Origin of the sequence: Metabacillus dongyingensis (assembly GCF_019933155.2) — a bacterium.
GTDB classification, from domain to species: Bacteria; Bacillota; Bacilli; order Bacillales; family Bacillaceae; genus Bacillus_P; species Bacillus_P dongyingensis.
Genome location: NZ_CP082944.1, coordinates 1,819,633 through 1,934,453, shown reverse-complemented (window position 1 = coordinate 1,934,453; position 114,821 = coordinate 1,819,633). Strand labels below are relative to the sequence as shown.

Genomic DNA, 114,821 nt, shown 5'->3' with positions numbered 1-114,821 from the left:
ACCGTTCCATCGATGAGCCTTACTTGATCCTGATAGGAGAATGGCTGCTTTGTCTGCCTAACGACACTGTACATTTCAAGCAAGTGATCAGCAGCGTTTTTATCCATCACATCTGACAAGGATAGGCCGGCGTAATCTTCTGTTAACCCTGCGTGCTTCACGCCTTCATCATTTACAAAAACATAGCGGACATGATCCTGATCGACCTTCATTAAAAAAACAAGATCTTTAATATGTTCTAAAATGATCGTAAAAATAATGGATTCGATTTTTTCAATATGTTTTTCTGATTGAAAGTCTTCTATAATCGCTTTTTTTAATTTGTCCATAAATTTCGTCCTGTCCTACTTTTATCTCATTTTCCCTAATAGTACCACACGAAGTTCTTTAAAACCTTACTCTTTTTTACAGACGAAAAAAGAGTGCCATGTAAGCACTCTTTTTCATTATTCTTCGTCTTCCGATACCCTGTATGAAAGCTGAGCAAGGATTGCCTGGCTGTCTATTTCAGGTTCATCTGCTATTCTTGAAACATAATGGTAGTTCCCTGTAGAATCTTGTTCCCGCGCCTTTACATTGTCTGTCAGCATGATGGATAAGAGGTTTGAAATTCTTGATTTAATGCTGCCGTCAAAGATAGGAAATAAAATTTCAACCCGTTTTTCCATATTTCTGGTCATCATGTCTGCCGAGGAGAGGTACATTTTCCCATCACCATTATGATGAAAATAATAGATTCTGCTGTGCTCGAGAAATCTTCCTACAATACTCCTCACCTTAATATTTTCGCTTATACCTTTAATGCCTGGTCTTAAACAGCAAGTGCCTCTTACAATCAAGTCAATGCTGACACCTGCATTTGATGCTTCATACAGCTTCATGATAATCACTTTGTCTGTGAGAGAGTTCATTTTAGCAATGATTCTTCCATTTCCATGGTGCTTATGATAATTGATTTCATGATCGACAAGCTCTAAAAAGTCGCTTCGAATGTTAAAAGGAGCAACTGAAATATGGTGAAATTCCGGTTTTTCTGTATAACCGCTCAAATAATTAAAGAAGTTGGTAGCGTCAATTCCGTATTTATAATTAGAAGTGATTAAACTCATATCCGTGTAGATTTTTGCAGTCTGGTCATTGTAATTGCCTGTTCCTAAATGGACAAATCTCTCAATGCGGTTATTTTTCCGCCTCACCACAAGTGTGATCTTACTGTGTGTTTTTAAGTATGTCATCCCGTAAATAACATGGCAGCCAGCTTTTTCAAGTTCTTTTGCCCATTGAACATTGTTCTCTTCATCAAAGCGGGCTTTAAGTTCAACGAGCACGGTCACCTGCTTTCCTTTTTCCGCTGCCCGTTTCAGCGCCTCAATAACTGGCGAACCGCCGCTTACTCTATAGAGAGTTTGTTTGATGGCCAGAACATCAGGATCATCTGCCGCATCCAGAACAAAATCAATAACAGGCTCGAATGATTCATAAGGATGGTGCAAAAATAAATCCTGTGCCGCTGCAACTTCAAAGATATCACTGTCTGAGGATAAATCCTTGGGGGGCTGAGGTATGAATGTTTCGTATGTAAGATGATCAAAACCCGAACTGAGCTCTTTATAAAAACTAAATAAAAAAGTGAAATCAAGCGGCCCGTCAATCTCATAAACATCGCCTTTATGAATCTCTAATTCTTCAAGAAGATATGACATCATTTGAGAATCATAGAAATCCTTTCTCACTTCCAGTCGTACGGCTGCTCCCCATTTTCTTTTCTTCAGTTCCTTTTCAATTTCCTTAAGGAGATCCCTGGCGCCTTCTTCATGTATGGTCATATCTGCATTGCGTGTAATTCTGAAAGGGGTGACTGAAAGAACGTCAAATCCGTGAAAAAGTTTGAAAATATAATGGGCAATAATATCTTCCAGCAGAACGTACTCATGTCCTCCTGCAGAAGAAATCGAAACGAAGCGCTCTAAAACAGCAGGCACTTGAACTATAGCAGTTTTCATTCGGTATTCAATTGATTCGTTTTGATCTTCAAGTTTTATGACAAGATTGAGGCTCTTGTTCAGAAGCATAGGAAATGGACGGTATGCGTCAACAGCCATTGGAGTAAGAACAGGGAAGATATGTTCGTCAAAATACTTCTCTATGATCTTTTTTTGCTGGGGAGATAAACTGCTGACCGTTGCAAAAGTGATGCCTTCATTTTTTAAAGCAGGCAAGATCAACTCATTGAATGTGCGGGTTTGAAGCTTCACAAGCGAGTGATTTTGTTCGGCAATTTGTGTCAGCTGCTGCTTAGGGGTGAGTCCCGCTTTGTTTTCGGGTTTGCTGAAGCCTGCTTTCACCTGGTCCTTAAGTCCCGCGACCCGCACCATGAAAAACTCGTCAAGATTGGAGCTGAAAATCGCAAGAAATTTCAGCCGTTCAAGCAGGGGATTTCGTTCATCAATGGCCTCTTCTAATACTCTTTTATTAAAAGCAAGCCAGCTCAATTCGCGGTTGTTGTAATAAAGAGGGTTACCAAGCAATGTCTGATCGATGTTTAATGTGCTCATGTGAAAAGTCACCCTTTTAAATTAGTCATTTGGTTTCACCTGTTATGATAGCACTTGTAAAAGACGGAGATGTAAATTCATTGTAAATATTTTATGTGGTTTTTGTAAATATATATCAAGAAAAATGAAGGCATTAAGGATAGATTAGAGTTTGAGAATCCGCCATGAAAGTCATGATTTGACCTTTTCGGCGGATCCAATCACAGACGGAGAGGAGAATCTCAGCTTTCTTTCTGAAAATGAAACACAATGTTCTTCTTCAAGATCTTTTCTAAATTCTTCTTTTGCTTTTCGGCCTGATATTCCTCAGGACTATAATTCCCTTTACAGATGACTTTGCATTTTACACGCTCATCATCTTCAGCAAGTTTCAGCGTTTTTACAATATCTCTTCCCGTTGCGTTTAAGCTGTAGGCAAGCTTGATAATCGCACCCAGCAGCATCATATTCCGCTGCTCCACTTTAGAGAACCAGTGTTTATAAGGCTCTCCATATTGTTTAAATGCTGACTTGCTTTTAAAAGAAGCAATCAGCGCCAGCTGCAGCCTTTCCTTGTGGAGAAGGCCATCTATTGTCCGGTTGGCAATCAAGTAAAAAGTATGCTGACTGCTGGATTCTGAATCAATATATTGGCCGAGATTGTAGACAAACGATGCTCTTCTGATTAAAAGAATATCGTCATCCGAGTACGAGAGCAATCCTGTTTCAGCAAGGTCTGAATACAGTTTAAGAGCAATTTTGGTTACATACTGGACATGGTGAAGATCAATATCATAATCACTGAGCAGTTCATGAAAGCTTTCCTCAATGACACTAGGAAAAATGGCCGATCCAGTCCCTCCAGTCAAGTCCTCATAAAAAACACCGTCTCTAAGCCCTTTTCTGCTTAAAATGAAATTGTCGGCACGGACAACCTCATACAAAACTGTAAAGACTTGAGCAGCAGGAATGATCGTGTCAGCACGGTCTTTTGATAAACCCTCTGCACTTTGAAGTTCATGAAGAGACAAAGTAGATAAAAAGTTCTGGACATCTGTCAGATTCCTATGAGTCATTTCATAAAGGTGAACCCCTGCCAGAGGATATTCCTGCATAGCCTGGTGTATTTGCACAATGTTTCTGGCACTTCCGCCGATTGCAATAATCGGCAATTCCTTGTTTGCGAGCCATGGCAGCGAATGAAATTCCCTTGCGAGGAACTGCTTTAACTCAACCAATTCCTTTTCAGTCGGAATCTCCTGCTTCACAAAATATTTTTTTAGGGAAAGAGCTCCAAACGGAAAACTGTGATATTGAATGAGTTTTCTATTTTCAAAATATGTAATCTCTGTACTTCCCCCGCCGATATCAATCGTAATCCCGCTGTTAATCTGAGTGGAATTGACAACAGCCAAAAACCCGTAATAGGCTTCCTCATATTCAGACAGAATGCGGATTGTAAAATCTGTTTCTTCTTGAACCTTCTTCAAAATGGCCTCTTTATTTTCTGATTGTCTAATTGTCGCAGTAGCAACACATTTTACATTTTTAAGATCATGATGCCTAGTGACTTCCTGAAAACTGTGAAGAGCTGAAACTAAAACGCTGATCCCTTCGTCTTTTAAGAAGGAGTCTTCATTTAGATAATTACGGAGCCGTGCCGCAATTTTAACATTCTCAACTTCTTTTAAACGCTGACTTTTATCGCGCTGATAAATGACGAGCCTCATTGTATTAGAACCAATATCGATAATGGCATATTTTTCTTTAATCAAATCTGTTCAACTCCTCTGAATATACAAAAAATTATACCACAGCATTTCGATCTCGCATCTATCGCGGCATGGAAACAAACCAGCTGTCCAGTCATAAGCTGTAGCACTGACAGTCAAAATTATGTTAAAGCGGTGATTTATGTATGATCCATCTAGTAAAACCTGGTGAAACACTTAACACAATTGCGCTTAATTACCGGATCAGTCCTGCAGTTCTTATAAGGGCGAACCAGATTTCTGATCAGAACGTACTGCTTGCCGGCCAGCCTATTATCATCCCGGGTCTGCCTGAGCCTGCTTCAATACCCTACTCGATTTCAGTATCAGTTGGAAAGAGGACGCTGACTCTTTATCGCAGCGGACAAGTAATGAAAGTTTATCCGATTGCTGTCGGAAAAATATTGAGCGGCACACCCATCGGTGATTTTGTCATAGTAAACCGCGAACCGAACCCAGGCGGCCCCTTCGGCGTGCTCTGGATGAGTTTGTCTAAAATTCATTACGGGATTCACGGCACAAATGATCCAAGCTCCATCGGCAAAGCAGTCTCAAGGGGATGCATACGGATGCAAAACAGAGATGTTCTTGAACTCGGCTCGATTGTTCCTAATGGTACTAGAGTTATCATACGTCCCAATTAAGGACCAGTCATTTTTTTACAAACACTTCATATTAAAATATTCTTTTTTCTATTATAATAACTACTGTGACCGATATCCTGCAAAATAAGGAGCTGCGTTATGAAAATCTTTGAAAACAGAAATTTTGTGAAGCTCTTTTTTGCTGCCTTGGCCTCACAAATGGGCACGACGATCGGAAATATGGCTTTTGCCTTTTATTTGCTTGATCGGTTCAGCCATCAGCCTTCTTTTGCAACCATGGCGGAGCTTATGTATTCCCTGCCGACTTTATTTGTTTTCTTTTTAGTCGGGGTGGTTGCAGACAGATTTGACCGAAAAAAAGTAGCTGAAAATTGTGATTGGATCAGAGCCATTCTTACAGTCCTTCTTTTTGGCTCATTATTCTTGAATTCCATTCCGCTCGTATTTTTCTTATTATTTCTGCGGAGTGCCGTTACCAAGTTTTTCTATCCTGCAGAAGCAAGTCTTGTTCAAAGCATATTAAACAAAGATCAATATGCCCAGGCAGCAGGCCTCAATCAAATGCTGTTCAGTATTTTCATGGTATTTGGTGTGGGACTCGGGGCCCTTGCCTATAAAACAATTGGACTTCAGGGTGCTGTAGCAGTAGATTTTTTCAGTTTTGTGATTTCTGCTATTCTAATCCGCAGATGTAAAATACCAATGGAAGCAAGGCTGCCAAATGGTAAAATAAAATGGAAAGATTTCAGTATTGGGGCCTCGTTCAGAGACTTCAAGGATGGAATTCTTTATATTGCGGGAAATAAGCTATTAGCTTCTCTGATTTTTGGTTTTTTTGTTTTTGGATTTGTAAACGGAGCATTTGCCATTTTGCCGATCTTTACAATGAAGTATGAATTGTCTCCTGATAACTATGAAAAATATGCTTCATACTTTGCGATTTCTCTTGGGATTGGCCTTCTTGCCGGAAGCGGCATCGGGGCATTGATCTCTTCTAAAATTAAACCGCATCATATGATGATTTACCCGATTTTCCTGAGCGGCATCTTGATTTATATATTAGGTTTGACAGATCATATGGGTATTTTTTTAGCTACTGTTTTTATTATTGGGACATGCATTGGCCCTATAAATATAGCAATTGGCGGCTGGATGCCGAAAATTGTGCATCCAAAGCTGATGGGGCGGGTCAGCGGCTGGATAGATCCTCTCATGATGTTCGCACAATCGATTACGCTCGGACTGATTGCCTTGCTTTTCCCGAAGATCATCAGCAATATTGAGTATCTCTATTACGGCATGGCAACAGTTATTCTGCTGGTTTTCCTATTTTACGCACTCACTCTGCCGAAGCTGAGCAGAGAGCTCGAATTTTCTCAAGCTAAAAGAACTCGTCTTGCTTCAACAAGAAAAGGACAGGTTCATATCTCTTAAAGTCAGCAATGCAGACAGCATTTGCTGTCTTTTTTATTTTCCCTCTTTACCTTTTTCATAGGCAGACTGTTAAATTTTTGGATAAATGGCCGATAAATAAGCTGAAGTCTAACTTTTAAGGTTGTGTCCCTGTCTGAATACATATAAAGAATTCTTAAAAAAACTGCTGATCAATTATTTTATTGGTTCTTTCATTGCTGTCTTTGGAATCGGCTCTTTGTTTATGTTTTCCACTTTAGTCATTTCTTCTTTAGAAATAGGGATTCTGCTGTTTATACTAAGTATATCCATTGTTTGCATGGGGCTTTGTGAATGGTTTGTATTCAAAAAGCATATAAATCCCATCAGGCGGGTATTTAAAAATGGGGATCTCTCATTTGAAGCCATTGAGAATGCTTACTCTCAAGCACATCGATTTCCATCGCTGTCCGTGTACCGGATTTTCGGACCTCATCTCTTCGGTCTATCCATCCCTGCTGTCCTGCTGGCAGCAGTGTTTATCCAGACGGAGTTGCTTAGCTTGCCGCTTTACTATACGCTTCTCGCAACAGCTGGCGCGGTCCTGATTGCCGGAATGCACGGCATTATTGAGTTTTTCTTATCTTCAAAAGCGGTCAGGCCATTGTTGATCACTCTTCGAAACAAAGCGCTGATGCTTCACGGTGCAGATTTAACATCAGAAGCAAAAATACATATATCTATTCAGCAGAAGGTGCTGTACAGCGCGATTTATATTGGTGTTTTTCCTCTCCTTTTATTTACGCTGGCGACACAAATCCGTTTTCTGGAAAATCCGGTACCTCTTTTATCCGAATATTGGAGCTGGGCGATTTTTATCTTAATCGTATCTGTCTTGTTCGCTGTGTTCGGTGCTTTTTTATTGTTCAAAAATATATCTGAACCGATTGAGAAGCTCCAGTTCGGCATGTCAGAAGTTGAACAAGGACACCTTTCCTATAGAAATGAAGTGTATTCTGATGAATTTTCTAAATTGATAGCAGGCTTTAATAAAATGATCCGCAGGCTTAAGGAAAGAGATCAAATTAACAGTCAGCTATTGGAGAGCCTGTATACAACTCTCGCATTGGCACTTGATGCAAGAGACCAATATACAGCAGGCCATTCAGTCCGCGTTGCAGAGTATTCTGTCTTAATCGGCAGAGAAGCAGGCTTATGCGAAGCAAGCCTGGACACCCTCCGCAAATCCGCCCTTCTTCATGATATTGGCAAAATAGGCATTAGAGACAGCATTCTGCTGAAAGAAGGACGATTAACCCATGAGGAATTCGAAGAAATTAAGAAGCACCCCGTCATAGGTGCAGGCATCTTATCAAATGTTCAGCCCGGTGAAATGATGGAGCCGCTTATCCCCGGTGTTAAGTATCATCATGAACGGTATGACGGCATGGGTTATCCTGATGGGCTTAGGGGTGATGACATTCCTTTATTTGGCAGAATCATGGCCGTTGCAGATGCGTATGATGCCATGACATCTGACCGGCCGTACAGACGCGGCATGCCGGCTGAAAAAGCGCTGTCCATTATCGAAGAAGGAAAAGGAACGCAGTGGGATCCGGAGTTTGCAGAGCTTTTTCTGAATGTAATGGACTGCCAAAGAGAATCAAAATCTGGTTAAGCGGCGTGAGGGAGGCAGCTGCTTTTACTGGATTCTCTTGCCTCGTAATAGATTGAGCACTCCTTCGTATTCAAAAAGGAGTGGCCGCTTTTTTCGAATGGGTTGCAATTTACACATGAAAACGTATAATTTAGTTAAGCATACATAACCTGCAAAGGAGAGAAAGAATGGACGATCATAATCGAAACCAGCCATTGAAGCCGACAACTGAAAATATTGCAAAAGCGATTTATATTGTTAACCGCCATGCAAAAACAGCTCCGGATCCTAAATTTTTATATACTCTTAAAAAACGTGCACTTCATAAACTTCTTACTGAGGGAAGAGCAAAAAAGGAAGGTCTTCACTTTTCCAATAATCCCAAAAACAGCAAACAGCAATCAGATGTACTTGTCTCTGCAGGAGAATATTATTTCCATATGCCTCCCACAAAAGATGACTTCGAAAACCTCCCACATCTTGGTTCACTGAATCAAACGTACCGGAACCCAAAAATACATTTACCTTTAGCAAAAGCTAAAGCGCTGCTGCAGCAATATGTCGGCATAAAGGAAATTTCGCCAACTGGATCATCTCCTAAAAAACCTTCTCCTACATATAAAAAACCTGTTTTTAAACGTTTGGGCGAAAGCTATTGACCCCTATAACGAAAAGGAGCCTGATCCATTTACGGATCAGGCTCCTTTTCTCTGCCTGTGCATTCATATCATTTATTCGCTGAAAAACTCCTTAACAAGGCGTTTGTAAACAAAGAAAAAACTCGGGATCTCTTTTGGTTCGAGGTTCTTAAAAAGATTTTCGGAAATGGAACGGTGATACCATGCCTGCTTGTCTTTTCCCCGGTTAAACATTCTCCAGATATCATCGCCATGCTTTTTGTTTTCCTTTAGAAGGCTCTCTAGATTGTCCAGCTTATCGGCAGCTAAAATCGCTTTTTCTTCGATGCCCGCAAGACTTGCTGACTGAATGGTATGCTGCTTCCGTTCTTCCCATGTCAGTGATTTATCCTCGGTATTAAAAGCAACAAGAGAGGCTACATCCCCGCCAAATATATCTTTGATTTGTGCTATTGATGTTTCCGTATCTTCCACGGCATCGTGCAAAAATCCAGCTGCAACAACCTCTTCCCTAAATCCCGCTTTAAAGAGAGTAAGCGCAGTGTTTTCCACGTGTGTGAAGTATGGTCCCCCGTCTAGCCTGCGGATCTGCCCTTCATGTGCTCGCTCTGCAAAACGTTTTGCTTTATCCGTTAAATTCATTGTGATTCACCTGCATTTTTTATAGAATGTATTGATCAATCAGATTAACCAGTTCAGCAATCTCAGGCTTGCTGACTTGAGCATCGGCTCCAACTTTTTGGCCCTTATGCTTCAAGTCATTTGTGATTAAAGAGGAAAAGATGATGACTGGCAGTCCAGCGAGCTTATTGTTTTCTTTTATTCGTTTCGTTAAATGAAGCCCATCCATTTGCGGCATTTCAATATCCGTAATCACAAGCTTAACTTCTTCTTTTACTTTCTTGCCCTCTTCAGACAGTGAATACAGGTATTCATATGCATCTTTCCCATTTTCAAAAAACTCAAGATTCGTAAAGCCTGCCTCTTGCAAGGTATCATGGAGGAGCCCCCTCAGTAAAGGAGAATCCTCCGCGATCACAATTCTTTTTGCAGAGCGTTCACGTTTGCCCATTTTTTTCACTTGATCAATATGGATGCCTGATTCCGGATTTAATTCAACCATGATTTTTTCAAAATCAGGCAGAAGGATCATCTCTCCCATCCATTTCACTACACCGGTTATTTGACTTTCAAGCCCTTGATAAAGCATTGAGGGCTTTTCGATTAAACTCCATGAAATCCGGTGAATCTGTGTCACACTGTGAACATGAAAAATAATTTTTTGCTGATTAAACTCCGTTACAATCAGCTTATCTGATTGTGGATTTTGACTTTGAGCCAGCCCAAGCGCTTTTGCCGCATCGACGACCGGCAGTACTTCTCCCCTAAGCTCAGTTATCCCTTCCAAGTTTGGATGAGCATGGGGCACTTTTGTCATGCTTTGAAGCTGAATAATTTCTTTTACTTTTATCACATTAATGCCAAATTTCAGCCCTGCAACTGTAAATTCGACGATCTCGAGTTCATTTGTTCCGCTTTCTAATAAGATATCCGTTTGCTGCATTGTATTCTCCCTCTCTCCGTAAAAATATCCTTTATAGGTTTATTATCGGACTGTCTTCTTTTTTATAAAGAAAAACGGGGAAAAGCTTGAGAAGCACTCAAGCTTTTTGGCAGAATCAACACCCCAGCGGGTTCTTTCCATAGGATATCACTTCTTTTATGAGTTTCACCCATATATAGATGGTATCAGCTACTTATTCTCATCCGGAACAAATGAATGAACGACAAGCCCGATTAAAGCAAGGATCATAAGAGATCCAATAGCAATTCGGCTTGCAAGATCACCGTAATCAGCAAGCACTAGCGTAATCGTCCCGTACAGAAGCGGTCCTGCAATAGATGACACTTTGCCGGAAAAAGCAAACAGCCCAAAAAATTGGCCTCTCTTCTCCTTGGGAGTCAGTTCAACTATATAGGTCCTCGTTGTGACCCACATTGCACCAAGGGCTACCCCAAATAAACTTCCAGCTATCCAGAACATGAGCGGATTGACAGCAAACGCGGCAAAAGCAAGAGCGATCAGGAGAACAAAGGCGACCACCGTAATGCTTCTTTTCGTACCAATGGACTTCGTTATATATCCAAAGGTAAAAGAACCTGCAATGCTTGCAACTGTCGAAACAAGATAGAGAAGAATAAACTCGCCTGATGAAAAACCGACAATTGCTTTTGAATAAATTGCCATCATCGTAATGGCTGTAGCAATCGCATCGTTTAAAAAGAAATATGCAATCATGAACAAAAAAGCCGCCCGGTGTGTCCGGATATCTTTAAATGTTTGATAAATTTCAATATAGCCGCTTATGAATGAGGACTTTTTCTGATCCTGTAAAACCGGCTCTTCTTTTACTAAAAGAAATAATGGAAGGGAAAAAATGAGAAACATCAGAGCTGTCGGTATGAACGCATGATGATAGCCTGATTCTCCTATAAATGGATATACAGTAAGTCCAACGAGTGTACCAACATACCCCACTGCAACTCCAAAACCTGAAATCAAAGGAATTTCTTTCTGTGTACCTAAATCCGAGATCATTGAGTCGTAGAAAATCAAACTTGAATGGTAAAAAAATTTAGCAATGATAAACAGCAAAATAACAAACACTAATGCCAGGGGAAGTCCAAATATGGTTTGGGAAAAACGTGTCATAGCGAAGATTCCCATTAAAATAGTGCAGGCTACAGTAATAAGAGTAAATGGAAAAATGTATCGTTTTTTTCTGCCAGTTCTGTCAATCATCACGCCGAACAGCGGTGAAAAAAGAACAAGGAAAAAGCTTGCAGCCGCATTTGCATATGAAATAAATGTGCTTGCAATTTGATCCAATCGTTCATTTTCACCTATCACTTCCTGCAGATAAAAAGGAAAAAAGATGGTCGTTATGTTTGAAGAAAAGATTGTATTTGCAAAATCATACAGCGCCCATGACAAGATGGGCAGGGAAAAATAAAGATGCCACGCTCTCTGGTGTTTTTTTAACGCATCAGTATGCTGTTCTAATTGCGCCATATAAGTTCCCCCATACCTTGATTTAGTTAGTACTCATAGTAAATTCTTTACCTGAATAGATACTCCCTGCTTTTTTACAAATATTTAACATGAATGCAATTGCCGGCTTTCAAAAAATAACAAATAAAGATAATGCACAAAGTTCCCCGGCTTGATATAATGCTATATGTGAATCGGCTTCTGCCGATTGTACGGGTTGGGTCGAGGGTTACTTTTTAAGGAAGGTTTTAAAAATTGCATAAGTACTTTCAGCTTAAGCAACATGACACGACTGTCAAAAAAGAGCTGCTTGCAGGAATTGTTTCCTTCTTTACAATTGTGTATATTGTAGTCGTAAATGGAGCGATTCTAGCTGATGCCGGTATACCGATTGAAGCAGGAATCATTGCAACCATCTTAACTTCATTTGCAGGATGCATTTTGATGGGCTTTATTGGAAATACTCCCATCATTCTTGTTCCCGGAATGGGTGTTAATGCACTATTTACGTACACAATCTGCGGTTCGATGGGACTTTCATGGCAAGAGGGACTTGCAGTGGTCTTTGTATCCGGCATTCTTTTCGCCATCGTTGCGTTTACAAAGCTATCCGGAATTATCAGCGCTTCTATTCCAAATTCGCTGAAGGAAGCCATAACTGTTGGAATCGGTATTTTCCTTACATTTATCGGTCTCCAAAAAGGCGGAATTGTAACAGGCAGCGACACGACATTTGTGAAACTGGGCGATTTTACTGATCCCCATGTGATTGTCACACTGATCACCTTGCTTATTACGATTACTTTATTTGCACGAAACATTCCAGGCAATTTCTTAATCAGCATTCTGCTTGGTACAGCCATCGCTGCAGGATTCGGGTTAATTAATAACAGTGCACAAGGTACTGCATCTCCTTTTTCAATGGGCGCATATTTTGAAGTATTTGGCGCGATGTCTTTTGAAAAAATAACAGATCTGGCCTTTTGGACAGCGACTTTTTCATTAACGATGGTCATCGTTTTTGAAAACATCGGACTCGTTCACGGACATGTTAACATGATTAACAGACCGGACAGATACAAAGGCTCGCTTCAGGCAAATGCGATATCTGCCATTACCGCTGGCCTATTCGGCACAAGTCCTACTGTCAGCACAGTGGAAACTGCGGCTGGAATTTCAGCAGGCGGCAGAACAGGCTTAACAGCGATAACCACCGGTTTGCTGTTTTTAAGTTCATTGTTCTTTTTGCCTTATATCAAAATGATCCCAGACAGTGCCATTGCGCCTATTCTAATTCTAATCGGCGGATTGATGATTCAGAATATCCAAAACATCGATTTAAAAGATTTTACGGAAAGCTTTCCAGCATTCCTGATTATCGCTCTCATTCCACTCACATACAGCATTGTAGATGGAATGGCTTTTGGATTTATTGCTTACCCGATTTTAAAAATGGTCATGAAGCGTACAAGAGAAGTAGCGCTGCCTTTATACGTTATCGCGTTACTTTTCCTTGCAAATTTCATTACACATACAATATAGAAAAGCGGAGCCGACTGGTCAGACTCGGGCAGACAGATAAGAATTCACCCGAAAAGTCCGTGTTTGACTTTCCTGAGGGAATTTGTTCTGGCCGAGGGGCTAGGAGGCGGAGCTAGACAATAGAAAAGCGGAATCGTCCGCAGAAAAAAACCGCTCATTGATTTGAGCGGTTTTCTTCTGCTTATTGCTTATTTTTCATTTTCATCAAAACCAATACAGCACTGAACAAAAAAATGGCACCGGCAGCAGCTAGCGCCTGAATTAGAAAGTTTATCATCAAATCCCGCAGCTTTCATTTTTTGCTAGAAAAGCGGCAATTTGAGCTTTATGGTGGAGATCATGTCCTATAAAATCCTCCATATAGCTTGCAATCGTAAATGGATGATTCCCAATTTTAAAGTGAAATTGATGTTCTTCCCCTTCAAATTTAAGAAAGCCCTCAACTGCATCAGAACGAATCTCGATAAATTCATCAATCAGCTCATTCTTAGTCACACCGCTTTTTGCATATTCTGCTGCCCGATCATTCACACTTTGAAAATCAGGAAAAGGATCCAGTACCGCATTTTCCTTAAGCTTTCCTAGTCTCTGATCTAACGTAAACCTGTCCCAGGCAATGAAATGAGAAATGATTTCTGCAGAAGACCATTTCCCTTCATCAATAGGCTGAAGCCATTCTTCATGACTCAGCTGTTTTAATGACAGCACCCAGGAATCAAAGTTTTTATAATGATTTTTCATTTCTTCAATTGTTCTCATAAATATCCCCCCTGCTGCTCACTTCTCCGCAAACGTGAGTTTCTCCTTCCTTACTGACACAAATGAAGGCTGATTGTCACAGTTGTTCCTTTTCCAATCTCGCTTTCATATTCAACTGTGCCCTTCATTTCGCGGATGAGCCGATTCGTAATCATTGAACCAAGGCCTGTGCCTTTTGATTTTGTCGTATAAAATGGAAGGCCTAAATGCTGCAGCTCTTCATCTGTCATGCCTTTTCCTGTATCTTTAACGACAATGATCACGGTACCGTTCATATAATTTGTTTTTTTGGTAATTTGAATCTCGCCGCCATCTTCTATGGCTTCAATTCCATTTTTTATCACATTCATTAAAGATTGCTTCAAAAGTGCAATATCGCCATATACAGAGCTTTTTTCATCACTTTGATAAGATAAAGTTACATTTGAGTAGGATCCAAGCGGTTTTAAAAGCTGAATAATGTCTTCTAAAACACGATCGATTTCTATTTTTGTCAATTCATGATGATGCGGTTTTGCAAGCTGTAAATAGTCAGTGATGATTTTATTGGTGCGGTCTAATTCATCCAGAATTAAGGGAGAAAATTTCTTTAAATTATCATCCTTTGTATCCTGCTGGATATATTGAATGAATCCTCTGACGGTTGTGATTGGATTTCTGATTTCATGAGCAATGGCAGCTGCCATCTGGCCAATTGTCGTCAGTTTATCCACATAAACCATTTCATCGAATTGCTTATTGGTTTTAATCAAACTTTCAATGATAAAAATCATTGACAAGTAGGAAAGATAAAACGCCAAAAAGTAGACGAAATAAAATTGAAATTCCAGAAAGTTAATATACGTATAGATGATTGAAATATAGAAAAGAAAATAGACAAGAACTAAAATCGTCCCGCTTATGTATTTCAATTCTGACTGAAAAAAATACTTTCTGAACAAGAGCCCCATTAAATATGCTGTAAGAGTGACAACGATGCCGATCAGGTAAAAATCTCCCCCGATCAAATATCTTGCAAGACATGTTACAATTAGGACAATTCCACCTGAAATCCAGCCTGAATAAAGGGTAGTAATCAGGACAAAGACCATTCTTAAATCAAAATAAGTCTCTCCAAGCGTTTCTATCGGATAGGCCATACAGAGCAAGGCCCCAAAAGCACTGATCAATCCGTATATGACCCTTTGTTTTACAGATGCCTTCAGCTTTGTATTAAAAGGGAAAAAAAGGTTTGCGTTAAAGGTCAGCGAAAATAATATCGTAATGTTAACAAGCAGAGGTTTGATAATAGATAACACTTAGTTTCCCCCATAAAGGAAATATTTTTTTCAAACACTTTATTTTAAAGGATATAATAAAAAATTGAAAGAAAAATTTTAATAAACATTCATAATCTTTCCTTTCCCTTTCATTTAAAACATGAACCACAAGTGAAATATTGATAAATGGCCAAACTAGACTATATAATTTAGGTAAGCTGAAAAAGATGCATCAGCTTCAGTAAAGCGAGGGTACACGATGTCCATGAAGTTAGTTATTCTCGGTCTTTTAATGGAACGGGATGCCCATCCTTATGAAATGAAACAAACAATGGAACAAAGACATATGGATCATTTTATGAAACTGCAAAAAGGATCACTCTATTACGCAGTAGAGCAGCTCCACAAAAATAATTATATAAAGGTAGTCGATGTGATCAAGGATACAAACAGACCGGATAAAACAATCTACCAGATTACCGACTCCGGAAAAGAGCTGTTTCACAAGCTGATTCTTAAGGAATTATCCAGCGACTCCAATTTATATCATCCCCTTTTTACGGGCGTTGCTTTTGCCCTGCATGGAAATCCGCAGGAAATAGCAGATATTCTTGAAAAAAGAATGGCTTTAACCGAAAAAAGAGTTCAAGAACTTTCAAGCATTTTAGAGTATTATAAACAATTGCCAAGGGCAGTGATCCATTTGATTAAAGGGTCCATTCTTCACGGAGAAGCTGAGCTTACATGGCTGAAGAACTTGATAGCTGATGCACGTGCAGAAAAACTGCAGACTCTCGGTGGTGCTGATGAAAATTAGATTATTCGAACCAAAAGACCGGAACACCATTATTAAACTTTATATCGGGTCAGTGTATGACCGAATGAGTATTCGGTCATGCACCTGAACGCAAACGCTCGCTCCAAAAAACATAGATCATTACTCAAACTGGAGCGATTAGCAGACGGTCAATCCAACTCTTGTGGCCGCTCACAGCCAAAAGATTATCGGGTTTGAAATACTGACTCAAAATAGAGAAATCCGCTTTCTGTATACTCACACGGATCATCAAAGAAAAGGAACAGCATCCGCTCTTCTCCAGGGGCTTGAAGAAACAGCTAAGGAAGCAGACCACAAATCTCTAACCTTCAGTACCGGTATTACTGTTATAAAAAAAAGGCTCACTTGATACAGAGCAATACATAACAATCGATCCAATGCTTTTTATCAACTTTAAGATAAAAAAACAACTGTAAATTTCCTGTAAACGATTTCGATTTGGCGATTTTATGACATCTTCTTATATTTGTTAGATAACTGCCGCAAACATGGTAAAATACAACCTGTGTTTTCAGTTCGTTCTATCAATTCAAAAGAAGGTGTTTTTTCGGTGGGAACCGTTTTATTGTTTCATCATAATCAAGAAATAACAATCTTAGAGGATGTACCTGAAGAAAAGTATGCAGAATTAAAAAAGCAATCAGGCTGCGGTACAGACAGCTATAAAATAAATGACCGGGAAATTAAGTGCTCTGAAATTCAATTTACTGTCTGGCAGGAACAGATGGATTGGGATTTTGGGTATTAAGAAAAGCGGAAATATACACTTCAATGAATAAAACATTGAAGTGTTTTTTTATAGATTAATCTTGCAATGTTCACAAATTTCCTATTGGGATATTATCATAATCACTCCCTCTTACATTCTTGCATATGGTGTTTGTGTAGGCTAATGAGGAGAGGAATGTGAATATGTATTATCCATATGATTATCAATTATTCAGTGGAACGCCCGGCGGAGGATTTGGACCAAGAAGCGGATTTGGTCCCGGAGGGTTTGGGCAGGGAGGCGGAATGCCGCCAGGACCCCCGCCTGGATTTGGCGGAGGACAGGGACAGGGACCAACGGGACCTCCGCCAAGTTATATTCCCCAGCAATCACCTTCCCTATTTGCTGTTGATCCAGGAGCCATCAGGGGCTGTTTATTCAGGTATACGTATGTTTGGCTGAACAACGGCAGAAGTTTTTGGTTTTACCCAACCTTTGTAGGCAGAACATCTGTTGCAGGATACAGATGGAGACCACGCCAATTCAGATGGGACTACTTTGGCATCGATACTCAAAGAATTGCTTCTTTTTCTTGCCGTTAATTAGAAAAGCGGAATCGCCCGTTTAGCTCCGACAGGCAGATAAGGGTTCGACAGAAAAGGCGCTTTTTGCCTTTACTGGCGAAGCCGTTCTGACCGAGGAGCTGGGTGATGGAGCTGGACAATTAGAAAAGCGGAATCACCCGTTTAGCTCCGACAGGCAGATAAGGGTTCGACAGAAAAGGCGCTTTTTGCCTTTACTGGCGAAGCCGTTCTGACCGAGGAGCTGGGTGATGGAGCTGGACAATTAGAAAAGCGGAATCGCCCGTTTAGCTCCGACAGGGAGAAAAGCAGAATATACAAAAAATCAGACCATACAGGTCTGATTTTTTAATCTCCGATGATTCCGGTATTCTTCCCTTCATCTAGAGGATGTTCAATTCGCAAGAAAGCTCTGTCTACAGCCATTTTTGCGGTGTTTGCATAGTGAATTTCTACGGTTCTTCTCTCATCAAGATAGGCACCTTCAAAGGCCACTTCTTTTACTTTGGTCGCCCATCCGCCGGATGTTTCTATGACAACAACAGGCTTTTTGTTCATATAAGCGGCTGACAGCTCTCCAAGCGTTCCGTTTCCGCCCCGAATCATGATGATGGCGTCTGATGAATGAATTAATATTAAGCTTCGGTAATCAAAGGACATGCCGGTTGTGATGGGAACATCCAAATAGTCATTCGCAACGTGTGTTTCATCTCCTGCGAGAATGCCGATGACAAGTCCGCCGGCCTGTTTCGCCCCTTTTGATGCTGCTTCCATCACACCGCTGCCGCCGCCAGTCAGCAGCACTGCATTTCTCAATGCAATCTCTGCTCCAACCTCTTCACTTATTAATTGAATTTCTTCGGGAATTTCTCCAGATTGGCCGATTACAGCAATTCTCTTCACGCTCATCCCGCCTTTTGATTCGTTTCCTTTATTATACTATGTTAACCTGATCTTTTCTCAAAAAAAACTGCCTTAGAGGCAGTTTGGTTCATTCATTCTTTCCTTCATGTTCGTCAGAAACGAATTTCTTCTTGTTGCTTGATTCAGAATCGAATTGATTTCATTTTTATAAAAGGTAAGATGTTCATAGGATACGGCAAAGAACATCTCCTGGTTCAATTTTTTTACAATCTGTTTTTCCACATCTGTCAGCAGGGTTTCATCAATTTGCATGGGATCACTCCGGTTGCTTTGTATTCTATAGGAAAGAATTCGTTTACGATCTTATAATTATGACGGCTGCTTTATAGTTTAGTGCCTTTGTGATACCTGAACCAGCCCATTTTTGCAAAGAAGTAAATCATGCCGGCTGCAATGAATACCATTATGGCGACAACAACAAAGTAATTATATTTTCCGGTCAGCTCGGGCATATATTGAAAATTCATGCCATAGAGCCCTGCAATAAATGTGAGGGGGAGAAAAATGGACGAAATCACGGTCAGCGTCATCATGACTCTGTTCATTCTGTCAGAGCTGATTGATAGATAACTGTCTCGAATATCCGCACTGAGTTCACGGTTGGCATCAATCATTTCGACTAATTTCAAAAGGTGATCATAGATGTCCTGAAAGTAGATTTCATCTTTAATATAGGCCTTTAAGCCGCTTGAGCTGATGATGCGGTACAATAAATCGCGCATTGGAATGATTGTTCTTCTCAGCATATACAAATCTGTCCGGATATCAAAAACGCCTTCCATTAATTCGCTGATGGTCAAGTCTTTTGTGTTTTCCTCTATCTCGTTTAATTGATCTTCAAGCTTGTAGACTGGCGGAAAATATTCATCCACAAGGTGATCCATCAGCTGATGCATTAAGAGTGATGGCCCGCCTTCCTGAAGAAGAGAGTCTTTTTTTAGTTTGAACCAAATATTATTCAAATCACGAATCGATTTTTTATGAAAGGTTACGGCGTAATTTTTTGCTACAAAAAGATCCAGCTCTTCAGCTTCTAATGTTTTTTGCTGAATCGAATGCATGACGACAAATAGGTAGGTATCATATGTATCTACTTTTGGTCTCTGAACAAATTCCACACAGTCTTCAATGGCAAGCGGGTGAAATTTAAAAAACTTGCTTAACAGCTTCGTCTCTTCTGCTGTCGGGTCCTGAAAATCCACCCAGTACCATTTGATGTCAGGATTTTTTAATTCTTTTAGCGGCAGGTCATAAATGACTGCTCCAGTTGATTGAACGGCAAGTGTACGTATCATTATGTCACATCTTTTCTGTTTGCTATGAATTTTATTCTTCTTCTATTCCCCCTAATCTATGTTCCTAAACAGATAAAGAAAAGATGATATACGCAGAATAATTGTGTATGATGGTAAAAGAACTACATATATAAAGGATGAACAAGATGGAACATCTCATTAATAAAAACGTGAAGAACATTCAAATTTCGGGGATACGGCAGTTTTTCAATATGGTTTCTGAATTTGAGGACACAATCTCGCTCACAATCGGACAGCCTGATTTTTTCACCCCTGCTCATGTAAAAGAAGCAGCTGCCCAAGCAATAGAAGAAAATTTCACGACCTATACTCACAATGCGGGGTATTTAGAACTCAGGAATGCAGCTGCTGACTTTGTAAAAGTGAAATATGATTTAGTTTATGATCCGGAAAATGAAATTATCGTGACGGCCGGGGCCAGCCAGGCAATAGATATTTCCTTCAGGGCAATTCTTGAAGAAGGCTGTGAAGTAATCCTGCCTGGCCCTGTTTACCCGGGGTATGAACCGATTATTTCCCTTTGCGGAGCAGTACCTGTTCATGTTGATACAGCTGACCATGATTTCAAGTTAACGGCTGAACTGATCAAACTGAATATAACGGAAAAAACCCGCTGCATTGTCCTTCCTTATCCATCTAATCCGACGGGTGTGACTTTGCACGAGGATGAGCTGAAGAAAATAGCCGATGTCATCAGGGGCAGGGATATCTTTGTTCTTTCGGATGAAATCTACAGTGAGCTTGTTTTTAACGGGAAACATCACTCAATTGCCAAATTCTTGCCCGAACAGACCATCGTCATCAATGGATTATCCAAATCCCACAGTATGACAGGGTTTAGAATCGGTCTGTTATTTGCTCCTGCTGTTATTGCAAAGCATATTTTAAAAGTGCATCAGTATAATGTATCCTGCGCTTCTTCTATTTCTCAAAAAGCGGCATATCAAGCTCTTACTGATGGAATCAATGATGCTGTTCCAATGAATCAGGAGTACAAAAAACGGATGAATTATGTGTATGAAAGATTGGTCAGCATGGGTCTTCAAACCGTTAAACCCGATGGTTCCTTTTATATTTTTCCGAGCATCAAACAATTCAGTGTTTCTTCGTTTGATTTTGCTTATTCTTTGGCAAAAGACGGAGGAGTTGCAGTTGTTCCCGGAACCGCGTTTTCAAAATACGGGGAAGGATTTATCCGGATATCCTATGCCTGCAGCTATGAGCAGCTTGAGAAGGCTTTGAACCGTATGGAAAAGTATCTGTCATCCTTAAGATAGGCTGTTTCTCGAAGCTTATATAAGTCCTAAATAAAAACTGGCCAGCGAATGCCCTGAGGCTTCACTGGCTAGTTTTTTTCGGCTTCAGCCGATGGCAATTTCAATGTGAAGACAGTACCCTGTCCAAGCTCGCTTTCAATGGACATGCTGCCTTTATGGTTTTCAATAATTTTATATGTAATCATCAAGCCAAGACCCGTTCCCTTTTCCTTCGTTGTAAAAAATGGCTCGCCAATTTTTTTCAGCACTTCATCCGGAATACCATCACCCTCGTCTTTTACCTTCACGAGTATATAGTCTCCTTCTTGCGTGGAAGACAGCGTCACTTTTCCTCCATTTGGCATGGAGTCTATTGCATTTTTTATTAAATTGATAAAGACTTGTTTGATTTGATTCTTATCACAATTGATGCTCATCTGATCCTGCGGGTGCTGATGTACGATCATCACATTATTCATGATAGCCTGTGTTTCAAGAAGAGTTGCAACATCCTGAATAAGCGTAAATAAATTTGTTTGCTTCAAGACTCTTTCCTGTGGTTTGGCAAGCATTAGCAGTTCGCTCAAGATGAGTTCGATCCGGTTTAATTCAGAGAAGACAATCTCGAAGTAGGTCGGCTCCCCTTTTCCTGCAGAACGCATGAGCTGCAGAAACCCTTTGATTGCTGTCAGCGGATTCCTGATTTCATGGGCTATTCCGGCTGCAAGCTGTCCTGCAACGGACAATTTTTCTGAACGAAGCATTAACTCCTCTGCTTTTTTACGATCAGAGATGTCTCTTAAAATAACCTGGACAGCAGGTTCGCCAAAATATGTAGTTGGAATGCAGACCATTTCCGTATAGATTGTGCTGCTCTTATATGTATGCCATGATTGCTTTGTTACTTCAACATCCGTTCTTAAATGAACTATATTTTGCAGTTTTTCTTTTACTTGCTCATGATATTCCGGATCGAGAGAAGAAAATATGTTTTTTCCAAGCATATCAGGATAATCATCTGCTTCAAAAAGCTTTACGCCTGATTCATTAATAAACACCCATTTTTCCCTGTGTATGACGGCAATCGTATCTATGGAGTTTTGAATGAGCAGCTGATACCGCTCTCGGCTTTTTTGCAGGATTTTCTGAAACTTTTTTCTTGAAGAAATATCAAGAAGGACTACAAGCTCTGCAGGCTGATTTTTAAAAACAGCGGGTGCTGCCTTTATCTCGACTTCAACAGGAGACCCGTCGAGCCTCCTCCATGTTTGTTCAATCTGGCCGACATACGACCCCTGCTGCATTCTTTGAATGCGGTTTTTGACAATGTCATGATAATCATGATCGATAATGTCCAGCACGTCTTTCCCAAGCAGATCTTCCTTTGAGCTTCCCCCTAACAAGTCAATTAAAGCCTGATTCACATAGCATAATTGACCTTTTTGCGAGATGAATAAGGGGCATGGCATTCTCTTAAGCAATTCACTTGCGTTTATATTTATTTCTTTTGCCTCATCAATTAAAAGCGGATTATTCATTTGAACGGGCTTTGAACTGAACTCCTGCTCGTGTGATTTAAGCAGTTTAATCTTAAGGATGATCTGATTTTCTTTTTTACCTGAAGTCGATTTAATAAAATCAACGGTTGCTTCAAGCCAAATAAACGCTCCATTCTTCATTAAAAAACGAAACGTGCATGGATGGAGGTGGTGTTCGTTGTAAAAATAGCTCTCAACTAAAAATAAATCATCTTTATGGACATAATCCTGCAAAGAAGTTCCAATAAATTCTGCACTGGTAAAACCCAAATGCTCTTCACAGTTCAAAGACATGAATTGAAATCTTCCATTATCGTTCATAACTGCAAATAATTCCGCCTGCGGCAATACTTGATATGCGCTTTCTGTCTCCTGCTTCATGCATTGCCCCCCTTTATGTCCTTTTCACATTTGATAACGTACCTGCCTGCTGGTGGGATGGATGGATGGATGGATCGGCTAAAATGAGCGTAATGCGGCAATGACGAGGAATAAAGAAAAGATCAGCTTATCTGGAGTTGGCCTTCGTCTACAGAACGTTCGATTTCACTTAACAAAATTCGATTTTCTTATTCAAAATTCCTTTTTAATTTCCTTAAAAAGTTAATTTTTTTAAATTAAGCATAAAAATAAAATAAGCCGGGATTGTCCCGGCTTTCGATTATTCCTTATATTCGCCAAAATTTTTGGCCGCTTTTTCTTTTTTTGCTTTTTCTTTATGAGCAAGATTGGCTGCAGCGCTGCCGAATTCCCCGCTGAATTCAGAGTCAATTTTGCTTGAATCAAACCCTTTTTTATTTTTTTGATCTGCATCGTTTTTGTTCGTTTTGGACATTCTGAGTTCACTCCTAATCAAAGATTGTTCTTAGTCTTTTCATCTCTTGATGAGGCTATTCTTCACTGCCCTGCTCATAAGATTGCAGCATATTAACAGCATGTGTCACAGCACCGCCAGACCGGAGCAGGGCGGCAGTCATAACGGCTTCCGCCAGCTCTTCCTTTGAACAGCCTTCCTTTTTGGCTTCAGCTGTATGTGAAGCAATGCAATAAGGGCATTCAGATGTATGAGCAACAGCAACTGATATTAATTGTTTCAGCTTTGCAGTGAGTTTGCCTTCCTTTGAAGCTTTTGAAAAAAACGCCATTGCTGTCTGCTGTATTTCAGGAGAAAGATCCGTCAAAGTATTAATGTTTGCTAAATCATCCCTGCTGTAAAATGATTCAGCAAGCTTTCCATCGTAAGCACGGTGCATCTGAGTGCGGTGAGCATAAGCTCCTCCTGCTTCGATTGCAGCTGCAGCCATGACAGCTTCAAATAATTCCTCGAGAGATGCTCCAGCTTTTTTCGCTTTTTTTGTATGAAAATCAATGCAATAAGGACATTCGGTCACATGTGAAACAGCAACTGCTATAATTTCTTTTTCTTTTCTGGATAAATGCCCCTCATTCAAAACTGCTTTGCTGAATGCAATATACGATTGATAAAGCTCTGGCGCTAACTCGGGAAATTTCTTCATGAGCTGTATGTTTTCAATTGAGTAAATCCCCATTTTATCCCTCTTTTCTGGTTATGGAATTATTTTTTCCTTCTATATAACTTGTTACTCATAAGAAAAGCAGAATAGATCCTACAGAAAAGTTCAGGTATCACTTTTTACGTTCTGATGGAGAAGTTAGGAGCTGGAACCAGCTTATCTCACAAAAAAAGCTTTCCTATAAAGGAAAGCTCAGTCTCGCATTTATTCTTCAGTATTTTCCGCAGTTTCTGCAGACTGTTCTGTTTCAGCATTTGGATCTTTTGGTTCCAGGTTCGCGTATGCTTCGATTGCTCTTTTTGCAATGTACTTGTTTACAGGATGGGAAGCTGTTTTACCGGTATAAGGAACAATTACACTGATGGCAACTTCAGGCTTTGATGCAGGATAATAACCAACAAAAGCCAAGTTATTTGTTTCCGTTCCCCAGTATGCACGTTTGCTTTGCTCGCCGTAATAACTGGTTTGTGATGTTCCTGTTTTCCCTGCAACATCATACTCACCAAAAATACCTGCTGCTGTACCGCCTGTTTGCGTAACGGCTTCAAATCCTCTTTGAACTTGTCTAATATCTTCTTCTGAGTTATTGATGCGGTTTAAAATCCGTGTTTCATGCTCGGTTACAATCGAACCTAGCTCTTTATTGTCCGCAGGTGAATGAATGCTTGTAACAACGCGCGGTTCTACGCGATATCCGCCGTTGGCAATAACTGATACATACTGCGCCATTTGCAGCGGGGTATACGTATCAAACTGACCGATTGCCATATTTAGCAGGATACCATCGTTTGGTGGTGTTACTTGCTGACCTGTTGCTTCATTAGGCAAGTCAATACCTGTTGGAACTCCCAGACCAAATTGACTGTAGTAATTTCTCATCTTCTGAAAGTCACTTGAAGATGCATTGAATGTCCTATTAGGAATATACGTTTCACCTGCTATATCGTAAGCAACTCTGAACATATAGACGTTGGAACTTCTTTTTAATGCTGTTATATCATTTACAGGTCCCATATTGCGCACTGATTTTTTCGGTTTAGTACCTTTTATTAATAACGGAGTATCATTATAAACCGTCCCACGGGATATTCCATTTTGATACCCTGCTAAAACAGTAGCACCTTTTATTGTAGACCCTATTTCATACTGCGAAGTAAAGTTTCCAATTATATAATCATTAATCTTTCCATCTTCAAAATCATATTTCTTGCCCGACATCGCAAGAACATCACCCGTATTCGGATCCATCATTACGGCAAACGCTCTGTCTGCAAGGTGATTTCCAGTCTTGCCGCGGGCAACTCTAAGCTCTTCTTCAACAATAGTATCCAGCTGCTTTTGCAGTTCAAGATCAAATGACAGTTTCAGGTCATATCCGCGGCGGCCTTCATCGATCATCGTTTCTGAAATGACTTTGCCGCTGCTGTCCGTTACATATTGAACCTTGGCTTTTCTTGGATTCAAATAATCTTCGTATTGATATTCAAGATTGCTTCGGCCGACACGTTCATTTCTTGCATAGCCGCGGGCTGTATAGTATGACTTTCTGGCTTCGAGAATTCCCTGCTTGGGAGTCGTTACACTGCCGAAAACTCCAGTCAGCAGTTCTCCATTGGGATATGACCGTTTCCAGTCAGTAATAACATCAATACCTGGGAGGAGTTCAAGATTTTCCGCTACACGAGTCAGCTCTTCTTTTGTCAGCTCCTCGCCTTTTGTCAGCTCCGTAGCTTTTACGATCTGAGGTTCGTAGGCATAGCCTGCTGAGAATCGTGTGTATAAGGCAACTACTTCAAGCTCGTTTTTATTGCTTTTTAGTTTGTTAAGTTCAGCTTCAGGGACACGATCAATTTGAAGCTGGTACGTTTCGCTCCCCTTTTTCTCTTTTTCCTTCGTTTTAAGAAGTTTCGCTGCTTCTTCCGGGTTTGCAGCAACCCAATAGTCTTTTAAATCTCTGTCCTTTAAAAATTCAGTTGGAACTTCTATTAGAGATGCAAGCACTTTTGCTGTTTCTATTTTATCTGATGCTTTCGTTGTTTTTTCTACTGTATATGTGATGGCCTCAACACCAATGTTTTCAACAAGAACATTTCCATTCCGGTCATACATCTTTCCGCGCGGTGCAGGAAAGCTTGCATAGTTTGACTCAGTGCGGCTGACTTCCTTTGAAAATTCCTCACCCTGAACAATTTGAACAACACCCAGCCGAATGATTAGCGCTACGAATAGTAAAAACACAAAGAAAAAGAAAACATTGATGCGGATTAAGCGCGTTTTCTTCAATTTTCGCAGATCAGCTTGACTATTACTTGGCTCAGTCAACGAATTTATTCCCCTTTCAAAATCGATCCTTGGTTAAGAGATCCTTTTAACGTATTTCAAACTCTATTGTAACACTTGCGTAACACTTGTTACATAAAAAAGGGAGTTAAATTTTTGTCAAGAAACAATTCAATGAAAAAGTTAGTACAACTGGATATATATGGGGAGTTTTTTTGACGGCAGCGAGTGAGGAATATTTCATTTGCAAAGCTATAAAACTAGTGATACTAAAGGTTTGTTACCGCTTACTTAATGTAAGCCGCATAGATTAAAAGATTGCATTCTGTCAATGGAAAGCAATGGTTCATATGTTACAAAAATCGTATGTTACGATGTTGTTGTAGCAAGAGAGCACCAAAAAAAAAACTCTTAGGAGGAATTTTTTCATGAAGAAATCTATCGTACTTTCAGTTGCGGCAGCAGCTACTATTTTTACATTTAATGCTGGAGGCCCATCTGCAGATGCAGCAGCTCCACAGCAATCAAATATACAGGTTAAAGCTTACCAAATCGCAGGCCAAAACTGCAATTTAAATCAAGCACAAACACAGGATCTATTACAGAACATCAACAATCCTGAGCTTCAAAAAATGGTTGAACAGCAATTAAGCCAATTTAAAGCACAGCAAGGCCAAGCTTCAGCTCCAGCACCACAGCAAAAGCAACAAGCAGAAGCTCCAAAACAAGAAACAGCTCCGGCACCAGCTCAGAAAGCTCAGCCAGAAGCTTCTAAAGAAGCAGCTCCAAAGAAAGAGCAAACACAGGCTTCTGTAAGTGAATTTGAGAAAAAAGTTGTTGAATTAACAAATGCAGAGCGTGAAAAGCAAGGCTTAAAACCACTTCAATTAGATGAAGAATTAAGCAAAGTGGCTAAAGAAAAATCAAAAGACATGCAAAGCAAGAACTACTTTGACCACAACAGCCCAACTTACGGATCACCATTTGATATGATGAAGAAGTTCGGCGTTGAGTACAGCTCAGCTGGTGAAAACATTGCTAAAGGACAAGCTTCTCCTGAAGAAGTAGTACAAGCATGGATGAACTCTGAAGGCCACCGTAAAAACATCATGAATTCAAGCTTCACTCACATTGGTGTAGGCCATGTAGCTGAAGGCAACTACTGGACTCAAATGTTCATTGGTAAATAATAGGTTTTCAGATTGCAAGATAGCTAGAGTTTTCTAGCTATCTTTTTTTATCTTCATTTTTAGTCTGACCATATCCATGCACTGAATGCCATTTTCAAAAATGGGTTCCGGGTAATGAACAATGAAGTAATTTTCGATTACTTTCTTCATGCGAAATCCGCATTTTTGATAAAGGGCAAGCTGATCTAAGCTTGAGTTTCCTGTACCAATCTCAAGGAAATCCATGTTTTGATCTGCACAGGCTTGTTTAGCATGAGCAATAAGTTTTTTTGCTATTCCTTTGCCCCTGAATTTCTCATCCACCGCAAGATTCATTATTTCCATAGATGCAGGTGAAATCGGCATCAGCACCATAACTCCTGCTATATTCTTCTCAAGCTCCGCAAGAAAAACGGTCCCTTTTTTGAGATATTGTTTGATATTTTGTTCGGAAGGATCTGCCTCGAGCAAGAGATCCATCGGTGCTGCACTATTGCCCAGCATCTTTTTGATTACGATTTCCATAGCTTGTACAGGGCCTGTGTGCCGCTGTCACCTTCACCCTTTTTCTGAAGCTCTGTGTAGAGTGAATGAGCTAACGTTAATCCTGGTACCTCCATCTTCATATGGTCAGCTTCTTCAATAGCAATATCCATATCCTTTATGAAATGCTTTACATAGAAGCCTGGTTCAAAATCCTCTTTCAGCATTCTTGGTGCAAGATTGCTCAGTGACCAGCTGCCAGCTGCACCTGCGGAAATGCTTTTTAAAACATTTTCAGGATCGAGACCAGCGTTTTTTGCATAAGCAATGGCCTCACTGACTCCAACCATGCCAGCAGCTATCGCAATCTGGTTGCACATTTTCGTATGCTGACCGCTTCCCGCTTCTCCCTGATACACTATATTTTGTCCAATGACAGAAAAAATCGGCATGCATGCGTCAAATGCTTCCTGATCTCCACCTGCCATAATAGATAATCTCGCTTCTCTTGCCCCTACATCTCCGCCTGAAACTGGTGCATCCAAGGCATGGATATGGCGCTGCATTGCTGCTTCATAGATTTTTTTTGCAAGACTTGGCTTAGAAGTAGTCATATCTATAACATATGTACCTTCCTTGGCAGAGTTCAAAATGCCTTTTTCGCTCAAATAAATTTCTTCCACATCAGAAGGATAGCCGACCATTGTAATAATATAGTCAGATTGGGATGCAAGCTCTTCAATCGTCTCCATCCAACCTGCACCGGCCTCTATCAGTTCAGATGCCTTTTCTTTCGTTCTTGTATAAACCAAAACCGAGTAACCATCTTTGAGCAAATGCCCTGCCATACTCTTCCCCATTACTCCAATCCCAATAAAACCGATTACACCTTTTTCTCCAGTCATTTTTCATCTTCCTTTCTTACTAGAAAAGCGCAAGCGTCCGTTTTGCTCAGGCATGACAGATAAGAATCCGGCGGAAAAGTCCGGGTTTGACCTTTCCTGCGGATTTATTCTGGCCGAAAAGCTGGGCGATTACGCTTGCCATAAATGCGCAAAACTTATACTAATTCATCTCTCAAAAGACCATCTAAACGATGGAAGACTTTTCTTTAAGCTTAACATATTCTTTCAATACAAAATGAAAAAAAATGAGAAGGAAAGTTTGAATAAACAGATAAACCGGAAAGGAATATTGCATTTTATACCCTTTGCTGAAATCAAAAATGCCGGCTAAAACAGCAATCCATTCATAAAAAACAGAAAACATGGACCAGAGGATAATATAAACAATTGTAATCATGCCCCTGATTCTCCATTGCTGGTAAAGATAGAGAAAAAAGCAGCCAAAAAAACCATACATGCTGTAATAAATAAAATCCCAAACCTCAAATTTCGGAGAATCATTCACATCATAAATATCATAAGGAGGAAGGTCTAAAATATGATCTGCAGTAAGTCCTATAAAAGCGCTGAAAGTAAAGATCAGCATCGTTATTGCAGGCGGAAATATTTTTGGAAGCTTCACTGATATCCAGAGTGCCGTCAAAAGAGTGATCACAATATATAATTCGTTCATCATGCCCATCATCGCATTGTGACCCCCTTTTTTAAGATTGGGCGAAACACAATGAGTGCAGCGACTCCGAAAAAGTATAACAAGGACGAATGCAGAACAGGTATCAGCCATCTATTCTCAAGATAATTCATAATTTGAAAATAGGAGCAAAGTTCTTCCATTGCGAAAATTAATGAAATAGAAAAGAACAGCAGAATTAGTTTTGCGATCGATTTCTTCAGCCTGAAATAAACATGGACAATCATAAGGAAAAGAGTGGGGATGATAAGAATTCTCTGCAAAATAATAACTGTCAATGCAGTAGGAGTCTCATATGCTTTTGCCCACTCCAGATTTTCCATAATGACGGAACAAAAGCTGTTATTTACAATAGAAAGAATCATAAAAACAAAAATGGATTCAAGACCATTCATTTTTTTTGGAAAGAAAACGTACAAGTGTATTGCAAACCATAATAAGATCACAGCGAGTACGATCGCCATATATATGCCACCCTCAGTATTGGATTATCTGATTTAGTTTTCTTCAGGGCAGCAAATCCTATACAAATTAACACTTATTAAACAGATTTCACCATTCCGCCGTCAACCAGGTGTGTCTGCCCAGTTACATAACTGTTGGCATCTGAGAGCAAGAAAAGAACATAGGCTGCAAACTCGGACGGTTTCCCGTAGCGTCCTGCAGGAATTTTCCGCTTTACTTCTTCTTCCACTTCACTGACGCTGATGCCATTCTTATCTGCTGCAGCCTGATCTAGAGAAGCGACTCTGTCCGTTGAAATTCTGCCCGGTGCTACTGTGTTGATCAAGATTTGATAAGGGGCAAGTTCTGATGCCAGTGTTTTAGTTAATCCGACAATTCCAAGACGGAACGTATTTGATAAAATCAAACCTGGTATTGGTTCTTTTACTGAGGAGGAGGCGATGTTTACAATTTTCCCGCCCTTGCCTCTCATATAGGGTAAAACAGAACGAATTAAACGCACATGACTTAATAGATTTAACTCGAACGATTTTTGCCAGTCCTCATCACTCATTTGCTCAAATAGTCCTGAAGGGGGACCGCCTGCATTATTCACAAGAAAATCAATCGTTCCAAAACGTTTCACCGTTTCTTCCACCAGCTGGCTGATCTCATCTGCATTTGATAAATCGCATGCTTTATATTCTACGAGGCCAGTACCTTTTTCAGAAAGCTCATTTTTCACTTTATGTAGCTTATCAGGGTTTCTGCTTGTTATCATGACGCTCGCGCCTTCTTTTACAAGCTCTTCAGCAATAGCTCTTCCTAATCCTTGACTTGATGCTGCAACTAGAGCCACTTTTCCTTTTAATCCGAGTTCCATAGCTAACACTCCCATTATTTTTCTCATTATTATAGTAACAGTCTTACTTGTATTTTGCTTAAATAAGGATTCAGAAAATAGAAAAAACAAGGGCTGCACACCTTGTTTTCTAAGTGAAGTATTCAATCTTTGCATTTGGAAAGAAGTCATCAATATACTTTTCAAGTGTTTCTCTTAAATCAGCTTCCTCATCTTTTTGATAAATATATTTGCCGATTCCGTATCTTCCCCATTTGTAGCGGCGGTCATCTTCATTCATCTCGAGCTTTGATTTTGGATAATTTTTTTCAATGACGCGCTTGGCAGGCTTTGTAAACCGGTGCTGGATCATTTCAAATGTGATATCATCCCGTGTTTCTTCAGGCAAAAGCTGATCAAGTTTCGAAAACAATTCGTAATACCCTTCCCGCCATCCTTCATGAATATAAATAGGCGCCACAATAAATCCGAGCGGGTATCCTGCCCCCGCTACCTTGACGGCTGCTTCTAGACGTTTATTCAGCGGCGATGTGCCTGGTTCAAAATTTTTAATCACAAAATTGGCATTGATACTGAAGCGAAAACGTGTTTTTCCTTTATGATCTGCATCAAGCAAATGATCCACATGATGAAACTTTGTGACAAAGCGCAATCGGCCCATATCCGTGTTCCCGAAGAATTCAATCGCTCTTTTTAGCGAATGGGTTAAATGATCAATCCCGACGATATCAGACGTACAGGATGCTTCAAACCGGGTAATCTGCGGTGTGCGTTCAACCATATATTCCTGTGCCCGCTGAAAGATTTCTTCTGTATTCACATATGTGCGGATATAAGGTTTGGAGCCCATAGTTGTCTGCAGATAACAGTAATGACAATGCCCCATACACCCTGTTGCAAGCGGTATCGCATATTCAGCAGATGGTTTTGAAGAATCAAAGTCCAGTGTTTTTCGAACTCCTACCACAAGAGTGGATTTTGCATTTCTGTACTGCTGCAGATGGTTATTGCCCGGTATATTTCTCACTTGATTATGTGAAGTCGTTTCTCTGATTTCAAGTCCCATTTTTTCAAATTTCTCTTTTAGCTCAATCCCAAGCGGATATTCAAGCGCTCTAGGCTCAATATAGACAAGCTGCGGCACAAATGGTTTAACCATGAATACACTTCCTTTAACTAAAGCGGTATACCATTAACCTTTGTTATCAGCATGGTTCATATCCTTTTTAAAATTTTCCTATACAGAAATGCGGAACCGACTGTTCAGCTCCGACAGACAGATAAGGATCCGACAGAAAAGTCCGGGTTTGTTTTTGGGCGAATCCGTTTTTCCAAATCTGTCCCAACACACACACATCCAAAAAAACCGCAGCCAGCCAGCTGCAGTGTTTTCTACTCATATTGTTCATAATCAAACAGCTTATTGTACATCACTTCCGCATCTGAATATGAAGGGAAGATTGCGTCCTCTTCATCTAATAAATGATAGGAATCATGAATAAATAAGGCTTTTTCACCAGGGTGATTCGGATGTTCCACGATTTCAGCCTGCTGGATATTGGCTACATTTGCTGCATGCGGATTGCGGTAGATGACGTATACCTTGTCTCCTGCATTTACGTCTTTCTTTTCCACTTTTCATCACCTTTCTTTTGCGCTTGATGATGTTAGTTTCACCTTATTAAGGAATGTGATACAGGAAAAGTAACGATGACCGTTGTTCCTTCGCCTATTTGGCTTGTGATTGTTATGTTTCCATTATGCTGCCGGATAATTTTTTCCGTAATGACTAAGCCTAAACCAGTTCCTTTTTCTTTTGTGGTAAAGAAAGGTTTTGTCACCTGGCTTATTAGATCAGCCGGAATGCCAGGCCCTTGATCTGTGATCGTGATTTTAACGATGTCATTTTCAGCTTGAGCGTCCACAATTATTTTTCCGCCTTTAGACATAGCATCAAACGCATTTTTCAGAAGATTGATCAGCACCTGCTTAAGCTGATTTTCATCTCCTTGAACAGCGGGGAGTTCACCTTTGCACTTAAACTCAATGCCAATGTTTCTAAGCGCGCTTTCTGTTGAGAAAAAACGGATCATTGAATCGATCAGTACTCTCATATTTATTTCTTTTTCATGAACTGCCTGCGGCTTTGAAAGGATTAGAAACTCGCTGACTATACTGTTCATGCGCTTCAGCTCTTCAAGCATGATTTTAGTGTAATGAGGGTCAATGATTTCCTTTTTTTCATCCATCATTTGAAGAAAACCTTGAATCACCGTGAGCGGATTTCTGATTTCGTGTGCCACTCCAGCAGCCATTTGACCCGCTACGTTTAGCTTTTCCTGCTGAAAAAGTGCGAGCTCATCAGCTTTTTTGTCAGTCACATCCCGAATCATTTCACAAAAGGCAATCAGTTCGTTTGCATGGCTGAACAGCGGAGTTGTTGTTACCTCCACTTCTACTGCAGAACCTGATTTTGTCCTGTCTCTACGGGAAGTGACTCCTGATTCGCTCCCGGTCTGATAAGGATAAATGCTTCCGACAACTTCACCTTCACTCCATCCGTACAGATTTAAAAACGCGGGATTAACAGCCCTGACTGTTTGATCCGGTCCAATAATGGCAATAGCATCATGGCTCTGTGAAAATATCAGGTCAAACTTTGCCTCAGTTGTTCTCAAATTGCTTGAAATCAAGTCATTTTGGAGCTGAACTTTGGTCCACAGAAAATTAATAAAACGAATATAATAGCTAAGAATTACTACAATAATGACCGCGAAAAATACGTAATACATTACGTCTATTCTTTCAAAAGAAGTTGAGATAATCTCATAGTTGCTCAGAAAAAAATAAAACTGGCTGCATATGGTTATCGCACCTGTTATAAATAAATAGGTCATTTTCTGAAAAACAGCGCTGAAAATAACCGGAAACAGCAGGAAAATAAAATTTACAATATAGGGATCTGTATAATTCAAGGCAAATAAATAGCTGTATATAAGAGCGAGTGAGCTCCAAACAAAAAAAGAATCCTTTTTTATGAACCTGAGGATTAGTGTATAGCCAAGAAAAATCCCTGCGAAAACCATCACAATAGGATAATACTTAAGACTTCTCTCTATGAATAAAATAAATAGTGCGTCCAGGATAAAGATAATCCACATGGACTGCAAAAAAAGCTTTTTCCGAAGAACTTGATCTTCTATCCGTTCCAAAAAATCTTCCCCATTCTATCTGCATTCGAGACTATTTTAACACAGAAGGATTTAAGCGTGGGAAAATTACGTTTATTACCCTTAGTGAATAAAAAGAAATAGGCCTTATTGCTACAAAAAAAGACCTGCTTAAGCAGGTCTTTTTCATTTCAAATTAAAGATTAAATTTCGTTTTCACAAATGCAACAACTTCTTCTGTTGTGCTCATAGAAAGAATTTCTTCTTTGAAGCTTGCTGCCTCTTCTTTTGAAAGATTTTTAATAAGAGAACGTGCTGGAAGGATAGATGTTGCACTCATAGAGAACTCATCAAGTCCCAGACCAAGAAGCACTGGAATCGCAAGCGGATCGCCAGCCATTTCTCCGCACATTCCTACCCATTTGCCTTCTTTGTGAGCTGCTTCAATGACAAGCGTCACAAGACGAAGAATGGCAGGATTATAAGGCTGATACAAATATGAAACACGCTCGTTCATACGGTCAGCAGCCATTGTGTATTGAATCAGGTCATTTGTTCCGATGCTGAAGAAGTCAACATCTTTAGCAAATTGATCTGCAAGAACAGCAGTTGAAGGAATTTCAACCATCATTCCAATTTCAATGTTATCTGAAACTTGCACACCTTCATTGACAAGCTTTTGCTTTTCTTCTAAAAGAATGGCTTTAGCCTGTCTGAACTCGTCTACAACTGCAATCATCGGGAACATGATTTTCAAGTTGCCGAACGTGCTTGCACGAAGCAATGCACGCAATTGAGTGCGGAAAATTTCCTGCTCTTCTAAGCAAAGGCGAATCGCACGGAAACCAAGGAATGGATTCATTTCTTTAGGCAGATTCAAGTATGGAAGCTCTTTGTCTCCGCCAATGTCAAGGGTGCGAACAACAACCGGCTTGCCTTCCATGCGCTCAAGCACAGCTTTATATGCTTCGAACTGTTCATCTTCAGTCGGAAGCTGATCGCGTCCCATGTAAAGGAATTCTGTACGGTATAGACCAACTGCTTCTCCGCCGTTCTCAAGAACGCCGCGAACATCGTCAGGCGTGCCAATATTGGCTGCAAGCTCAACGTGCTGTCCGTCTTTTGTTACCGTTTCTTCATTTACAAGTTTCGCCCACTCCGCTTTTTGCACTTCGTATTGAGCTTTTTTCTTTTCAAAGCCTGCAACTACATCCTCAGAAGGATTTACAATAACATCTCCATCAATTCCATCAACAATGACGATGTCGCCATTTTTAATGTCAGCTGTAGCTGTTTTTGTTCCTACTACTGCAGGGATCTCCATTGAACGAGCCATGATGGCTGAATGTGATGTTCTGCCGCCGATATCAGTTGTAAAACCTAATACATACTGACGATTCAGCTGCGCAGTGTCAGAAGGTGTTAAATCTTCTGCAATGATGATTACTTCTTCAGAAATCATGCTCGGGTTTGGTATCTCAACGCCAAGCAAGTGTCCGATCACACGTTTCGTAACATCGCGGATATCAGCTGCACGCTCTTTCATATATTCGTTATCCATAGACTCGAACATACTTACAAACATATCAGCCGTTTCTTTCATTGCAAATTCAGCATTAACTGCTTCACTGCTGATTTTATCTTTAACCGGGTTAAGCAATTCTGGGTCGCTTAAAACTAAGATATGAGCTTCAAAAATTTCAGCTTTATCTGCACCTAATTCTCTGAATGCATGCTCTTTAATTTTTAAAAGCTCTGATTTTGATTTTTGGATGGCTTCATCAAAACGAAGAACTTCAGCAGTTTTATCTGCTACTTCTTTTTTTGATACTGTCAGATCTGGTTCTTCTAAGCGGTAAGCTTTTGCAATCGCGATCCCAGCTGAAGCTCCGATCCCTTTTAATTCGAGCATTATTCGCCTAAGCCTTCTTTTTTCATTGTTTCTTCAAGAGCTGCGATTGCATCGTTTTCGTCTGAACCTGCTGCAGAAATTGTGATTTCTGAATCTTTAGCGATTCCTAAAGACATAACACCCATGATTGATTTTAAGTTAACTGTTTTGCCATTATATGCTAAGTTCACATCTGCATCAAATTTGCTTGCTGTTTGAACAAGCACTGTAGCCGGACGTGCGTGGATTCCTGATTCTGCTGTTACTTTAAACGTTTTCTCTGCCATAATTAATCAATCTCCTTCATATTTAAATAAAGCTAGTACACAATATATTATCATAACAGCCGCATCACATGATTGACAAGTGATGCGACCTCATTCATTTTATTTTTCTATAGAAATGATGTTTTCTTCTCCTGCTTTCACACTGCCGGATGATTTTATTACGACAGATTCGCCTTCATTTAAATTCGTGAAAACAATCGGCGTCATAATAGAAGGAGCATTTTGCTTAACGAATTCCAAGTCTACTTGGAGCAGTTTTTGTCCTTTAGTGACAATGTCACCTTCTTTAACAAATGCTTCGAAGCCTTCCCCTTTAAGGTTCACAGTATCAATTCCGACATGAATTAAGATCTCGTTGCCGCTTTCTGATTCAAGGCCAATTGCGTGCTTAGTAGGGAATACATTTAATATTTTGCCGTCAACCGGTGAAACGATCGTGCCGTCAGCAGGCGTAATCGCAAAACCATCACCCATCATTTTTCCTGAGAATACTTGATCAGGCACTTCTGTGATTGGATGAATGTCACCTGTTAAAGGAGAAACAAATGAAAATTCGCTTACTTCGTTTTTAAGAGGTCCTGCAACAACGTCCTCAACTTGCTCCTGAACTTCTTTTTCAGCTGAAACAGGTTTAGTCGGGCGAGGCGTTTTGCCTGACATCACATCTTGAATTTGTGTTTTCAGGTTATCCGATTTAGGACCGTATATTGCCTGAATGTTGTTTCCAACTTCAAGGACTCCTGCTGCTCCTAAACGTTTTAAGCGGTTTTTATCGACTGCTTTTACATCATTAACCGTTACACGAAGGCGGGTGATACAAGCGTCAAGGTGCTTGATATTTGAGCTTCCGCCTAAAGACTCAAGAATGTTATATGGAAGATCCCCAGCATTTTCGCCTGCTTTATCATCTTCTGTTTCTGCTTCAGCATCCTCGCGTCCAGGTGTTTTAAGGTTGAACTTGCGGATCGCAAAACGGAATCCGAAGTAGTAAATCACTGAGAATACTAAACCTACTGGAATAACAAGCCACCAGTCTGTTCTGTTTGGAAGGATGCCGAACAGGAAGTAGTCAATGACTCCTCCTGAGAATGTCATCCCGATTTTCACATCAAGCAATTGCATCGTCATGAAAGACAAACCTGCAAAGACAGCATGAATGGCAAATAGAATTGGTGCTACGAATAAGAATGAGAATTCAAGCGGCTCTGTGATCCCTGTTAAGAAAGATGTTAAAGCAGCTGAACCCATGATACCTGCTACAAACTTTTTGTTTTCAGGTCTTGATTCATGATAGATAGCAAGTGCAGCAGCAGGAAGACCGAACATCATGAATGGGAATTTACCCGTCATATATGTACCGGCAGTCAGTTCTGCGCCATCTTTGATTTGTGCCATGAAGATACGCTGATCTCCGCGGACAATTTCCCCTGCCTGAGTAGTGTAGTTTCCAAACTCGTACCAGAAAGGAGAATAGAAAATATGATGAAGACCAAAAGGAATTAATGAACGTTCGATTAAACCGAATACGAACGCTGCCAATGTTTTATTGGATTCAAGCAGCCCTGTTGAGAAGGCGTTTAATCCACCTTGAATCGGCGGCCAGATAAATAGCATAATCAAACCTAATACTACTGCAGAAACAGCCGTCATAATTGGAACGAAACGCTTTCCTGCGAAGAAACCTAAATATTGAGGCAATTCAATTTTAAAGAATTTGTTGTACATGTATGCACCGAGAACCCCGACGATAATACCGCCAAAGACACCGGTCTGCAAGGTTGGCATTCCGAGGACTCTCGCATATTCAGGATGAAGCTGCTGGAAGAATTGCGCAAGCTCTACAGCATCGCTTGGAATTTTCCCTGTTTGAAGCAGCACAGCACTCATGGTTGCATTCATAATTAAGTATCCTATGATTGCTGCAAGACCTGCAACCCCATCACCATTGGCAAGGCCAATCGCTACACCCACCGCAAATAGAAGCGGAAGATTTGCAAAGACAATATCACCTGAAGATTCCATTACTTTTGCAACAAGCTGTACAATTTCATTTGTTAAGAATGGAACTTTTGATGTGAGCTCCGGATTTTGCATCGCATTACCGAATGCGAGCAGGATACCTGCAGCAGGCAAAATCGCTACTGGAAGCATAAGAGCTTTACCAATTTTTTGGAGTACTCCAAATAAATTTTTAAACATGTGTTTGACCTCCTTGTAAAAATAGTTTGTGTAAGCAGCAAGCAAAAAAAACATGAAAGCAAATTACAAGCGTTTACATTTCAGACCTAAAAAGAACAACAAAAAAAGCATGGTGCAACAAGGACGACCGTGCACAAAGGGTATATTCCCCCTATTAGCCGGTTTTAACACGTACTTGTTCACTCATGCCTGATCGTATCAGTAACACGTAAGGTACTTTTCTCATTAAGTTTTGTTTGTTAAACGGTATAAATGCAATGTTAGATAAACAGCCTCAGCTTCATAGACTGGTTTTTTTAGAAATTGCTGCATCACTTTTATCATTTTCCAAGATGTATTGTAGCATAGCGGATATTCTTTTTTCAACAATAAAGTAAACTTTTCTGGTTCTTCAACCGTTTCACCTGAGAGAACCCTTTCAATCGTGTATCTTAAGTGGCGGACAAGCCGCAGATAATTGACGCTGTCATGATTCACTTTTATTTTCATAGAGTCTTCAATCACTCCTACCAATTGATTTATCAGCTGAGAAAACTGGTTCACATCTGCAATCGGCTTATTTGTGATGGCACTATGGATATGAAGGGCAATAAAACCAATTTCCCCTTCTGGCAAGTTTACTTTAAGTCTGTCATTGATCATATGAATAACTTCTTCAGCGACTAAGAATTCATTTGGATAAAGCGTTTTTGTTTCAATCAGAAATGGATTTTTAATGTCCATCCCTTTTTGAAGACGTTTAATCGCAAATGTAATATGATCAATCAGCGCAATATGAATATGTTCATTTAAAGGCAGCTTCACCCGCTCTGCTATAAAGTGAATCACATCACTGACAACCTCAATCATGTCTTCATCGACAAAAGGAAGGAGCATCTTAAATTGTTCCTGCTCTTTTTGATTCGTAAGGACAAACATCTTCTCATACGAATCCTCCTGCATCATGTCTCCGCGTTTCTTGCCAAAACCGATGCCCTTTCCAATCAAAACAACCTCTTCATATGAATCATGCTCGGCAATAAGCACATTATTATTTAAAACCTTTTTTATTGTAAAGGACTCCTTCACGAAATCCTCAGCTCCTTTTATCTCTCAATGCTTCATATCGTACATAAAAGCATGTGATTACGTCAACTGCGAAATGCTGAACGGACTGAAAGACATGCAGTTTCGGCACAAACATTCTTACTTAATTTAGGTATTTTTCATAGAATTTTCTTAATTATGGAAGTTTCAACATTGGTTCGCGGGCTTTTCAAATAATTTTGGGTACTATCCAGCTTAAGTGAAGCATTTTTTTAATAATTTCCCCATATTGTGAACAATGAAAATAATACCTGCCTATCACTAATTAAAGATTTCTTGAATACTATCGATCTTCAGGCTTATATTCGGTCGTCTCGAACTTCTTTTTATCTCCTACAAAAAAGTATGTTTCTCCTTTTTTGCCTGTTTCATCCCCGCTTGATGCCCCGTGAATCATTTTTCCAGGAGAAAGTTCTTTTCGGTCCCCATCTTTATCCAAGTAGAAATAGTTTGTGGCCGCCCAGCCATCGTGGATATTTTTTTCATTCACGGATGCATGACCTTCTTTATTCACTTTATACTCTTTGACATTTTCTTCTGCAGAAGGATCGTTATGTACCGTTACCCAGCCGGTATAGCCTTCTGGAATTAAAAATGTACGCTGAGACTGATCCTGCTGCTTGCACCCTGCAAGGAACAAAACAGCTGTTAGAAATATTAGGAATGTCTTCATAAAAATGCCTCCTATACAAAATCATTATTCGTTAGCATCAACCATTGTTCTGAATCTATCCTTTCCACATTCAGCCTTGTAATTTATACCAGATGAGGACTTCATATAATTGGGGAAAGTAAACATGAGGTGTTTATATGAGAATAATAAAAGTAAGTATCTGTCTCCTGTTCCTTTTTCTCAATTTGCCCATTAATGAAGGAAGTGCCCAAACAAAGTCCGTCAAAGTGATTGATGTTGAAACTGGCGACGTCGTTAAAGATGTTCCCTCTTCAGCCTATTTTACAAATGAACTTAAAACGGCGATTGAGTCAATGAAGGGAATCACAGTTAAGGTGAATCCTCTGCCCAAGAAGGGGTATTTGATTTTAATACAGCCTACAGCGTCTCTTAAAGTGAAAAACAAATGGTATGACGGCATCGTTTCAGAAGGAATGATTGTCTACAGCAAAGAGGATTCTCCGAGACTCATTTTGTTTACAGACGAAAACAAACCATTATTTTTTGAAATGTCATACGATCCTAAGAATCTGATTCAGACTCTTGGTATTCAGTAGCTGATGTAGCCGTTCATCAGGCTTCGCTTCTCACAGGCGAAGTCTGATTAGGTTTCTCTTTTCCCAAACTTGCCCGGACGAAACAATTGCACCGCCGGGTATCTAACCCTATAATGAGACAGGTTAGGGAAAGCCCCGCAGAGAGATTCATCAAGGAGGAGATCAGAAATGATAAAACTATTTGTAAGTGATCTTGATGGAACATTATTAAGTTTTGAAAAAAAGGTGACGCAGCAGGATATTGCGGCTCTTAAAGGATTAAAGGAAAATGGCGTGGATGTATGTTTAGCATCAGGCAGAATGGATGTGGAGATTGGCGAAATATTGACGATGATTGGTGAAAAGTACCACCGCATCAGTCAAAATGGAGCTTTTATCAATACAGATAATGATGAATCTCTGCATGCACTGACCTTTGACAATGTGATTGCTAAAGAAGTTTTTGAACAAGTTCGTTCTACAGACTTTATCATAATCATTGCAGACTACAGCAAAAATTATACAGAACGGCGAGATGAAGTCATAATTAGCATTGAATCGAGAATGTTCTCACCAATAGAAGAGAACGTCAATCTCTTTCATGCCTTGGGAGAAGATGTCAAAGCTTCTAAAATCTCTATTTTGGGCGAATATAAAGCAATTTCCGATCTGCAGAAAAAACTGCAGGAAAGACATCCTGATACAATCGAGACTTACATATCTGACAAACAGTGTCTTGATGTCATGCCTAAAAACATAAGCAAGGGCAACGCACTGAAGATGCTTATTGAGCACCTTGGAATTAAGCCTGAAGAGGTTGCCTGCATCGGTGATTCATTCAATGATATTCCCATGTTTAAGATGACCCCGCACAGCTTTGCAATGGAAGATTCCCTTCCTGAAGTGAAAGCGCAAGCTGCCTACACAGCAGCAACTGTTCGTGAAGCCATTAATAAAGTAGCAGAAATAAATAAAATGCAGCTGCATTCAAAGGTATAATTATTTAGCATGACAAAAAAGGGCGATCGATTCGCCCTTTTTCTGCTTTATGCCTATACGGCTTTACTGCCTGATAAATACATATCAGAAAATTCTTCTGCGGGGATCGGCTTTCCGCCCAGGTATCCTTGAAATTCAAGGCATCCTAATTTAGCAAGAAGATCCTTTTGGGTTTTCGTTTCGACCCCTTCAGCAATCACTTTCAGCTCAAGATGATTGGCCATTGAGATAATCATTGAGACAATCGCCTCGTTTCCATTATGCTGTTCCATTTCTCTTATAAAGGATTGATCAATTTTCAGGCGGTCTATGCTGAGTTTCTGCAAATAACTTAAAGAGCTGTAGCCTGTTCCAAAGTCATCCATGCTGATCTCAATTCCCCTGCTCCTGAGAATAGATAATTTCATATTCGCCTCCAGCTCATTATCCATCATAGCGGTTTCTGTTATTTCAAGCTCAAGACTCGATGCATGAATTTGATAAGAAGACAGGATTTCATCAATCGTTTTAATCAAATCATCCTGATATAAATGCAGATGTGAGATATTAATTGAAATTCTGCCGAAATTTAAGTTCTGCCGTTCCCATGCCTGTACATGGCTTGCAACTTCTCCAAGGACAAAACGTTCAAGCTCGAATATTAAACCGGTCTCTTCTGCAATCGGAATAAAAGTTGCCGGTGAAATAAAGCCAAGTTCAGCATGCTTCCATCTGACCAAAGCTTCAGCACCTATGACAGTAGCCAGATTTTCCTTGAACTTAGGCTGGAAATAAACGCTGAGTTCCTTATATTGAAGAGCTTTGCGCAATTCATTTTCAATCCTGATTTTTTCAATCAGTTTATCATTCATTTCAGGTTTGTAGATTCCGTAACTGTTAGAGCCATTCATTTTCACATCATACATTGCAATATCTGCATATTTCATCAGCATTTCAGAGTCCCGGCTGTGTGCAGGAAAATGGGCAATTCCAATGCTTGTTGTAACAAGGCAGTCATTTTCCCTAATTTTCATTGGAAAACGGAAATGGTGCACAATATCATTTGCTGTTTCATTTGCTTTCTCCATCTCATCCTCCAGCAAAATGATGCTGAACTCATCTCCGCCAAGCCTGGACAGAATGGACCTTTCTGGGAGAACGGATGTAAGTCTTTCTGATATCTTCACCAGCACCAAGTCCCCAAAAGCATGTCCGAATAAATCATTCAAACGTTTGAAGCGGTCAAAATCAAGATTTAATATCGCAAATGGCTGGTTTCCCCTTTTTAATTCTGAAAGCTTCTGAATGAAGTATCTGCGATTTGGAAGTCCTGTCAGTTCATCATGAAAAGCTAAATAATTGATGCGGTTTTGAGCCTTTTTACTTTCGGTGATGTCCTTCACAACTCCATATACACCAACAACCTTATGATTGACTACTTGTCTCACCGCAGTAATTAAAACATCAAGTGAATCTCCATTTTTCCCCCGCAGCGATACGGAGAGCTCATTTTCGCTGAAGGACCCTTTTACAATTTCGGAAAAATAAAATAAAGCTTTTTGATGGTCCTCTTCTTTAATTAGGGTTAAAAAACTTAGCCCGATCAAATCCTTTTCCGTCAGCTGAGTCATCGCTGCTGCTACCTTGTTTACGGAAGTGATGACTCCCTTCATATCAGTTGATATCACTCCATCCGGGCTATGATGAAATAAAGAGCGGAAACGCTCTTCTTTTTCATTAATCCGCTCCGACTGTTCATTCATCATCGTATGACTGTAAAGATCGGGTATAAATGTGAGAATGAGATTTAATAAAAAGACAAATAGAAACGGAATTAAATAGTAATCGTGTCCGCCGTCTGCAAATTGATAGTCAAGAACGGAGGTCATAGTAACATACGGAATTCCGGCAAGCGATATTCCGCCAATTATACTTCCCGCTGTACGGTAGTATTTCGCGCGGCGCTGGTTTAATAAGCCGTCCTCTAAAGCGATCAATAAAAGTCTTAGCGCGGAAAAGCTGAACGCCGCAGAAAGCAGCAATGCAAACAGGATCAATAGCGGCTTCACTTCAATCTTATCCTGAAATAAAATTGCATACCCAATGAAATTAACGAAAACTATACCAAGTGACATGCCGCATCCTGTAACAAAATAACTTTTTGAGCTCAAATGCGGGATGCCGCAAGTTCTAATAGAGAAAAAAGCTACAAGGCTGCAAACTGCATAGCTAATCAGAAAGTAAAGGTACGGCTGCTCAGCTGTATACTTTAAATGCACAGACAAAATGGCAAGCAGGTGAGTCAGCCAGAACAAGAATCCAAGGGTTAAACTAAGTATTATTATAATTTTGGGCTGTTTATCTTGAGTTTTACGACTGTATATATTTGTGAACACCGGCGTCAGATGATAGCTGATAACCGATTGAACAAGTACAAGGAGCATCAAAAATAAATCTTCATTCAAGTTAAACAATCAAAATTCCCCCTTATCTCTTATATCGAACAAATCTTTAGATATTCAAGGGGATTTCAATTTTTTTCTAAAAAAACTTTCTTCTGTGTGCAATCATAAAAAATAGCAAAATATATGTTTAAAAATTCTCTGTTTGATGCAGACTATCGAACGATAGGAAATTTACATGAAAGGAGGAATGGGCGATGAACAAAAACAACCAAAACAACAAGCAGCAAAATCAACAACAGCAAAATCAGCAAAACCAGCAAGCTGATACTGAGTTTTCTCAAGAAATGAATCAGCAAAAAGCGAACAAAAAACAAAAATAAGGTTTACATACTTGTAAGCTAGTGAAAGACGGTTCTTTTGACCGTCTTTTTTCTTTTAGCTAATGAACTTCATTTCAAGGCGTTTTTTTATAAAATCGATTTTATGACAAGTATTTCCCTGCCTTTTTATGATATACTAATTCCGTAAAGCTGCAGATGATGCCACATCTACAGCCATAGCAAGCAACACTTGAACGGATCAGCTTAATACACAAACAATTTACTTTTGACCTCTCTTTTTTGCCGAGGTCTATTTTTTTTGCCCAAAGCCGAGCACTGCCACAATTAACGTAGCAAAAGATACCATTACAACTAAACTTTCAAAGATTGTCACATGTCATCCCCCCTTTCCTAGGGGTTCACACTGATCCATTAAAGATTGACCTGCACGTCCATTATATCATTAGATAGGCAAAACAGGAACATATGTTTGTATTTTGATTCAATTCTCCTACTATTAATGCCTTTGACGGCCAAAGCTCTAAAAATAAAAAAGAACACTCAAGGTGTCCTTTGTTAAGGCATTTTAACTCGGTTTTGTTCGACAGTATTACAGGCAATTTTCATTTTTGCCAATGTGCCTTTGAGGGTTTCTTCATGATTGCATTGATCATTTAGATACATTTCAGATAAATCATAGACAGATCGCGAAAGCAGTTCGACCACATTTTTTAACGAATCACCATCTGGGGCGTATTCATCATGCAGCACCTTCCGGACGATATCATCACTGTACTTTTTGATTTTCATGACCTTCTCCTTCTCAGGCATTTTCGTATCCTCCTTTTTTTCTCATATATAATACTTCTCTAATTGAATCAGATTCCCTTTGTTTAATTCTGTCGAGATATTGGAACTTTTTCAAAAAAAAATGGCTTCCGGTGCAGGAAGCCATTTAGCTTGATCTGTTTCATCAGGATGGTTCGATATGGACATGTACATGCGAGATACGATGTTCAACTTCCATTCTTTTTTCTACTTCATCTGTAATTTTGTGGCTCTCGGTTACATTCAGTCCTGCATGCACCTCGATAACCACGTCTACAAGGACACTGCTTCCAAGGTATCGCGCTTTTATATCCTTGATCCTGTCGACTCCTGGCGTTTTCTCAACAGTTTCTTTAAAGTTCAGCAGCTTCTGATCATCAAAACCGTCTGTTAACGAATGAGCTGTTTCTTTAAAAATATCCCATGCCGTTTTGCAAATAATGAATCCGATTGTGATCGCCGTAACGGTGTCAAACCAGGCTATGCCGAATTGTGACGCGACTATTCCTGCAAAAGCTCCTACGCTTACTAGAGCATCGGAGCGGTTATCATGGGCTGCTGCGATCAGAGCTTTTGAATTGATTTTTTTTGCCAATGATTTGTTGTATCGGTAAACCCCATACATAATAATCGCACTGATGATGGCTGCCCATGCAGTGATTAACTTGGGTGATTCTGTCTTTGGCTCTATGATGGATTGAAACCCTTCGAACAAAACCTGAATACCGACAGACATGATTATAAATGAAGCAACCAATGCAGCAATGGCCTCTGCTTTAAAATGCCCGTAGGGATGATCAAGGTCAGGCGGCTTTTGGGAAATTTTCAGGCCAATTAAAACAGCTGCTGATGCAATGACATCTGTTCCGTTATTCAGACCATCTGCAAGGAGGGCCTGTGAAGAATACACATAGCCAATGCCAAGCTTGGCTGCTGCAAGAAGAATGTAAGCTCCGATGCTCAGCCAGGCACCTCGTTCTCCTTTTTTTAAATCTTGATAAACGTCCAATAATTTCACTTCCCCATTTTAAGGATCCCTTTCATAAGCAGAGAAGTTTAGTTTGACAGATTACTTATTCCACTGCTTCGGGAGCATTTGAATGGACGCATTCAGAGTGTCCAGTTTGCTTTCAATCCTGTGTAGCAGGTAGAGAGTAACCATAATCGGAAATCCGACTTCGCTTACTAATTGAATCCACTGTTCCATAATAGGTTTCCTCCTTTTCCAGTTTTTATGTTCAATTTCCTTCTTCTCACAGAGATGAAAGGCCAGATCCCCTAATTAGAGATCTGACCTTCATTTGCATTATCCGATTGTAAGATCTGTTAAATTTCTTTCAACGATACGTGCCCCTTTTTTGCTGATAACGTCTCCGCCCGGAGATGTAAAAGCACTTGAAGCTAAGATAAGGTCCATTGCTTTTGACACATCACTCTCAATTACCGGTTCTTTTGGAGAATCGATGTTGATTTTCACCTGCTTGCCCTCTTCATTTAAAAATTGAAGCTCCAGCGTTTTCGCCATTTAAATTCCTTCCTTTCCTGATGTTTTAGTGGTTAAGCTGTTACCTGATGAGAATCGTTTCGTTCTACATGAGATAAAATTTGTGTTTGCAGACCTGTAATTGCAGATGCTGCCTGCAGCAGCTGTTCAGCGGTTGCTGTTGTTTTTACGTTGTTGTAATTCTTGTATTTAAATACCTGCTCTCCTTTTTCATCCATGCCCATATCGAATACAAGGCGAAGCTGTGAATCAAGAATGATTGTTTCTGCCATATTGATCACCTCCTTTCGTATACGTTATACAAGGAAACGATCATCAGAGTAGCAGAAATTCAGGAACTTTTTTCTGAAAGTTTGACCTGCCTTAAATTCATTGTATGTTCTTCGGAGTTTTTACAGAAAATAACATTAGATTGATTCGTTCATATAGAAATCACACGAATCCTGATAGGTAGGTATGAATGTGAAAACAAGTAAACTAGAAGTCCTATTGTGGAGCATAGCATTCCCTGGGTTTGGACAGCTTCTGAACCGCCAGGTGATTAAAGGAATCCTGTTTATTTTACTGGAACTGCTGATTAATACGAATAGTCATTTCAATCAGGTCATCATGCTTAGTTTTTTAGGTGAAATTGATGTGGCCATTCAAACGGTCGAATTCGGATGGCTTATGTTTTATCCTTGCGTTTATATGTTTGCGATGTATGATGCTTACAAAAATGCAGATGGTCCCGCGCCTCCCCTGTCCTTTTTGCCTTTTGCATTTGGGGCTTATTTTGTCACGGTCGGATTAATGTACTCTCCAAAACTTAAGCTGTTCGGTGTACTCTTCGGACCGATCTGGCTGCCGATGCTTTCACTTATTCCAGGATTGCTGACCGGATTTCTCATCCGATTTATTATTTTGAGAGTTCGCACCATTCAAAAAGGATAAACTCTTTTCCATATGTTTTAACACCTGAAAATCGGGTAATTAAAGCTTAGAGGCAATGATTCGGGCAAATCTGAGATTTACACTTACTCTAGCTGGCGCGGGCTTGGAACCGCAAGGACGTATGAGAGGCAGGGCTTACGTTGTTTAAGTGTCCCAAGTCGGGCTCTGAATTAAAATTAAATTTCCTAATTTCATACAACGACTAAAAATATAGAATTAACCGTGCACATGTGTTCTGTTCAGGCTTCATTAACAGAACAATCATGTGCTTTTCTCTTTTTGATTACTGGTCCATCACAATAAAACGCTCTATTTTTCAGCGTTTTTCTCATAATGAATGCTGCTGTTCTTTTTTCTTTTATTTAAAAGCCATTTTACTCCTATCGATAAAATCATGAATCCAAAAGCAGCAAGTGACACAGTCATGATTAATTCCTGTCCGGTCAGTGAGAGGCTTTTTGCCAATTGGACTGAATAGGAAAGAGATGAGGCAGTCATTAGTTTTGACAGAGAAGCAATCAGGAGAAATCTGCTGAAAGAAACTCCGCCTATCCCCGCTCCAAGGCAAATGATTTCATCTGGAAGAACCGGGATAATAAACAAGAGGAAAAGAATCGCCGTTTCATTTTTTTCGACATACTGCTGGTAGCTGTGCAAGTGCTTTTCTTTCACTATTTTTACAACAAGTTTTTGTCCGCCGTGCCTAGCTATGAGGAACATGACAGCTATTCCGGAAATCGTTCCGAAAAAACTCAGATAAGCTGCGGTAAATGAGCCAAAAACTGCACTGCCTACCGGAATCGTAACAGCTTCAGGCAAGGGCAGGACGATTGGCTGGAGGAAGCAAATAAGGAGAAAAAGGAGTTTGCCTAATAGGGTGTTTCCGCCTACAACGCTCTCCAAACCTTTTGCATCCGTCATAACCAAAAACTCTGTTGTATAAAAAATCAGACAGACAATAATAAGAAAAATGCTCAAGTACACTAAGGCGAGCCTCGTAATTTTTAAATAGTTCGCTTTTTTCATGATAATCAAGACAAGATTAATAGACAGAATGACTAGTAAAATGACTGTAAATATACCTTTATAAATTGTCAGCACCGACGGCAAAAACACAAACACGCACACAGCTGCAATCGCGCTCATCAATAAATGCGTCCACAATTCAGACAGTTTCTTTCCAAGAATCACAGCAATCTTTCTCCCTTTAAGAAATTTTCATTTGTATGATTAAGTTTAATGGCAATGGATTCATTAGAAAACACACCTGAGGTTTAACTGAAAGTAAGACCTCAGGCTTAGATTTCTCATGAAACAGCACAAAAAAAAACCAAATCAGCTTGTGATTTGGTTTTTAGTCTTCTTGCTTCGCAAGATCATTGATAAATCATTTACCTTTATTGAGGAAGAAAAATGAATCCCTCAGGCTTGCAGCACTTGAAATCCTATGTGAACTTCATCCTGATTATGTAAAAATCGACCGGAATGACATTTCGGATTCCCATGAAAAAGAAGAGGACTTCCTTTTAGCGGAAATTGAAGGATCTCGGCATTGAATTTGTTCAGGGCTGCTTATTCGGCAAACCTGAACCAAATCCTTTTAATCACCAATCAGCACAGTATAAAAAATGCGGGTCATATCCCGCTTTATCTTTTAGATGCCCGGTATCCGGCATTGACCGCTTCATCCTCAGAACAGAACATTTCTTCTTCTTTTGTTGCATCATAATATTGTCCTTCAGGCAGATGATAAATCTTGTCTCCTGATGAAGAAATATTCCCTTTGATTGTGCAGGCCTCTGTTTGTGTTTCTTTCGGATCTTCTGATTTTTTTTCAGCAACATTAAATCCTTCGTCCTCAGCGGCATAATTTTCTATGCTCCAGATGCCAATCTCCTTTTTCTGAGCAGTTTTTTGAAGCTTAATAAACTCATCTACATGCTTCGTATTCGGGGCATAAACATAACCCACACGTGCAAGTCCTTTTTCGATAAGAAGTTTATTGAACATCTTGCCGTCAGCGTGAAGATAGACCAGGAGCCTTCCATATTTATCACGTTCTCCAACATCCAGTTCAAGCTCCACCTCTTTACCTGAAAGTGTTTCTTTTGCAAAGCTGCTTGCTTCAGGTCCAAACGGCTGTACAGGTTTGTTTGGATGAACGGTTTCCGGTGTGTCGACAAGCAGCAGGCGCAGCGTCTCTTCTTTCCCATTCACAAGAACCTTGACTGTGTCACCGTCGATGACCCTGACTACCTTGGCTGGAATGAAATTTTCATTCTCAGAATCTGCTTCTATTTCGGATTCAGCCGGAGCTGCTTCCTCAGGAGGACTCTCTTCTTTAGAGGATATATTTTTCTTTTCAGTTTCAGCAGCAGGTGTCTCATTATTCGCTGTTTCAGAACATCCCGATATCATAAAGGCTGCAAAAATCAGCAGGAACCATTTTTTCATTTTCTTTTCCCCTTTTATTTCTTAAAAATCAAACCGCACGATAAGCTTGCATGTGCGGTTTGATTCGATGCTTTATTTATTTTCTCTCTATTTGATGATTTGAAGCTCTTTTGGAAACTTTGTCAGCGTTTCATGACCTGTATTCGTAATATACACGTCATCTTCAATGCGGACGCCGCCGATATCAGGAACGTAAATGCCTGGTTCAATTGTATAAACCATGCCTTCCTGAAGCAGGTCATTATTCGTATGGCTCATCGACGGGAATTCGTGCACGCTAATGCCAAGGCCATGTCCCAATCGATGCGGGAAGAAATCGCCATAGCCTGCATTTGTGATGACATCCCGTGCGATTTGATCCAATTCACCGATTCTGGTGCCTGGTTTGCTTGCATCCAGCGCTTTTAATTGAGCTTTTAGCACTGTATCATAGATTTCTTTTTGCTTTTCACTGATCGATTGATAGGCAAATGTACGCGTAATATCTGAGCAGTAGCCATCAAGTACGACACCAAGATCAAATAAAACGAAGTCTCCAGATTTTAACGAAGTTAAGCCAGGATTGCCATGGGGCTGTCCTGATTTTTCACCGAACAGGACCATTGTAGAAAAGGACATTTCACGAATCCCTTTTCGTTTTAGTTCATATTCGATTTTTGCAAGAACGTCCATTTCGCTGATGCCTGATTGAAGAGCCTGAACACCTACCTCAACGCCGAAATCTGCAAGCGCTGATGCCTCTCTTAAAATCTCAAGCTCTTTGTCGTCTTTGATCAGACGCAATTGATTCATGATTTCCTCCGCTGAAACAAGTTCTGCTCCTGTCAGAATGTTAAGAAGCTGCTCAGCGCGGGCAAAAGAAAGAAGTTCTTTTTCAACTGCTGCCTTTTTAACGTTCTGCTGCCCTCTTTTTACGATGGCTGCATTTACTTTGTCCCATGGATTTTCATGATCGGCATATCCGATAATTTCCCCGTCAAAACCTGCTGCTTTTGCCTGTGAAACTTCCATTCCAGGGCAAATAAAAAATGGCTCTTCTTCTTTAAAAATAAATAAACCCATTAATCTCTCATGGGGATTTGTGTGAAAGTTTGTTAAGTAGAAAATGTTTTCAGTTGATGAAATAAAGGCAGCATCTGTATCCTGCTGCTTCAGCCAGTCAGTAAGCTTCATTAATCTTTCTTTTTGCATACACTCTCTCTCCTTCATCTGCATAAGTCCTCTCTATCATACGCCAAATTCATCAGAACTTAAAGAATGCTGATGGACTTCTTCGGAAATACATCCGTCTTTTTTATGCAGAACCCGTTTCAGAAAAACGGTCTTTCGATTTTCTGATCTGATTGTTTTCATAGAAGGTGCCAGACTGCTCTCAAATGAACTCATAGAGCACATTCAACACTCTGGAAGGGTTTACCTCCTTTCAGAACGGGAATGTAATAAATAACTTTAACAGGAGGTGCAAGAAAAAATGTCAAACCATCAAGTAAAAGACGAATCCATTCAGACAGAAAAGATTGAGAAGAAGCTAGATTCAATGAACAATGAGAAAATGGAAGCGATCCTTCGGGATTTCGAAGAATTCAAATCGTACTTAGGCGAAAAAGTTGAAGCAGGCAAGCGTTTAGGTTTAAGCGATGAAATGCTTGCTAAAGGCGCTGAGAAAGTTGCAAACTATCTGGCTAATAACGTTGAACCGCGCAACAGCGAAGAGAATCTATTAAATGAACTCTGGAAAGTCGGCAATGATGAAGAAAGACATTTCCTTGCACATATGCTCGTTAAACTGGCGAACGGGTCAAATTAAAAAGCAGAGTCGCCTGATTAGAGCAGACAGATATGAAAATTCTAATTTTATAGAAAAAATCCATCCAGCAGAGGATGGATTTTTTTATTTCAGAGAAGATAAATCGCTTTTCACATCTACAAGCAGGGCATTGCCTTCATCAGAGACTATCACTTTTGCATATTTTGCATGCCGTTCCAGTTCCATCCCTGTTCCCTCTTCTACAAAAAAGGATTCGATTCCTAGAATGAGGCCGTCATAGCCATTATATTTTCCAGTCAGATAGGCTTCGTCCGCTTCAGGCTCTTTGAAAGCTTCCGCTGCTCTTCCTTTTGCCGTTTCTCCAGTCGGCCTGTAAACGCCCTTGCTGTCTTTTTTCACCTTAACGGTGATGACAGATCCGGTTTTAACGCCATCTTCCGGTTCATATCTTCCGGCTTCATATCTCAGCTGTACATAATCTCCCTGAAGCATTGACCTTGGATCAAGCGGTTCAAGTTCAAGCACAACCACTTTCCCTTCATCCAGAGCTTTTTCATTTAAAAAGCTCTGGGATCCTGTAAAAGCAAGCTGAAGGGTAAAAACTGCTGCAATCAAAGCCCAGGTTCTGTTTGTAAAAACGGTTACTCCTGCAGGTTTTTCTTTATCAAAGTATCTCACAGCTGCAAAAATCAGCAGGCCAAGGAGCAGAAAGGTCAGCGATTTGTGAAGCAGCTTCCAGGCAAAATCGTAATACAGGCCGATGAAAAAGAGGATAAAAAATACCCAGGTTATATTTTTCTTCACAAGGCCATCTCTTTTATGATAAAAGGCAAGCATGGCTGCACTAAGTCCAAAATACAGAATCTGATAGACAAGCGTTTCTTGCCAATCTGTTCCCCAGAAGGCGGCCGGATAAAGAAGCAGGAAGCCGTAAAAGAGGCAGAAGCTGCTCAGCTGTCTCACTTTATCAATCGGCACCATCATCAGCAAGAATTGAGCAATGGATAAAAGGGCTAAAACAATGCGGAAATTCTCCATCCATTGTAAGTGCACAGAAAATAGACTGATGAAGCTCGCAAGCATAAAAGAATAGGCGAGAAACTGAAGAAATTTTTCCCGTTCGATCAGGATCATCACAAAACCTACCGCAATAAAGAGAATGGCGGTGCCGGCATTAAGTATGAAAAGAACTCCTAATGCTATTAAAATTCCTGTAATAAATAAGGTGTACCGTGCAGCTGTATAGAGCTTTTTCCAAAAAACGGCTGTGCCTATAAATAGAAGACTGAACACAGCAAGGCTATATTCTGACTGAAAGATAAGGAACAATAATCCGCCAAGGCTGAATGATAGCAAGAGAGACGAGGTGAAGGTTATAATCACAATCAGAATATTTTTAAACACTTTATACATCAGCGAATCATCCGGCGCTTTCCTCGTTACACGGACTGCAAAGTAAATACCGCCTCCCAAAAAGAGCAGTGTCCCAAGGATGGAAAACAAATAAAAGCTGTATGGCCCGATTTTATCGGCAAGTCTTATACTGAGTTCTGCATATTTAGAAAGGGCAAAAACGCCCAGCATCACAAACGCAATAATTGTCAGCGTATGATGGCTGTCTTTTTTCATAAAAAGGAAGTAGCTAAGAATAATGACAAACAAGTACACGATGTTCATCCAGGAACTATAAGGTTCAAACACCTCGTAAAACGACATGATGATCAAAAAGAGATGAATGACTGTAAAAGCTGCGTATTGCAGAGGTTTTAGCTTTAAGAAATAAGCTAAGCCAAATACAATGGCATTAAGAATGACCATGCCAAAATAAATGAGCCACTCTTCAAAATCCGAACGATTGATGGATACGCTTGCCGGAAACATGTAAAACCAGTATGAAAGCAGCAATAGCCCATAGCTAAGAATGGCAAAAGGCTGATATCGCGTAATGACAGCAAGCGCAATCGAAGGCAGCATCCAGATGAAATATAATAGATAACTGTCAGCATGTGAATTATATATTTGCCCGATCAGAGCTGCTGCAGCACCAAACGAGATTGCTCCTCCGACAAGCAGCCACTTCGGGAGAGCCTCCCGGTTGGACAAAATCTTTCCGCTCAAAAAGCTTGCTCCATAAAATAAAATCATCATACCAATTGCAAGACCCACCTTTTCCAATCGTTCAAAACCGCTCCAATTGGAAGCAAAAAAAGAAAGAATGCCCGATATAACAAAAATGATTGCACTGAGATATCCCAGCGGAATGAGTTTGCTCAACATGATCACCGTACTTTCCATTAAGAACTGATTGCTGTTTTCATCTTATCATTTTTTTACTTAGTCATATAGGCGATTCCTATTATCTGGTATAAAAAAAGAGATTCTTCCTTGAAGGAAGTGAATTCATTTTCGAACAGGCTTATGCAGCGTTATTTGCCTGATTCATTCTTATTTGTGATCATTTTTCCTTTGTCATTTTCTTAATTAGGCTTGTTTTCATCTCCTTCACACGTTTATATTCTATTTTATGAGCTGCGGATATAAGCTGAACTTAGATGGATTGAAATTCTTATTTTTATTTTTTGGGAATTCCCGTTCATGGAATCCTAAGGAATTTTTTAATGCCTTGTGAAAGAAGATTTAGAAGGATTTTTATCAGGTACTGTTCGGTTTATCTTTCGTAACTTTGTTTATCGGGCACTTTTCCCTTTATTTCAGGCTCTATTTCAAATTTTTAAGATTTATCAGACACTATTCATGGTTTGAAAGCTCCAGCTGCACCTTTTTCCAAAAAAGGAAAACTTGATTTTCCATGTGTTTTCTTTTTAGGTATAATGAATATGGGAATTCGTTCTTTACCTAGTTAAGGAGATGTTGGCATTGCTGAAATTGATGAAACGAAATATAGTCCTCATCTTATGTATAATTGGTTTTGCATCACCTTTTATTTTTATTCAATTAACAGATTGGTTTTACTATAGCTCACTGATCGGGTGGATCATAGGCTTCATTTGTATTACTGCAGCTTATGTGATTGTGAGTAAAAGACCAGATGAAGAATCCACAGGGGAAAGAACGACATAGAAAAATGGACGAAAGATTCCTTTCGTCCATTTTTTTATCTTAATAACCGCAGTCCATTCAGGATAACAAGGATCGTGCTTCCTTCATGTCCGATTACACCAAGCGGCAAATCGAGCACCTGCAGGAAATTCGAGCAAATCAGCAGTGCAATAACTGACATTGAGAAAATGATATTCTGTTTCACAATCTTATCCATTTTCCTGGAGACTTCAATGGCTTTTTTCAGTTTGGTCAAATCATTTTTCATCAGGACAACATCCGCTGTTTCAAGGGCGACATCCGTTCCTTCGCCCATTGCAATTCCTACACTCGCCGCAGCCAGTGCTGGAGCATCATTTATGCCGTCCCCGATCATTGCTGTATGACCGTACTTCTTCCCAAGTTTCTTCACTTCTGCCACTTTATCATCAGGTAGGCATTCCGAAATAAATTGGTCTACTCTTGCAGCACTTGCCACGGATTGTGCTGTGGACTCATTATCTCCAGTCAGCATGACCGTGTGAATTCCTGCTTTTTTGAGCTCATCAATCGCTTGAACGGCATCCTTTCTGAGCACATCCTGAAGGCTCAGAACGGCCGCGATCCCGCTATCATTTTTTACATAGACAATTGTTTTCCCCTCATGTGCTCTCTCTAAGCCGAATGCCGCCATCTCGTTCTCTTCCTCATTTTCCGCGACGGGCTTTCCTACACTCCACATTTCATTCTTCCATTTGGCCGTTACGCCAAAACCTGATTGCTCCTGTACATCCAGCATTTCGGGATGAAGAGATGGATATTTCTTTTCGATATAGCTTACAATCGCCTTTGCAAGCGGATGATTGGACTGCTTTTCAATTGACAGCACCGCTTTGAACACTTCAGCTTCATCTGCATTTTTGCTGATTTTCACATCTGTCACAACAGGTTCCCCTTTTGTGAGCGTCCCTGTTTTGTCAAAAGCAATTACCTTCAGCTTGCTTAACTTCTCTAAATGAACTCCCCCCTTAAATAGCAGGCCATTTCTTGCACCATTAGAGATGGCTGACAGAGTCGCAGGCGTTATAGATGCGACCAGGGCGCATGGTGAGGCCACCACCATCAGAACCATCGCCCGGTAGAAGCTCTCATTGAAGCTCCACCCAAGCAGAAAATGCGGCAAAACCATCATCAAGGCAACGGCAATCAATACACCTTTTACATAAGTTCCTTCAAACTTCTCAATAAATTGCTGTGAAGGCGACTTTTCTGACTGAGCAGATTGAACGAGCTTAATAATCTTCTGAAAAAGGGTTTGATCGCTGTTTTTTGTTACTTTTACTGTTATAGAACCATTAATATTAACTGTGCCGGCGAAAACAGTGTCTTCCGCTTTTTTCTCAACAGGGATGGATTCACCTGTAATTGCTGCCTGATCAATACTTGTTGTTCCAGATGCAATTTCACCGTCTGTCGGAATTCGTTCACCTGGCTTTACAGCAATCAAGTCTCCAATCTCAAGCGATGAAACATGAACTCTTATTTCATTGCCGTCTTTAAGCAGGGAAGCCTCCTCAGGCTGAAGCTCCATCAGTGCCGAGAGCTCACGCTGGCTTTTGTTCAGTGTAAAGGTTTCAAGCGCCCCGCTTAATGCAAAAATAAAGATTAAAATGGCGCCTTCAATCCAGTATCCAATGATTCCTGAACCAATAGCTGCAAAGACCATCAGCAATTCTACATTCAGCTTTTTCTCATCAAGTGTTTCCTCAATTCCTTCTTTTGCTTTCGCATATCCGCCAATTAAAAAAGCTGATATAAATAAAGCTGCAGCTGCGGTCCCCTGATTTGTTTGAATGGCCCATCCTATCAAAATAAGGATTCCAGAGACAATGGCAGCAATCAATTCCCCATATTCTTTTAGTCTATCAAATTTTGTATTCTCATCATGTTCCCGATGATATGCATTTTCATTTACAAGCATAGTATACCTCCCTAATTGAGAAAAATAATCATCTTCATTAAGCATTATAAAAATATAAATGCTGCTGTTGAACAGCAGAAACCCCAATAAATCAGCTTTGGTGAATTAGTATATGTCTCATTATACCAAAACGTGCCCAAAACTCAATTAAAAATTATTATTATTTTTATTTAATAATAATTATCAATAAGATCACAAAAAAAAGACTGGTCATAAACCAGCCTTTGAAAATTGGAATATATATTTGACGCGGTAAAGCCCATTTTTCGTTTTTTCTTCAAGCGGTATAGCCAAAAAGGTTATATAGTAGTTTCCAGCCGGAATTTCATAGACTAATTTTTTTGATAAAATACTTTTGATTTCAACAGCGCCATTTACGACACGAAACGGTACTTTGCATGTAAATTCAGGTTTGAAATTCAGCTGGGGCTGATCTTGTACTACTTGAATTTCTGCAGATGAATTGGACAATGCAGCAAATGAAACCGCAAATTCATCGGCAGCGTACCCTTTTTCATAATCCTGCCCCGACCATTCAAAATGCGGAGAACTGATGCCAATATTTGAAATGATTATTTGATGATAGGATACAAGAATTTCATCTTTTCTTTTTATTTCCTTCATTTACTCACACTCCATTACGAAATTCAGTCAGTGATAAATAAAACCCTCGTGCCGTCAGGATAATTCTCAAGCTGATTGCCGACCCACGCACCTGCTCCGCGATTATCAGATGGAGTGACATAGCGGACTGATGCACCTGCTCCTCCTTCTTCGCACATAGCCATCGGCCATTCATCTCGATCGTATCCAGTCTCAGTAGGGATTCCGGCAAGGCTCTCTTCCCTTCTCTCCTCTGCTCCATCACGTTCAATCGTACACACATCGGAGTGCCCGGCAGCAATGGCGTCCCTGACATGATCTCCTGTTTCAGGGTACCTATCCATAAGAAAATATAAGATTTCATCATAGGCCGAATAAGCAGCAGCTTTCCCGGGAGCCAGTCCCTCAAGTAAACCTGCGAGTGCCATCATAACAAGAATTAGTCCAATAACTATTTTTCTCATTTCCAAGTTTATCCTCCAATGTGTTTTTTTCCTTCCTCTTCAATATAATTCATGATTGAAAAGAGCAGTTTAAGCCTATCTAAAACGATTGTTAAGACTGAATGTCAGTTTTGTAAATCTAGTTTCATAGGCACCCTACTTATGGATGAAGAAATGTTATTTCTGATAATTCAAAGGAAATTCAATGAGCAGAGAACAAAAGATATGGTTCGCTTCAAACTTTTTACAAATACTTGATATTAAGGAAAAGGAATCCATTAAAAGATATAGAAAATCTTAATAAAGGAGTTGTTATAAAAGATGCTTCATGAGAAAAAAGTGACATTGAGAAGGTTAAAACCGGAGGATATCCCATTATTATGGGAGTTTATATATGGACAGGCAGAGCCTGAATGGAAAAAATGGGATGCCCCCTATTTCCCGATAGGTACAATGACAAGAAAAGATTTTGAAAAACAAAAAAAGAAAGAAACGAAAGATCCGAATCCGGACAGGATGTACATTGAAGTAGAGCAGCAGTTAATCGGCATGGTTACCTACTACTGGGAACATCAGCCATCAAACTGGCTTGAAGTCGGCATTGTTATTTATCAGCCATCTAATTGGCATAAAGGTGCAGGCACGGAAGCCTTGAAGCTTTGGATACAGCACTTATTCGATAAATATAAGCTGATTCGAATCGGTTTAACAACCTGGTCAGGAAATACAAGAATGATCAGAGTGGCTGAAAAAACAGGTATGAGAGAAGAAGGCAGAATCCGCAAATGCAGATTTTACAAAGGTTCCTATTACGACTCTATCAAGATGGGCATGCTTAGAGAGGAATGGCTTGCCGGATCTTTAAAAAAAGTATAAAAAAAGCGTTTTATCCCCAAAATAGAAGCAGAAGTCAGCTTTTCTATTTTGAGAGGAGGACATGTAGATGGCACTAGTCGTCATTTGCAGACATTGCAGCGGAGCAGGCAAAATCAGAACGAACCCCTTCATTCCTCTTGCGAAAAAGTGCATGCAGTGCAATGGGACCGGCAAATATCAGGAATTCACCTATAAGAATTAAAAAAAGCGCAAGCGCCAATGCCCCCTCCGATTGGCAGAGAAGGATTCGCCAAAAAAGTCCGGTTCTGACTTTTTTGGCGGAACCGTTCTGACCGCAGAGTTAGGCGATCCGCTTGCCAACAAGCGAGCAAAAATTTTAAATTCTAATTTCAACCAAAAAGGAAGCATTCCAGAATGCTTCCTTCTTCTTTTTCTACTTTAAATTCACCAAAACATTATATACAAAAAATAAAAGGCCGATCACCGTTGCGGTTGATCCGATGATTGTAAGCAGCAAGAGACTATTCGTTCCCGAAACAGTAAATACAAGGCCAACCATCATTACCGGCAGTCCGATATTATGAAGCCAAAAGTGAGCCTTTGCCAAAAAATGATCCGTTAACTCAGGAAATAAATAATATAAGATTCCGGCAATTGTAAGTGTCGTCCATCCGAGTAAATTAATATGAACGTGAACTGAAGTGAGTGTATAATCATCAGCAATCGACATATAAAGACCGAGCAGAAGACCTAAAGCCAAGTATAGAACAGAAAACTTGATGGTTTTTATCCCCATTTGATTACCTCCCGTCATTTTAAGATACAATCTAATTTACGCTCTTCAGGCGCTTATTTAGAAATTGTCCATTAAAAAAGAAGGGAGATCACTATCCTTTAATCCATTACACCTATGCTAATGACTGAAACTGTAATGGCAGTTGTTAAGTTCATCTTCTGGTAGAGGCTCCTCCATTGCTCATTGGAAAGATCACTTTTATCGAATGTACTCTTGTACGTTATACCAAAACCAGCAGGATCTGATTCTTTTTCCTTTAAAATCTCTATTAATTTCTTTGTTTCTGATTTGATAGTGTGTTTGATGGCCTTTTCTAAAACCCTCGTCGTAATTTGCTGGTCTGAAACCAGTTCTTCAGATACTTCAAGCAGCCTCGCTTCCATCTTAATGTCAACATTAAAATCAGGGCTTTTCTTATTTTTCACACTGATATCTGACGTGCTTTTAATATTGTCAATGGTAATAAAAACAGATTCATCCCCTTTTTTCTCGACTAATGCTTCTTTCATGACTTCTCTTGGAAGTTCCATTTCAATCGAGCCTGATTTGAAATGCTCGCGGATCAGTTTCAAATAAAAGGATTCTTCGGGTGTAAGCACTCCAACCATCTTATCTTCGTTAAATAGAGCCATCCCCTCAATGGTGACTTTTTTTTCGTTCATCAGACTGATCATTGGCAGAATCGGATCCATACCTACTTCATAGTACGTTTTGAGGAATTCATGAAGGGTGCTCGAAATCGTTTGCTCACTTTTAATGTTCTGCTCAAGCAGTCTGTACAGATACGTTCCTACATTTGTCGTGATACTTAAGTTTTCCGCTGAAAGAATAGAGGCTGCCTCAGGAGAAGCTACGGCCAAATAGCTCATGGTCCCGACAGAAGCATCTCTTGCAAGTGTGTCTACAAATGTGTAGATTCCCCGTCTAGCAAGCTCCTCTCCATACAGCGAGACACGCAGCTGCCCAGAAACTAGATGATGGCTTGTTTCCCGGTTCATGGCTTCCCTGATTCCTTTGCTTGTATTTGCTTCTGATGTCAGCATTTGAGAGACATTCTGACGGGTTGGGTCAAATTGAAAAGCCACTGTTGTGCCTTTAATTTTATTTTGATTGCCAAGATCATAGCCAACTGCTGTAATCATGCCGATTCTCTCAATATATTTTTGTTCCAGGCAACCAGTCAGCATGAAGCATAAAAGAACGAGAATGAGCTTCTTCATATTGATTTTCCTTTTTTAACTATCATTTTTTTAATCAGCGTCCATCCGTAGATAAAGACGATAAATATGACTGTTGCAATAAAAGCAAAGGTGCTGAAGCGATCCGTGAACTTGATGGTTTTGTCTACTGTATTCAAGGTGAAAACAAGACTCATGACAAAGATGGAGGTGACGATAATGGACCACTTGTCCTTCATTCTGAATGTTCTCTTCAGTCCTTGAAAAGCTGCCCACATATAAAATAATAAGTTAGGAAGAATGATGACCATCCATAGGGAAATCGCGATAAATTCAAATCGCTCCAGATTAGGAATTCTAACAATCTTAAGCATCGTAAGTGTAGCCCAGACCGTTTTTTCCAGCTGCTTTGGACTAAAGTACACAATCGCGACAATCATTAAGACTAATACTAGTATCGTTGTAAAAAAAAGGCCCAAGTGAGCAAATTTTTGTGCTTTCTTTTTATCCTTCAAATAGGGATAGACAAACATAATGACTTCATAGCCAAGCATGGTCAAAGTCATTCGGTAAGCACCCCGCAGCAATTCCGCAGGAGATGCGGACAGAACCGGAGACAGCATCCTCCAATCAGCATAACTGAGAGGCTGAAACAGCATAAAGATCATCCAGGCAGTGATAAAAATAACCAGGAAACTTGCCCCAAATAGGACTCTTACGCCTCCTGTCACTCCATAATAGGTAAGAAATAAGAGAAGGGCCCCAAGAAGCCATTCGGGCATCTCAGGAAATATCCATGTTTTCACAATAAGAATATAGTCAACAAGAATGACCGAAAAGGCAAGAAGATGATAGATCACATAAGTCATGTTAATAAGGCTGCCTATGTATTTTCCAAAAAGATCACCATTAATGCTATATAAGTCTGCACTCTCATATTGCTTTAAAATGCTGAACATCATAAAAATGAGCACATGAATCCCTAATGCAGCCATAATAATTGAAATCCACGCATCCTGTTTGGATTCCATAAAAATAATCCGCTGAAAGCCTGCAATGCCAACTCCGTTTTGAACACTGAAAATGAGAGCAGCGAGCAGCCATGCCTGAACCATCTGGTTTTTAGGAGGGGATAAATTTATTTTCATGTCAGTACCTGCTTCTTATTCATCAGTATCCCTCTTCTTTTCAGCAAGTCTTCGCGGAAAAATTTCATTATCAATTGGACTGTTAGTGATCGGCCTTTTCGCAAGATATTGTACTGGCAGGCGGAAGAGAGAATACTTAAGATCCTCTTTGCGGAATGGATAGATCGGAGCAAGATATGGTCTGCCGAGCGTTGTTAATTTTAAGAGATGCAGCAGAATAAAGCATAACCCAAACATAATGCCGATTAATCCTAAAAAACCTGCCAGAATAATCATAGGAAAACGGGCAATGCGAATGGCAGAACCCATCATATAGCTTGGAGCTGTAAACGATCCAAGCGCACTTAGTGCGATAATGATGATTAGAATATTGCTTGTAAATCCGGCCTGAACAGAAGCCTGCCCAATGACAATACCCCCTACAATCCCCATCGTCTGGCCGACTTTTGTAGGCAGCCTTGCCCCAGCCTCACGGAGAAGCTCAATAATAAACTCAAAAAGCAGGGCTTCAAAAACGGGCGGAAAAGGAACATTCGCCCTTGACTGGCCTAGGGATATCATTAATGCAGAGGGGATCACCTCATAATGATAGGTAAGAGCTGCAACATAAGCAGGTGTTGCAAAAACAGAAATCAACATGGCCGTAAAACGCAGAAATCGAATAAACGTGCTTAAATTCCAGCGCATATAAACGTCTTCCGTTGATTCAAAAAAACTTAAAAACTGAGTAGGTGTTAGAATGGCAGTCGGACTGCGGTCTACTAAAATGCCTACTTTTCCTCTTAGGATGGAATATGAAAATCGATCAGGAAGCTCTGACAGCAAAAATTGAGGAAAGATTGTAAAGGAATTATCTTCAATGAGCTGAACCAAGACAGAGCTATCTAAAACATCATCAATGACAATTTCGCTGATTCTTTGTTTTACTGTCTGAACATTCTCTGGATCTGCAATATCCTCAATGTATACAATCCGAATTTCCGTTTTAACTCTCTCGCCAATTGTAACTTTATCTGTCCGCAGTTTCGGGTCATTAATATTAGCGCGGATCATGTTGATATTTTTCCCGATGGATTCCGTAAACGAAATTTTCGGCCCAAATACCAACGACTCTGTTTCTGCTTTATCAATCGACCTTTCGTCTATATGGGGAATATGAACAAGCAGACTTTTCTTTTCTTTTGTTGAATACAAATAAACAGCGCCTGTCAGCAGAGACTGAACGGCATGCTCCTTTCCTTCTGCCGCAGAAATGTTTCCTGTACTGATAATCTGATTCAGTTCCTCTATGCCAATGCTTGTGCTGCTCTCTTTCTGAATCGGTTTAATAATATCTTCGCTCAAGCTCCTGATGTCAACTAAGTTCACCAAATAAGCGATTAACACAGCGTTATTGTCACTGCATAAAATGGTGCGGAATGTCAAATCCGGATTACTGGACATCGCCTTTGTCAGTCTTTCTCTTACTTCTTGAACGGAAGGAGGCTGAGTGCTGTCTCCTGTTTGCTTTTGCTTAAAAAACATATCAAACAACTCCGATGCCAGCTGGTTCTTTTAGTGTTTCCATTCATGCCATTTTCATGAAAAAAGAATATATTAAAAAGCACCTTAAACAAGGTGCTTTAATTCCTACATAAACATTCCTACTAATACTGCTGTAATAAAACTTGCTAATGTTCCCCCGGCGATCGCCTTTAATCCAAGTTTTGATACAAGGGAACGCTTCGTCGGCTCGAGTGATCCCAATCCGACGATCAGCTGGCCAATGGATGACAGGTTGGCAAAGTTACAAAGAGCAATCGAGAGAATGGCTACTGTTTTAGGATCTAACTCATCAATCATTTTGCTTAAGTCAAGATAAGCAACAAATTCATTGACTGATAATTTCGTTCCGATAATAGAAGCTGCTCTGAAAGCATCCTCAAACGGAATCCCGATCATGATAGCAAATGGGTAAAACACATATCCAAAGATTGTGGACAAGTCCGTTCCGATCAGACCAAGTCCTCCATTGATCAAGGCGAGGATGCTAATAAATGCAATCAGCAGACCTCCAATGTTCAAAGCGAGAGTTACACCGCTTACGGCTCCCTCAGCAATCGCTTCAAACACATTCGCATGCTTTGTTTTTTCCATGGCAACATTGTCATTTGTTTTGGAAACCTCTGTTTCAGGCTCAAGCAATTTGGCGATGATCAATGAAACAAAAGGAACGCTGAAAACGGAGATAAGAAGATATTTCATGTCGATTCCCATCAGTGAATACCCTACAAGTATCGCCCCGCTGGCAGAAGCCGTGCCTCCCACCATAACCGCAAATAATTCGGATCGAGTTAAATCCTTCAAATACGGACGCACCAGCAGCGGTGCTTCAACTAGTCCTAAAAAGGAATTTCCGACAGCACTGAACGTTTCAACTTTCGTTGTTCCAAGGAGTTTCCCAATCGATAAACCAATAATTCTTACAACAAAAGGAATAATTCTCAAATAATAAAGAGCGGATATAAGTGCAGAAATAAAGATAATGACAGCAAGTACATTTATCGCAAAAACAAATGTGATGTTTGAACCTTCACCATAAAACCCGCCAAAAACAAACTCAATGCCTTCACTGCTGAAATCAATAATTTTTTGAACAGCGAATGCCGCTTTCTCTAAAATCATCTCTCCCGCTTTTACCTTCATTACAAATAATATCAAAGCAGCTTGAAGCAATAGCCCTATGCCGATTGTTTTCCAGGGAATGCTTTTGCGGCTGCTGCTTAAAAGCCAGCCAAGAAATAATATACCTGCAAGAGATAAGATTCCGTATAAAATACTCAAATGAATGCCCCCATTTATTAAAATTATCAGTCGTTTTCCTATCATGATTAGCGCGGTCAGATGTCTGACGTCTTAAAATAAATAAAAAAAGAGGCCCCTGTTCAAGACTTTATAAAGAAAGCTTGAACAATGACCTCTGCGTCAGACACCTGTTCGTACTCTCCTTATAGTCCGGCACTTTAAGGCTGCCAGGTAGAAACTTATGGACCATATCTCCATGATTATATAAGGAAAACGTATGAAGTTATCTCCGTATTTTACAGGGGGACAAGTGCTATTTCAATCCTTTTTCTTATTATCAAACTAGCAAATGTATTTCAATCTTTCAGAACCATCAGTAAACACTGTTTCTGCGCTCTGTAAGCCACAGGGTAATCCCGATTTTCTGGCAGATTGTCACATAATGCATAAGCGTTAATAACACAATGCCTGTATTCATGCCAAGTATAATCCCAGCCATTTGCAGCGAGGGCTGTGAACCAAGCAAAAACATCATGCCAAACGAGACGATATGTGACCAGACAGTATGGTAAAAAGCGTCTTTCACAAGCCCAAGTCCGATTAAATAAGCCTGCATGGGAATGACGAAAAAGTGAAACAAAAAGTATGGCCACAGCAATTTCAGATAAAAGGCTGCCTGATCAGATGAGAAAAAAAGCGATGTCAGCGGTTCAGCAAAAAGATAAATAATAAATACGGCCGGTATTCCGTAAAGCATAGTAAAAGACATCGATTGCTGGAGAAGGACCCGCAGCGTTTTTGTATCCTGCTTGCCGTACGAATCAGACACGTTTGGAATCAGCATGATCATTAAGGAATGAGCAATAAATGCCGGAAAGAAGCCAATTGTCATCGCCACTCCAGTCAGCATGCCAAAATGCTCAGTTGCAGCAACCGTGCCGAATCCGGCTGAAATTAAGGCTGTCTGGATTAAAAAAGGCTGAATGGCATTCGTAATGGCATGAAAAATCCTCAGGCCTGTAGTCGGAAGAGATACAGACAGCAGCTTTTGCCTTGCATGTTTGCCGGTTGTAAATGTGTTGTTCTCATTTTTCAGAGCATGCATATGTACCAAAAATATACTGATCAAATAGACAAATACAATCAGTTCACTGCCTATAAAAGCACAGAGCGCAATCAGCAAAGCATTTTGATCAAATTGAAAAATGGTGAAAATGAGCAGCAGCACACTGAATTGCACAGCTTTTCTTAAAAAATTCGAAAACGCAATCTTGCCCATCTGCTGAACACCCATAAAATATCCTCTCGCAATCGAAGAAAACGACGCAATGGGAATTAGGCCAATAATCAGCCATTTTACAATCGGATGAAATCCCTCGAGTAAAGAAGTAGCTGAAAAAAGGACGATGCTTGCAAGCAGTACGGCAAGGGTAACAACTATTGTCATCTGCAGGGCGTGGCGCAGCATACTGTAATGCAGGACCCGTTTGTTTTCAGCAATGTATTTTGAGATAGAAATCGGCAGTTCAAGACTTGCAAGGACCGCAACTAAAAATATAACAGGCAAAATGGACATATACCTGCCCATTCCTTCTTCTCCAAGCTCTCTGGCTAAAATCATGTTGACGAAGAATTCGATGCATTCACTGAAAAAAGCGGCTACGATCAATAAGAGGGTTCCTTTGAAAAAAGAATTCATGCTGACTCACTCCTTGGCGAAGAACTTTCTAAAAGTCTATGAGACAAGTCATTGAATTATTTTAAAATTTGTTTTTATGTTCGTTTTTACCTAATCAATCACACCTGTTTCAGTTATCATGACCTCTGGCTTAATTTCTACAGACAGTTTTGGATAGATCTCTTTCCATTCTTTTTTTCCAAACCCTCTAATCCTGCTTTCCAATAGATCTTGGATTCCGAGAGGATCAATATCCGTTTCTTTAAATTGTTCGATCAATTGTTTAGATTCGTTTATAATCTCTTTTTCAAATGCTTTTTCCATTTCACTTTTGATTTTTGGTGTAATCATTCCTCCGGTATACTGCTGAACAATTCCGCTGATTTTTACTTTTATCGTAAGTTTGGTTGGATCATTCTTATTTACTTCTATTTTGCGGTTAGAGAAAATGGTTTTTACCGCTGCTAGCTCCTTTTTCGGCAGTTGAAGTGAATAGGTTCCTTCTGTATATTTATCAGCAATCAGTTTAAAAAAAATCAGCTTTTCATTTGGAATTTCACTGACCATCTTGTCACCTTTAAATAGCGCAAGTCCATCAAGTTCTACAGTATCACCTTCCCCCTTTTTCAAAATGGGCAAATAGGGGTCACTGTCCTTTGCATTCAAATCATATATAAAAATGTGCAAGTTCGTTTTTGGGATATCTCTGTTTTCAATATTATGACGGATCAGGTTTGAAATATATGCAGCCGCTCCTCTGGTACCAAATTTCGCCTTCATAATGGAATTAGCACTCTCTCTGCCTACTGTCAAATAGACTCTCGATCCTACACTTGCATCCCTCTGAAGAGTATCAACCAGAGTTGTCAGCCCTTTTTTAGCAATTTCCTCTGAATAGATGACAACTGAAATTTTCCCCAGAACAAGAGGGTCAGATGATTTACGCTGAAGGTGAGTTAAAATATCTTTGCTCACTTCCAAGGACGTGGTGTCCTCAATGATCTCACTTTCCACAGGAGCATCCTTCTTATATACGGGTATGACAACAGTTCCTTTTATTTGATCGGAGCCTTCCATGTCATAGCCTGCTACCGTAATAATATTTACATCGTCCAATATTTCTTTTTCTAAACAGCCTGTCAAAAGCAGCAGCGGAATGAAAAGAACAAGCATTTTACGTTTCAACCTTCCGTCCTCCCTTCCATTTCCGGTAAATTAAAGTGAGTAAGTACATTAACGGAATGTAAGCTATAAATAAATAGAAACCTACCTCACCAAGAAGATTATTAATAAAATTAATCTGTTCACGGTCTTTTATTAAATTTACAGCTGCATAACTGACGGCGAGGACAATCAAGATTGTATATTTCTGTTTTATCTTCACAATTTGTTTTATGCCTCTGCTTGCACACCAGAGGTTTAAACAGACGTTCGGCAGGATGACGAGGTTCCAGTTTGCGATCCCAATGTATTCAAACCTCTCCACAAACGGCATCTCAACAATTTTCCACATAGTCAGTGTTGCCCATACGTTTTTCTGAAGCTGCTCTTCACTAAAATAAACAATGCTGAACAGCATAATAATCAAATAGAAGAATGTTGTAAGATCTGCACCCATGTGTGCCCACTTTTTTGATTTTTCAGGATTTTTCAAAAAAGGATAGTACATAAGCAAGGCTTCGAAGCCTAAGATTGAAAGCGACATATTCTTCGTGCTTTTCAAAAGATCACTGATGGAATGATCAAAAAATGGCATCAGGTTATTAAAATTCGCAAATTTCAGTGTGAACAGAAACGTAAATATCAGGTATCCCGGGAGAACTACACCGAAAAAGCAAATTCCTGCCACCACGCGAAACCCGCCGTTTAATATGTAATAAACAAGAAGCAGAAAAATAAAGCTGTACATCCAGACATTCAGATCCGGAAACATCCATACTTGTATAACTTCTATATAAGTTCGGAGGATGTTAATAGCAAGAGATATAAAATAAATAATGAAAATTGCATTTAATCCATTGCCGATCCACTTGCCAAAAATCTTTTTATGAATATCCAGGATGTTTCCCTCTTGATCCTTTAAGATCTGATAAATTAAAAAGATGGAGATATGAACAATGACTCCTGAAGCAAGAATCGCTATCCAGGCATCGTGACCGGAGTCCAGCGAAATAATGCGCTGAAAGCCTAGTACTCCCACACCAAACTGAAGGGTGTGAATAAGAAAAAATGCAAGAAAATGCGAGACTTGATACCGTTCTGCTATCTTTTTCATCTGAACACCTCACGATCTGTTATTCATCTATATCATGTCTCTGTCTCGCTTTTTTTGTTGAAAATTTATCGGGCTGTTTCGTCCGAAGGGCCATAGGTCTCTTACTTAAGGTAGAGAAAGGGAATCGGATAATCGCATCTTTGAGGTCCCTGCTCCGGGGCGGATAGACCGGCACTAAAAAGGGCCTTCCGAGAGAAGTCAGCCTCAAGAGATGAGTAGTTAGAAAACAAAAACATAAAACGATGCCAAGAAGACCATAGAGTTGTGCGAAAATTAAAAATGGAAATCTCAGCAGGCGAATTGTATTGCCCATCTTGTAAACCGGCGTGGTAAAAGATGCAAGGGCCGACAATGCGACGATGATCAGCAGAACGTTACTGGTCAGGCCAGCTTCAACAGATGCCGTTCCAATAACGATCCCGCCTACGATACCGATTGTCTGGCCGACCTTTGTCGGCAATCGTGCTCCAGCTTCCCGGAGCAATTCAATTGTAAGCTCCAAAAATAGTGCTTCCAATATAGGAGGCAGAGGAATTTCACGCCTGGATGTTACAAGCGTGTTCAGTAAATCCTTTGGAATTAACTCATAATGAAACGTCAGTGTCGCTACATATACTGGTGTAACAAGGATGGAAAACGCAACAGCAAAGACACGGATCAGCCTGAAAAAAGATGCCAGTACCCAATTTAAATAATAATCTTCGAAGGATGAGAAAAATTCCACTAGAGTTGTCGGTCCAATTAATACCTGCGGAGATCCATCGACAACTATAGCTATTTTTCCTTCTGCTAGCACAGCAGCTATCCTGTCAGGGCGTTCAGAATCAAGCACCTGCGGAAAAGGAGAATTATGATTATCCGAAATGAATTGGGCAACATAACCGCTGTCGCCTATTTGATCATACGTAATATCTCTTAACCGCTGAGTAATCGTGTTTACATTTTCTTCATCTGCTATGCTGTCAATATAAAGAACAGCAACTTTTGTTTTGGACAAATCGCCAATTTGCATTTCTTTTATTCGGAGCTGCGGCACTTGTATTCTTTTGCGAATCAAATTGATATTAAATTCAATCGCTTCTACAAATGCTTCTTTCGGACCTACTACACTGAATTCAACTTCAGGCAGTGAGATGTCCCTTGCTTTATTCAATGTAGCTCTTAATAATGCACACGGACTTCCATATTCAGAGAATGAAATAATGATATAGCCTTCCAGCAATTTCTCAGAAACAATATCCGTGTCAATCGTGACTATGATTTCTTCAATTGGTACAATTTCTTTCAGTTGATGAAGAGTATTCCATTTCTCCTTGAGCAAAGGAGATAATATGCTCTCATGCAAAGTCTGCGGATCTGCAACTGTCCGAATGTAAGACACCCAGAATTTAACCTCTTTTGCATTGTGCTCATATTGGACAAAATCTGATGAGGCCTTAAAGCAAGTAATTGTTTCAGCCATCGACTGCTTTGGTTTGCCATTCTGCTTATACATCTTGTTCACGATTTCCACCACGCTTCACGATCGTACTTTCCCTTATATTTCCTCCCGCTTTATAAATTATTCAGGCAGAAGAAACTGTAGAGTTTCTGCACGCTGCAATAAGTCAGGAAGTTTTCCAAATTTATTAGCGAAAAGAGGAAAGTGAAATTAAAAAAGTTCAATATAAATTTTTAAAAATCCGCTAAAGATGCAGCTTTGTTCAGTTAAGGCTAATGACAAACACTGATCTAACAACAAAAAAACTCCCATCCAAAAGGACGGGAGCTGCCATTATTTATTTTGCAAATGTGTGTCTTCCGATTGTAAGTGTGACTTCTCTAGTTCGAATCCAGTCGCTCTCAGCTGTTACAGGATTATAGAAATAGACAGAATCATTTCCCATACCCTCATATGCCAAGGCTTCTTGAACCGCTTCTTCAGCTTCTTCATCAGCAGGTTCATTAATTGAGCCGTTTTCAACTGGAGAAAACGCGTAAATGCCAGATTGCTTTTGATAAATAACGTCTCTGATTGTATCCGGGAAACGATCGTCTTTCACACGGTTTAAGACAACTGTTGCCACAGCTACTTTTCCTGCATACGGCTCACCTTTTGCTTCAGCATGAACGATGCGGGCCAATAAATCCTTATCTTCATCTGAAATCGACTGAGGCACCTGTAATTTTTCGCCTACATATAATAATTGACCGCTTTTATGATTAAGGGATTGAATCTCTTTAATGGATACTCCGTACTTTTTGCCGATCAGCCATAAAGTATCACCAGTTTTAACTTCGTGTTTTGTTGCTGCCTCTGCTTTTTCAATCCCAAATAATGAAAAGGTAAGTGCAGAAATGATAGTAAAAGTAAAGAATGCTTTCTTCATTTGTAAACCTCCCAGTTTTCATTCGGATTCGTCTGTTAGAAGTACAAGTTATAGCCTAACAGCTTTATTCAACAGAATCATTGCTTAAAAAATGGAAGGATTACCAATTCAATGTTCAAAATAATACGGCATATCCGTCATTTTCAGAAAATGAAATAGAATATAGCGGACATTTCCCCATGCATAAACAGCAAACTTGCAGCTTTTATCCATAGAGAAATACGTTCTTTTCTCCTTTTACCATTTCACATTCCTTTCTTATGATAAACGTACCGCGGAATACTTTAATGGAGCGCTCCTTAATGGAGACTTGAAAATGATTGAAGAAAAAAGGTTTGAAGAACTTGTAAAGCAGTATCAAAAAATGATTTATTATCACATTAAGCATTTGAACATTACAAAAAATCAGGAAGAATATCATCAAATTGGACTTATCGCATTGTGGAATGCTTCAAAAACCTATGACAATTCTAAAGGCACCTTCAGCACCTATCTTTATAAGTGCATAAGAGGCCAGCTTCTTAATGAAATGAACAAACAAATCAGAAGGCAAGAACACGAGGAGCTTCGTGAACATCATAACGATGTGATGATGGAGGATGATCCTATTAAGGAAATGTTAAACGAGCAAATTGTCCGCTCATATAGTCATATCCTGTCTCCGATGCAGCAGAAATGGCTGATTGGCTATTGCATTGAAAAGAAAACGCCATCTGAAATTGCAGAGAGCGAAAAAGTAAGTGCGGCCAGTGTGAAATCATGGAGAAGAGAGGCATTAAAGAAGATCAAAGCCTTACCAGACGAATCACAAGTCTGAACCATTCGGGAAAAGAAAAACGGCTGTCACAAGTGACAGCCGTTTTTCTAATTCAGCTCCGGGGAACCTGCATATACCTATATACAACACTTCCGCCCTGTTGGGCAATTCCGCGAAAATGCTTAAAATCCTCCCGTTCAACAAGAGCGGTCCTAAAGGTAAGGAACACTTCTTTTGGAACATGATATTCATTCATTTCGCCATTCTTTAAAGATTCCAGCATCTCATTTGCCAATTGTTTATCCATGGAACGAACTTCCCCCAAATCTTTTCATATATGCAAGTTTACTAAGGAGAAGTCCGCTTGTCCATGTCTTAATAAATAAATTTTAATGCTTCCTCTATGTCAGTTTCACCAGAGAGGATTTCAAACGTTTTGTTTTTCACTTCTTCATGAGTAAGTGAAGCAATCAAAACTGCTGCCACGTCTTCACGGGAAATGCTGCGGTTTTCTTTGTTCTCTATTTTTTGGGACGCTTCAATCTTCCCTATTGCTCTTTCATCCGTCAGTGCACCAGGTCTCACAATTGTATAGGAGAGATCAGATCCGCGCAGATATTCATCTGCAATTGCCTTTGCCTTAAAATACTGCTCCATTGAGTCAGGACCTGCTGAAGGATTATCTGTCCCCATAGAACTCAGCATGACAAAATGCTGAATCCGATGTTCCTTAGCTGCGTCAATCAGGTTTTTAGCCCCTTCCTGGTCAACTGAAATCGTTTTATCAGGTCCCGTTTTTGAACCTGATCCGGCTGCAAAAATGACTGCATCAGCGAGATGAACCGCATGTGATACATCTCCTTCAAGATCGCCGACAACGGTTTGGGCACCCAGCTTCTTTAGCTCTTTTTCCTGCTTTGGATCCCGCACCATTGCGATGGCGCGATGCTCGCCTCCGCGTGCAATTTGTTCTATTATATGTCTCCCTGTTTTTCCGTTAGCTCCTGCAATTAATACGTTCATTCTTACCAACACCTTTTATTTAGTATGATTGTACTTTTCCCCCAGGAAACTTCCTTCAAACGTTTGAAGCGGTTATTCAGGTTAAGACGTGATGCGGCTCCTGCCACTTACGCAGTGCTTCAAAACATGCTTCTGCATCCTGTAAACCCTGCTCATACAGCTTTTCAAGTTTAACCGGATTTCTTTCGATCCGGTCAACTTCGAGCTTTTTAGTAGGACGGATCACAAACACATTGCCGAGCCTTTCCTGCTCCTCAATATAATCAAGCGTCTGGTTATAATGCTCATAGCGGTTCAGCATGGCATCTGCAAGCATTGGAAATGCCCTGAATGATCTTCTGACCATCCATTCCATGCTGCTCTTTTTCTTTCTGTATCCAGCATTTCGGGTTAAAATGACCACATTCCGGACATTGCCGTCTGCTTGTGATTTTTTGATCGGAATCGAATCGACAATCCCCCCGTCAAGCAGCTTCCTGCCTTCGTAATCAATCATTGGCGCAATGAAGGGAAGAGAGCTTGAGGCTCTCAAAATTGTTAAAATATCACTGCCGATATCCTTTTTATTATAGTAAACAGGCTCTCCTGTCTTACAGTCTGTTGTTCCTACTAAAAATGTCTGATCGCTTTTTAAAAAGGCATCAAAGTTAAAAGGAACAAGTTTGTTTGGAATCTCATCAAAAATGAAGTCCATTCCAAATAGCTGCTTATGGCGGATAAAATTCCCTAACGATAAATAGCTCTTATGATTGGCGAAATTGATGTTTACCGTTTTATTTCTTCCTTTTTGCCTTGAAATATATGAAGCGCCCATGCAGGCACCTGCCGAAACCCCGATTACATAGGGGAAATAAAAATCTTTTTCCATAAAATATTCTAATACTCCCGCGGTATAAACCCCGCGCATTCCTCCGCCTTCGAGGACAAGACCTGAAGAAACCAAGCTAATTCGCCTCTTTCAAATTCAATTTTATCTTACTATAACATGTTCAATTCCCCTTCTACACCTAATCTGTTTGGCCCTTTTTCGAAATTCTTGCACAATTTTGATTGAAAGCCTTTACTTAACTGAAAAAATAATGTTAAATAGTCCTAATGGGGATCTGTATAGAGAAGGAGAGAGGAAATGAAAATCGCTAAAGTTGGCAATGTGATTGAATTCAGAGACGGTTTACGTGGCATCGTGGAGAAAGTTAATGAAAATTCAGTGATTGTAGACTTGACGTATATGGAAAATTTCCGGGATTTAGATCTTGAGAGACGGACGGTCGTCAATCATAAAAACTATAAAATTGTAAAAGAACAGCTTCATTGATTTAAAAACAGCAGCCTGATAAGAGAATCCTCTTTCAGGCTGTTTTATTTTTTCCTTAATTCGGATTTTACATGGCTTTAATGAAAAGAAACCATACTAAATAAGAAAGACAAAATTGCAAGGTCAGCTCCGAAAGGCAGATAAGGAGCGGGAAAAATGTCCGGAAATGATTTTTCACTCTAGGAAAAGGAAGAGAGGTGCTGATATGGAATTTCGGCTGCTGACAGAGGAAGACACAGAGCAGTACCGGGCGCTGCGGCTGCAGGCCCTGAATGAGCTGCCTGCAAGCTTTGCTTCAAGTTATGAATCGGAAAAGAAAAAATCAATTGAGGAATTAATCCAAGAGATAATCCCTTCAGAATCTGCGTTTATTATGGGGGCTTTAATGGATTCAGAGCTTTCCGGCATCGCAGGGTTCAAACAGGAGAGTCTTGAAAAAATGAAGCACCGCGGCCAAATTCTTGGAATGTACATCTCCCCCGCTATGCGCGGCAAAGGCTTAGGAAAAAAATTACTGGGCTCTCTTATTGAGAGAATTAAAGAAAATGCGGCCATTGAAAAAGTTGATCTTGCGGTGGCTGTTGATAATCAAAGCGCCAAGGCGTTATATGAATCTTTGGGCTTTATCCAATACGGCGAATACAAAGAAGCTCTGAAAATTGCGAATGGGTATGTGGATGAGATTTATATGAGTCTGGAGCTTGAACACTAATTGGCAGCTTTTGATAGAAAAGTAAAGGGGAGATTGGATAATTGGCTAGGTGACCGAACACGATCTGAGTCCTCAAAAAAGACAACTACATAGTTTTTAGTACTCAATGAAGGTGTATGTGTCCTCAAAAAAGACAGCTACATGGTTTTGAGTACTCAAAGTAGGTGTATGTGTCCTCAAAAAGACAACTACATGGTTTTGAGTACTCAAAGAAGGTGTATGTGTCCTCATAAAAAGCAACTCCATGGTTTTGAGTACTCAAAGAAGGTGTATGTGTCCTCATAAAAGACAACTCCATGGTTTTGAGTACTCAATGAAGGTGTATGAGTCCTCAAAAAAGTCAACTTCATGGTTTTGAGTACTCAAAGTAGGTGTATGAGTCCTCATAAAAGACAAATCCATGGTTTTGAGTACTCAAAGAAGGTGTATGTGTCCTCATAAAAGACAACTCCATGGTTTTGAGTACTCAAAGAAGGTGTATGTGTCCTCAAAAAAGCAACTCCATGGTTTTGAGTACTCAAAGAAGGTGTATGTGTCCTCATAAAAAGCAACTCCATGGTTTTGAGTACTCAAAGAAGGTGTATGAGTCCTCATAAAAGACAACTCCATGGTTTTGAGTACTCAATGAAGGTGTATGAGTCCTCAAAAAAGTCAACTTCATGGTTTTGAGTACTCAAAGAAGGTGTATGTGTCCTCATAAAAGACAAATCCATGGTTTTGAGTACTCAAAGAAGGTGTATGTGTCCTCATAAAAGCCAAATCCATGGTTCTGAGTACTCAATGAAGGTGTATGAGTCCTCAATAAAGTCAACTCCATGGTTTTAAGTACTCAATGAAGGTGTATGAATTCACTGAAAACAATCATTTTTTAAATAGGAATTGCTGCTCATTCTTAATCTTAATAATGCTTTTTTAGCAGCGTTAACCGTTTTATAGCAGATGCTGTCAAACTATTGATTGCAATAATGAGGTACAGATGGATCCAGCTCGCAAAAACAAATCCAATTAGCGCGAAACATCTCCGACTCGCAAGAATCTTTTTTCAATTAGAAAGAACATCTTTTCAACTCGCACACCTGAATCTCTCATTAAAGTTCCTGTTTTTATCTGCAGCCGGCCATTCTAAAAAAGCAAAAATCCGCTGCTTACAGCGGATTTCCCATTTACTATGTATCTAGTAATCTATTATTGATAAACTTTAATGTTCACTGGTTTTCTGCCCCAATTGATTGCACTGCTTTGACCTGCAATAAAGACATCAATCTTGTTGCCTGTAATCGCACCGCCAATATCAGCTGCAATCGCTTTTCCGTAACCTTCAACTTCTACTGTTGAACCAATTGGAATCACGTTCGGATCAACGGCAATCACTTTAGCATCAGGGTATTTTTTTAAATCCACACCCATCTTCGTAACTCCTGAACATCCTTCGCAAGAAGCCGTATATGCCGTGCTTGTAACCGTTAACTCTTTAACAGTGCCTGAAACGCTGCTTGATTTTTGATTTAACTTACTAAAGGTTTGCGGTCCAGCGATACCATCACTTTTCATTCCTTGCTGCTGCTGGAAATTGGCTACTGCACTTTTCGTGCCGTTCCCGTAAATTCCATCAACAATACCAGTGTATACTCCCCACTCTTTCAGCAGACGCTGAAGCTTGATTACTGGTTTTCCCATATCGCCATAGCGCAACACTTTAATTTTTTGATTCGTTTGTGGACCTGCGATTCCATCAACCTGAATCCGGCTCTTTTCCTGAAATTCTTTCACCGCTTCTTTTGTAATTGGACCATAATAGCCTGTCTCTTCAAAATATGGGAACACACTTTTTGATAAAAGATGTTCCTGCAGTTCTTTAACATCTGAATGGCTCATACCCTGTGAAAGTGTTCTGTCTCCAAGTGCTGCTTCCCCGCTCAGTGGAAAAATTACACTTACACTGAGTACAGATGCGCCAATCAATCCCATAAGCTTTTTCCTCATATTGCCCCTCCTCATGTAATAGTAATACATCACACTATACGTGAAAAAGTTGGGAGTGTTGGTGTATTGAGGAAAAAACAAAACGGAAGAACTAGAAAAATGTCAATTATTAGTCCGTATTTCGACAAAATACTCATAAGTGTTTAAGGTATCTTTCAGGCGAATTCAGAAATTCTCTCGTAATTCTGACATGTTCTAAATCATCATATTGAATGCTTTTTAAAGGCAAGTCATCAAGTGAATAAATAACAGCATCTGGAAAAGCCATTAAGATAGGAGAATGCGTCGCAATGATAAATTGAGAGCCCTCTTTGATCATTTCAAGCAGCATACTGATTAAACTCAGCTGTTTCATCGGGGAGAGCGGACTCTCTGGCTCATCAAGCAAATAAAAGCCGTTTGGGCGAAATCTTGATTGAAAAAACGCCAAAAATCTCTCTCCGTGTGACCGGTTGTCTAACCCTCTCCCGTAAAGTTCCTCAATTTCCCCGATCGTTTTATGATAAGGAGAGGCAGCAAGCTGACGGGCCAAAATCGATTTGTCCCGGTATTCATCTTCTACTTCCTCAAGCCTTTTTGCTGCCTCTGCTCTCATGTGCGTGACGTTGCGGGCATAAGTCATAAAGTCATCTGCCTTTAAATAAAAACCTTTTTTTGTTTTTGCACTCCATGAAAGCTTTAACTGGCGGGAAAATCTCCTGATTTCGTCATTTAAATCGTCATCATCTGCTGATGCAATGCGGATTAAACCTGAATGCTCGGCTATTGCTTCAAGCAGTGTTGACTTACCGCTCCCATTTTCACCTGCAAGAATTGTTACCGGTGCATCGAACGACAGTGTAAGAGTTTCTTTAAACAGCGGAAGTCCATAAGGATACTCCTGCTTCTCATAATCAGGGACAAAGCTTAATCTCTTTAAATGCACCACAGATCTCTCCTTTTTAGTTTTTATTATACGACATCTTTTTTCTCCTTGTCTAAAGGGAATGATAACGGTATCATTTTACTTAAAAAGGAGAATGTCCATGTGCGGCAGATACACCTTATTCGCAGAGTATTCAGATCTTGTAGATCGATTTCATATAGGCGCAGCCATTGATGAAGATGAGTATGTATACAGCTACAACATCGCTCCTTCCCACGAAGTACTTTCAGTGATTAACGATGGCACTCAAAATCGAATGGGGTTATTAAAATGGGGGCTCATCCCTCCTTTTGCAAAGGATGAAAAATTCGGATATAAAACAATCAATGCCAGAGCAGAAACATTAGCCGATAAACCAAGTTTCAGACATGCTTTCAGGAATAAAAGATGTCTTGTTCTTGCCGATTCATTCTATGAATGGAAACGGCATGAAAACGGCAAAACACCGATGAGAATTAAAATGAAATCAGATGAGCCCTTCGGTATGGCGGGCTTATGGGAATCATGGAAATCGCCAAATGGCAAAACCATCTATTCCTGCACCGTGATCACAACCGAACCAAATGAGCTGATGAGCTCCATTCACGACAGAATGCCCGTTATTCTGAAGCCCGAAGACGAAGCAAGCTGGCTTGACCCATCTAATCATGATCCTGATTATCTTCATCAGTTTTTGAAGCCCTTTGACCAAACACAAATGGAGGCGTTTGAAGTATCTTCTGATGTAAATTCTCCTAAAAATAATGGGGTGCATTTAATTCGGGAGATTTGCTGAATATGGATCCTGAGGGTTCTGCTGAGATGATCTACGGGGAAAGAGACTGATCTACGAGTTCATTCTAAAAAATCCTTGTTTTTAGCCATATAAACCTAATGATTGCAAAATATCAAAAAAACCAGCTCCTGAGGTAGGAACTGGTTTTAAATGAATAAAGAAAGAAGCCACAATTGCCGTAACTTACGTAAGAAAGTTTTAAACCACCACTTCTCAAAGTGGGTGTTTGCAGCAGCTTTCCTGTCTTCCTCTGCTAATGGAGGCATGACATTTCAGATGCGATATAAAACTCCCTATTACAGCTTAAAGGTTAAAACTTAATTATCATTACGTACAATGCAGCTTGTAGTAGTATATTACATCATTATAAGACAGCGGTCAACCGAAAAGTTTTAATTCCCCGAATAAGGATTAAACAGTGAATTTAGCTCTTTTACCAGTCAGCAGCATCCATCCCGGCATCATAGATCCAATCCTCAAGATGGATTCGATATTCATCGATAAAAGAGATGCCTTCATCTTCTAATAATTTTTTTTGCAGTCTGCCGGCTTCCGTCTCCTTTATTCCGATTTCCCCCTTGGAATTTATGACACGATGCCATGGCAGAAGATGCTTTCCGCTCATCGAATGAAGAATGCGGACAACCTGCCGCGCTCCTCTTGGCTGACCGGCGCACCGCGCAACTTGTCCATATGTCATCACTTTTCCGGCTGGAATTGATTTTATAATTAATAACGCTCTTTGAGTAAAAGTCTCCATCTTTGATCTCCTGTTCAATAATATTCTTCCTTCTATGATAAACTAAACGTAATGCATTTCACTACTGACCAGAGAGCGGTGCTGATCATGGCAAAAAGAATACAGATACCTTCAAATCTCTTAACCCATCATTACATTCAGAATGAAAAGACCGAATTGAAGATCGTCACACCTCATTATGAGCTGAATCCAGATCTTTATTTCTCAGAAGAACTGTCAAAGGCATTTAAAACAGAAGCAATGGAGCTTTTTTATTCGTATGTACGCAAGGCTAACCGCATGGAAGGCGAGAATGAATTTGAATTTAAGTAAAAGCATGTTGTCCCGCCAGGTTTCGAGTTATAATAAAAGTAAGGCCATATTTCTATGAAATAGGATGGTGACATTATGAAGAACCGAGACAAGCGTCAGAAACGCAAGCGTGACATGCTGAAGGACTATATAAAAAGCAGGCTAAAGAATTTAAAGCCTAAAACCAGCAAGCCACCCGTATCAAATCATCAATCTGGACGTAAATAATAAATAATCACTTTTTATTAGGTAATCCTGCAAACCTGTGCTAAAATGAAAGCAACCATTTAACAAAGCTTGTAACATGATACCTCCCCCCGCTCAAGGTTTTGAGCGGGGGTTTTTAAGTTTTAAGGTTTTCTGGCTGTTCATCCTCTCTATATAAAAAACGCTTGTCCTTTCAAAAGGATACCTGCGCTATTGTATTAAAAGAGAAGGAAAAACTTGTTAAAGATGTTTGGCAGAAAGAATAGAGGAAAGATGCGGGCGTCTTTTATTCGGTCTTGGAGTTAGAATTTTTAATTTTTTAAAAAAGAAAATAATAATCACACATTATTTCTACTTAAATTCAGCAGCTATCGACGGACAAAATAGTTTGTGCAACTGGAAATTTTATCTAACAGAATACTTGTCATAGTCGCAATAAAAGCACTTCCGATAATATCAGATGGATAATGATGTCCTACCCAAATACGCGAGAAGCCAGTCAACAAAGATAATACCCACATGATTGAACCAAAGATACGATTATAAAGAAAGATAGTAGTAGATACAGCAAATACAAGCAGCGTATGTTTACTTGGAAATGAAGAATCCATTTTTGAAGGAATGAGTATGCCGACCTGTCGTTTCACAAACGGCCGCGGTTTAAAATACACCATTTTTATCAAAATATGAATAAATAAAGTCATCCCCGCTGATATCACCGCTTTTTGTGACACTTTTTTGTAAGATTTACTAAATCGCATGAAAATTAAAACAAAAATAAACACGTAACGAATCTTATTTGATATCAATATCATCAGCCAGTCAATTGGAGAACAACGTCCGGAAAGCTGATTGATTGTCTTAAATACTTTGTAGTTCATAATAATGTCTCCTGACTATATTGTTACACATAAATTTCCCTTCAAAGCGGGAAATATGTAAAAATCGGGAAAATGAATTCCCTCTAAGTTAGGTGCTGCTTTAAGAGATTCAAGGTTTAAACAGGTTATTAATTACATCTGGAAAAAAGCACATTCCACTATATCAGGAGTGCGCTTCTCTTAAGAACCAGTTTTTAAGAAAAGCTTCAATAGCAGCGTTACATTTTTTGACTATTCATTCATGATTGTTAAGGAAAAGCGATGCTTTCATCATTCTGAATATCACTATTTCGATGAAATGTTATCTTAACTTTTTAAAATAGGACTTAATTTGTCTATAGCTTCTTGTAATTTTTTACTATTTTCACTATACATTTGCTTTGCCTCAGTTGATTCAGTTCCAAGTGCAAATAACTCTAAGTCCGCCTGACATTTTTTCATTGCGGCGAAAACTAATGGTTTTTCTTGAGGAGATGGGACTTGAAGTTTATCATCAAAGAGGTCAACGGTTAATTGACCGTAAGAATCTACCTGTCCAAGAAAAACATTTTCAATGGTAACTCCCAGTTTTTCCAGTTCAGTTTTCAGCCAATTTCTGCTTCGGCCACTAGTAGACAGCGGCTCATCTAAGATTTCTCCATCCATAATGACGCTCTGGGGTTCCTTAATGGAAGCAACATTTAAGTTTACAACTTTCGGAGTTAAAGGCTGATTTTCTTTTTTTAATAAAACACTTAATTCCCCGGTCGGCTCTAATAACGCAAATTCCACATCAGCCACCTGGAAGACATCCTTCTTTCGAAGCAATTCCAGCAACTCATCAGTTGTGTATTTTTCCTTTTTTAAGTTATCTTCCATGATTTTCCCATCTTTAATAAAAACGGTTGCTTTCCCTTCTATAAAATCGCGAAAAACTTTGCTTTTTAAAGAAATCAAACCTGCTAAAAAAGGCATTGAAGCGAAGATCAAGATTCCGATTATCCCGTTAAACATGTTCTTTTCAAGACCCATAACAACTTCTCCTGCAATACTTCCAATTGTTATGCCAGTGACATATTCAAAAAATGAAAGTTCGGAAAGCTGCTTTTTACCTAACCATTTTGTAATTAGAAATAAGACAACTACAAATAATAATGCCCGTACTACTACATCTAACCACTCAGGCACTGTTTAACACCTCCTGTTTAAGAATGGTTTATCCTAAAAACCTTTATATTGAGACTCTTCTCGCTCCAATTCCCCAATTCGCTTTTTTAAATCTGCAGATATTTCATGCACGATCATCATGGTTTCATGTAATGTACGTTTTGATTCATTAGCTTGAGTCCGTAACGCTAAACTTGATAGATCAGCCTCAATACCTTTTAGCTGAGCAAAACATTGTTTTACATCTGATGCGATGGTCATTACGGATCCTCCTTATCCTTTAGGTTTAAAAAGCATGGCGCCAATCATTCCGAAAATGATGGCAGCAGAAATACCGGCACTTGTCACTTCAAACATTCCCGATATTACACCGACTAATCCATGTTTTTCAGCTTCTTCCATCGCGCCATGCACAAGGGAATTTCCGAAACTCGTAATCGGAACCGTAGCTCCTGCTCCTGCAAAATCGATAAACGGTTCATATAAACCAAATCCATCAAGAATGGCACCAATGACAACGAATGTACTTAATGTGTGAGCAGGTGTGAGTTTAAACACATCAAACATAATTTGCCCAACTACGCAAATCAAACCGCCTACGACAAAAGCCCAAAAGAAAATCATGATCGTTATTCACCTCCGTATTCTATCGACACTGCATGAGCTATACAAGGAATCGTTTCATTTTGCTGAAAGCTTAAAGGCGATAATAGAGCACCAGTCGCTGCAACCAATATGCGTTTAAACTCACCTTTTTTCATCCGGTTTAATAAGTGACCATATACGACCGTTGCCGAACATGCCGGCCCGCTGGCTCCAGCGAGTACTGGCTGCCCTTCCCGGTAGATCATCATTCCACAGTCCTGATACTGTTTTTCATTTATTGGGGTTCCATGTTTTTTAAATAAATCAAGTGAAACTTCGTGGCCAATTTGACCAAGATCTCCTGTTACAATCAAATCATAGTAGGAGGGATCTAGATTTCGTTCTGTTAAATGAGCCTCAATCGTATCAACCGCAGCGGGAGCCATTGCACCACCCATGTTAAATGGATCGGTCATTCCCATATCAATGACACGGCCAATCGTAGCAGATGTAACACGAGGGCCCTCTCCTGATTGACCTAACAAAGCAACTCCTGCACCAGTTACAGTCCATTGGGCTGTAGGCGGTTTCTGTCCGCCGTACTCAGTCGGATAACGAAACTGTTTTTCAACAGCAGTGTTATGGCTTGAAGCTCCAGTTAATAAATATTTGGCTCCTTTGGTGTTAACTAGATAGGCGCCAAGAGCGAGTCCCTCCATTGAGGTCGAACAGGCACCAAACAACCCAAGATATGGTGTCCCTAATGTCCGGCACGCAAAGCTTGTAGGAGTAATTTGATTAATAAGGTCTCCTCCAAGGAAAAACTGAATTTGCTCCTTTTGAAGACCAGCTTTTTCAATTGCTCTTTGACTGGCTTCTTCAATTAGTACTTTATGGGCTTTTTCGTAGGAATCTTGTTCTAACCATAAATCGGAATGAAGAAGATCAAAATCTTCAGCCAGTAACCCTTCTGCTTCAAACGGTCCGCCGACAGTTCCAGTGGAGAGAATGACCGGTTTGTTCTCAAATATCCACGTACGATGGCCCATTAACATTACAAGCCACCCCACTGGATAAGAATGGTTTTGATTGTAGCAATCACAAACGCGGAAAAAGTACCGAACAAGATGACAGAGCCGGCTAATTTAAACATATTACCGCCTACACCCAGCACAAACCCTTCAGTTCGATGTTCAATGGCTGCGGATATGACTGCGTTTCCAAAGCCCGTAACCGGAACAGCAGAACCAGCCCCTCCAAATTGTGCGATTCGATCATAGACTCCAAAACCTGTAAGAAGCATAGAGATGAAAATTAACGTACCAACTGTCGGATTTCCAGCTGTCTGGTCAGTAAAATCAAAATAATAAATATAAAACATTTGAATACATTGGCCGATCAAGCAAATGAATCCACCCGTTAAAAATGCCTTTATACAATTTTTAAAAACCGGTCTTTTTGTTTCTAGCTGCTTTTCAAGGGTTTGATATTCTTGTTGTACAGGTGTTAATTGTTTCTTTTGCTTATTAGACATGCCTGCCCCTCTTTCATCATGCTTTTTCCTTCATAAGACTTTTAATTTTATCGAAATCTTTTTTTAATGATTTCATTTGGGTATGATCTTTTTGCAGTTTTTGTTCTAATTGTTCCAGTTCCAAATATATTTTTTGATCAGTCGAAACGAAGATTTTATACTCGGGATGCATTTTTTCTAAGTCTAGCTTCAGTTTCTTTTTGATGCTCTTTAATCGAAACCGATCAAATTGGTGGACTTTTACAGCCAATAACAGCTCCTTATCTGTATTCACAGCTTTTACAGACGAAATCTCCTCTTTTTTTACTACTTTTTCTTTTGATTGATTGGCAACTGTTTGATCAATTGGCCCGCTTGTATGTACATATTTGATATTCATATCATTATTTTCAGACACTTGCTGATTCAGATTTCCGTTGCATCCTGAGCTTAGTCCGATGGCTGTTAGTAATAAAAGAAAAATGATTAATTTAATTGTTTTGTTCATGAAATCACCTCATGTTTTTTCATTATTTAAGAAGAGAAAGGTTGGTTAACAGCCAACCAACCTTTTGTCTCGCCTATTTATTGTTGATTATATTGAGGTTCTTCTTGTTCGATTTCCTGAAGACGCGGAGAGATACTGTCAACCACAGCCTGTGTTTGTTGAGCGGCTTGTTGGTAAAGCTGTTTAGCTTGTTGATTATCGGTAGCAAGTGCAAAGGTTTCTAAACTGGCTTGTGCACTTTTTAATCCAGCGATTGTTTGCTTAACTTGTGCTCCTACTGTCATTTTTTGATTCCTTCTTTCATTTGATTTATTAACGTACAATTTGTAGTGTTTCTTATTTTATTTATTTTATGTAATCATCTGTATTGGCTTTCTTCACTGCTCCCGCATACTCTTCACTTTTCTGACCGCTTATACTCACCCTTACTTTCGGTTTGCTATAATGAAAATAAAATTGAACACAAAAAAACAGCCTCTATAAAAGAGACTGTTTTATATGTCAGCTTAAAATTAAGCTTTTTGAACGTTAGTTGCTTGAGGTCCGCGTTGACCTTGCTCTACGTCAAATGTAACTGCTTGGCCTTCGTCTAAAGATTTGAAACCTTCGCCTTGAATAGCTGAGAAATGAACGAATACGTCTTCTCCGCCTTCGCGCTCGATGAATCCGAAACCTTTTTCTGCGTTAAACCATTTTACTGTACCTTGTTCCATTGTTGTTGCCTCCTCGTATGCTTTAGCATACATTGTGTTACTATCCTTGCTCTCATTGATAACAAAAGGTGAAAAGTTTTAGCACTTGTTCTTTCCTTGCGTACCGAACAAAAATAATTCTTAATAAATATAACATGTATTATTTTAAAAAGCAAATTATGCTTGAAAATAATTTCAGCTTTTATCAGCGATTGTCGATTTTCTCCGGATACATATCATGATTCATCATGCGGTGTTCAGCCATTTGTTCATATTTTGTGCCGGGTTTTCCGTAGTTTGTATAAGGGTCAATTGATATTCCGCCTCGCGGAGTAAACTTGCCCCACACTTCAATATATCTAGGGTCCATCAGGTCAATCAGATCATTCATGATGATGTTCATGCAGTCTTCATGGAAGTCTCCGTGATTGCGGAAGCTGAATAGATAAAGCTTCAATGATTTGCTCTCAACCATTTTTTTATCAGGAATATAGCTGATATAGATGGTTGCAAAGTCAGGCTGTCCTGTTTTTGGACAAAGACTCGTAAATTCAGGGCAATTAAATTTCACAAAATAATCGCGGTTTTCGTGTTTATTATCAAATGATTCTAATATGTCAGGGCTGTATTCGAATAAATAATTTGTTCCCTGATTTCCAAGCAATGTTACATCTGTTAATTCTGAATCTTGTCTTCCAGCCATAATCAGCCGTCCTTTCTTAGTTAAACTCCTCTTTTGTTTCCCCAAACAAGGGTGTGCAGCTGCGGCAATACGCGCGCATTGTTTAAATCTTCTTCTGATACTGCCCGGTCGATCAGCCACTCGTATCTTGTAAGTAAATGAGTTATTAATTTCCCATCATCCGGTTCTTGGACCAAATCATTTCCTACCTGAAGATAAAAAATGATTTCCGGGTATTTCTTGTGAACCATTTTCGCATACTCCAAATCCTGCTCATCAAATACAACTACTTTTAAACTAGCATGATGGAGACGTTTTTTTTCCGTTAAATAGCGAACAATTTCATCCAATTTATCAAAGTCAGTCTTCATTCCTGAGCTCGGCGGTTTTGGCGAAATGGTCAAATCATCAATTTGATCAAACCAAGGCTGCAGACGGCTGCCCTGTGTTTCAATCGCAACTTTTACTTTTTTTTCGTGAAGAAGATCAATCAGTTCATTCAGATTCCCAAGTAAAGCAGGATTTCCGCCTGAAATTGTCACGTGAGAAAAATGGCTTCCGCCAAGTTCGAACAGCTCTGACCAAATTTCTTCCGCTGTTAATTGCCTAATGTCATCTTTTGCGGATCCGTCCCAAGTGAAAGCAGAGTCACACCAGCTGCATGAATAGTCACAGCCTGCCGTACGGACAAACATCGTTTTTTGCCCAATAACCATTCCTTCTCCTTGAATGGTCGGGCCGAAAATTTCTAAAACGGGAAACTTTTTCATCCATTTTTCACCTGCTTGGGACGGTACATTACGTAGCTTGTTGGTGTTTCGCGGACAAAAACACCGACACATTTCGGTTTGTGTCCCAGTGTATCCAAATGCTGCTGGATGATTTCATAAATCGTGCGAGCCACTACTTCAGTAGTAGGAAATTTATTTGGATCAAGATCATCAAACACTTCATTTTCATTTAGAATTGTATGGTCAAAGCGGTCGTGCACGAGCTCCTTGATATGGGCAAAATTTATGAGGAACCCGGATTGATCAAGCTCATCTCCCGCAACCGTTACATTAATAAAATACGTATGACCATGGATACGGCGGCATTTCCCTGCTTCATCATTCGGCACGTAGTGAGCCGCAGATATCTGCATATCTTTGTTCAGTTCATAAGAGTAAGGATGAATTGTTTGCGGGTACATTTGCTGAATCATTGCGCCTCCCCTCCTTTTGCGGACAAATATTCATCAAGCCCTTTTTTCCTTAAGTGACATGCTGGACATTCTCCGCAGCCTTCTGCGATAATACCGTTGTAGCATGTGAGCGTTTTTTCTCTTACATAGTCCAGTGCACCGAGTTCATCTGCAAGCTTCCAAGTTTCCGCTTTATCGATCCACATTAGCGGTGTATGAATGACAAATTGATCATCCATCGCTAAATTGATGGTGACGTTGCATGATTTCACGAACACATCGCGGCAATCGGGATATCCGCTGAAATCTGTTTCACAGACTCCTGTCACGATATGTTTTGCACCGATCTGTTTAGCAAGCACAGACGCAAACGTCAGGAACAGAAGATTTCTGCCCGGTACAAAGGTTGAAGGAAGTTCGCCTTCCTTATGTTCAATTTCAATATCATCTCTTGTAAGAGCATTAGGTGCCAGCTGATTTAAGAGTGACATATCCAAAAGATGGTGCCTTACTCCAAGTTCATTTGCAATGGTTTCTGCTACTTCTATTTCAAGCTTGTGGCGCTGGTTATAATTAAACGTTACAACTTCCACTTCTTTAAATTGCTTCAAGGCCCAAAATAAACATGTCGTACTATCCTGGCCGCCGCTGAATACAACAAGCGCTTTATCGTTTTTCATCTATATGTCCTCCTCATTCGAAGAGAGCATTCTTTCACAACCCCGATTTAAAAATCGGCATAAGAAAAGACACCCTGATATGTTCAGAAGTGTCTAGCATGTAAAATCCCCAACTAAAAACTATATCTCACTCGGATACAGTTCATACTTAGTTTTTTATAGAGGGTTGTGCTAGAACCTCTCCCGCACAAACTGCGCGGAATTTATCAATTTTTTTACCGTTCATACTATACCACGAACGGCCAGACACTTCAATCTATTTTATACAGGGGGACAGCTCATGCCTATTAAAAAGATTCTCGTCAAAGTGAAATCAAATTTTTGGATCACACCGGCAATCTACGCCGTTCTTTTTTTCATTCTTGCAGTACTGAGTATAACAGGAGACAGATATCTTGCAGAAAACGGTTATTTCAAGTATATTCCATCTGTCTTTTTAACAGATAAAGAACTTGCTCATACCATTCTCAGCGCTACTTCGACTTCGCTTTTAACGATGACAACGATTACGTTTTCGTCGGTGCTTGTCGTCCTGACAACGTTCCTTGCTAATTTTTCGCCGCGGACGTTGCACAATTTCAACTCAGATTCCAAAATTCAGCGGGTGCTTGGAGTTTTTATCGGAGGCTATATTTATTCCCTCGTCCTGCTAAATCAAGTGAGGGAAAATGAAACAAGCAACGATTTTATCGTACCGACCCTGGCGATTATCGTCGCCTTTATATGTGTCGGCATGTTCGTTTTTCTCATCCACCATATGACGGAATGGATAAAAGTCGGCAACGTGATCTCCACTATCACAAAAGAAACCCTTTCTTCTATAGAAGACAAAAAAAGAACAGACGATCCTGAAGAAGATTTCTCATTAGATAAAGAAAAAACAGTTGAAGTAAAAAGCAGGTATGAAGGCTACATTCAGGATATTGCCTTGTCAGAACTGATTGACTTTGCGGAAAAAGAGCAGCTTGTCATCTCGTTTACTAAAGATCAGGGGGATTATGTCGATGTGGATACACCTTTGCTGCTGGTCTCATCAGAGAGTGAGTCTATAGATGAGGATGAACTTCTTAAATTTATCACCTTTAACACAGATCATGAGTCCAAGAATGATATTGAGTTCGGCATCCAAAAAATTGCCGAGATTGCGCTTAGAGGCATTGCTCCCGGGAAAAATGACCCTGAGACTGCGATTGCATGTATGGAACACCTGGCCCAGATTTTGACGAAGATCGGAAAAAATCATTCCCCTTCGCCTTATCATCGCGACAGCCAGAATCAAATCAGGATTGTTCTGCTTAAACCAACATTCACCGACTACTTATATGAAAGTTTTTATCAGATCCGTCACTACGGAAAAGAGGATGTCTCCGTTATGGCTTCTGTACTGAAAGCATTAATTTTGGTGGCAGAAACGAACCGGAATGAAATAAAACAAGAGGTTTGGGAATTTTCAGCCTACATTTATGAAGGTATTAAACAGGAGGATTGGCTCAGCCTTGATAAAACCATGTTAAATAAACAGCTGAAAAAGCTTGCGAACGCATGCGGCAGAGAAGAAACAGAACGGATCTTATAAGAAAAGCGCAAGCACACTCCTCGGCCAGAACGGATCAGTTAGACAACGAAGCGCAAAACATTATTGTAAGCGAAGAGAAGGAATCCGCAATATTCGGATTCCTTTTTTCTGGCTACTTTTTGTTGTTTTGCGTGCCTTCCTGTTCGAGCTCTTTAAAAGACTTTACTTTGCCATGCTCATTTTGTGATTCTTTGCGGATGTCCCATTGTCTCTGCTTTTGGCCTTTTGATTGAGTCATATTAACGGTCTCCTTTAATTATGAGATTCAGGCTTATTTTATCCTCAGACGCTGATTTTTACGCAAAAAAAGATGCTGGAAAAAGCATCTCATTGTGTGGCAGCGATTCCCTTCTGCAAAAGCGGGGAACTATCCGTCTTTTTTTTTCGAGTCATTTCCAGATAGCGGATATGGTGGTTTTCCATGTCCTTCACTTTAAACGTAAAGGATCCGAATTCAACCATTTCTCCTTTTTTGATATCGTATTTTTCAGTCAGCATCCAGCCGCCGATTGTATCAACATCTGTGTCATCCATTTCAAGTCCAAACAAATCGTTCAGTTCGCTTATTAATACTTTTCCGTCGATCACATACTGATCATCCGTGATTTTCTGGACAAGCGGCACTTCATCAGCATCAAATTCATCTCTGATTTCGCCTACGATTTCCTCTAATATATCTTCAACTGTTACAAGCCCAGCAGTTCCGCCGTATTCATCAATAAGAATGGCCATGTGAATATGCTCTTTTTGCATTTTAAGCAGCAGTTCTTGAATCGGCACAGAATCGATGACTTGAATGACAGGCCTAATATAAGTTATCAATGTAAAATGCTCGGTTTTTTTTGATTGAAATAAGTCCGTAAAAATTTCTTTAATATTCACCATACCGATGATATGGTCTTTGTCGCCGTCAACGACAGGATATCTTGTATATTTTTCACTTTTGATAATCTTCAGATGCGACTGCAGCGTCTCTTCAATATCAAGTGAAACGATTTGGGTGCGGGGCACCATAATTTCTTTCGCAATACGATCATCAAATTTAAATATCTTGTTCACATATTTGTATTCAGATTGATTGATCTCTCCGCTTTCATAGCTTTCAGATAACAAAATCCTTAATTCTTCCTCGCTGTGTGCGAGCTCATGCTCTGAGACCTGCTTCATACCTAAGAAGCTCGTGAGAAGCCGTGCTGAGCCATTTAACACCCAGATCACCGGATACATGAGGCGGTAAAATGCCATTAACGGCTTTGAAAAGGTAAGCGTAATTCGCTCCGCTTTTTGTATGGCTACTGTTTTTGGCGCAAGCTCCCCCACCACTACGTGCAGAAATGTAATGATGGCAAAGGCAATTGCAACAGACAAGAACTGAACGCCTGAACCTGGCAGGTCAAACCTTTTGAAAACAGGATAAAGCAGCCTTCCGATTGCAGGCTCCCCAAGCCAGCCGAGGCCGAGCGCTGTAATGGTAATTCCCAGCTGGCAAGCTGATAAATATTCATCAAGGTTATCCGTTACATTCTTAGCTGATAATGCCTGTTTATTTCCTTCTTCAATCAGCTGATTAATGCGGGAACTTCGAATTTTAACAATTGCGAACTCCGATGCTACAAAAAAAGCAGTGGCAGCAATTAAAATCGCAATAATGAACAAATTCACTATGTCCAAATAAATTCCCTCTTCCGCCTGAGACAGAAAAGGAGTCACCTCCTGAAAAATTTCAATCTATTAGGCAAGCGATGGTGCAAAACCTTCTATAAAAAGTTAATACCCCATCTCATCACCTCTTTAAAAGATATAAAAAATTCAGATAACATTAAAAACATCATAATATGAACAACTTCAGCAGTCAAACGTGAATTATGCCAGTTTTCTTCATAATTATGTTGATAATCAAGCCTTTATGTTTAAATTGTTTGATTATTCTCACTTTTTCAATGTTTTATTATTTTCAGGAAGAGGGTTTTTCCGGACCAACAATAAGACCAGAAAGATGATGCTCATATAGCCAAAGATTGGATATAAAAAGGCAATCAGCGAGCTGTAGCCAATTTGACTGACGAAAAAAGCACCGCTGAGCAGGATGAGGATAATGAACATCCTTGGGATTGGAATTATCCGCACCAAATGGCGTTCAAGACCGAATAAATTACCGATGACAGATGTAAAAACTTCCCCGTAAATGACCAAAATATAAATGAAATAGAAGGAAAAAACAGATGCTTTCATGACCTCGGCCATTGGGATATCGTATAAAATCACATCAGGAAGTGTGGACAGGGCAAAGTGGCTGCTCAGCAAAATGAACGTAAGGACGGCCCCTCCAGCTATTCCTCCCCATTTTACAACGCGCTCATCTTCAATCTCCTGTGCAAGGGGAACAAGAACTGCTTCTGCCATCGCCAGGTTAAAGGCTGAATAGGATACGGCTGAGATCAGCCATTTAAATGATGGAGCATGATGAAGCTGAAAGGATGAAAACGTATGGGCATCAAATGATGATACCGCAATAAGCACACTGAAGAGGATTAAAAGCGGCACGACAATAATATTGACGCTAAACAGCCCTTTTGTGCCGAAAGACATCGCGATGATCGTCAGAACGATGGTAAGCAGCAATCCAAACTGCCTTGAAAATTTCAGCTGCTCCTCAAAAATAGCCCCAGCACCTGATAGCATCACAGATGTTACACCGAATAAGACAAGCAGCATAAAGAAATTTATGATAAATCCAAACGACTTGCCGAATAAAAAAAGATTAAAATCCTGGTACGATTTTGCCCCGATCCGTTTTGATATGATCATAATCTTTGCACCAAGATGCATAAAAAAGTACCCGCATATTAAAATACCGAGTATGCCAAATAAGCCATACTGCGTAAAAAATTCCACAATCTCCCGTCCAGTTGCAAAGCCGGCCCCGACAACCGTTCCAACATATACAGCTGCGATTTGAACAACCTGAAACCATTGATTCTTCATCTTCTACCCCCGTTACGATGAATGCTTTAGCTGAACTCTTACCATGTATATGAGACAAGGTGTTAAGAAAGAAGTACAACCTGAATGCGGTTCGGCCTGTTGGCAGAAGAAAATTTTTCACAAGTGTCGCATTAATTTAATCTCAATAGTAAAAGACTCAAATCTTCACTAATCTTATAAGTCAGGTGGTAACCCGTCCAAATCCCCCAAAATGACCAATCTCATGGACAAGATTACACCAAAGACTTCATTTGGACGGTTGTTTTTCTCCTGAAAATCCTGCATCCACTTAGTGATTGCCTGCTCGATGATGTGCTTCAAATTCGGTTTTGAAGCACTTAACTCGGTGTCGGAGCTCACATTAGGTGCTGCATATTCGGTTATGACGCACTTAACTTGTGTCGGAGCTCACATTTAGTGCCGCATATTCGGTTATGACGCAGTTAACTCGTGTCGGAGCCCACATTTAGTGCTGCATATTCGGTTATGTTGCACTTAACTCGGGTCGGAGCTCACATTTAGTGCCGCATATTCGGTTATGACGCACTAACTCTTGTCGGAGCTCACATTTAGTGCTGCATTTTCGGTTATGACACAATTATCTTGTGTCGGAGCACACATTTAGCGCCGCATATTCGGTTATGACGCACTTATCTAGTGTCGGAGCTCACATTTAGTGCTGCATTTTCGGTTATGACACAATTATCTTGTGTCGGAGCACACATTTAGTGCCGCATTTTCGGTTATGACGCACTTATCTCATGTCCGAGCACACATTTAGTGCTGCATATTCGGTTATGACGCACTTAACTTGTGTCAGAGCACACATTTAGTGCTGCATTTTCGGATATGACGCACTTAACTTGTGTCGGAGCACACATTTAGTGCTGCATTTTCGGTTATGATGCACTTAACTCGGGTCGGAGCACACATTTAGTGCCGCATTTTCGGTTATGACGCACTTAACTTGTGTCGGAGCACACATTTAGTGCCGCCATATTCGGTTATGACGCACTAACTCTTGCCGGAGCCCACATTTAGTGCTGCATATTCGGTTATGTTGCACTTAACTCGGGTCGGAGCTCACATTTAGTGCCGCATATTCGGTTATGACGCACTAACTCTTGTCGGAGCACACATTTAGTGCTGCATTTTCGGTTATGACACAATTATCTTGTGTCGGAGCACACATTTAGTGCCGCATATTCGGATACGAAGCACTTATCTCGTGTCGGAACCCACATTTAGTGCCGCATATTCGGTTATGATGCACTTATCTCGTGTCGGAACCCACATTTAGTGCCGCATATTCAGTTTTGATGCACTTAACTCGTGTCGAAGCCCACATTTAGTGCTGCAAATTCAGTTATGAAGCTAATCACGAAACGCTTCGACTTAGAGCCTGATGAGATTTCCGATTTAACTTATAAAATTTTAAGCAAAATACTTGAAAGTCAAATAAGGTCAAACTATAATATGAATCAAGATCATCCTATGAGGTGATTTTTTACCACCTAAATAGTCAAAGATAGTCAAAGTCAAATTATATATCAGGAGGTTTTCACTATGCTATGTCAACACTGTCAAGCTAAGAAAGCATCTGTTCATTTAACTCTTCAAATTAATCAGGAGCGTCAGCAAGTGCTGCTCTGCACAGATTGTTATGCACAATATAGAAGCTCTGTTCCAAGCGGATCATTCGGAAATGTTCCTTCTTCTCAGCCATTCCAGCAAGGTGCAGAAGGTCAAACTCATAAACATGGAGGCAATGGTCTTCTTGACCAATTAGGCCGCAATTTAACGCGAGCTGCAAAAGCAGGAGTCATTGATCCTGTTATTGGAAGAGATGCAGAGGTCGAAAGATTAATTGAAATTCTGAACAGAAGAAATAAGAATAACCCCGTTTTAATCGGTGAACCAGGAGTAGGCAAAACGGCTGTAGCAGAAGGCTTTGCGCTTAAAATTGCAGAAGGCGATGTCCCTGCTAAGCTGAAAAACAAGGAAGTATACTTGCTTGATGTGGCTTCACTAGTTGCAAACACTGGCATACGGGGCCAATTTGAGGAAAGAATGAAACAGCTGATTTCTGAGCTTCAGCAAAAGAAAAACATCATCTTGTTTATTGATGAAATTCATCTTCTTGTAGGTGCAGGGTCTGCCGAAGGATCAATGGATGCAGGCAATATTTTAAAACCTGCTCTTGCACGCGGAGAGCTGCAGGTTGTAGGTGCAACGACTTTAAAAGAGTACCGTCAAATCGAAAAAGATGCAGCGCTTGAACGCAGATTCCAGCCAGTCATGGTATCAGAGCCGTCCCTTGAAAAAGCCGTTGAAATCTTAAAAGGCATTCAGGATAAATATGAAAAATACCATGAGGTTACGTATACCGAAGAAGCCATTAAAGCGACTGTAACCTTGTCAAACCGCTACATCCAGGATCGTTACTTGCCTGACAAAGCGATTGACCTGCTTGATGAAGCAGGTTCGAAAAAGAACCTTCAGGCAGTCGGCGGCGAAGACATCAGCGGTCAATTAGCTGAAATCGCCAGTAAAAAAGCTCAGGCAACGAAGGAAGAAAACTACGAGCTTGCTGCCAAATTGCGCGATGAAGAGCTCAAGCTTGAGAAAATGCAGACTCCTGTTAAAGCTGTAGTCGACCTTGCAGATATTCAGGCCATCATTGAAAAGAAGACGGGTATACCAGTAGGCAAACTTCAGGAAGACGAGCAGGCTCAGATGAAAAACCTTGAGATTAAACTATCAGGAAAAGTAATCGGTCAGGACGAGGCTGTTAAAAAAGTAGCCAAAGCCATTCGCCGCAGCCGTGCAGGATTAAAGTCCAAAGAAAGACCAATCGGGTCCTTCCTGTTTGTGGGCCCGACCGGGGTCGGGAAAACAGAGCTGACAAAAACCCTTGCCTCTGAACTGTTTGGTTCTCGCGACTCACTCATCCGTCTTGATATGAGTGAATACATGGAGAAGCATTCGATTTCTAAAATCATTGGTTCCCCTCCTGGCTACGTTGGCCATGAAGAAGCTGGACAATTATCTGAAAAAGTCCGCCGGAACCCATACAGCATCATCCTGCTTGATGAAATTGAAAAAGCTCATCCTGATGTCCAGCACATGTTCCTTCAAGTGATGGAAGATGGCAGACTTACAGACAGCCAGGGCAGAACGGTCAGCTTTAAAGACACTGTCATCATCATGACAAGCAACGCCGGCATCGGCCATAAGAAAATAACTGTCGGATTCGGAAGCAATGATGCCTTAAATGAAAGTTCTTTATTAAGCTCTCTAGGCTCATTCTTTAAACCCGAGTTTCTGAATCGTTTTGACAGCATCATTGAATTCAAATCACTTGAAAAACCGCATCTGCTTGAAATCGTCGATATTATGCTGGATGATTTGAAAACTGCTTTGGCAGAACAAAAAGTAACGCTCAGCATCACTGATGAGGCGAAAGAAAAAATTGCCGAACTCGGCTATCATCCTGCGTTCGGTGCACGTCCGCTCCGCAGAGTGATTCAAGAGCATGTAGAAGATTCAATTGCTGACATCTTGCTTGAAGGCAATGAGATCACAGAACTTGTTGTAGAAATTACAGATGATGAGATTTCTGTAAATGATAAATAAAATGGAAAGAGTGCTGACTTGGAGGAATTCAGCACTCTTTTTTTGCAATAATTTTATAAGGATATACTGGGTGTCTGTACACAAACTCAGCCTTATCCTCGACTTCAAGTACAATCGGGTGAATCTCTGAACCTCTTTGTGTCGGGTACCAGTGCCTGCCTTCTTTCACCACAACGACAGAGCCATCACCATTTCCGAAAAAAGCGAACGAGTCAGATTCAGCCCCATATTGATTAGTCAAAAAAGCTATTTCCTTCCGCATTTCGTCAATATTTTCACATGGCAGCCCAACTTCAAATGCATCATGCCAGTCTAACAGATGATCTGGAGCCTCCGTCCTTTCAAGCATTTCAAGCACATTTCCTTCAGGATCATGAAAATAAGCCTGTTTTCCTTTCCAGTATAAGCTCACTTCGCCTTCTTCATTTTGCAGCAGAAGACTCTCTAATTCCTTAAACATGACGTCAAAAAACGATATATTTGTTCTGAAGCATAAATGATAATAGGCACGGTTTTCTGCTTTTATAAAAGTTAAGCTGCTCAAACCTGCTTTCACGGTAAAACGATCCTTTTTTTCATCTGTTAATCTCATCTTTAAAATACCCGTGTAGAATTCTTTCATTTCTTCAAGATGTTTACACTCTAACTGCACATGCACAAATTTCATTTCCATCTCTCCTCTCTTTTCTTAATTTTAAAAGAAGTGCGAGAGTTTGAATTCATTCTTTATACTGATCTTTTGTCCGACTAACAAACGAAAAAACCGCCAGCATATGCTGACGGCATTTACATTAAAGGTTTTTGTCATCCACATTCTCAAGCCACTCTCGAATGTCGCCTGTGACCGATTGTACACATCCATCTTCAAAAGGTGAGATCAAGTTCGCAGTCTTTACTAATTCCAGGAATGATTGGCTTCCACCCTGTTTGCAGAGATGGAGATAATCCGCCCATGCCTGTTCTTTATTTTCATGCATCTTTTTCCAGAACTGCAGCGCACAAATCTGAGCAAGTGTGTAGTCAATATAATAGAAAGGAGAATTAAAGATATGTCCCTGACGCTGCCAGAATCCGCCTTCTTCCAAGAATTCGTTATCCTCGTAATTGCGGTGCGGCAAGTATTTCCGTTCAATCTCTCTCCATGCCTGTTTGCGTTCCTTTGGAGTGGCATCCGGATTTTCATAGATGAAATGCTGGAACTCATCGACAGTTACACCATATGGCAAGAATAACAGAGCTCCGCTTAAATGGCTGAATTTATACTTTTCCGTATCTTCCTTAAAGAAGGTTTCCATCCAAGGCCAAGTGAAAAATTCCATGCTCATGGAATGAATTTCACAAGCCTCATGTGTTGGGAAGTGATATTCAGATAAATTGAAATGACGGCTCATATACACTTGGAATGCGTGACCTGCTTCGTGTGTCAAAACATCAATATCTCCGCTTGTACCGTTAAAGTTCGCGAAGATATATGGAGCTTTGTAATCTTCAATATATGTGCAGTATCCGCCGCCTGCTTTTCCTTTTTGAGCAAGCAGATCCATCAGATTCCGTTCAATCATAAAATCAAAGAATTCATTTGTTTCTCCCGACAGCTCTTCATACATCTTTTTCCCATTCTCGATAATCCACTCTGCATCCCCTTTAGGAGTAGCATTTCCAGTTGTAAATTGAAGCTTTTCATCCGGAAAAGCAAGAGTATCAAGCCCTAAACGTTCCTGCTGGCGTTCTCTTAATCGAGAGGCCATCGGCACGATGTATTCCTTGATCTGATCACGGAAGTTCTTCGCCATGTCTGCATTAAAATCAATGCGCTGCATTCTTTCGTAGCCAAGCTCCACAAAATTCGCAAAGCCTAATTTCTTTGCAATGAGTGTCCGGACTTTTACGAGCTTGTCAAAAATCTCATCGAATTTTTCTCCATTTTCAGCATAAAAGCCAAAGTATGCGTCTGATGCACGTTTTCTCTTGTCGCGCTCTTTTGATTCAAGCAGCGGTTCAAGCTGTGCGAGTGTGTATTCTTTTCCGTCAAACTCAATTTTTGCAGAGGCAACAAGCTTCGTATATTCTGTCGCGAGTTTGTTTTCTTTTTGCAGATCTTCAAGTACTTCAGGGGAGAATGTTTTCATCTGGGCGTCAGCAAGGGCAAAAAGCTGTTTCCCGTATTTCTCTTCCAATTCATTGCGGAAATTTGAGCTGACAAGCGCTTTGTAAAACTCCGTATCCATTGCTTTAATATGCGGTTCAAGCTCATCAAGATAGTCCTGCTCTTCTTTGTAAAACTCATCATTTGTATCAATCGTATGGCGGATGTAGCAAAGATTGAAGGCTGTAGAAAGGTTGCCGCGGATGACATTCAGCTGATCAAGCGCCGCTTCCTGCTTTTCTAAGCTTTCTGCCTGCTTAAATAATTCAAGCGCCTTATGAAACGCTGCTTCAAATTCTTCCTTAACCGGTCTTTTGTATTCGTATTCCTGAAAATTCATATGTATTTCCCCACTTTCTCTTAAAATAATAACTTTCCCTCCTCTTAATTCGCGAAAAAAGCCATGATTCCTCTCTTTCTCTTTTCAATATGCGCTTAAAGTTCATAAAAAGATGACGATATAAACAGTAACAAAACGTAACGAAAGAAAGATTTGGTGAGAATATGGATAAAACGTCGCTTATTGGATTAATTTTAGGCCTTGTCGCAGTTGGTGTCGGCATGTTTATGAAGGGTGTCAGCCCGGCTGTCCTGCTGAATCCGGCTGCATTGCTGATTATAATTGCCGGAACGATCGCTACTGTCGTAACCGCATTTCCCACAAGCGAGATTAAAAGAGTGCCGAAGCTCTTCGGCGTTATTTTTAAGGAGCAGCAATCACACAGCATTCAAGAACTGATTCCCATGTTTTCCGAATGGGCCCAGATTGCGAGAAAAGAAGGGCTGCTTGCACTTGAAGCTAAGATTTCGGATGTTGAAGATTCATTTTTAAAAAATGGGCTGAGCATGGCTGTTGACGGACAAAATGCTGAATTTATCCGGGATGTCATGACGGAAGAAATTGATGCCATGGAAGAACGCCACTCAGCAGGAGCATCCATCTTTTCACAGGCAGGCACATACGCCCCTACCCTTGGAGTACTTGGAGCAGTTGTCGGATTAATCGCTGCTCTTTCACATATGGATAATACGGATGAATTAGGGAAAGCGATTGGAGCAGCATTTGTAGCAACCCTCATGGGGATTTTCACGGGATATGTTTTGTGGCATCCTTTTGCAAATAAACTCAAAAGAAAATCCAGGCAGGAAGCAAAAGTAAAGCACGTCATGATTGAAGGAGTGTTATCTGTTCTTGAAGGTCAGGCCCCGAAAGCCATTGAACAAAAGCTTGCCACCTACCTTCCTGCACACGAAAGAAAACAGCTTTTCGTTGAAGGAGAGAGGTTAAATGGCTAGAAAGAAAAAACAGAAAAACGAGGAAGAGCATGTTGATGAATCCTGGCTTTTGCCCTATGCGGATTTATTAACGCTATTGCTTGCCCTCTTCATTGTCCTTTTTGCGATGAGCTCAGTAGACGCACAGAAATTCCAAATGCTTGCCCGGGCGTTCAACAGCACGTTCACAGGCGGAACAGGCGTACTTGAATATCCAAGTCCGATCCCTGACGGTGAGATGGAAAAGCTGGATCAAGAGAAGGAAAAGAATCCGGATAAAGAAAAGCAGGAAACACTCGAGCAGGAGAAATTAAAAGAAATTCAGAAAAAAGTGAATGCCTATATTGCTGCCAACAGTCTTGAAACACAATTAAAAACCACTCTGACGGATGAAGGTCTTCTCATTACCATTTTAAATGATATCTTTTTTGATTCGGGCAATTCCTCCATCCGCAAGAAAGATGAACAGCTGGCGAAGGAAATTTCAAAGCTATTAGTCATGAATCCTCCTCGCAATATTATCGTCAGCGGTCACACAGACAACGTGCCGATCCAGAACGCGGAGTTTGAATCTAATTGGCACTTAAGTGTAATGCGCGCTGTAAATTTCATGAAGCTTTTGCTTGAAAACGGGCAGCTTGATCCTAGAGCCTTCTCAGCAAAAGGGTTTGGGGAGTACAATCCAGTTGCAGACAACAAAACAAAAGAAGGCCAGCAAAAAAACCGCAGGGTCGAGATTTTGATTCTTCCGATTGAGCAGAACCAGTAAAAAAGTGTCCAATGTGGACACTTTTTTATTGAAAGATGAACTGTAATGGCCCACCGGCGAGGCCAATTAGGAGGCTTGACGTACATACATCCGGCGTGTGAATGATATTGCGGCTGATATAGTCCATATTCAGAACTGGATTACCCAAGGGCTGGCCAGAAAAAGATTTTAACCGAATGGAAAAAATTGAGGAGTCCATTCCAGTCACACATTCCGGCTAACTGCAGAAATCGCCATCTCTCCAAAAAAAAAAAACACTTCCTATTTAGAAAGTGTTTTAATCTTGAAGATCCCGTGCATGATAGCCGACTTTTTTTATAAGATCAATAACGATCTGCTTTTCTTCTGATGTCAGAATGCCGACAATTTCATCTAACCGCTCTTGATGAGATGGAAAAATACTCTCGATCAATTTCTTGCCTTTATCCGTAATTTGAGCAAAGGTAACGCGGCGGTCCTTGTCACATGCTTTTCGGACAAGCAGTTCTTTTTGTTCAAGCTTGTCGACTACGTATGTGATGCTTCCGCTTGCTAATAGAATCTTCCCGCCAATTTGCTGAAGGGGCTGTTCTCCCTTATGATAAAGGAGCTCAAGCACGGCAAATTCTGTTGGGTTCAGCCCGAAGCTTGAGATGTGTTTATTCACTTGATCATTTATCGCGCGGTGTGCACGGGATAAAACGATAAATAATTTTAACGATTGTTCGATTTGCTCTTGTTCTTTCATTTTCATCAATCCTTCGATAACTAAATATCTTGAATTCTAAATAATAATGATACAAAATGAAAGCTGAAATGTCAATATAGCAGAGTGATTTTAAGAACAAATGACCTTCCAATTATGATTGAGAGAAGCTTGTACTTCTTTTTTCTCAAGTAAATGGTTCGCAATCAGCTCAGACATATCAACAGGAACTTCTTTAATGACTTCTTTTCCTTTGAACATTGTGTATTCTCCTCCGCCTGAGGCCCTGTAATTATTCATTACAACGTCATATTCCCCATCATGTTCCAGCGGCTTTCCTTCTTTCTCAAGAAGCACGACCCGCTCGCCGATTGGTTTTGAGACATCAAGTATGTACTCAATTCCTTCCCACATGTCATAGTTATAGTGCTGAGGCTTCGGATCCTGAAACTTCGGATTCACAATAACTGCGCCGTCCTCTCCGCACATAAAATATGAGGCTGAACGTTCAAGAGCGGCTCTTATGTCCCTCCCTTTCAAACGCAGCACCTTCAAGGTATTCGGATAGATATAGTTTGAAACTATGTCTCGCATGGTCGGATTTTCAGGAAAGCCTCTTGATGAATTATCAAAAAGAGCCGTGTTTGAGATTTCCGTGCCTGATGCATCCATTTGTACCTTATTAATAAATTCTATAAAAGCTGTTTTCACCATGCGTGCTGCGAAAGGGTCTTCGATCAGCATGTTCCCGTTGATCTTTCCAATTGGCTGATCCAGCCACTTTTGTGTCTCTCTTTCGAAAGGCTGAATTAATTCTATTATGCTCTGATCTGTTTCAATCATAGTTAGGTCTACAAGCATTGGTGATTTCTCTTTAACGCATGTTCCGTTATCATTAACCGAGAAGGTGATCTCAATTTTTCCGGCAAAACGTCCATTAAAGCCAGGCTGAATCACCGTTACTCCGTTTATTTCACCTGAAATGGAGCGATGCTGATGACCGGTGAGCAAGACATCAATCCCCTCAATCTCATGGCAAAATTGATAGGCCTGATTCTCGCCTGTAAGCACTTCTGTCGGTTCTCCCGTCTTAAGATCACGTTCAAAACCGCCATGGTATGAGACGATGAGAAGATCAGGCAACTCATTCTTCCTAATATATTCAGTCCAATGTTTGGCCGATTGAAAAGCATCGTGAAAGGAGAGCTCTTTTATATGCTTCGGATCTTCCCAGTTCGGGATATAATGTGTTGTTACCCCCAGCACCGCAACCTTTACACCGCAGTAATTCTTCATTATATAAGGTTTGCCTAATAATGGCTCTCCGTTTTCTTTGATATTAGCTGACAGCCATGGGAATTCAGATTGATCCGCAGCTTTTTTTAAAAAATCACTGCCGTAGTTGAACTCATGATTGCCGATTACCGCTGCATCATAGCCAAGCGCATTCATAGCCGCTATGACAGGGTTCTTCTGATCTGCAGCTTTTTTCGCATAATAGTATGTAAGCGGGGTTCCCTGGATGCAATCTCCATTATCAATAAGAAGGACGTTATCATGTTCGTTCCTCTCTTTTTTGATGACCGTTGAAATTTTTGCAAGACCCAGGCATTGTTCCTCATTTGTGCTGTATATTAGCGGAAGAATATGACCATGAATGTCACTCGTCTGCAAGATTGTCAGTCTCACTGTTTCTATGAGAAACCCCTCCCTTTTCTTTCCATCATACCGAATATCCCCTTTCTCTACAATAGAAGAAACGCGCTTTTAGTTTCGAGCGGAATTCAGCTTTCATTCCTAGTACATTCAAATTAAATGGTTTATAATTCGAATAGTATGCTCTTAATCGGGCAATCTTTTATTTGGGGCGATAACTTTGCTGAAAGATCCTAATCGATTAAAAAAAGCATCGATCTATTTTCTGATCGTGCTGATTCCATCCCTTCTAATCAATACATGCATTTATTTTTACCAAAAAGACAAAGTGATGGATCTCCATCGTTCTGAAGCAGCATTCATGATCAACATTCATAAAAATCAGATCGATAATTTAATTCAAGATACAAAAGCAAGGCTGGAATCGATGGCGCTTGTGCTTGAAGAAGAAAAGGACGAGGATAAAATTCGGCGTGTGCTCATGCAGGCGTATGACCAGGAACCGCGTTTTTCAGGACTTTATTTTGTTCATAAGAACGGTGACATTACTGCCGGTTCCAGAAAATTGATGAAAACAGTCAACCTTCAAAACCGGGCTTTTTTCAGAAGTGCCATTGCGACTAAACAATCGACTGTATCAGACGCCTACTTCGGAAATATTACCGGAGGATATATTGTTTCCATTTGCACCCCCATTTTTAATGAGAAAGGCGAAGTAACAAACTTATTAGTAGCAGCTTTAAAAGTAGATTATCTTAAAAATATCATGAACGTCATCAGTCCCAGATTGCATATTAATGTAGTAAATGAAAGCAATCATGTACTTTTTGCATCCGGCAGCGAAAATGAGCTATCAAAATTGGAGCCTGTCCGGGTTTACCTTGATCAGATTGCGTGGAAGCTTGAGGGTGTGCCTGATTCAGAAATAAGTCTTAAAAATGCAAAAGACATGATCATTTACATGCTGATCACATTCGGAATCTTAAATATCATTTTTATTCTCATTCAAAATTTCCTCTTAAAAAGAAGAGCTTTAATTGAACAAAGCCAAATAGATGCTCAAAAAGTAGAGCTTGTCGGAATGCTTGCAGCTAGCACTGCCCACGAAATCAGAAATCCGCTGACAGGTATAAAAGGGTTCATTCAGCTTTTGCAGGAGAAATACAAGGACTCTGAAGATCAATTTTATTTTTCTGTCATCGATAAAGAGATCCAGCGCATTAATGAAATTGTCAGCGAATTTTTAGTGCTCGGGAAACCGACTGCCCATCACCACGCAGACCATGATATTAATGCGATCGTGCTTGAATTATCTCCGCTGCTGGGGTCTGAAGCTAACCTTTATAATACAGAAATGGATATCCGGTTATATAAAGAACCTCTGCTAATTAATTGCACAAAGGATCATATCAAACAGGTGCTGCTGAATTTAGCGAAAAATTCCTTAGAAGCAATCGACAAAAATGAAGGCAGATTAACCATTGAAGTGCAAAAACAGGAAGATTTCGCTGTAATCAGAGTAATCGACACGGGAAAAGGCATACCGGAAGATGTCATTTCAAAAATCTTTCACCCTTTCTTTACCATGAAAGATACCGGCACAGGGCTCGGACTTGTCGTATGCAAGCGCATTATCTCTATGTACAAAGGCACGATCGCCATTGACAGTGTTTTAGATAAAGGGACGAAAGTGACGATTATTCTTCCTTTATCAGAAAAAGAGTGAAAAGCAGATGCTTTTCACTCTTTTTTTAGTTAGATGAATTAAAAATTTCCGCATTTATGGCAAGAGGAAGCGCCTAACTACCGGTCAGCACGGCTCCGCCTATCGGAGCTTGACCATGGCGCTTGTTAATATGTACTTCTTCAGCTCGTTAAGATCTCTTCAATACGCTGCAGCGCATTATACCCTAATGCAACGTCTGAAGCCTTCGCGTTTTCAATAATCTGCTCCGGGTGGGAAGAACCGACAAGGGTGCTTGCCACATTATGCTGCCTCAGCGTCCAGGCAAGAGCAAGCTGGGCAAGTGTGATGTCGTGTTCCTTTGCAAGCTGATCCAGAAGCTCCACTTTTCGGTTCACCATATCATTCAGGATTTTCTTCATCCATGAATTCACGTTTTCACCGGATGCACGGCTCCCCTGAGGGATTAAACCTTCTTTATATTTCCCTGTTAAAATCCCCTGTGCAAGCGGTGACCACACAACTTGTGAAACGCCGGCATTTTCGCACATTGGAATAATTTCTTCTTCAATATCACGGTGTAACATATTATACTGCGGCTGATTCACAATGATCCGGTCAAGCAGGTAGCGGTCAGCCACACTCATGGCTTCCTGTATTTGCGCTGCCGTCCATTCGCTGACTCCTGCATATAAGATCTTCCCTTGGCGAATAAGATCATCAATTGCCCGCAATGTTTCATCAAGCGGTGTTTCATGATCATATCTGTGACAGTAAAAAATATCGACATATTCAAGATCCATCCTCTTTAAGCTTGCATGGACCTGTTCCATAATATGCTTTCTTGATAACCCCTTATCGTTCGGCCCGTCCCCCATTGGCCAGAAAGCTTTTGTCGTCAGAACATATGAATCCCTTGGAAACGACTTAAGTGCCCTTGACATGACAATTTCTGCTTTTCCGCGCTCATACACATTCGCGCTGTCGAAAAAGTTGATTCCCGCTTCATACGCCTTATGAATTATGTCTGCTGCTGACCGCTCATCAACTGTTTTGCCGAATGTAAGCCAGCTTCCAAGACTGATTTCACTCACTTTTAACCCTGATCTGCCTAGCCTTCGATATTGCATCCCTATTCCCCCTGCTGTACATGATGAAATTCCTTTGTCTTTAACTTATCAGAAATTTCAAAAATCGTAAAGGGAGAGAAGTGTTCACCTATCGACATTAACCGACAAGATGGATCATTTCCTTCTATATCTTTGTGATTATTAGCAGAAATATAATAATTTGCTGAAAAAAATAACCTCATATGGCGAAAAAACAAGAATGAATCCTTTCGCTATCTTTTTTGGTTTTTTTTCGGCTATAATATGGCTATTACATACATGCACGAAAAGGAGTTCAACCATGACTGAGGTTTTAATCGGCAGTACGTTATCAGCTCTAGCAACAGGATTTGGAGCACTTCCCATTCTGTTTCTTCAAAAAACCATTACGCATAGATGGAGAGATATCCTTCTCGCCTTTACAGCAGGCATCATGATGGCGGCATCAATGATGAGTCTTCTGCCTGAGGCACTGAACCAGGGTGGAGTATTTCAGGTTTGTGCGGGACTTTTTCTGGGCGTGCTTGTTTTAACAACACTTGAAAAGAAAATCCCCCACATCGATCTTGAACATTCGAGATACGGAATCGAATTTGACCAAAAGGCAATGCTGATTGTTGCTGCCATCACATTGCATAATCTGCCTGAAGGATTATCAGTTGGTGTAAGCTACGCATCAGATCAAAGTGAAACTGGAAATTTGATCGCTTTCGCCATCGGGCTTCAAAATGCTCCAGAAGGATTTTTGGTTGCCCTGTTCCTTATTAACCAGAATATCGGCAAATTTAAAGCCTTGCTAATCGCGACGATGACAGGTGCTGTTGAAATTGTCACTTCGCTGCTTGGTTTTTATTTAACTTCATTTGTAGAAAACCTTGTACCTTATGGTCTGTCTTTTGCAGCGGGAGCCATGCTGTTCATCATCTATAAAGAATTGATTCCCGAAAGCCACGGGGACGGCAACGAGCGGAATGCGACCTATTCATTTATTCTCGGCATTCTCTTTATGATCGTACTGATTGAAGCCTTATAAGAAAAGCTCCAAAACATATAATCAAACCAAATACCCCCGCGAGTAACGGGTTTTTGGATGCGAAAACGCTTTTCTCAAGTTGGCAAGTAAAATATCAGGTTATTTGGTTAAGTGAATAGCACAATAAAACGCCCGATTTATCTATCTGGGCGTTTTTATATTTATATTAAGAATTGAACAAAATTCATTTTGTTTCCCGTTAATTCATATGCCAATTGGAATGGCGGTTGATTCCTCAAACTGGACCTCTCTCGGATTTTGGGGAATCATAGAGCGCTATTGATTCCTCAAATAGAACTACTCTTTGAATTTAGGGAATCATTGAGCACGATTGATTCCTCAGATAGATCTGCTCTTGGATTTTAGGGAATCATAGAGTACGATTGATCCCTCAAACAGATCTGCTCTTGGATTTTAGGGAATCATTGAGCACGATTGATTCCTCAAATAGATCTGCTCTTGGATTTTAGGGAATCATAAAGCGCTATTGATTCCTCAAATAGATCTGCTCTTGGATTTTAGGGAATCATTGAGCACGATTGATTCCTCAAATAGATCTGCTCTTGGATTTTAGGGAATCATAAAGCGCTATTGATTCCTCAAATAGATCTGCTCTTGGATTTTAGGGAATCATAGAGCGCTATTGATTCCTCAAATAGATCTGCTCTTGGATTTTAGGGAATCATAGAGCACGATTGATTCCTCAAACAGAACTACTCTTAGATTTTAGGGAATCATATGTGCAGATAGTACCTGAAAACGTTCAAACTAGCTTTGGGCAGGCATGCTGAGTCCGTAAAACCGCTCTCCCCTTATTCTTCAGCACACCAAGATGTTAAAATAACAATAAAAAAAGGTACAAATTGCTGTGCAATTTAGTACCCTTTTTCAACTATGTTCAGTTTTTCCACTCAAAAAACGGAGCCTGTTTCTCCCGCGAGTATTAGGTTTTTTATATAGTTAAGCCATCTCTTGCCGTCCATTTCTTCATAGACTCAATAAATTGCAGAAATGGTGGATTCGTTTTATTTTCTTCTTCAAAAAGAATTTGCTGATATTTATTTAGCAGCATGTCCAATTCCTGACTGCATTGAACAGCGCCCTCGCACGTATATCCGCCTGCTCTTGCTGTATCGATCATTTCCTTGCGTTTAGAATCAATACTTGCCAATAATTGAGACTTGCTCATTTCAATTGTCATTTTCTTCCCTCCGCCTCATCTCTTAAGTATCTATATTGGGAATAAATATACAAATAAATTATTACAGATACTTCTATACTTGTAAATAGATTAGCAATATTCGACAATAATATTGAGAAATAATATGACAATTTTGTTAATTTTATTTAATACCAAGTTTTTCCCGAATTTGCGAGAGTTTAAACAAATAATGCCGGATTTATTATAAAAGAAAAAAGAGCTCTCAGGCTCTTTAATAAGGATCTGCTTCATGACCAAATTTATCAGCTTTTTCTACTGTTTCTTCAGCAGCTGCAGAACTGGACATTTGACTGGATTATTCCAGACTTTCAGCTAAACACACGCCATAACGTTTGTCAAAATTTGTAGAATATTCAATCATTTTTGCTGCTATGTCCAATATTAAAAGGCATAAACAACTTTATTGGCAAAGAAAAACAGCAGATCGAATAGCTCGGCTGCTGTTTTTTAATGAAATTCCTTTTACTTTGTTAATACTTTTTCCCCGAGATTCACATCATCAACTGACGTTACCCGGAAATCTTTTTCTTCCAGCTTCTTAATTATTTTATTCAGCTTTTTCTCAGAAACGTCATGGGAGAGATTGATGATGATTCTTCTTAAATATGTATCGCCATTATCGAGTGTCAGGAGTCCTTCGATGTTCACATCCTTAATCGTTGAGACAAGATCTTTAATCGCGCCTTTATGCTCTTTCGTGCCGACTGTCAGAATATAACCGCCTGTCTTCATTCCAAACGAATCCTCAAGTACATCCATGACATTACCATGCGTAATAATGCCTGAAAATTCCTCTTTATCATTCAGCACAGCTAAAAATGGAAGACGTCTGATGGTAAGGAATGTCTTAAAGAATGAATCCTCTTCATAAACAAAAGCATCCTGATCCTGAATCAGAGCCTCGATCGAATCCTCATCCTTGCCCTCCTTTTCTACATAATGATCCAGGAGATCAACTTTATAGATTAAGCCGGCAAACACTGTGCCATTCTCTCTAAGAACGGGAATGCTCCGATACCCTGACTCCTTCAGCAATTCATAAGCTTCCTTTACCGTGCTTTCCGCCTTACAGTATCTTACATCCTCTTTTTTCACGAAATTGTAGCGAATCTTCATCTTTCCAATCCTCCCTTTTATGCTTATTTATTGTTGAAAATTTACCATAGAAACATCAGAGAGTAAAGAAAATTAAAATGATTTTGAATTTCCTCCTGGCCCTGCTCATTTTCTTGCATCCAGCTTAAGGATTTTAGTGCTGTTAATTATGTTCGATTGGATTCATATTGTGCTCGCTTCACAACGTTTTTCTCCTCCTTGATCCAAATTACATAAGTCAAAGTTTATTTTAAATCATTCTGTGCAGCTGATGTCCTATTCGGCTCATTCATTCTTGTTCTGCTGACTAAAATCCTTTACTTTCAGAATAAAAAAACCCCCTTCACCATCAAGGCGAAGAGGATTTCCAATTATGCCTGCTGCTCTTCTTTTTCGTAAATTGGCACCCAGCCTTCAGATGTAACGAAAATGCGGACTGCGACAACTTTGCGGTCCTCCTGAAGAGTAAAGTAGTGGCGTATGTTTGGCGGTACGGAGATTAAGTCGCCGGGGTTGAGTTCAACATCAAAAAATGAGCCGTCTTTTCCCTGAATGATGAATATGCCGTGGCCGCTGACGATGAAGCGTACTTCGTCATCTGTGTGATGATGCTCCTGCTGAAAATTTTTCAATAGTTGATCAAGATTCGGCGTGCTCTCAGATAAAGAGATGACATCCTGTGCCTTGTAGCCGCGACGCTCTGAGATGTCTGCGATTTCATCCTTGAATACTTGCAGAATTTCCTCTTTTTGCTCATCAGCAAGACTGTAATTCTCTCTTAAAGCTTCCGGCAGCTTCTCGATATCCCAGTGCTCATAAATGACTTCTTGAGACTCAAGAAAGGCAGCTACCGCCTTTTGATCAGCGATTCTTTCATTTGTTTCCTGTAATCGTATCGTTGCCATTATAATTCCTCCTATTGTTAAGCTCTTAATGTGAGCGATTTAGCTTGTTTTAAAGATAGGACTTTTAAATGATAGGAAAATAGAAATTCACATGCTTCCAGCACTTTTTTGGCTTCGAAAGCATCTTTGCCCCAAACGGTAATGCCATGATTGCGGATCAAAACAGCACCGGAGTTTCCGTTCACATACTTGCCAAAGTCAGCTGCGAGATCCGGTATATGAGCCGCATTTTCAATAATCGGAATATGCCACTCTGCATCTTCTTCCCAAAGACCAAATGCTTTAATGATTTCCTGTCCTTTAAACGTAACGCCGCCGTCATCGCCGTAGAGCTCAGAGATGACATTGTTGTCAACAGTATGGACGTGGAGGCTGCAGCCTGCGTTCGTACGATTATAGATTTCAACATGAAGCAGGGTTTCAGCAGAAGGCTTCAGCTTTGTTTCTTCAAGGGCAGCTCCATTCTGATCGACCAATAGGAAATCTTCATCCGTTTCAATCCGTTTATCCTTACCGCTTGAAGTCACTAAAAACGAGAGCGGCTCCGTTTTTACCTTAATCGCGAGGTTTCCGCTTGTACCTGGAAACCAGTCCCTCTCAGCAAGCTCGCGTTTAACCGCTGCAAGCTCGCGCAAGCGTTGATTTAAAAGACTCATGATACCGCCTCCTGCTTTTTCTTAAGTCTATCTATCACATCAAAGAACGTAGTAAATTCCTGATGCGGAAGGTCTAAAGACTGGCATTTTCCCAGAAGAAAATCTCTTGCAAACACAAAGTCTGCAAGTTTTGCAGCCTCTAAATCCGTAACTGAATCACCAATGACAATGACTTCCTGATCAGGAGCAGCAAGCTTCCTGATTAAACTCGGCTTGCAGCAGCCACAGTCATTGCTGCACTGATCATCACATGAGTTTGGCCATAAGATTTCAATTGCCTGACCGCTGAAATCACCTGCATTGCAGTAAACACGGTCCCTGTCAACCAAGCCATTCAACAATGGGTGAACAAAAAAATCAATGCCTCCGCTTACGATATACAGAGGGATTTCTTCCTCCTCCGTATATTGAACAAATTCACGGAATCCATCGCGAAGCTGAGCCGTAAAAAGCAAGTATTGAATAATATCAAATTTCAGCTCTGATGGAATCAGCTGAAACATCTTCTCTACTCCTGCCCGGACAGAAATCCGCTGACTTAATACATCATCCTTCAAAGCATTCCATTCTGGCGGTGCAAACTTCTTCATGATGGCAATAATGTTGTCATTGTTTGTTATTGTTCCGTCGAAATCACAGATGATAATCGGCTTGCTCATTTGCTCACTTCCACCTGCCCCCAAAGATCCAGCGCGATTCTCAAATCCGCATTTTCATTTGCTTTTTCAGTCAAGGAGATGCCTTGTAATGCCGCATCGATCGCTGCACGGAAAGCTTTTCCGCCTGCAGCAGCGCCGTTTGGATGTCCGTGGACACCTCCGCCTGCGTTAATCACGCTATCTAACCCGAAATCCTGGATTAAGATAGGGACGAGTCCTGGATGAATCCCTGCTGAAGGCACAGGGAATGTTTCCTTCAGGAGCACGTTTTCTTTACAAGCTGCACCTATGGAAAGGGCCGCTTCCCGCTCAAGCGCAACACTTCCATAAGGGGATGGAAACAGAGAAAAATCGGCTCCGCTGTATCTCAGCAATTTTCCGAGTAAAAGAGAATGCGAGATTCCATATAGTGAGGATGATGCCAATGCACCGCTGACAGCTGGATGAGCCATTAGCGGAATGTTGATGTCTTTGTCCTCTGCCAGGCTTTGAAGCACGTCAAGGCCGTAGGCAAAAACATTTAGCAATAGGGCATCTGCTCCAAGCTCTGCCGCACGCTTTGCTTTTTCTTTTAAATCATACGTTTTGCCTGATAAATGAACCGCGTACATCGCCTTATGACCGGTCTCCTCATAAACCTTGTTTAACACTTCTTTTCCGGCAGTAATCCGCTGGTCAAAAGGTGTCAGCGGATTTTCAAAAAGAATTTCATCGTCTTTCACCAAATCAACCCCGCCGAGCACCTGATCTTTAAGCTGATTCTTTAAAAAAGCGAGATCACGTCCGATGACACCTTTAAAAATACTCATAAGCAAAGGTCTGTCATATACACCAAGTTTTTCACGGATGCCGCTGATGCCGAACTTAGGACCTTGAAAATCAGCAAGAATATCTTCTGAAAAATCCAGGTCCTGAAGCTTTACTTCGCCGTCAAGAGACAGTTTTCCAAACACAGTCGCAAGAATCGCCGGCAAATCATGGCTGAAATTTACTCCAGGGTAAAAAATTTTAACGATGCCTTTTTTGACGCGTTTGTTTAAAAAAGCTGAAACCTTATCATCAGCCTCAAATTCTTCTACAGAGATGACCTTCCCTTTGTGCTGCTTCAATTGTATCTGAGTCAGTTCCGGAAGATCCGTCCAGGACCCAACGGTTAACCCAAGGGCAATCCCTTCTGCTTTTTTTTCTAAGTTTTTTTCATCATGGATGAGATAGGTTGCTGTAATGCCGCTCATGTTTGTACCGCCTTCCATAACAGTTTTAGAAATGCGCAAGCGCCAGTTTAGCTCAGGCATGGCAAAATCAGCAGAAAAGTCCGGTTTTGACTTTTTTGTTCTGGCCGAGGAGCTGGGCGACTCAGTTTGCCATCAATGCGCAAAATTTTATATATTCTAAATAAATAAAAAAGGCCCCTTTCCGCTAATCGAAAAGAGACCTTATCTGACTTGGCTAAGATCCTTATCTATCAGCGAAATGCTGCAAGATTTAGCACCGTGCTTAAACCTTGGTTTAAGTCGGTTGCCGGGCTTCATCGGGCTAGTCCCTCCACCTGCTCTTGATAAGAATGGCTTATTTATTTTATGTTCTGAATAACCTGAAATTAATTTGGATTATGACATTTTTTCAAAAGACTGTCAACCGCCATTTTAAAATAAATTCAAAGATTTTATCCGTGCTGCTGCTTCTCTCAGTCTTTCTTCTGAGGTTAAAAGTCCTGCCCTTACATAGCCTTCTCCGAATTTCCCAAAACCGACACCCGGCGCCACACAGACATGTGCATGAAGGAGGAGATATTCGGCAAAGGATTCTGACGTATAGCCTTCCGGAACAGGCAGCCAGGCAAAAAACGACCCTGGCGGCGCTTCAACCTGCCAGCCAATTTCGTTAAGAGCAGTTATGAATGCATGGCGTCTGCTTTCATACCGCTCCACCAATTCATCCACACAGCTCTGTGATTCAAGCAGGGCAGCTGCAGCAGCTTCTTGGACAGCACTGAACACACTGACAAACATGTGATCCTGCAGCAGATTAATCGCTTCAATGACACTTTCATTGCCAATCGCAAAGCCGATCCTCCAGCCCGCCATATTATACGTCTTCGAGAGTGTATAGATTTCTATCCCAGTTTCTTTCGCTCCTTCAACTTCCAAAAAGCTGACAGGTTTTTTTCCGTCGAACCCAATGGCGCCATAGGCAAAATCATGAATCACACAAATTTCATTTTCTTTTGCAAACGCGACTGTTTCTTCAAAGAATTCTTTTGAGGCAACAGCACCGGTCGGATTGTTCGGGTAATTCAGAAACATTAGCTTTGCCTGTTTCTTCGCTTCTTCAGAAAGTTGCCCATAATCCGGCAAAAACTGATTATCTTTTACCAGCGGCATAAATTCCATCCTGGCCCGGGCAAGCTCTACCCCAGACCAATAGTCAGGATATCCGGGATCCGGCACGAGAACTAAATCATCCGGGTCCAGTAAACATTGCGGAATTTCAACAAGCCCCGCTTTTCCGCCAAACAAAATGGCCACTTCTTTGTCAGCATTAAGTGTTACACCATACTCCCGCATGTAAAATTCCGCAATTGCTTCTTTAAGAAATTTCTGTCCGCGGAACGGGGAATATTTGTGATAGTCCGGATTTTCCGCTGCCTCCTGAAGAGCCTTAACAATGTGGGGCGGTGTTGGCTGATCAGGATTCCCCTGTCCAAGATTAATAACGTCATGTCCCGCTTCGATACTTGCATTCACTCTTGCTACGAGACTTGCAAAAAACTGCTTTGGAAGCTTATTTAATAACTGTGATTGATTGAAGTTTTTCATGTTTTACACCTTCTCAAAAAATTCTTGAAATTCTAGTGAAAAATCATATATTGTTAGAGTCAGCTTGTAAAGAAAAATTTTCGAGGCGGAGATGAAGATTGATGAATCCAAAAGTGGCATGCCTGCAAATAGACCTTGTTTTTGGTGACCCTGAAGCAAATATTGAAACGGTAAAAAAAGAAATAGAAAAAATAGCAGCATCTGAAAAACCTGACGTAATTGTTCTGCCTGAACTGTGGACAACAGGCTATGATCTTACTAGGCTCGACGAGATCGCAGACCCAAACGGCAGCAAAACAATCGCTCTGGTCAGCAGTCTGGCTAAAACATATGAAGTTAATATTGTGGCAGGTTCTGTTGCGAAAAAAACAGAGGCAGGCGTCACGAACACGATGTATGTTTTTAATCGCCAAGGCGAGCTTAACCATGAATACAGCAAGCTGCATCTTTTCAAACTGATGGATGAGCACCTTTATCTAAACGGCGGAACCGAAAAAGGCCTGTTTCAGCTTGACGGTCTGCAAAGTGCCGGAGTGATTTGCTATGACATTCGATTCCCTGAATGGATCCGCGTTCATACAGCACAAGGAGCAGAAATCCTTTACGTTGTGGCAGAATGGCCGCTCCCAAGACTGCATCACTGGAGATCCATGCTGATCAGCCGTGCAATTGAAAATCAATGTTTTGTTGTAGCCTGCAACCGCTCAGGCAGTGATCCGAATAATGAATTCGCCGGTCACTCGATGATAATCGATCCGTGGGGAGAAATTTTAGCTGAAGCCGGGACAGAGCAAACCTCGCTTACGGCAGTCCTTCAGATGGAGAAAGTTAAAGAAATCAGGAAACAAATTCCTATTTTCAAAGACAGACTTCCTGATTTTTACTCTTAAAAAAAGTATTGACAGTTTTTCGTCATACCTGTTAACATTCAGAACAAGTGATAAATTCCAAATTGTGCGAATACATTTTTTTATCACCAACCTTTAATTTCATACTATCTCTTATCAAGAGTAGGCTGAGGGATTTGGCCCGATGACGCCCAGCAACCGACCGTAAAACCATTGTAAAATGGGGCGCAGTTTTTTATGCGCGGGGAGATTACTCCTGCAAGGCACGGTGCTAATTCCAACAGAAAGAAGTTCTTTCTGGCAGATAAGAGGTGCGAAGCCTATGCCTTCAAGCCTCTTTCACTGTGGAAGAGGCTTTTCTTATTGCCCGAAAAGCCTCTAATTATAAAACTGGAGGGTTATAAACCATGTCAAACTATCGATCATCTGCTTATGAACCGTTAACTGAAAGCGCCGCTGTAGCTCTTGTCACCAGACTGGGGTTGTTTGAAGAAAAAAGTGTCCTGTCATGCAGGGAAATTGGCGACGGCAACTTGAACCT

General features: G+C 40.3%; 120 protein-coding genes, 1 other RNA gene and 4 riboswitches (2 of these 125 only partly in view). Of the genes, 33 read left to right on the top strand and 88 right to left on the bottom strand.

Annotated elements, in window-relative coordinates; genetic code table 11:
- The 3 genes from K8L98_RS09545 to ppx form a co-directional block, all read right to left on the bottom strand.
- Window positions 1–329 carry the 5' end (the start) of a bifunctional diguanylate cyclase/phosphodiesterase gene (locus tag K8L98_RS09545; protein ID WP_223441722.1) on the bottom strand. Its footprint begins 1,753 nt before the window's first position, so the window shows 329 of its 2,082 coding nt (coding positions 1–329); the start codon lies at window positions 327–329; the stop codon falls past the left edge of the window.
- Window positions 330–446: 117 nt separating this feature from the next.
- Window positions 447–2,555, bottom strand: a complete 2,109-nt coding sequence (locus K8L98_RS09540) for an RNA degradosome polyphosphate kinase (protein WP_223441719.1) — start codon at window positions 2,553–2,555, stop codon at window positions 447–449.
- A gap of 221 nt (window positions 2,556–2,776) precedes the next feature.
- Window positions 2,777–4,309 carry an exopolyphosphatase gene (gene ppx / locus K8L98_RS09535; protein ID WP_223441715.1) on the bottom strand — a complete coding sequence of 511 codons (1,533 nt, stop codon included), beginning with the start codon at window positions 4,307–4,309 and terminating at the stop codon, window positions 2,777–2,779.
- 143 nt (window positions 4,310–4,452) lie between these two features.
- On the opposite strand from ppx, the gene K8L98_RS09530 reads away from it, so the two are divergent.
- The 4 genes from K8L98_RS09530 to K8L98_RS09515 all read left to right on the top strand — a co-directional run bounded on the left by K8L98_RS09530 (window position 4,453) and on the right by K8L98_RS09515 (window position 8,619).
- Window positions 4,453–4,950 (top strand): L,D-transpeptidase family protein, encoded by a 498-nt coding sequence (locus K8L98_RS09530; protein WP_223441710.1) that lies wholly within the window; start codon window positions 4,453–4,455, stop codon window positions 4,948–4,950.
- A 99-nt stretch (window positions 4,951–5,049) separates the two neighbouring features.
- Window positions 5,050–6,345, top strand: coding sequence for an MFS transporter (locus K8L98_RS09525; protein WP_223441708.1), 1,296 nt, complete (start codon window positions 5,050–5,052; stop codon window positions 6,343–6,345).
- 223 nt (window positions 6,346–6,568) lie between these two features.
- Complete coding sequence (locus tag K8L98_RS09520) at window positions 6,569–7,981, top strand: HD domain-containing phosphohydrolase (protein ID WP_223443290.1); 1,413 nt, start codon at window positions 6,569–6,571, stop codon at window positions 7,979–7,981.
- Between the two features lie 167 nt (window positions 7,982–8,148).
- Window positions 8,149–8,619 (top strand): YkyB family protein, encoded by a 471-nt coding sequence (locus K8L98_RS09515; RefSeq protein WP_223441704.1) that lies wholly within the window; start codon window positions 8,149–8,151, stop codon window positions 8,617–8,619.
- A gap of 72 nt (window positions 8,620–8,691) precedes the next feature.
- Here the strand turns inward: K8L98_RS09515 and K8L98_RS09510 are convergent, their stop codons facing one another.
- The 3 genes from K8L98_RS09510 to K8L98_RS09500 all read right to left on the bottom strand — a co-directional run bounded on the left by K8L98_RS09510 (window position 8,692) and on the right by K8L98_RS09500 (window position 11,671).
- The gene (locus tag K8L98_RS09510; protein ID WP_223441700.1) at window positions 8,692–9,240 is read right to left on the bottom strand and encodes an HD domain-containing protein; all 549 of its coding nucleotides are present in this window, start codon (window positions 9,238–9,240) and stop codon (window positions 8,692–8,694) included.
- A 19-nt stretch (window positions 9,241–9,259) separates the two neighbouring features.
- On the bottom strand, window positions 9,260–10,162 hold the full coding sequence (locus K8L98_RS09505) for a chemotaxis protein (RefSeq protein ID WP_223441697.1): 903 nt from the start codon (window positions 10,160–10,162) through the stop codon (window positions 9,260–9,262).
- A 189-nt stretch (window positions 10,163–10,351) separates the two neighbouring features.
- Complete coding sequence (locus K8L98_RS09500; RefSeq protein WP_223441694.1) at window positions 10,352–11,671, bottom strand: MFS transporter; 1,320 nt, start codon at window positions 11,669–11,671, stop codon at window positions 10,352–10,354.
- A gap of 234 nt (window positions 11,672–11,905) precedes the next feature.
- Here K8L98_RS09500 and K8L98_RS09495 point away from each other — a divergent pair, with 234 nt between their 5' ends.
- A complete protein-coding gene (locus K8L98_RS09495; protein WP_223441691.1) occupies window positions 11,906–13,192 on the top strand; it encodes an NCS2 family permease in 1,287 nt (428 codons plus the stop codon).
- 276 nt (window positions 13,193–13,468) lie between these two features.
- On the opposite strand, the gene K8L98_RS09490 is transcribed toward K8L98_RS09495, so the two are convergent.
- Window positions 13,469–13,951 carry a DinB family protein gene (locus tag K8L98_RS09490; protein ID WP_223441689.1) on the bottom strand — a complete coding sequence of 161 codons (483 nt, stop codon included), beginning with the start codon at window positions 13,949–13,951 and terminating at the stop codon, window positions 13,469–13,471.
- Between the two features lie 50 nt (window positions 13,952–14,001).
- Window positions 14,002–15,249 carry an ATP-binding protein gene (locus K8L98_RS09485; RefSeq protein ID WP_223441687.1) on the bottom strand — a complete coding sequence of 416 codons (1,248 nt, stop codon included), beginning with the start codon at window positions 15,247–15,249 and terminating at the stop codon, window positions 14,002–14,004.
- Between the two features lie 220 nt (window positions 15,250–15,469).
- Here K8L98_RS09485 and K8L98_RS09480 point away from each other — a divergent pair, with 220 nt between their 5' ends.
- The 4 genes from K8L98_RS09480 (at window position 15,470) to K8L98_RS09470 (ending at window position 17,359) form a co-directional block, all read left to right on the top strand.
- Entirely contained in the window at window positions 15,470–16,027 is a 558-nt protein-coding gene (locus K8L98_RS09480) for a PadR family transcriptional regulator (RefSeq protein ID WP_223441686.1), read from the top strand.
- Between the two features lie 163 nt (window positions 16,028–16,190).
- Window positions 16,191–16,397, top strand: a complete 207-nt coding sequence (locus tag K8L98_RS26840; RefSeq protein ID WP_223441685.1) for a GNAT family N-acetyltransferase — start codon at window positions 16,191–16,193, stop codon at window positions 16,395–16,397.
- A gap of 201 nt (window positions 16,398–16,598) precedes the next feature.
- Entirely contained in the window at window positions 16,599–16,796 is a 198-nt protein-coding gene (locus K8L98_RS09475) for a hypothetical protein (protein ID WP_223441684.1), read from the top strand.
- A gap of 164 nt (window positions 16,797–16,960) precedes the next feature.
- Entirely contained in the window at window positions 16,961–17,359 is a 399-nt protein-coding gene (locus tag K8L98_RS09470) for a collagen-like protein (protein WP_223443288.1), read from the top strand.
- 327 nt (window positions 17,360–17,686) lie between these two features.
- On the opposite strand, the gene K8L98_RS09465 is transcribed toward K8L98_RS09470, so the two are convergent.
- The 3 genes from K8L98_RS09465 to corA all read right to left on the bottom strand — a co-directional run bounded on the left by K8L98_RS09465 (window position 17,687) and on the right by corA (window position 19,557).
- Window positions 17,687–18,247 (bottom strand): TIGR00725 family protein, encoded by a 561-nt coding sequence (locus K8L98_RS09465; RefSeq protein WP_223441683.1) that lies wholly within the window; start codon window positions 18,245–18,247, stop codon window positions 17,687–17,689.
- Window positions 18,248–18,313: 66 nt separating this feature from the next.
- Window positions 18,314–18,514, bottom strand: a complete 201-nt coding sequence (locus tag K8L98_RS09460; protein ID WP_223441681.1) for a hypothetical protein — start codon at window positions 18,512–18,514, stop codon at window positions 18,314–18,316.
- Between the two features lie 71 nt (window positions 18,515–18,585).
- Window positions 18,586–19,557: a magnesium/cobalt transporter CorA gene (gene corA, locus K8L98_RS09455; RefSeq protein WP_223441680.1), complete on the bottom strand. Its 972-nt coding sequence runs from the start codon at window positions 19,555–19,557 to the stop codon at window positions 18,586–18,588.
- A gap of 146 nt (window positions 19,558–19,703) precedes the next feature.
- Between corA and K8L98_RS09450 the strand changes: the two genes are divergently transcribed.
- Window positions 19,704–20,855: an aminotransferase A gene (locus K8L98_RS09450; RefSeq protein WP_223441660.1), complete on the top strand. Its 1,152-nt coding sequence runs from the start codon at window positions 19,704–19,706 to the stop codon at window positions 20,853–20,855.
- Between the two features lie 68 nt (window positions 20,856–20,923).
- Here K8L98_RS09450 and K8L98_RS09445 read toward each other — a convergent pair whose 3' ends face one another.
- From K8L98_RS09445 to K8L98_RS09430, 4 genes are all read right to left on the bottom strand, one after another.
- Window positions 20,924–22,753, bottom strand: coding sequence for a PAS domain S-box protein (locus K8L98_RS09445; RefSeq protein ID WP_223441658.1), 1,830 nt, complete (start codon window positions 22,751–22,753; stop codon window positions 20,924–20,926).
- 280 nt (window positions 22,754–23,033) lie between these two features.
- Window positions 23,034–23,207, bottom strand: coding sequence for a hypothetical protein (locus tag K8L98_RS09440; protein ID WP_223441655.1), 174 nt, complete (start codon window positions 23,205–23,207; stop codon window positions 23,034–23,036).
- A gap of 55 nt (window positions 23,208–23,262) precedes the next feature.
- Window positions 23,263–23,922 carry a carboxymuconolactone decarboxylase family protein gene (locus tag K8L98_RS09435; RefSeq protein WP_223441653.1) on the bottom strand — a complete coding sequence of 220 codons (660 nt, stop codon included), beginning with the start codon at window positions 23,920–23,922 and terminating at the stop codon, window positions 23,263–23,265.
- 189 nt (window positions 23,923–24,111) lie between these two features.
- Window positions 24,112–26,229 (bottom strand): peptidoglycan D,D-transpeptidase FtsI family protein, encoded by a 2,118-nt coding sequence (locus tag K8L98_RS09430; protein WP_223441651.1) that lies wholly within the window; start codon window positions 26,227–26,229, stop codon window positions 24,112–24,114.
- A gap of 386 nt (window positions 26,230–26,615) precedes the next feature.
- Here K8L98_RS09430 and K8L98_RS09425 point away from each other — a divergent pair, with 386 nt between their 5' ends.
- A complete protein-coding gene (locus K8L98_RS09425) occupies window positions 26,616–27,377 on the top strand; it encodes a CAP domain-containing protein (protein ID WP_223441649.1) in 762 nt (253 codons plus the stop codon).
- Between the two features lie 33 nt (window positions 27,378–27,410).
- Here the strand turns inward: K8L98_RS09425 and K8L98_RS09420 are convergent, their stop codons facing one another.
- The 13 genes from K8L98_RS09420 to K8L98_RS09360 all read right to left on the bottom strand — a co-directional run bounded on the left by K8L98_RS09420 (window position 27,411) and on the right by K8L98_RS09360 (window position 40,047).
- Entirely contained in the window at window positions 27,411–27,881 is a 471-nt protein-coding gene (locus K8L98_RS09420) for a GNAT family N-acetyltransferase (RefSeq protein ID WP_223441648.1), read from the bottom strand.
- Window positions 27,869–28,744, bottom strand: coding sequence for an NAD(P)-dependent oxidoreductase (locus tag K8L98_RS09415; protein WP_223441647.1), 876 nt, complete (start codon window positions 28,742–28,744; stop codon window positions 27,869–27,871). Before K8L98_RS09415 ends, K8L98_RS09420 begins: the two co-directional genes overlap by 13 nt.
- Before the next feature lie 184 nt (window positions 28,745–28,928).
- Window positions 28,929–29,429 carry a hypothetical protein gene (locus K8L98_RS09410; protein ID WP_223441646.1) on the bottom strand — a complete coding sequence of 167 codons (501 nt, stop codon included), beginning with the start codon at window positions 29,427–29,429 and terminating at the stop codon, window positions 28,929–28,931.
- Entirely contained in the window at window positions 29,426–29,899 is a 474-nt protein-coding gene (locus K8L98_RS09405; protein ID WP_223441644.1) for a hypothetical protein, read from the bottom strand. Before K8L98_RS09405 ends, K8L98_RS09410 begins: the two co-directional genes overlap by 4 nt.
- Window positions 29,900–29,976: 77 nt before the next feature.
- Window positions 29,977–30,762, bottom strand: a complete 786-nt coding sequence (locus K8L98_RS09400) for an SDR family oxidoreductase (protein WP_223441642.1) — start codon at window positions 30,760–30,762, stop codon at window positions 29,977–29,979.
- Between the two features lie 109 nt (window positions 30,763–30,871).
- On the bottom strand, window positions 30,872–31,900 hold the full coding sequence (splB, locus tag K8L98_RS09395; protein ID WP_223441640.1) for a spore photoproduct lyase: 1,029 nt from the start codon (window positions 31,898–31,900) through the stop codon (window positions 30,872–30,874).
- 233 nt (window positions 31,901–32,133) lie between these two features.
- The gene (locus K8L98_RS09390) at window positions 32,134–32,376 is read right to left on the bottom strand and encodes a transcriptional regulator SplA domain-containing protein (RefSeq protein WP_223441636.1); all 243 of its coding nucleotides are present in this window, start codon (window positions 32,374–32,376) and stop codon (window positions 32,134–32,136) included.
- Between the two features lie 38 nt (window positions 32,377–32,414).
- Window positions 32,415–33,953 (bottom strand): ATP-binding protein, encoded by a 1,539-nt coding sequence (locus K8L98_RS09385; protein ID WP_223441632.1) that lies wholly within the window; start codon window positions 33,951–33,953, stop codon window positions 32,415–32,417.
- A gap of 154 nt (window positions 33,954–34,107) precedes the next feature.
- A complete protein-coding gene (gene ptsP / locus K8L98_RS09380) occupies window positions 34,108–35,823 on the bottom strand; it encodes a phosphoenolpyruvate--protein phosphotransferase (RefSeq protein ID WP_223441629.1) in 1,716 nt (571 codons plus the stop codon).
- Window positions 35,823–36,089 (bottom strand): phosphocarrier protein HPr, encoded by a 267-nt coding sequence (locus K8L98_RS09375; RefSeq protein WP_029281636.1) that lies wholly within the window; start codon window positions 36,087–36,089, stop codon window positions 35,823–35,825. The genes ptsP and K8L98_RS09375 overlap by 1 nt, the downstream gene beginning before the upstream one ends.
- Before the next feature lie 99 nt (window positions 36,090–36,188).
- Window positions 36,189–38,288, bottom strand: coding sequence for a glucose-specific PTS transporter subunit IIBC (gene ptsG, locus K8L98_RS09370; RefSeq protein WP_223441626.1), 2,100 nt, complete (start codon window positions 38,286–38,288; stop codon window positions 36,189–36,191).
- Between the two features lie 225 nt (window positions 38,289–38,513).
- Window positions 38,514–39,356: a glucose PTS transporter transcription antiterminator GlcT gene (gene glcT / locus K8L98_RS09365; protein ID WP_223441624.1), complete on the bottom strand. Its 843-nt coding sequence runs from the start codon at window positions 39,354–39,356 to the stop codon at window positions 38,514–38,516.
- Between the two features lie 301 nt (window positions 39,357–39,657).
- Window positions 39,658–40,047 (bottom strand): DUF6843 domain-containing protein, encoded by a 390-nt coding sequence (locus K8L98_RS09360; RefSeq protein WP_223441622.1) that lies wholly within the window; start codon window positions 40,045–40,047, stop codon window positions 39,658–39,660.
- 137 nt (window positions 40,048–40,184) lie between these two features.
- On the opposite strand from K8L98_RS09360, the gene K8L98_RS09355 reads away from it, so the two are divergent.
- Both K8L98_RS09355 and K8L98_RS09350 read left to right on the top strand, forming a co-directional pair.
- Window positions 40,185–40,604, top strand: a complete 420-nt coding sequence (locus K8L98_RS09355; RefSeq protein WP_223441620.1) for a hypothetical protein — start codon at window positions 40,185–40,187, stop codon at window positions 40,602–40,604.
- 168 nt (window positions 40,605–40,772) lie between these two features.
- Window positions 40,773–41,582, top strand: a complete 810-nt coding sequence (locus K8L98_RS09350; protein WP_223441618.1) for an HAD family hydrolase — start codon at window positions 40,773–40,775, stop codon at window positions 41,580–41,582.
- Window positions 41,583–41,635: 53 nt separating this feature from the next.
- Here the strand turns inward: K8L98_RS09350 and K8L98_RS09345 are convergent, their stop codons facing one another.
- Complete coding sequence (locus K8L98_RS09345; protein ID WP_223441616.1) at window positions 41,636–44,035, bottom strand: putative bifunctional diguanylate cyclase/phosphodiesterase; 2,400 nt, start codon at window positions 44,033–44,035, stop codon at window positions 41,636–41,638.
- Window positions 44,036–44,220: 185 nt separating this feature from the next.
- Here K8L98_RS09345 and K8L98_RS26570 point away from each other — a divergent pair, with 185 nt between their 5' ends.
- The gene (locus K8L98_RS26570) at window positions 44,221–44,346 is read left to right on the top strand and encodes a hypothetical protein (RefSeq protein ID WP_275976750.1); all 126 of its coding nucleotides are present in this window, start codon (window positions 44,221–44,223) and stop codon (window positions 44,344–44,346) included.
- 250 nt (window positions 44,347–44,596) lie between these two features.
- Here K8L98_RS26570 and K8L98_RS26835 read toward each other — a convergent pair whose 3' ends face one another.
- The 6 genes from K8L98_RS26835 to K8L98_RS09320 form a co-directional block, all read right to left on the bottom strand.
- Window positions 44,597–44,680 carry a putative holin-like toxin gene (locus K8L98_RS26835; RefSeq protein WP_223443286.1) on the bottom strand — a complete coding sequence of 28 codons (84 nt, stop codon included), beginning with the start codon at window positions 44,678–44,680 and terminating at the stop codon, window positions 44,597–44,599.
- Between the two features lie 182 nt (window positions 44,681–44,862).
- Window positions 44,863–45,117: a hypothetical protein gene (locus tag K8L98_RS09340; RefSeq protein ID WP_223441614.1), complete on the bottom strand. Its 255-nt coding sequence runs from the start codon at window positions 45,115–45,117 to the stop codon at window positions 44,863–44,865.
- Between the two features lie 142 nt (window positions 45,118–45,259).
- Window positions 45,260–46,123 (bottom strand): cation diffusion facilitator family transporter, encoded by an 864-nt coding sequence (locus K8L98_RS09335; RefSeq protein ID WP_223441611.1) that lies wholly within the window; start codon window positions 46,121–46,123, stop codon window positions 45,260–45,262.
- Between the two features lie 60 nt (window positions 46,124–46,183).
- Window positions 46,184–46,321, bottom strand: coding sequence for a YvrJ family protein (locus K8L98_RS09330; protein ID WP_223441608.1), 138 nt, complete (start codon window positions 46,319–46,321; stop codon window positions 46,184–46,186).
- A gap of 99 nt (window positions 46,322–46,420) precedes the next feature.
- Window positions 46,421–46,639 carry a DUF2922 domain-containing protein gene (locus K8L98_RS09325; RefSeq protein WP_223441605.1) on the bottom strand — a complete coding sequence of 73 codons (219 nt, stop codon included), beginning with the start codon at window positions 46,637–46,639 and terminating at the stop codon, window positions 46,421–46,423.
- Between the two features lie 32 nt (window positions 46,640–46,671).
- The gene (locus K8L98_RS09320; protein ID WP_223441603.1) at window positions 46,672–46,890 is read right to left on the bottom strand and encodes a DUF1659 domain-containing protein; all 219 of its coding nucleotides are present in this window, start codon (window positions 46,888–46,890) and stop codon (window positions 46,672–46,674) included.
- 184 nt (window positions 46,891–47,074) lie between these two features.
- On the opposite strand from K8L98_RS09320, the gene K8L98_RS09315 reads away from it, so the two are divergent.
- Entirely contained in the window at window positions 47,075–47,551 is a 477-nt protein-coding gene (locus K8L98_RS09315; protein ID WP_223441601.1) for a hypothetical protein, read from the top strand.
- Between the two features lie 309 nt (window positions 47,552–47,860).
- Here the strand turns inward: K8L98_RS09315 and K8L98_RS09310 are convergent, their stop codons facing one another.
- The 3 genes from K8L98_RS09310 to K8L98_RS09300 all read right to left on the bottom strand — a co-directional run bounded on the left by K8L98_RS09310 (window position 47,861) and on the right by K8L98_RS09300 (window position 51,196).
- Entirely contained in the window at window positions 47,861–48,742 is an 882-nt protein-coding gene (locus tag K8L98_RS09310; RefSeq protein WP_223441599.1) for a TVP38/TMEM64 family protein, read from the bottom strand.
- A 456-nt stretch (window positions 48,743–49,198) separates the two neighbouring features.
- Entirely contained in the window at window positions 49,199–50,005 is an 807-nt protein-coding gene (locus K8L98_RS09305; protein WP_223441597.1) for a thermonuclease family protein, read from the bottom strand.
- Window positions 50,006–50,092: 87 nt separating this feature from the next.
- Window positions 50,093–51,196, bottom strand: a complete 1,104-nt coding sequence (locus tag K8L98_RS09300) for a M24 family metallopeptidase (protein WP_223441595.1) — start codon at window positions 51,194–51,196, stop codon at window positions 50,093–50,095.
- Window positions 51,197–51,476: 280 nt separating this feature from the next.
- On the opposite strand from K8L98_RS09300, the gene K8L98_RS09295 reads away from it, so the two are divergent.
- Window positions 51,477–51,812, top strand: a complete 336-nt coding sequence (locus K8L98_RS09295) for a DUF3243 domain-containing protein (protein WP_223441590.1) — start codon at window positions 51,477–51,479, stop codon at window positions 51,810–51,812.
- An 84-nt stretch (window positions 51,813–51,896) separates the two neighbouring features.
- Here K8L98_RS09295 and K8L98_RS09290 read toward each other — a convergent pair whose 3' ends face one another.
- Window positions 51,897–54,047, bottom strand: coding sequence for a GDYXXLXY domain-containing protein (locus tag K8L98_RS09290; protein ID WP_223441587.1), 2,151 nt, complete (start codon window positions 54,045–54,047; stop codon window positions 51,897–51,899).
- Window positions 54,048–54,650: 603 nt separating this feature from the next.
- On the opposite strand from K8L98_RS09290, the gene K8L98_RS09285 reads away from it, so the two are divergent.
- The gene (locus K8L98_RS09285) at window positions 54,651–54,854 is read left to right on the top strand and encodes a hypothetical protein (RefSeq protein ID WP_223441586.1); all 204 of its coding nucleotides are present in this window, start codon (window positions 54,651–54,653) and stop codon (window positions 54,852–54,854) included.
- A gap of 34 nt (window positions 54,855–54,888) precedes the next feature.
- Here the strand turns inward: K8L98_RS09285 and K8L98_RS09280 are convergent, their stop codons facing one another.
- The 3 genes from K8L98_RS09280 to K8L98_RS09270 form a co-directional block, all read right to left on the bottom strand.
- Window positions 54,889–56,793 (bottom strand): heavy metal translocating P-type ATPase, encoded by a 1,905-nt coding sequence (locus K8L98_RS09280; protein WP_223441584.1) that lies wholly within the window; start codon window positions 56,791–56,793, stop codon window positions 54,889–54,891.
- Window positions 56,794–57,003: 210 nt separating this feature from the next.
- Window positions 57,004–57,417 (bottom strand): competence protein ComJ, encoded by a 414-nt coding sequence (comJ, locus tag K8L98_RS09275; RefSeq protein ID WP_223441582.1) that lies wholly within the window; start codon window positions 57,415–57,417, stop codon window positions 57,004–57,006.
- A gap of 23 nt (window positions 57,418–57,440) precedes the next feature.
- The gene (locus tag K8L98_RS09270) at window positions 57,441–57,824 is read right to left on the bottom strand and encodes a NucA/NucB deoxyribonuclease domain-containing protein (protein ID WP_275976758.1); all 384 of its coding nucleotides are present in this window, start codon (window positions 57,822–57,824) and stop codon (window positions 57,441–57,443) included.
- A gap of 336 nt (window positions 57,825–58,160) precedes the next feature.
- On the opposite strand from K8L98_RS09270, the gene K8L98_RS09265 reads away from it, so the two are divergent.
- Complete coding sequence (locus K8L98_RS09265; protein ID WP_223441577.1) at window positions 58,161–58,715, top strand: GNAT family N-acetyltransferase; 555 nt, start codon at window positions 58,161–58,163, stop codon at window positions 58,713–58,715.
- A 67-nt stretch (window positions 58,716–58,782) separates the two neighbouring features.
- Complete coding sequence (locus tag K8L98_RS26565; RefSeq protein WP_275976749.1) at window positions 58,783–58,917, top strand: hypothetical protein; 135 nt, start codon at window positions 58,783–58,785, stop codon at window positions 58,915–58,917.
- A gap of 192 nt (window positions 58,918–59,109) precedes the next feature.
- Here the strand turns inward: K8L98_RS26565 and K8L98_RS09260 are convergent, their stop codons facing one another.
- From K8L98_RS09260 to K8L98_RS09215, 10 genes are all read right to left on the bottom strand, one after another.
- Window positions 59,110–59,472, bottom strand: coding sequence for a cytochrome-c oxidase (locus tag K8L98_RS09260; protein WP_223441575.1), 363 nt, complete (start codon window positions 59,470–59,472; stop codon window positions 59,110–59,112).
- A 98-nt stretch (window positions 59,473–59,570) separates the two neighbouring features.
- Complete coding sequence (locus tag K8L98_RS09255; protein WP_223441573.1) at window positions 59,571–60,692, bottom strand: Ger(x)C family spore germination protein; 1,122 nt, start codon at window positions 60,690–60,692, stop codon at window positions 59,571–59,573.
- Window positions 60,689–61,798: a GerAB/ArcD/ProY family transporter gene (locus K8L98_RS09250; RefSeq protein WP_223441570.1), complete on the bottom strand. Its 1,110-nt coding sequence runs from the start codon at window positions 61,796–61,798 to the stop codon at window positions 60,689–60,691. Before K8L98_RS09250 ends, K8L98_RS09255 begins: the two co-directional genes overlap by 4 nt.
- Window positions 61,799–61,813: 15 nt before the next feature.
- Window positions 61,814–63,322 (bottom strand): spore germination protein, encoded by a 1,509-nt coding sequence (locus K8L98_RS09245; protein WP_223441567.1) that lies wholly within the window; start codon window positions 63,320–63,322, stop codon window positions 61,814–61,816.
- A gap of 105 nt (window positions 63,323–63,427) precedes the next feature.
- Window positions 63,428–64,621: a NupC/NupG family nucleoside CNT transporter gene (locus K8L98_RS09240; protein ID WP_223441564.1), complete on the bottom strand. Its 1,194-nt coding sequence runs from the start codon at window positions 64,619–64,621 to the stop codon at window positions 63,428–63,430.
- 147 nt (window positions 64,622–64,768) lie between these two features.
- Window positions 64,769–64,870, bottom strand: a riboswitch (purine riboswitch).
- Window positions 64,871–64,955: 85 nt separating this feature from the next.
- Window positions 64,956–66,281, bottom strand: coding sequence for a polysaccharide biosynthesis protein (locus K8L98_RS09235; RefSeq protein WP_223441562.1), 1,326 nt, complete (start codon window positions 66,279–66,281; stop codon window positions 64,956–64,958).
- A 90-nt stretch (window positions 66,282–66,371) separates the two neighbouring features.
- A complete protein-coding gene (locus tag K8L98_RS09230; RefSeq protein ID WP_223441558.1) occupies window positions 66,372–67,445 on the bottom strand; it encodes a Ger(x)C family spore germination protein in 1,074 nt (357 codons plus the stop codon).
- A complete protein-coding gene (locus K8L98_RS09225; RefSeq protein ID WP_223441556.1) occupies window positions 67,435–68,535 on the bottom strand; it encodes a spore germination protein in 1,101 nt (366 codons plus the stop codon). Before K8L98_RS09225 ends, K8L98_RS09230 begins: the two co-directional genes overlap by 11 nt.
- Window positions 68,536–68,554: 19 nt before the next feature.
- Complete coding sequence (locus K8L98_RS09220) at window positions 68,555–70,030, bottom strand: spore germination protein (RefSeq protein WP_223443284.1); 1,476 nt, start codon at window positions 70,028–70,030, stop codon at window positions 68,555–68,557.
- Between the two features lie 283 nt (window positions 70,031–70,313).
- Complete coding sequence (locus K8L98_RS09215; RefSeq protein WP_223441555.1) at window positions 70,314–70,904, bottom strand: cell wall hydrolase; 591 nt, start codon at window positions 70,902–70,904, stop codon at window positions 70,314–70,316.
- A 316-nt stretch (window positions 70,905–71,220) separates the two neighbouring features.
- Between K8L98_RS09215 and K8L98_RS09210 the strand changes: the two genes are divergently transcribed.
- A complete protein-coding gene (locus K8L98_RS09210) occupies window positions 71,221–71,721 on the top strand; it encodes a sigma-70 family RNA polymerase sigma factor (RefSeq protein ID WP_223441554.1) in 501 nt (166 codons plus the stop codon).
- A gap of 52 nt (window positions 71,722–71,773) precedes the next feature.
- Here the strand turns inward: K8L98_RS09210 and K8L98_RS09205 are convergent, their stop codons facing one another.
- The 3 genes from K8L98_RS09205 to K8L98_RS09195 form a co-directional block, all read right to left on the bottom strand.
- Entirely contained in the window at window positions 71,774–71,968 is a 195-nt protein-coding gene (locus K8L98_RS09205) for a hypothetical protein (protein WP_223441553.1), read from the bottom strand.
- A 68-nt stretch (window positions 71,969–72,036) separates the two neighbouring features.
- Window positions 72,037–72,684, bottom strand: a complete 648-nt coding sequence (locus tag K8L98_RS09200; protein WP_223441552.1) for an SDR family oxidoreductase — start codon at window positions 72,682–72,684, stop codon at window positions 72,037–72,039.
- Window positions 72,685–72,760: 76 nt separating this feature from the next.
- Window positions 72,761–73,627, bottom strand: a complete 867-nt coding sequence (locus tag K8L98_RS09195) for a patatin-like phospholipase family protein (protein ID WP_223441551.1) — start codon at window positions 73,625–73,627, stop codon at window positions 72,761–72,763.
- Between the two features lie 183 nt (window positions 73,628–73,810).
- Between K8L98_RS09195 and K8L98_RS09190 the strand changes: the two genes are divergently transcribed.
- Both K8L98_RS09190 and K8L98_RS09185 read left to right on the top strand, forming a co-directional pair.
- The gene (locus K8L98_RS09190; RefSeq protein ID WP_029281718.1) at window positions 73,811–73,999 is read left to right on the top strand and encodes a YkvS family protein; all 189 of its coding nucleotides are present in this window, start codon (window positions 73,811–73,813) and stop codon (window positions 73,997–73,999) included.
- A 205-nt stretch (window positions 74,000–74,204) separates the two neighbouring features.
- Window positions 74,205–74,711 carry a GNAT family N-acetyltransferase gene (locus K8L98_RS09185; RefSeq protein ID WP_223441550.1) on the top strand — a complete coding sequence of 169 codons (507 nt, stop codon included), beginning with the start codon at window positions 74,205–74,207 and terminating at the stop codon, window positions 74,709–74,711.
- A gap of 1,185 nt (window positions 74,712–75,896) precedes the next feature.
- Here the strand turns inward: K8L98_RS09185 and K8L98_RS09180 are convergent.
- Window positions 75,897–76,694: a peptidoglycan-binding protein gene (locus tag K8L98_RS09180; protein ID WP_223441548.1), complete on the bottom strand. Its 798-nt coding sequence runs from the start codon at window positions 76,692–76,694 to the stop codon at window positions 75,897–75,899.
- 133 nt (window positions 76,695–76,827) lie between these two features.
- Entirely contained in the window at window positions 76,828–77,619 is a 792-nt protein-coding gene (locus K8L98_RS09175; protein ID WP_223441546.1) for an AAA family ATPase, read from the bottom strand.
- Between the two features lie 100 nt (window positions 77,620–77,719).
- On the opposite strand from K8L98_RS09175, the gene K8L98_RS09170 reads away from it, so the two are divergent.
- Window positions 77,720–78,394, top strand: coding sequence for an SOS response-associated peptidase (locus K8L98_RS09170; RefSeq protein ID WP_223441543.1), 675 nt, complete (start codon window positions 77,720–77,722; stop codon window positions 78,392–78,394).
- Between the two features lie 160 nt (window positions 78,395–78,554).
- Here K8L98_RS09170 and ssrS read toward each other — a convergent pair.
- Both ssrS and K8L98_RS09160 read right to left on the bottom strand, forming a co-directional pair.
- Window positions 78,555–78,742, bottom strand: a non-coding RNA gene (gene ssrS, locus K8L98_RS09165) — 6S RNA.
- An 85-nt stretch (window positions 78,743–78,827) separates the two neighbouring features.
- On the bottom strand, window positions 78,828–79,154 hold the full coding sequence (locus K8L98_RS09160; RefSeq protein ID WP_223441540.1) for an MGMT family protein: 327 nt from the start codon (window positions 79,152–79,154) through the stop codon (window positions 78,828–78,830).
- A gap of 87 nt (window positions 79,155–79,241) precedes the next feature.
- Here K8L98_RS09160 and K8L98_RS09155 point away from each other — a divergent pair, with 87 nt between their 5' ends.
- Together K8L98_RS09155 and K8L98_RS26560 are read left to right on the top strand one after the other, a co-directional pair.
- Complete coding sequence (locus tag K8L98_RS09155) at window positions 79,242–79,466, top strand: hypothetical protein (protein WP_223441537.1); 225 nt, start codon at window positions 79,242–79,244, stop codon at window positions 79,464–79,466.
- A gap of 75 nt (window positions 79,467–79,541) precedes the next feature.
- A complete protein-coding gene (locus K8L98_RS26560; protein WP_275976748.1) occupies window positions 79,542–79,673 on the top strand; it encodes a hypothetical protein in 132 nt (43 codons plus the stop codon).
- Between the two features lie 347 nt (window positions 79,674–80,020).
- On the opposite strand, the gene K8L98_RS09150 is transcribed toward K8L98_RS26560, so the two are convergent.
- The 13 genes from K8L98_RS09150 to queC form a co-directional block, all read right to left on the bottom strand.
- Window positions 80,021–80,533 carry an undecaprenyl-diphosphatase gene (locus K8L98_RS09150; RefSeq protein ID WP_223441534.1) on the bottom strand — a complete coding sequence of 171 codons (513 nt, stop codon included), beginning with the start codon at window positions 80,531–80,533 and terminating at the stop codon, window positions 80,021–80,023.
- A gap of 306 nt (window positions 80,534–80,839) precedes the next feature.
- Window positions 80,840–81,700: a DUF421 domain-containing protein gene (locus tag K8L98_RS09145; protein WP_223441532.1), complete on the bottom strand. Its 861-nt coding sequence runs from the start codon at window positions 81,698–81,700 to the stop codon at window positions 80,840–80,842.
- A 33-nt stretch (window positions 81,701–81,733) separates the two neighbouring features.
- On the bottom strand, window positions 81,734–81,940 hold the full coding sequence (locus K8L98_RS09140; protein ID WP_154319593.1) for a DUF1657 domain-containing protein: 207 nt from the start codon (window positions 81,938–81,940) through the stop codon (window positions 81,734–81,736).
- A gap of 12 nt (window positions 81,941–81,952) precedes the next feature.
- Window positions 81,953–82,303 (bottom strand): stage V sporulation protein AE, encoded by a 351-nt coding sequence (spoVAE, locus tag K8L98_RS09135; protein ID WP_223441529.1) that lies wholly within the window; start codon window positions 82,301–82,303, stop codon window positions 81,953–81,955.
- Window positions 82,304–82,308: 5 nt separating this feature from the next.
- Complete coding sequence (gene spoVAD, locus K8L98_RS09130; protein ID WP_223441527.1) at window positions 82,309–83,319, bottom strand: stage V sporulation protein AD; 1,011 nt, start codon at window positions 83,317–83,319, stop codon at window positions 82,309–82,311.
- Window positions 83,319–83,798, bottom strand: coding sequence for a stage V sporulation protein AC (spoVAC, locus tag K8L98_RS09125; RefSeq protein ID WP_223441525.1), 480 nt, complete (start codon window positions 83,796–83,798; stop codon window positions 83,319–83,321). The genes spoVAD and spoVAC overlap by 1 nt, the downstream gene beginning before the upstream one ends.
- A gap of 16 nt (window positions 83,799–83,814) precedes the next feature.
- Window positions 83,815–84,285, bottom strand: a complete 471-nt coding sequence (locus K8L98_RS09120; RefSeq protein WP_223441522.1) for a YhcN/YlaJ family sporulation lipoprotein — start codon at window positions 84,283–84,285, stop codon at window positions 83,815–83,817.
- 77 nt (window positions 84,286–84,362) lie between these two features.
- Complete coding sequence (locus K8L98_RS09115) at window positions 84,363–84,569, bottom strand: DUF1657 domain-containing protein (RefSeq protein WP_223441520.1); 207 nt, start codon at window positions 84,567–84,569, stop codon at window positions 84,363–84,365.
- A gap of 228 nt (window positions 84,570–84,797) precedes the next feature.
- Entirely contained in the window at window positions 84,798–84,998 is a 201-nt protein-coding gene (locus K8L98_RS09110; protein WP_070876230.1) for a cold-shock protein, read from the bottom strand.
- Between the two features lie 184 nt (window positions 84,999–85,182).
- Window positions 85,183–85,680 (bottom strand): preQ(1) synthase, encoded by a 498-nt coding sequence (gene queF, locus K8L98_RS09105; protein ID WP_223441518.1) that lies wholly within the window; start codon window positions 85,678–85,680, stop codon window positions 85,183–85,185.
- 20 nt (window positions 85,681–85,700) lie between these two features.
- Window positions 85,701–86,429 (bottom strand): 7-carboxy-7-deazaguanine synthase QueE, encoded by a 729-nt coding sequence (gene queE, locus K8L98_RS09100; protein ID WP_223441517.1) that lies wholly within the window; start codon window positions 86,427–86,429, stop codon window positions 85,701–85,703.
- Complete coding sequence (queD, locus tag K8L98_RS09095; protein ID WP_223441516.1) at window positions 86,426–86,863, bottom strand: 6-carboxytetrahydropterin synthase QueD; 438 nt, start codon at window positions 86,861–86,863, stop codon at window positions 86,426–86,428. Before queD ends, queE begins: the two co-directional genes overlap by 4 nt.
- Complete coding sequence (gene queC / locus K8L98_RS09090; protein WP_223441515.1) at window positions 86,860–87,522, bottom strand: 7-cyano-7-deazaguanine synthase QueC; 663 nt, start codon at window positions 87,520–87,522, stop codon at window positions 86,860–86,862. The genes queD and queC overlap by 4 nt, the downstream gene beginning before the upstream one ends.
- A gap of 142 nt (window positions 87,523–87,664) precedes the next feature.
- Window positions 87,665–87,709: riboswitch (PreQ1 riboswitch) on the bottom strand.
- A 93-nt stretch (window positions 87,710–87,802) separates the two neighbouring features.
- Here queC and K8L98_RS09085 point away from each other — a divergent pair.
- Window positions 87,803–89,098 (top strand): DUF2254 domain-containing protein, encoded by a 1,296-nt coding sequence (locus K8L98_RS09085; protein ID WP_223441514.1) that lies wholly within the window; start codon window positions 87,803–87,805, stop codon window positions 89,096–89,098.
- Window positions 89,099–89,210: 112 nt separating this feature from the next.
- Here K8L98_RS09085 and K8L98_RS09080 read toward each other — a convergent pair whose 3' ends face one another.
- The 4 genes from K8L98_RS09080 to K8L98_RS09065 all read right to left on the bottom strand — a co-directional run bounded on the left by K8L98_RS09080 (window position 89,211) and on the right by K8L98_RS09065 (window position 92,443).
- Complete coding sequence (locus K8L98_RS09080; RefSeq protein ID WP_223441513.1) at window positions 89,211–89,336, bottom strand: DUF6254 family protein; 126 nt, start codon at window positions 89,334–89,336, stop codon at window positions 89,211–89,213.
- A gap of 89 nt (window positions 89,337–89,425) precedes the next feature.
- Window positions 89,426–90,769 carry a hemolysin family protein gene (locus K8L98_RS09075; protein WP_223441511.1) on the bottom strand — a complete coding sequence of 448 codons (1,344 nt, stop codon included), beginning with the start codon at window positions 90,767–90,769 and terminating at the stop codon, window positions 89,426–89,428.
- Window positions 90,770–91,027: 258 nt separating this feature from the next.
- Complete coding sequence (locus tag K8L98_RS09070; RefSeq protein ID WP_223441508.1) at window positions 91,028–92,083, bottom strand: YkvI family membrane protein; 1,056 nt, start codon at window positions 92,081–92,083, stop codon at window positions 91,028–91,030.
- Window positions 92,084–92,257: 174 nt separating this feature from the next.
- Complete coding sequence (locus K8L98_RS09065; RefSeq protein WP_223441505.1) at window positions 92,258–92,443, bottom strand: hypothetical protein; 186 nt, start codon at window positions 92,441–92,443, stop codon at window positions 92,258–92,260.
- Between the two features lie 1,206 nt (window positions 92,444–93,649).
- Here K8L98_RS09065 and K8L98_RS09060 point away from each other — a divergent pair.
- Window positions 93,650–95,719: an ATP-dependent Clp protease ATP-binding subunit gene (locus tag K8L98_RS09060; protein WP_223441501.1), complete on the top strand. Its 2,070-nt coding sequence runs from the start codon at window positions 93,650–93,652 to the stop codon at window positions 95,717–95,719.
- A gap of 28 nt (window positions 95,720–95,747) precedes the next feature.
- On the opposite strand, the gene K8L98_RS09055 is transcribed toward K8L98_RS09060, so the two are convergent.
- Complete coding sequence (locus tag K8L98_RS09055; RefSeq protein WP_223441498.1) at window positions 95,748–96,386, bottom strand: VOC family protein; 639 nt, start codon at window positions 96,384–96,386, stop codon at window positions 95,748–95,750.
- Window positions 96,387–96,510: 124 nt separating this feature from the next.
- Window positions 96,511–98,205: a M3 family oligoendopeptidase gene (locus K8L98_RS09050; protein WP_223441495.1), complete on the bottom strand. Its 1,695-nt coding sequence runs from the start codon at window positions 98,203–98,205 to the stop codon at window positions 96,511–96,513.
- A 164-nt stretch (window positions 98,206–98,369) separates the two neighbouring features.
- On the opposite strand from K8L98_RS09050, the gene motA reads away from it, so the two are divergent.
- Together motA and motB are read left to right on the top strand one after the other, a co-directional pair.
- Window positions 98,370–99,161: a flagellar motor stator protein MotA gene (motA, locus tag K8L98_RS09045; RefSeq protein ID WP_223441492.1), complete on the top strand. Its 792-nt coding sequence runs from the start codon at window positions 98,370–98,372 to the stop codon at window positions 99,159–99,161.
- Window positions 99,154–99,909, top strand: a complete 756-nt coding sequence (gene motB / locus K8L98_RS09040) for a flagellar motor protein MotB (RefSeq protein WP_223441490.1) — start codon at window positions 99,154–99,156, stop codon at window positions 99,907–99,909. The genes motA and motB overlap by 8 nt, the downstream gene beginning before the upstream one ends.
- 277 nt (window positions 99,910–100,186) lie before the next feature.
- On the opposite strand, the gene K8L98_RS09035 is transcribed toward motB, so the two are convergent.
- On the bottom strand, window positions 100,187–100,636 hold the full coding sequence (locus tag K8L98_RS09035) for a MarR family winged helix-turn-helix transcriptional regulator (RefSeq protein WP_223441488.1): 450 nt from the start codon (window positions 100,634–100,636) through the stop codon (window positions 100,187–100,189).
- Between the two features lie 90 nt (window positions 100,637–100,726).
- Window positions 100,727–102,292, bottom strand: a complete 1,566-nt coding sequence (locus K8L98_RS09030; protein ID WP_223443282.1) for a bifunctional metallophosphatase/5'-nucleotidase — start codon at window positions 102,290–102,292, stop codon at window positions 100,727–100,729.
- A gap of 178 nt (window positions 102,293–102,470) precedes the next feature.
- Between K8L98_RS09030 and K8L98_RS09025 the strand changes: the two genes are divergently transcribed.
- Window positions 102,471–103,976, top strand: a complete 1,506-nt coding sequence (locus K8L98_RS09025; RefSeq protein WP_223441484.1) for an ATP-binding protein — start codon at window positions 102,471–102,473, stop codon at window positions 103,974–103,976.
- A 140-nt stretch (window positions 103,977–104,116) separates the two neighbouring features.
- On the opposite strand, the gene K8L98_RS09020 is transcribed toward K8L98_RS09025, so the two are convergent.
- Window positions 104,117–105,064: an aldo/keto reductase family protein gene (locus tag K8L98_RS09020; RefSeq protein ID WP_223441481.1), complete on the bottom strand. Its 948-nt coding sequence runs from the start codon at window positions 105,062–105,064 to the stop codon at window positions 104,117–104,119.
- A 280-nt stretch (window positions 105,065–105,344) separates the two neighbouring features.
- Between K8L98_RS09020 and K8L98_RS09015 the strand changes: the two genes are divergently transcribed.
- On the top strand, window positions 105,345–106,076 hold the full coding sequence (locus K8L98_RS09015) for a ZIP family metal transporter (protein WP_223441478.1): 732 nt from the start codon (window positions 105,345–105,347) through the stop codon (window positions 106,074–106,076).
- A 952-nt stretch (window positions 106,077–107,028) separates the two neighbouring features.
- On the opposite strand, the gene K8L98_RS09010 is transcribed toward K8L98_RS09015, so the two are convergent.
- From K8L98_RS09010 to K8L98_RS08980, 7 genes are all read right to left on the bottom strand, one after another.
- Window positions 107,029–107,277, bottom strand: a complete 249-nt coding sequence (locus K8L98_RS09010) for an aspartyl-phosphate phosphatase Spo0E family protein (RefSeq protein WP_223441476.1) — start codon at window positions 107,275–107,277, stop codon at window positions 107,029–107,031.
- Window positions 107,278–107,760: 483 nt separating this feature from the next.
- On the bottom strand, window positions 107,761–108,414 hold the full coding sequence (gene cbpA, locus K8L98_RS09005; RefSeq protein ID WP_223441474.1) for a cyclic di-AMP binding protein CbpA: 654 nt from the start codon (window positions 108,412–108,414) through the stop codon (window positions 107,761–107,763).
- Between the two features lie 350 nt (window positions 108,415–108,764).
- Window positions 108,765–109,298 (bottom strand): 1,2-dihydroxy-3-keto-5-methylthiopentene dioxygenase, encoded by a 534-nt coding sequence (locus K8L98_RS09000; protein ID WP_223441471.1) that lies wholly within the window; start codon window positions 109,296–109,298, stop codon window positions 108,765–108,767.
- Between the two features lie 17 nt (window positions 109,299–109,315).
- The gene (locus K8L98_RS08995) at window positions 109,316–109,954 is read right to left on the bottom strand and encodes a methylthioribulose 1-phosphate dehydratase (protein WP_223441469.1); all 639 of its coding nucleotides are present in this window, start codon (window positions 109,952–109,954) and stop codon (window positions 109,316–109,318) included.
- Window positions 109,951–110,613: a 2-hydroxy-3-keto-5-methylthiopentenyl-1-phosphate phosphatase gene (locus K8L98_RS08990; protein WP_223441466.1), complete on the bottom strand. Its 663-nt coding sequence runs from the start codon at window positions 110,611–110,613 to the stop codon at window positions 109,951–109,953. The genes K8L98_RS08995 and K8L98_RS08990 overlap by 4 nt, the downstream gene beginning before the upstream one ends.
- On the bottom strand, window positions 110,610–111,848 hold the full coding sequence (gene mtnW, locus K8L98_RS08985) for a 2,3-diketo-5-methylthiopentyl-1-phosphate enolase (RefSeq protein WP_223441462.1): 1,239 nt from the start codon (window positions 111,846–111,848) through the stop codon (window positions 110,610–110,612). The genes K8L98_RS08990 and mtnW overlap by 4 nt, the downstream gene beginning before the upstream one ends.
- A 220-nt stretch (window positions 111,849–112,068) precedes the next feature.
- A riboswitch (SAM riboswitch) is annotated at window positions 112,069–112,178 on the bottom strand.
- A gap of 81 nt (window positions 112,179–112,259) precedes the next feature.
- Window positions 112,260–113,432, bottom strand: a complete 1,173-nt coding sequence (locus K8L98_RS08980; RefSeq protein WP_223441460.1) for a pyridoxal phosphate-dependent aminotransferase — start codon at window positions 113,430–113,432, stop codon at window positions 112,260–112,262.
- Between the two features lie 101 nt (window positions 113,433–113,533).
- Here K8L98_RS08980 and K8L98_RS08975 point away from each other — a divergent pair, with 101 nt between their 5' ends.
- The gene (locus K8L98_RS08975; protein ID WP_223441457.1) at window positions 113,534–114,322 is read left to right on the top strand and encodes a carbon-nitrogen family hydrolase; all 789 of its coding nucleotides are present in this window, start codon (window positions 113,534–113,536) and stop codon (window positions 114,320–114,322) included.
- A gap of 108 nt (window positions 114,323–114,430) precedes the next feature.
- Window positions 114,431–114,591: riboswitch (SAM riboswitch) on the top strand.
- 96 nt (window positions 114,592–114,687) lie between these two features.
- Window positions 114,688–114,821, top strand: the 5' end (the start) of a protein-coding gene (mtnK, locus tag K8L98_RS08970; protein WP_223441454.1) for an S-methyl-5-thioribose kinase. The gene runs 1,057 nt beyond the window's last position; only the first 134 of its 1,191 coding nucleotides appear in the window; it begins with the start codon at window positions 114,688–114,690; its stop codon lies off the right edge, out of view.

Bases quoted from the DNA above. Each gene is read 5' to 3' on its own strand.
- K8L98_RS09540 (WP_223441719.1), bottom strand. From the start codon at position 2,555: ATGAGCACATTAAACATCGATCAGACATTGCTTGGTAACCCTCTTTAT.
- K8L98_RS09530 (WP_223441710.1), top strand. From the start codon at position 4,453: ATGATCCATCTAGTAAAACCTGGTGAAACACTTAACACAATTGCGCTT.
- K8L98_RS09525 (WP_223441708.1), top strand. From the start codon at position 5,050: ATGAAAATCTTTGAAAACAGAAATTTTGTGAAGCTCTTTTTTGCTGCC.
- K8L98_RS09520 (WP_223443290.1), top strand. From the start codon at position 6,569: ATGTTTTCCACTTTAGTCATTTCTTCTTTAGAAATAGGGATTCTGCTG.
- K8L98_RS09515 (WP_223441704.1), top strand. From the start codon at position 8,149: ATGGACGATCATAATCGAAACCAGCCATTGAAGCCGACAACTGAAAAT.
- K8L98_RS09510 (WP_223441700.1), bottom strand. From the start codon at position 9,240: ATGAATTTAACGGATAAAGCAAAACGTTTTGCAGAGCGAGCACATGAA.
- K8L98_RS09505 (WP_223441697.1), bottom strand. From the start codon at position 10,162: ATGCAGCAAACGGATATCTTATTAGAAAGCGGAACAAATGAACTCGAG.
- K8L98_RS09500 (WP_223441694.1), bottom strand. From the start codon at position 11,671: ATGGCGCAATTAGAACAGCATACTGATGCGTTAAAAAAACACCAGAGA.
- K8L98_RS09490 (WP_223441689.1), bottom strand. From the start codon at position 13,951: ATGAGAACAATTGAAGAAATGAAAAATCATTATAAAAACTTTGATTCC.
- K8L98_RS09480 (WP_223441686.1), top strand. From the start codon at position 15,470: ATGTCCATGAAGTTAGTTATTCTCGGTCTTTTAATGGAACGGGATGCC.
- K8L98_RS09470 (WP_223443288.1), top strand. From the start codon at position 16,961: ATGTATTATCCATATGATTATCAATTATTCAGTGGAACGCCCGGCGGA.
- K8L98_RS09465 (WP_223441683.1), bottom strand. From the start codon at position 18,247: ATGAGCGTGAAGAGAATTGCTGTAATCGGCCAATCTGGAGAAATTCCC.
- K8L98_RS09460 (WP_223441681.1), bottom strand. From the start codon at position 18,514: ATGCAAATTGATGAAACCCTGCTGACAGATGTGGAAAAACAGATTGTA.
- corA (WP_223441680.1), bottom strand. From the start codon at position 19,557: ATGATACGTACACTTGCCGTTCAATCAACTGGAGCAGTCATTTATGAC.
- K8L98_RS09450 (WP_223441660.1), top strand. From the start codon at position 19,704: ATGGAACATCTCATTAATAAAAACGTGAAGAACATTCAAATTTCGGGG.
- K8L98_RS09445 (WP_223441658.1), bottom strand. From the start codon at position 22,753: ATGAAGCAGGAGACAGAAAGCGCATATCAAGTATTGCCGCAGGCGGAA.
- K8L98_RS09440 (WP_223441655.1), bottom strand. From the start codon at position 23,207: ATGTCCAAAACGAACAAAAACGATGCAGATCAAAAAAATAAAAAAGGG.
- K8L98_RS09435 (WP_223441653.1), bottom strand. From the start codon at position 23,922: ATGGGGATTTACTCAATTGAAAACATACAGCTCATGAAGAAATTTCCC.
- K8L98_RS09425 (WP_223441649.1), top strand. From the start codon at position 26,616: ATGAAGAAATCTATCGTACTTTCAGTTGCGGCAGCAGCTACTATTTTT.
- K8L98_RS09420 (WP_223441648.1), bottom strand. From the start codon at position 27,881: ATGGAAATCGTAATCAAAAAGATGCTGGGCAATAGTGCAGCACCGATG.
- K8L98_RS09415 (WP_223441647.1), bottom strand. From the start codon at position 28,744: ATGACTGGAGAAAAAGGTGTAATCGGTTTTATTGGGATTGGAGTAATG.
- K8L98_RS09410 (WP_223441646.1), bottom strand. From the start codon at position 29,429: ATGATGGGCATGATGAACGAATTATATATTGTGATCACTCTTTTGACG.
- K8L98_RS09405 (WP_223441644.1), bottom strand. From the start codon at position 29,899: ATGGCGATCGTACTCGCTGTGATCTTATTATGGTTTGCAATACACTTG.
- K8L98_RS09400 (WP_223441642.1), bottom strand. From the start codon at position 30,762: ATGGAACTCGGATTAAAAGGAAAAGTGGCTCTAGTTGCAGCATCAAGT.
- splB (WP_223441640.1), bottom strand. From the start codon at position 31,900: ATGGTTAAACCATTTGTGCCGCAGCTTGTCTATATTGAGCCTAGAGCG.
- ptsP (WP_223441629.1), bottom strand. From the start codon at position 35,823: ATGCTCGAATTAAAAGGGATCGGAGCTTCAGCTGGGATCGCGATTGCA.
- K8L98_RS09375 (WP_029281636.1), bottom strand. From the start codon at position 36,089: ATGGCAGAGAAAACGTTTAAAGTAACAGCAGAATCAGGAATCCACGCA.
- ptsG (WP_223441626.1), bottom strand. From the start codon at position 38,288: ATGTTTAAAAATTTATTTGGAGTACTCCAAAAAATTGGTAAAGCTCTT.
- K8L98_RS09360 (WP_223441622.1), bottom strand. From the start codon at position 40,047: ATGAAGACATTCCTAATATTTCTAACAGCTGTTTTGTTCCTTGCAGGG.
- K8L98_RS09355 (WP_223441620.1), top strand. From the start codon at position 40,185: ATGAGAATAATAAAAGTAAGTATCTGTCTCCTGTTCCTTTTTCTCAAT.
- K8L98_RS09350 (WP_223441618.1), top strand. From the start codon at position 40,773: ATGATAAAACTATTTGTAAGTGATCTTGATGGAACATTATTAAGTTTT.
- K8L98_RS26570 (WP_275976750.1), top strand. From the start codon at position 44,221: ATGAACAAAAACAACCAAAACAACAAGCAGCAAAATCAACAACAGCAA.
- K8L98_RS09340 (WP_223441614.1), bottom strand. From the start codon at position 45,117: ATGCCTGAGAAGGAGAAGGTCATGAAAATCAAAAAGTACAGTGATGAT.
- K8L98_RS09330 (WP_223441608.1), bottom strand. From the start codon at position 46,321: ATGGAACAGTGGATTCAATTAGTAAGCGAAGTCGGATTTCCGATTATG.
- K8L98_RS09325 (WP_223441605.1), bottom strand. From the start codon at position 46,639: ATGGCGAAAACGCTGGAGCTTCAATTTTTAAATGAAGAGGGCAAGCAG.
- K8L98_RS09320 (WP_223441603.1), bottom strand. From the start codon at position 46,890: ATGGCAGAAACAATCATTCTTGATTCACAGCTTCGCCTTGTATTCGAT.
- K8L98_RS09315 (WP_223441601.1), top strand. From the start codon at position 47,075: ATGAATGTGAAAACAAGTAAACTAGAAGTCCTATTGTGGAGCATAGCA.
- K8L98_RS09305 (WP_223441597.1), bottom strand. From the start codon at position 50,005: ATGAAAAAATGGTTCCTGCTGATTTTTGCAGCCTTTATGATATCGGGA.
- K8L98_RS09300 (WP_223441595.1), bottom strand. From the start codon at position 51,196: ATGCAAAAAGAAAGATTAATGAAGCTTACTGACTGGCTGAAGCAGCAG.
- K8L98_RS09295 (WP_223441590.1), top strand. From the start codon at position 51,477: ATGTCAAACCATCAAGTAAAAGACGAATCCATTCAGACAGAAAAGATT.
- K8L98_RS09280 (WP_223441584.1), bottom strand. From the start codon at position 56,793: ATGCTTGTAAATGAAAATGCATATCATCGGGAACATGATGAGAATACA.
- comJ (WP_223441582.1), bottom strand. From the start codon at position 57,417: ATGAAGGAAATAAAAAGAAAAGATGAAATTCTTGTATCCTATCATCAA.
- K8L98_RS09270 (WP_275976758.1), bottom strand. From the start codon at position 57,824: ATGGCACTCGCAGGTTTACTTGAGGGACTGGCTCCCGGGAAAGCTGCT.
- K8L98_RS09265 (WP_223441577.1), top strand. From the start codon at position 58,161: ATGCTTCATGAGAAAAAAGTGACATTGAGAAGGTTAAAACCGGAGGAT.
- K8L98_RS26565 (WP_275976749.1), top strand. From the start codon at position 58,783: ATGGCACTAGTCGTCATTTGCAGACATTGCAGCGGAGCAGGCAAAATC.
- K8L98_RS09260 (WP_223441575.1), bottom strand. From the start codon at position 59,472: ATGGGGATAAAAACCATCAAGTTTTCTGTTCTATACTTGGCTTTAGGT.
- K8L98_RS09255 (WP_223441573.1), bottom strand. From the start codon at position 60,692: ATGAAGAAGCTCATTCTCGTTCTTTTATGCTTCATGCTGACTGGTTGC.
- K8L98_RS09250 (WP_223441570.1), bottom strand. From the start codon at position 61,798: ATGAAAATAAATTTATCCCCTCCTAAAAACCAGATGGTTCAGGCATGG.
- K8L98_RS09245 (WP_223441567.1), bottom strand. From the start codon at position 63,322: ATGTTTTTTAAGCAAAAGCAAACAGGAGACAGCACTCAGCCTCCTTCC.
- K8L98_RS09235 (WP_223441562.1), bottom strand. From the start codon at position 66,281: ATGAATTCTTTTTTCAAAGGAACCCTCTTATTGATCGTAGCCGCTTTT.
- K8L98_RS09225 (WP_223441556.1), bottom strand. From the start codon at position 68,535: ATGAAAAAGATAGCAGAACGGTATCAAGTCTCGCATTTTCTTGCATTT.
- K8L98_RS09220 (WP_223443284.1), bottom strand. From the start codon at position 70,030: ATGTATAAGCAGAATGGCAAACCAAAGCAGTCGATGGCTGAAACAATT.
- K8L98_RS09215 (WP_223441555.1), bottom strand. From the start codon at position 70,904: ATGAAGAAAGCATTCTTTACTTTTACTATCATTTCTGCACTTACCTTT.
- K8L98_RS09210 (WP_223441554.1), top strand. From the start codon at position 71,221: ATGATTGAAGAAAAAAGGTTTGAAGAACTTGTAAAGCAGTATCAAAAA.
- K8L98_RS09205 (WP_223441553.1), bottom strand. From the start codon at position 71,968: ATGGATAAACAATTGGCAAATGAGATGCTGGAATCTTTAAAGAATGGC.
- K8L98_RS09200 (WP_223441552.1), bottom strand. From the start codon at position 72,684: ATGAACGTATTAATTGCAGGAGCTAACGGAAAAACAGGGAGACATATA.
- K8L98_RS09190 (WP_029281718.1), top strand. From the start codon at position 73,811: ATGAAAATCGCTAAAGTTGGCAATGTGATTGAATTCAGAGACGGTTTA.
- K8L98_RS09185 (WP_223441550.1), top strand. From the start codon at position 74,205: ATGGAATTTCGGCTGCTGACAGAGGAAGACACAGAGCAGTACCGGGCG.
- K8L98_RS09180 (WP_223441548.1), bottom strand. From the start codon at position 76,694: ATGAGGAAAAAGCTTATGGGATTGATTGGCGCATCTGTACTCAGTGTA.
- K8L98_RS09170 (WP_223441543.1), top strand. From the start codon at position 77,720: ATGTGCGGCAGATACACCTTATTCGCAGAGTATTCAGATCTTGTAGAT.
- K8L98_RS09160 (WP_223441540.1), bottom strand. From the start codon at position 79,154: ATGGAGACTTTTACTCAAAGAGCGTTATTAATTATAAAATCAATTCCA.
- K8L98_RS09155 (WP_223441537.1), top strand. From the start codon at position 79,242: ATGGCAAAAAGAATACAGATACCTTCAAATCTCTTAACCCATCATTAC.
- K8L98_RS26560 (WP_275976748.1), top strand. From the start codon at position 79,542: ATGAAGAACCGAGACAAGCGTCAGAAACGCAAGCGTGACATGCTGAAG.
- K8L98_RS09150 (WP_223441534.1), bottom strand. From the start codon at position 80,533: ATGAACTACAAAGTATTTAAGACAATCAATCAGCTTTCCGGACGTTGT.
- K8L98_RS09140 (WP_154319593.1), bottom strand. From the start codon at position 81,940: ATGACCATCGCATCAGATGTAAAACAATGTTTTGCTCAGCTAAAAGGT.
- spoVAE (WP_223441529.1), bottom strand. From the start codon at position 82,303: ATGATTTTCTTTTGGGCTTTTGTCGTAGGCGGTTTGATTTGCGTAGTT.
- spoVAD (WP_223441527.1), bottom strand. From the start codon at position 83,319: ATGTTAATGGGCCATCGTACGTGGATATTTGAGAACAAACCGGTCATT.
- spoVAC (WP_223441525.1), bottom strand. From the start codon at position 83,798: ATGTCTAATAAGCAAAAGAAACAATTAACACCTGTACAACAAGAATAT.
- K8L98_RS09120 (WP_223441522.1), bottom strand. From the start codon at position 84,285: ATGAACAAAACAATTAAATTAATCATTTTTCTTTTATTACTAACAGCC.
- K8L98_RS09115 (WP_223441520.1), bottom strand. From the start codon at position 84,569: ATGACAGTAGGAGCACAAGTTAAGCAAACAATCGCTGGATTAAAAAGT.
- K8L98_RS09110 (WP_070876230.1), bottom strand. From the start codon at position 84,998: ATGGAACAAGGTACAGTAAAATGGTTTAACGCAGAAAAAGGTTTCGGA.
- queF (WP_223441518.1), bottom strand. From the start codon at position 85,680: ATGGCTGGAAGACAAGATTCAGAATTAACAGATGTAACATTGCTTGGA.
- queE (WP_223441517.1), bottom strand. From the start codon at position 86,429: ATGAAAAAGTTTCCCGTTTTAGAAATTTTCGGCCCGACCATTCAAGGA.
- queD (WP_223441516.1), bottom strand. From the start codon at position 86,863: ATGATTCAGCAAATGTACCCGCAAACAATTCATCCTTACTCTTATGAA.
- queC (WP_223441515.1), bottom strand. From the start codon at position 87,522: ATGAAAAACGATAAAGCGCTTGTTGTATTCAGCGGCGGCCAGGATAGT.
- K8L98_RS09085 (WP_223441514.1), top strand. From the start codon at position 87,803: ATGCCTATTAAAAAGATTCTCGTCAAAGTGAAATCAAATTTTTGGATC.
- K8L98_RS09080 (WP_223441513.1), bottom strand. From the start codon at position 89,336: ATGACTCAATCAAAAGGCCAAAAGCAGAGACAATGGGACATCCGCAAA.
- K8L98_RS09070 (WP_223441508.1), bottom strand. From the start codon at position 92,083: ATGAAGAATCAATGGTTTCAGGTTGTTCAAATCGCAGCTGTATATGTT.
- K8L98_RS09060 (WP_223441501.1), top strand. From the start codon at position 93,650: ATGCTATGTCAACACTGTCAAGCTAAGAAAGCATCTGTTCATTTAACT.
- K8L98_RS09055 (WP_223441498.1), bottom strand. From the start codon at position 96,386: ATGAAATTTGTGCATGTGCAGTTAGAGTGTAAACATCTTGAAGAAATG.
- K8L98_RS09050 (WP_223441495.1), bottom strand. From the start codon at position 98,205: ATGAATTTTCAGGAATACGAATACAAAAGACCGGTTAAGGAAGAATTT.
- motA (WP_223441492.1), top strand. From the start codon at position 98,370: ATGGATAAAACGTCGCTTATTGGATTAATTTTAGGCCTTGTCGCAGTT.
- motB (WP_223441490.1), top strand. From the start codon at position 99,154: ATGGCTAGAAAGAAAAAACAGAAAAACGAGGAAGAGCATGTTGATGAA.
- K8L98_RS09035 (WP_223441488.1), bottom strand. From the start codon at position 100,636: ATGAAAGAACAAGAGCAAATCGAACAATCGTTAAAATTATTTATCGTT.
- K8L98_RS09020 (WP_223441481.1), bottom strand. From the start codon at position 105,064: ATGCAATATCGAAGGCTAGGCAGATCAGGGTTAAAAGTGAGTGAAATC.
- K8L98_RS09015 (WP_223441478.1), top strand. From the start codon at position 105,345: ATGACTGAGGTTTTAATCGGCAGTACGTTATCAGCTCTAGCAACAGGA.
- K8L98_RS09010 (WP_223441476.1), bottom strand. From the start codon at position 107,277: ATGACAATTGAAATGAGCAAGTCTCAATTATTGGCAAGTATTGATTCT.
- cbpA (WP_223441474.1), bottom strand. From the start codon at position 108,414: ATGAAGATTCGCTACAATTTCGTGAAAAAAGAGGATGTAAGATACTGT.
- K8L98_RS09000 (WP_223441471.1), bottom strand. From the start codon at position 109,298: ATGGCAACGATACGATTACAGGAAACAAATGAAAGAATCGCTGATCAA.
- K8L98_RS08995 (WP_223441469.1), bottom strand. From the start codon at position 109,954: ATGAGTCTTTTAAATCAACGCTTGCGCGAGCTTGCAGCGGTTAAACGC.
- K8L98_RS08990 (WP_223441466.1), bottom strand. From the start codon at position 110,613: ATGAGCAAGCCGATTATCATCTGTGATTTCGACGGAACAATAACAAAC.
- mtnW (WP_223441462.1), bottom strand. From the start codon at position 111,848: ATGAGCGGCATTACAGCAACCTATCTCATCCATGATGAAAAAAACTTA.
- K8L98_RS08980 (WP_223441460.1), bottom strand. From the start codon at position 113,432: ATGAAAAACTTCAATCAATCACAGTTATTAAATAAGCTTCCAAAGCAG.
- K8L98_RS08975 (WP_223441457.1), top strand. From the start codon at position 113,534: ATGAATCCAAAAGTGGCATGCCTGCAAATAGACCTTGTTTTTGGTGAC.